The sequence below is a fragment of the Bacillus sp. cl96 genome (assembly GCF_900100505.1).
Classification (GTDB): Bacteria; Bacillota; Bacilli; order Bacillales; family Bacillaceae_G; genus Bacillus_A; species Bacillus_A cereus.
The window spans coordinates 1-115,343 of sequence record NZ_FNDM01000007.1; the positions used below are offsets into that span (position 1 = coordinate 1).

Genomic DNA, 115,343 nt, shown 5'->3' on the forward strand with positions numbered 1-115,343 from the left:
AAGGATGGCATTATCAAATGAGACAGTACGTCCGGACACTTGAATCAAGAGCTATCGTCCAGAGTATGTCTCGAAAAGGCAACTGTTACGACAACGCAGTAATAGAAAATTTCTTTGGGATTATGAAGTCGGAGTTCCTCTACATAAAAGAATTTGAAAATGTAGAGCACTTTAAAATAGAATTAGAAAAATATATAGATTATTATAATACGAAACGGATTAAGGCGAAATTAAAAATGAGCCCGGTACAATACCGGACTCACTTTTATCAAGCTGCCTAATGAAATAACCGTGTCTAACTTTTAGGGGTCACTTCAATAGTCCGCTCTTTTATGATGCCTCCTTATGTTCCGTGGAATGTTTAACACTCCCCAGTCTCTTTAGTTTATTCCACCCTACCGCTACTCCTCGAAGCGATGAGAATATAGATTTAATGACAACATAAGTCATAAATTGACGATAAATAAAACGTTGTAAAATTAACCATACTAATGGTTTCGGATTCTCTTCCTCTAATTTAAATGCAAATAGAGAAGCGAGAAGATCCATTAAAAAGAATACAAAATAAAATCCTAAAACTTTTAGCGGATTACTACTAAATAGTCCTATAATCATTAATATATCTGCAAAAGGAGCAATGAATTGCAGAACATATTGGAATAACCACATGTTAGGCAGTGCAATAAACCCTAATGTTTTATGTTTAGAATTACACAACGCTTTTCGATGTTTCCAAAGACATTGAAGTGTACCATATGACCAACGATATCGCTGTTTAATGAGACTTTTCACATCCTCAGGTGATTCCGTAAAAGCATGCGCTTTTTCTTCATATACAATTCTATGCCCTTGACGTAAAAATGTAATAGTAAGATCCGTATCTTCTGCTAATGTATCTTCGCTTAAATATCCAGATTCAACTACATTCTTCTTGCGCCACGCCCCAATAGCTCCTGGAACGACTGTAATACAATTTAACTCATCAAAAGCTCTACGTTCTAAATTAAACCCTGTAATATACTCAACATGTTGCCAAGTAGTTAACAAATTCCGTCTATTCCCCACTTTGACATTACCTGAAACTGCAGCTACATTCTGATCTTCAAAGTGTCTAACCATTAAAGAAATAGCGTCTTGCGCAATAATAGTATCCGCATCTAAAGTGACAATGATTTCTCCTCGCGATTGTTGAAACCCTAGGTTCATTGCCGATGATTTCCCGCCATTTTCTTTCTGAATGAAACGAACTTTAGGGTGTTTATAAAATGTTTCTTTCATTACTTTTGACGTACCATCTGTCGATCCGTCATCCACAACAATAACTTCAAATTCTCTATAATTACTATTCAAAATTGAGTGAATCGTCTTGGCTATCACCTTTTCTTCATTATATGCCGCTATGACAACACTAACAAAAGGTTGATAAGACGAATTAATATAGCGAGATAACGTTTTTCTTTTCTGCTTCCATGCAAAATAAATTAAGAATAAAAATCGAAAAATCCCTAATCCAATAGCAATATAAAAAATAGTAGTTAATATATGTTTAAAGTATCCCGCTCCTGAAAAGACAGCTTTATTGTAAAGTAAATATTGCTTCCCCTCAGAAGAAACAGGAGGCATAATTTCATCTCGTTCTTTATTCATTAAATCTGAAATTGTTACAAAACTATATCCATGCTTTTTTAAGTCTTTAATAATGATTGGGAGCGCCTCTACTGTATGTGTACGATTCCCTCCCGCATCATGGAGAAGAATAATATTTCCCTCTCCCTTATAAATGGGATTAAGAGCACGCTTTACTAATTCATTTGTTGATGGTGTTGCCCAGTCTTCGGGATCAACTTTTTCCGCTACCATTGTATAGTTCATATTTTGTGCACGTAAAATAGGCAATATTTCATTTGATGAATCCGGGTTAGCATCCGCTTCATATGGCGGTCTAAATAAAACCGTAGAATGTCCAGTTACTTCCTGAATTAAACGTTGCGTCGTATTAAGTTCTACTTTCGTTCGTAGTAAAGACGTATCAGCTATGTTAGGATGCTTGAAAGTATGATTGCCAATTTCATGCCCTTCATCGTATATTCTTTTTACAATACTAGTATTTAGTTGTGCGTTTTCACCAAGTACAAAAAAAGCAGCTTTTATTTGATTCTCTTTTAATATATCTAAAATTTCTGGCGTATATTTCGGGTCTGGTCCATCATCAAATGTTAATACTACTTGTTTCCCATTTGGTTTTCCATATCGTTGCACTTCATATGCAGATGGTAAGGATTGATATACTTCATCTGTAAGGTAACCATCTTTGCCTACTTTAAAATCTCTCAATCCATTTTTTCTTTCATTCTCAATCTGTAAAATTTCACCTTGTCCAGAATAATTTACTTCATCTAAACTATTGATTTTATGTAATACATTAGGATTTTTTTGTACCTCAATCGGATTTTTTAAAACTTTCCATATTGTAGGATCTTCTGCTCCTAATCTCCATAGCGCAAATCCATTTGCATTATTGTCCATTGCGATTTTCACTTGATTATAGAGAGTAACGCCATCTAAGAACCAAGCAGTATGTTCTTTCTCTCCTGTTTTATATCTAAAATAAGGGTTCCCACTACTCTTATCCCATTGAATTTTCATATTTGAACCTTGAGCCATTGCCATAACTTCTGAAAAAGTTAATGATTTCGCTGGTTCTTTACTATTCACTTCCCAATCATATCCATAGTTACCGAAAGCAACTATAAGTTTATTAGACGGAATATTCAGTTCTTTCAATGTATGTTGGAACCACTTATTTGAAGCAATTGGTCCTGGTTCCCCGGCTCCATAGTGCTCATCGTACATCATTACAATCATTCGATCTATTATTTTTGCTAACGCACTATAATCAAAAGCCTTATCATTAGCTGGAACATCTTGTGTAACGAGCAAATCATGTTGATGAAATTCCGTAGTAAGTTCTTTCATAAAATTTGTTAAGTTTTCTCTATCACTTTCAGGTACGGCCTCAAAGTCAATATTAATTCCTGAAAAATGATTCTTTTTAACTTGGCTTACTAAATCATTAATAAACTTTGTCTTTACATCATTTGAGGAATTCAGTAACTTATGAATTAGCCCACTATCAGGACCAGAAGCTTCCTCAGTATAATTAGTAAGCAAAGGCATAATCTTCACTTGATTTTTTTCTGCCAACTTTACTATCTCAGGTTTGATTTCACTTCTAATCGTTAAATCTGCTTTTAAATGATACCACTCTGGTACTAACGTAGTTAAGGAATCGATATTTTCTTTTAAAGAAGCGGTACTATTTTCATCCCAGTTTACATAAAAACCATACACTTCTTTAGGTTGTTTACTATCCTTCGGCGGATTCACCAAATTTTCATTATCCTTCGTTCCGGTATTTGGGTTAAATTCTTCCTTCTTTAACTGCTGATCACTAAGTTTTTGATTAATTGGTACAAGTTTAGTATCTTGTTGTACAGCGGTATTCATATTTGGAATTTCTGGTGTTGAAAAAATACTTTGAAAGAAAAAATAAAATACAACACCTACACTAACTATTGAGATACATAGAAACGAAATAAAGGCTATGTTTCTCCTTCCTTTCGGATCATAAAAAACAGGTTTTTCTTTATCTTTCTCTTGTTGAATGTTTTTCTCCATTATATTTTTCACATACTCCTTCTTAATAGAACTATAAAATAATAAAGTGCAACTTTAATCAGCCCTCACCAATTGGGCATTTACAAGCAGCCCAACTCCCACCTAACTTCTTTGCTCCAGCCAAATTTTGAGATGGGAGTTTTACTGCCCACAATAGCGAGAGAAATCCTTTTAGCTTTGAAATGAATCTCTCACTTCCATATTCTATTGATTCTTCTTCTCATTCCCTTGCTGGTGGCCTCTATTTTCTTGTTGAGACCCCCTACCGTTGTTCCCTTGCTCGTTTCCGTCATTTTCTTTCTGGGATCCTCTTCCATTGTTCCCTTGCTGATTCCCGTTATTTCCTTGTTGAGGATCTCTTCCATTATTCCCTTGTTGAGACCCTCTTCCGTTGTTCCCTTGCTCGTTCCCATTATTTCCTTGTTGAGACCCTCTTCCGTTGTTCCCGTGTCCATTTCCATTATTCCCTTGTTGAGACCCTCTTCCGTTGTTCCCTTGTCCATTTCCATTATTCCCTTGTTGTGATCCTCTTCCGTTGTTCCCTTGCCCATTTCCATTATTCCCTTGTTGGGATCCTCTTCCGTTGTTCCCTTGCCCATTTCCATTATTTCCTTGTTGAGATTCTCTACTGTTATTCTCCTGTTGATTCCCTCTATTTTCTTGCTGAGATCCTCTTCCATTGTTTTCTTTTATTTGCTTCGATGGCTGTCCCTCTGTTTTCTTTTGTTCTTTCTGCTCTTGCTTTTCATATTTTTTTTCTTTTACAGGAGATAAATCCATTGATGCATCAGGAGATGACTCCGGCTGTGATTGCACCTCTTCTTCATTTTCCACCGGATTAGGCGGCGTGGCAGGAGGAGTAAGCGATTTGTTTTTCTCATTCTCTTGCTTTATATAGACACCTGTGCCAATTCCAGCTTTTCTAGCATTCTCTCGTACTTGCATCGTGCTACTTTGATATTCAACTGTAATATGTTTTAACTCATATTCTTTCTTTAATTCTTTCATTGCCTTTTCCAAAAGTGGTTCTAGTGCCTTGTCCTTTGCAACAGCTGTTAGCATAACTTGCTTATCTTTCGTTAAATACTTATCCTCTTGACTTTGCTTTATAATAGTACGTATTACTTCTTGCAATTGTTTATTTTCCCAATGCTTCAATTCTTTTAAAATACGCCTTCCATCATCATTACAAGCCTGCAAATCTATAACACGAAAATCCTTTGTTACGCTCACCTCTAAACTTGGATTTATATCAACTGAGACGTAAGCAAATACTTTTTCTTCTGGTTGGTTGTAGAAAAACAGCACTGCAAATAGAAAACAAGCAACAAGTATTGATGCAGGTTTTAGAAAGGAAGGGATCGAAAAATACGATGCTTTTTGTTCTTGCTCATCAAATGAGATTTCCTCCCCGATCATGCAAGAATCCCCTTTTCTTTTACACGTAATAAACTCTCCATTTGGTGTTAAAACAACTACGCTATGCTTTTTTATATCCATCACAATTCCTTTATTCATCATGCTTTTCCCCTCTTATGTAATCCAGAATATATGTATAGTTGTTTGCAAAAATAATACACATTGCAATAATGTATTTTCTATGTCGTTCCAACGTTTTACGACTTACCCTAACACGCGGTTCAATATGTTTAAGCGGTAACTTTTTCTTTCGGAACAGCTCTTCCATCATTTCCTCTTCTTTTATAATAATTTTTACAATTTCTATTAAGTGCTCACGCGTATCACGATGCTTAGGAGATTCTTTAGCAAGCTCTGAGAATGTGATTTTAAACTCAGCTAGCACACTTTGAAAATGAAGAATTTCCTCCTTACGGTTACTATTTTCCATCTCTTTCATATACTCCGTAAGCGACACTTGCATTTCTAACATTTCCTCTTGCTCATCTTCTTTTAAAAAGACAAAGTTATGTTTAGACTCCTTACGTATATAGTCAATTACATCTCTTTTTATAAGAAGATCAGCAAACGCTAAAAAGGATTTTCCTTTTGTATAGGAATACTGTTCAATTGCTTCGTTAAATGCAAACAATCCAATGCTATATTCATCATCCTGTTCTGTAATATATCGGCGGCAGACAGATGAGATTGATTTTCTAATAAAAGGCTGATACTGTACGATAAACGCTTCTTTATCTTCTTCGTTGTTTTGTATGTTACATACGATATCTTCTATTTTCGGTTTTCTTAAGATCTTCATTACTAAACTCAACACTTGTAATCTCCCAGCCTCCTTCAAATAGCAAAATGGCCACTACACAAGTGACCATTTAACCAGATTTTCTTGGTACTTTTCTTCGGTCTTGTTTTCTTGCTGTTAGTTATATTTTTAGAGTCTAACGTTTTCTTAATGATTTTTCCTTTTCTCTCGGCACTACAGTTAGGTTTGTATTTTTATCTACTTTCTTATTTTCTACCGTTCGTTTTGCTTATTCTTTTTCTATTTTATCTGCAATCCTTGAATAACTCTCCTCTATACCATTGGTAATTTCATCCTTTTATTTTGGATGCCCACCTAATCTAGTAATTTTATTAATGCTTCTATATTCTTTCATAGTCATTTTTCTTCTATTTATTTTCTTCACTATACATATTCGGAGGAATACATAGTTTTATGGGGGTCAAAAAATATTTTTATAAAAAAATACATATTTATTTCAAAAATAAAAACCACCAATTTGAAAAAGGATAATCAAATTGGTGGTTTTCTTATAATATCTATTAAATTAAGTTGGATTCTCATTATATCTAAAAAAGTACTAGCTATCCTCTTCTGATTTTCTCCATTTTTATCTTTCTTGGTTATCATAATATGTCTTATCTGCGTATTTTCTATCATTTCCTTTTAGATAAGCTAAAATTACTTTCGGATTTTTAAGTAAAGTCCAGTCTCCATATGTATCAAATCTTCTGCATGAAGTTATCATTCCATTTTTAATAGTACCGAATTTCTTATTATTTTTCTTTCCCCACTCTTTTAAACGTTTAGCGAAATCTGCATCTTCTGCCATAAGCATGTTTTCATTAAATCCGTTGATTGCCATAAAGTCTTTTCTATAGCACCAAAAAATCCCTACAGATATAGCTCCGTACTTAAAAAGTAAGGGGATTATGATTAACATTGCGGAGAGAAATATTCCTAAAGATATTCTTTCAAACTTACCATTCACCCCACCACCAATGTATGTACCTGAAGCTAAATATTTATCTACATTAAACAACATAGACTCTGTCATTATCGTATCAGCGTCTATAGTAACGATTATTTCTCCACTAGCTATTTTAGCCCCTGCATTTCGAATTTTAGATAAGTTTTTATCGTTATTTTTCAATGTAACACAATTATAAGATTTTGCTATTTCCTCTGTTTTATCTGTACAACGATTTAAAACAACTATAACTTCCGTTTGCTCTTTATATGCCTCTGATGCCTTTGCAATTGAATCTAAACATTTTCTAATGTACTTTTCTTCATTATGCGCAGGAATTATAATAGAAAACTTCACATCTTTTTTCAAATTAACTCCTGAAGATTCGTTTGTCTCAGTCATAATATTCCCCCCTTATTTTATAAGGTAAATATCTACTATACATAAATTATATTAATATTTATTAGGTTATATTATAGAAACTGACGGTAAAGAGGCTCTTACTGTCGACGTTCAAAAGCAAGACGTACAGCAAGCCCCGTTAAAACACTTGCCATAAGCCAACGCTGTACTCGTAGCCACGTCGGGCGTGTGCCAAACCATTTTGCAATTTTACTTGCTGTACATACAATTACAAGGTTAACCATAAAGCTAACAGTGATTTGCGTAAGCCCCAAAACTGCACCTTGAAAAAGCAACGATCCCTTCTCTGGATCTTCAAATTGAGGTAGAAGTGATACATACAAAATAGCAATCTTTGGATTCAGAAGATTCGTCATGAGTCCCCTCAGAAATAATTTCCTTGGTGGCTCATTAGAAATCATACGAGGTTCCATAATAGATGTAGCACCCGGTTTAATCGAATTCCAGGCGAGCCAGAGCAAGTAAGCAGCACCTGCCCACTTTACTGCTTCATATACAGCGGGAACAGCAACGAATAGAACTGTAAGTCCAAACATAGTTGCGATTATATAGATTACAAATCCGAGCATGATGCCCAATAAAGAAATAAATCCCGCCATACGTCCTTGCGTAATGGAACGGGAAATGAGGTAAATCATATTAGGCCCAGGTGAACAAACCATGCTAAGCGAAACAATTGCAAAAGCTACCAATGTACTCAAGCTGACCATAAACCTTCCCCCTTTATTTTACATAAAATTTCCTATTGTACATTTTATCATGATTGAGGAGAGAAAAGATTAATATAAAACGATGCAGCTAAGTAATATTATCGGATCGAATGTATTGTAATCACATACTTCTCATTCTCTTAAGTAAGGATCTAAGAGTACCCTATCCATAGAGCTACTAAAACCACTACAAATAAAGCAAAACAACATGTGGTATTTCGAATCCATTTTTGTATATCACCAAAATACCTTTCTATAAATATAGCGTTGGTAGTAAGCATAAGAAATAAAACAAAGAAAGGCAGCGAGGTATAGGTCCATTTTTATCTTCATGGCTGGAATTATACCCCTTACCAAACTTCTAAATAAAATGTATAGCTAAGTAGTTACCTTATTTTTCAAAAAAAATTCTGATTATTTCTTTTTCACTTCTTCTACAAATTCCCATGTCTCTCCGTTATCTTTTGATTGATAAAGTGCACTACTATCGCCATTGTAGTCTCCATCTGCCCCTTGTCCAACTAACATATTAAAAACCCCATCTTTCTCATATGGCATACTAGGTGAATCAAAAGGACTTATTGTGGACTGTGTATGATCTAATTTCACTTCATGCGGCGGATATTCTACCTTTTTAAAAGATACTCCCCCATCATCTGTGCGATATAACTCTCCTTCATTACCAGAAGGCCTAATTGCTCCTAAAAACCCAAGTTTATCATTTATAAAAGTGATTCCTGATACACTACCAATCCCCCCATTAAATGGGTCTGGATTGATAACCTCCCATGTTTTCCCTTCATCACTAGTCTTGCTTAATGAATAAAAGGCGCTCCCTAATGCTTTATCTGTCATATTTAGTTTATAACCAACTTCTTTCGATAGGAAAAACTGTTCTTTTTCATTCTTTAAATCTTGTTGTTTCTTCTCTTTAAGCATATCTTCTTTTGGAGGCGTCTTTGATTTACTCCAACTTGCGTCACTTATTAAATTATATCTAGCAGGGACTAGCTCTTGCTCTTTTCCAGGGACAAATATAGATACAGTATATCCAATGATATCAGAAGCTGCTTTTTTAAGACTCTGTCCCTTACCATCCTCAGTAATATTAATAATTCCCTCTGTATTGGATCCCCAATTTCTTTTTCCATAATAAATCAACCCATACTTACTTTCATTCCATTTTCTAACCGTTTGCTTAACTGGAATCGCCTTAACCGTTTCAATTAAAGGTTCTACTAATTTATCATCATTATAATCAGGCTTTGCGTATCCGTCTCGTATTATAGTAATATCTTCTGACTTCTTCTTATTATAAGAGATTAAATAAGTTTCTTCTTTCCCATCATCATTTTTCCCATAAACAAATGTATCAAACGCTGTGATTGTTCCATCTGAATGAAATGTAAGATCAAAATCAGTTGCCATATACAATTTCTTTGGCAAAGGATATTTTTTATTTATATCTTCAAAAATACCTTCTACTCCAGACTTATATATATTATTATGTTTAAGTTTAACTGACCTTTCATGTTTTAACTTTTCTATAAACCATGCCAATTTACCATTGTAATTTATTGCACTTTTATAAATCTGCATCCCATAAAATGATGTAATTGCAACAATAATGATAATAGAAATGGATCTCCATGCTATTGAATTTGTTAATTTTTTAGATTCATATTCTCTATTTTTTATCACCCGCATTGTAATAAATGTAGTTATGGATATAAAAAGTACTATACATAATAACAAAATGTAAATATTATAATTCATTCTTCCGTACTTACAGTATAAGGCCAACTCATAACAAAAAATTCCGTATACAATTATTAGTATTGGATTTGTTACTAATGACAGAAGTATCCTTTTTGTATTTTCTCTAAATATAGAAACCACCCCTAATTACATGAATTACTGATATTAAGTATACTTTATTGTAAAGTAACAAAAAAGCTATTTAATCTTGCCGCAAAAAATACAATAGACATCTTTCTATTAAAGCCGTTTACAAATCTAGTTGTTTCATAGACAATGGATTTTTGAGTGAATACTAAAGTCGCTTCATTTATATGAATTACAAATCCAAGCATGATGCTCAATAAAAAAAATAAATCCTGCCATACGCCCCTACGTAATGGAACGAGAAATAAGATAAATCAAAATAGGCCCAGGTGAACAAACCATACTAAGTAAAACAAGCGCAAAAGCTAGCAAAGTACTCAGGCTCACCATAAACCTTCCTTCTTTATCTTACATAAAATTTCCTATTGTACATTTTATCATGATTGAGGAGAGAAAAGATTAATATAAACCGATGCAGCTAAGTAATAGTATCAGATCAAATGTAGTGTAATCACATATTTCTCATTCTCTTAAGTAAGGACTAAAAATAACCTATCCATAGAGCTACTAAAACCACTACGAATAAAGCAAAGCAACATGTAATATTTCGAATCCACTTTTGTATATCACCAAAATACCTTTCTATAAATATAGCGTTGATAGTAAGCATAAGAAATAAAACAATGTAAGTAAAAGCACCCAATTTATCGTTAAACTTCTCATTTGTAAATGTACTTACATGAAGGAATAGAAAAACAAACGTTACTATGAATAGCTCAAATAGCCTTTTTTTATTCACCCCACCACCACCTTACAGTAATTCCCTTTCATTCCATTTTATCAGAACATACTGTGTAGCAGCACATGAATATTATATTCATGTTAAAAAGGCCAACAATCCAAGATTGTTAGCCTCTACTTCCCATATTCGTATCTTTTATCACTTTACTTCCTTACAACTGGAATCCACATTTCACCAAACACTAAGCCGTTTCTTTTCCCCATCTCAACCGTCGTATTTGGTCCACCAACATAAGCAAACTCATTTGCATCTGGTAAAGCTTGACCGAAGGCGATGCCAGTCAACTTATTACTTAACTCTTCAGCTGTTTTGTCTTCCCCTTTTACTACTAAGTATTCTCCCCTCGGAAACTGAATCACTCTAGATTCTTCTTCTATTTGTGCTTCTGTCATGACACCCGCATAATACATCATTTTGTTATTCACCGCTTCGCTCACAGAAAAAATATATTCATTTGTCGCTAAAGCTTTTAAAGTGTCCAGCCTTCCATCTTCTTTAACAGCCGACCAAAAGTCGTCCTTTTCTTTATTTATTCCAGCAAAGTCTGTGTATTCACTCTTAATTTCAGTTCCAATACCTAACACAATAAAGCTATCTTTTTCTTCTATAGAATAATTTTTCATATTCAAAACCTGCCTCTTTTTTTATTAATCAAACGATTTATCTTTTCATCTGATACGTTTATAATACCTTTAAACCATGTCAAAAAATGATACTGTTTAGGAGACTAAAATGAAAAAAGTTGAACGGATTAATACAATTATGCGGTATATCAACAACCGCTCTCACTTTACAATTTCTGAAATTATACAAGAATTTAACATATCACGGTCGACAGCTATTAGAGACATTAGAGAAATTGAAGCTATGGGAATGCCACTTGTCGCTGAAGTTGGGAGGACCGGGGGATATTTTGTTATGCACAACTCTATCCTGCCCGTTGTTCGCTTTACTGATAATGAAGTGAAAGCTCTTTTTATTGCCTTTATGGCTACGAGGAATCAACAACTTCCCTACCTAAAGAGTCGTCAATCTTTAGCCGAAAAACTACTAGGACTCATCTCAGAAACCCAGCAAGATGATCTCGTTCTTTTAAATCAACTCTTGCTTTTCCAAGGGACTAACCCTCATAATCCCGATCTACTTGAGCTTTCTGATCTCCCCCATCCTATGTTAGAAAAACTCATTCAAATCCTTCTTTTGGATAACCATTTATTGATTACTATGAAAGAAGATGAAGAAATCAAGTCTTATCCAATTTATCTATTGCACCTTTATCAAGAAAAAAGCCATTGGATCATTGAAGGGTTTGACTTAAAAAAAGAAAAGAAGATGATGTTTCCTGTCGATGATCTCATTAATATCGAACCATACACGACGAACAAAAGGCTAAATAAGAAAAAGATTTTAGAAAAACTAAGTAAGAAGGACGAAGCAATTAACCTTGTATTTGAACTTGGTCCGACAGCAATTGCCCAGTTCAAAAAATACCATCCTTTAAAAATTTCAATATCTTATACTAATCCTTACCAATCCACAGCCATTTTACAAACTTTTATCAATGTTAACAATCCCGATGAAATGACGGAAATAATAAATTGGCTGCTTTTTCTAGGGAAGGATATAAAAATCAAAGAAATTCCCGATGAAGTATTAGCAGATTTACAAAAACGAGTGCGCTTATACATTCCATAAGCAGTGAGCCTCAAATATTAAGCTTTATGGACAATTATTCTATTTTTAAATACCATTTCATTTACTACAATGAGAGCATGATAAATAATAAAAGCACGGAAAATCTCCCGTGCTTTTCTAAATATATATTATTCCCGAAGGTTTCGTTTATCTCGTTTCTTACCCTAACTGACGTTTAAATGCTTTACTGGCGAAAAAGTAAGAAATAATCATTATACCTACGCACCAAGCGAGCGCAATCCAAATATCGTTTCCAACAGTTCCTTCATATAAAAGAGCACGAATCGCATTCACGATTGAAGTTACAGGCTGATTCTCTGCAAATGCACGAACAATTTTTGGCATCGTTTCGGTAGGCACAAAGGCCGAACTAATAAATGGAAGAAAAACTAGCGGGTACGAGTAAGCAGTCGCCCCTTCCATAGACCTCGCTTTCAATCCTGGAATGATAGCTAGCCATGTTAGCGCCAGCGTAAACATCCCAAGTATCCCAGCTACCGCGAGCCAATCTAGAATATTAGCACTGGAACGGAAACCCATTAAGAGTGCAACAAGAATAACCACCACGATAGTAAGTACATTAGCAACTAGAGAGGTTAAAACGTGAGCCCACAATATGGATGAGCGCTTAATAGGCATCGTAATGAAACGTGCCATCAGCCCACTCTTTACATCCGTAAAGAGTCGCACGGAAGTGTAAGCTACACCGGATGCGATAGCCATTAGCAAAATTCCCGGCAATAAATAATTAACGTAGTTTTCCGTTCCAGTTTTTATTGCGCCGCCAAACACGTAGACAAATAATAGCATCATCATAATCGGTGTAATCGCTACTGTAATAATTGTATCCGGACTGCGCATAATGTTACGCATTAAACGACCTAGTAATACACCTGTTTTACTTTTCATTTACATCTCCTCCTTTTTGCCAATGATCGAAAGGAATATTTCTTCCAATGTCGGTTGCTTCTCGATATACTCCACTTTTGCTGGCGGGAACATCTCTTTTAGTTCAGCAAGAGTACCTGTCGTAATAATTTTTCCGCCATGCAAAATAGCGATACGGTCTGCCAGTTGTTCTGCTTCCTCCAAGTACTGAGTCGTAAGCAAAATAGTTGTACCGCTACCAGCAAGTTCCTTGACTGTATCCCACACTTCGATTCGCGCTTCAGGATCAAGTCCAGTCGTTGGTTCGTCAAGAAAAATAACTGCTGGCGCCCCAATCAAACTCATCGCGATATCAAGCCGGCGCTTCATCCCGCCTGAATACTGATCTGCCCTTTGGTTTGCCGCATCAGTCAGGCTAAATCTTGCAAGTAGATTGTCAGCAACTTGAGCGGGATTGGAAACACCACGTAATTTGGCGATCATTATCAAGTTTTCCCTCCCAGTCAGCATACCGTCTAAAGCTGCGAACTGCCCTGTCAAACTGATACTTTGACGAACATGATCTGGTTGACTCTGTACATCAAATCCACAAATACTTACTTCACCGCTATCTTGCTTCATTAGTGTCGAAAGGATGTTGACCGTTGTCGTCTTTCCCGCTCCATTTGAGCCTAGCAGCGCGAAAATTTCTCCACGCTGCACCTCAAAATCTACCCCTTTTAAAACTTCCTTGTCTTTAAAGGATTTTTTCAAGCCTTTTACAGAAATCACTGCATGACTCATACTTTTTTCCTCCCTATAAAAATGTTTTGCGAAGACTATTTATTTACCTCTATCTATTTAGTATCACTGATATTCTGTATTACTTAGTACCGAATTAAAAATATAACTGAATAGCTATGATGGCAATTCATATGTGTAACCAGCTAATCAGTCGGTACTACTTATTCCATTTATTTTTTTCTCAATTTCTTCATAATACTTTCATTCAAATCTTCACGATACTTGGAGACGTAAGTTTTAGCATTTGCCACTAGTTCGTCAGCAAAGGAAGCCACGTCATCCCCAGTAATGTCAAGCACTTGTCTTCCTTCCGCTGCACCCGCTTCGAACAAATCGATTAATTCATACTGTATGTGTAACATATCCATCCCGTTACCCGCTGAAAAATTCCACATGTAGTTTTGAATTTTCTTAAATACAAATTGGTAGTCCTCTGGCAGAGCCTCAACTCGTGCCATCATCATTTTGTACTCTTTTTTATCACCAATTAACTTTTTGAACATTTCTAACATCTTATTTTCCTCCTTTTTTATAAAACCGAACAAGAAATTCTCAAAATATCGGCCGAAACATTTTATATTATGAGGCTAGTTTGACTTCAAGACGTTAATTTTTGACGATACAAAATCCCATTTTCTCCAAAATAATTCAAGCTCCTGACGGCCAGCTTCATTTAATGAATAAAACTTACGAGGCGGCCCCATATCTGATGGTTTCTTTTCAATATTCACAAGCTTTTTCTTCTCTAATCGTACGAGGATGGTATAGACCGTTCCTTCCACGACTTCGGTAAACCCAAGATCATTCAGGTGGCGAGTAATCTCATAACCATACGTTTCACGGCGGCTAATGATTTCCAGCACACACCCTTCCAGTGAACCTTTCAACATTTCAGTTAAATTTTCCATGTTCTGATCCTCCTTTACCCCCTATTCTGTCTGACTTATATTCAGTATTACAGAGTACTAAGGCGAATTTTTTACTGAACCGTTTTTGTGAATCTGAACTATTCAGTATCACTTATTACATCTATATTGTATGACTAAGTAGTTATGGATGTCAACTTTATTTTCAAAAAAATTAAAAATCCGCTTTACCCTAACCGGATACAGCCTACTTTTTTTATTGTAAGGACCATCACACTAGCAAAACAGAACTGATTCAAAGTGTAATTTAAATCAGCTCTGTTTTATTGTTTTTATACCGATATATCTTGTTTTTTCACGATACAAATTGTTTCTCACTACCATTCCCATTGCATATAAAGCATAAAGGCAAGTGCGGTCAGAGAAAATTTCCAGAGATTATCCGTACATGATACGAGCCCCTAAAATACAATTCTGTTAGAAATCTGTTCTCTATATTCTCTTTTATTTTATTTCTGATAGTTGATTAGCAACACTATCTAAAAATTTTTCTACCTTTTCTTTTGATGTATCCGGCGCATGATAACCGATCGTAAATGTAAGCCTTCCATTATAAGAGCTTGCTCCCATTGAAAAGAATGGTGCATACATAATAGGTGATGCCATATACCCGTCCTCAGCTTGAATTTGACCAAACTGAATAGGTTCCTCAGCAATCACTCCCAAATTTGTCAGTAATGGCAACGCCATCCCCATCTGTACAGCCTGTTCATATTGCTGATTATACATTTCCTTCACTGTAGATAGCTTCATTTCTGCCAGTAACTCCATTCCTGCTGCTGAAGAAAGACCTGGATTTTGAGACTTTATTTTATCCATTGATTGTTTAACTCGAACAAGAGTCTGCTTAAATGTTTCATCGTCTTCCATTTTAATCACTGGCATTTCCATACCGGATAAGTTGCAAATAGCACCAGTTGTATTATTAGGCAGATATCGACGTAAATCAATTGTCAAACCAATCATTTTTTCTGCAGTACGAGGTTCTGCATACACAGTGAAATGTGATAAAACTCGGAAGTAAGCAGTCATGATTACATCATTCAAGGTAACCTGTTGTGCTTTTGTCCATTGGGTTAAACGTAGAGTTTGCTTATGGCTCAATCGCCGTACGGACATTTGGGGAAATTTATTTTTGTTAGGTTGAGATGGAAAAGACCATAACGATGCCTGTTGTTCTTGGTTAGGTCGATACGCACTTTTTATGTCCGATATTCCAGCGTATTTGAATACATGTGATTGATCTCGACAACTCTCATTTCCCTCATCAAATTCCTTTATAATTTGCTTCTTAGACCGTCCCAATGAAAGGTGAGTATATATTGTTCCAAGCAATTTTATATATTCCTTGACTCCTGCACCATCTGAACATAGATGAGACAATTTCACAACTAACATATCTATTGTAGTGCCCCGTAATAATTTCGTTTGAACCATAGGCCCCTGAATACGATCACCAGGTTCCTTAATAAAATCTATTGCCATTATTTCAAGTTCTTGATTATTTCCTTCTGCAAAAAAGCAAATAGATGAGTTAGTGTCAGATGAATGTTCCTCCCAGTAAGGAATATCATTTTCTACAAACCGGCTGTTCAAAACTGGTTGCAATTGCAACGTTATCCTTACTGATTCTTCAAGTATTTCCTTGGATATACCTACAGGAAAATAAAGAACTGCATTAATTTGTTGATCTGCAGAATAAAGACCTAATACATAATTCATTCGATCTTGTGGTGTTACTGAATACTTTCTTTTCTCCATAATTCCGTCCCCCTTTAGGACTTTTTGTATAACCCTATTTTCCATATGCTTGTAATTTTTCTAGTCATTTTTCTTCAAGAGCTAATAACGCTTATTTTTCGAATTTTTAACGAAATCATCTTCTCCGTATTGGTTTCATTCTTTTTACAGGTGATATATTCATTATTTTATTGTTATCAACACTGCCTAACCTTACAATAAAACCAAACAAAAATAAATTAAGTTTACATATACATAAACATTTTATTATAACATCTATAAATTATCAATACAGCAAATAAATCATTTTTATGTCTGTCAATAAAAAACAATATATTCAAGGTCCACTTCATAATAAAAGATTGATGTGCATGTAAATGTACCCATATCACTTTCAAAATAAGAATGAGAATTTTTTCAACAAAAATAAGATGCAGTTATTGATTTTACAGTAAAAAAAGCCCCTCCATTTTGAAAATGCGCAATCAAAATGAGTAGGGCTATTTCCAATTTAAATTTTATAAAAGAATGATTATCATAAATAATATTTTACTTTTTAGTCTACCTTATTATTTTCAATCCATTTTCCTAATAAATGAATGGATTTTATTCCTATAATTTGAGGTGGTATCGTTGTTTTTTTAAAATAGAAAGCTTATTTTCAAATCAAATGAAAAAGAGGTAAAATTATAGATATTCATGTAGAAATTTCGTTTTGGGGATACTTAAAATCTTAAGGTGATGGGCATGTGGTGTTATACTTTAAAAGCTCTATAAATTTTATAGATATAGCGATTTTCTTTATTAATAATCATTTGTATGTGCGTTTACTCACACACATACAAATGATTTATAAAGCCACAATTAAGTGAAAACATCTTTTCCGTTACGATAACATCATAGCCATGTCTTCTGCTGCATTTGTAATTAGTTTTAAACCAAATGTTTCTTGTAATACATCAAGCACGCCAGGTGAAATAAATTCAGGAGCCTTTGGACCGATGCGAATATCTTGAATTCCAAGACTAAATAGCCCGAGTAAAATGGCAACCGCTTTTTGTTCAAACCATGATAGCACAATACTTACTGGCAATTCATTCACTTCACATTGGAAAGCATCAGCTAATGCAGCTGCTATTTTCACTGTAGAAATGGAATTATTACATTGTCCTAAGTCGATGTAGCGCGGAATCTCGGTACCAGGTACAACACCGTAATCCACATCATTAAAGCGGAATTTCCCGCAAGAAGTTGTTAAAATAACTGTTTCTGACGGAAGTGACGTTGCTAATTCACGATAATATTCTCCACCTTTTCCCGGTGCATCACAACCGGCAATAACAAAGAAACGCTTTATCTTCCCCTCTTTTACTGCATTAATAATTTCCGGAGCTAATGATAATACTGTATTATGATGAAACCCTGTTACTAACTGTTCATCCGACTCCATATGTACTTCTGAAAGTTCTAGTGCTTTTTGAATCAATGGTGTAAAATCATCATTTTCAATTTTTTGTACACCCTCTAAACCTGCAATGTCATATGAAAAGAATCGATCAGAGTATGATCCTTTAATTGGCATAACACAGTTCGTTGTAGCTAATATGGCACCAGTAAATTTTTCAAAAAGGCGTCTTTGATCATACCATGCCTTACCGATGTTTCCTTTTAAATGTTTATATTTTTTCAGTTGCGGGTATCCGTGTGCTGGTAGCATTTCAGAATGCGTATAAATATTAATGTCTTTTCCTTCTGTTTGCTTTAATAGTTCTTCTAATGCAAATAAATTATGGCCGTAACTACAATTGCTTTACCTTCTACACGATTTTGTGTAATTTGTACAGGTTCTGGCACACCAAAATGATTCGTATGTGCCTCATCTAATAATTCCATCACCCGTAAAGCTGATTTCCCCACTTTCATAGCCATATCAATATGCTCTTGTTCGTTAAAATTAGAATTTGTTAATGTCATATATAAAGCTTCTTGTGTTGTAGCATCTACAAATCCATCCGTATACCCTAGCTGAGCAGCATGTGTGCGATAAGCTGCAATTCCTTTTAGCCCAAACACAATCGTATCTTGTAGACTCGCAATCGTTTCATTCTTCCCACAAACACCCATTACTTTACATCCGCCTGTTGGCGTTTGTTCACATTGATAACAAAACATATCATCCCACCCTCTCCCAATCATTCATTACACCTTAAGCATAATACCCATTGAAAAAAAGTGATGTGATATCAATCACAATAATATATAAAGATTTGTGACAGTTCATATTGTTGACATAATATTTTTATTGACACTAAAAAATAAGCATTAGTGTGCACACATCTTTCGATACTTTTAAATAGCTAATTAATTTGGAGAAATATATAAAACGAAAAAAATTTTGAGTCCCATGTACAAATAGTTGCAATTCATTACATATGAAAATAGACATACAAATACGCTCTTCTTTCTATCATTCAATAGAAAGAAGAGCGTATTTGTCATTTTAAGGAACTATCATTTTTTTATTAAAGCCTTCATTGTAAACCTCTTTATTTACAATACATTTACACTATCTTAACATTACTTACATTATTTATATGATATATTTATATAGAAGCTATTTAAGAAATTTCATATACATTTTATCTTTATGATCTCTAATCTAATCAATAAAAAGATCATGTTATATTTTTATAACAGGGGTGAATTACGATGACTGAAACTTTAAAAACACTTATAATGCTTGATGCTACTTACGTTGTTATTGCAATTATGACAGTACTAGTATTTGTATACTTGGAATTAAAATCTCAGTAATATATGCTGACGTAATCGACAAATTCAGCATTTAAATATAGTTAGAAGAAAGAGAGGAGAAAATTATTTCTCCTTTCTTTTGTATTTCTACAATTTCTTATTTTAATAAATCCAATGTATGTAAAAGTAATCCCTTGTCTCCTACTTCTCCATGACCAGGTACTACCGAATTTATATTTCCATATCGCTTCAGCACATTCTCAATCGATGTAGACCATTCATTTACATACGCATCCGCAACATTTCCTAAATCTTTAGCTTCCGCAGATTTTACTAAACAGCCTCCAGCTAAAATTTGATATTGTGGCAACCAAACAACAATATTATCTTCTGTATGTCCTTTCCCTGGATAGAACGTTTCTACTTTTGTATTGCCAAACTTCAAACTCGTAATTGTTTGTAAATCTCCAAGCGGCTCTTCATATCCACTGTTCTTTGCTAGTTCTGCGGTTAATGCTGTACTATGCGCTTTAATGCCTCTTTCTTTCAACGTTTTTATTCCGCCAATTCGATCAGCGTGCGCATGTGTAATAACGACATCTGTTACGCGCTTCTGAAATTTCTTTTCTACCATTTCTATTAGTTCCTTCGTTAATTTATCATCCCAAGAAGAATCAACAAGCACTAGTCCTTTAGCAGTATTAAGAACTAGACCGTTCGAAGGAACTGCTTCTCCATTAAAATAACCTAACTCCGTATGAACCCATACATTCTTGTTTAACTGAGATATTGAAATGGTTCCCGTCTCATTTTTAATTACTGTTTGCTCTACCTTTTGTGATGCTTGTACAGAAGAAATCGTGCTAACAAATTGAGTTGTTCCTAGTAAACTTACACATAATCCTACTTTTAACAACGTATTCTTTTTCATGTTATCAACCCTTTCTTTCAAGCTAAATAGTTATTACCTATATTAGACAATTCATCTCAAATGTTTGTTCCATCTTCATTTGCATACTTTTATGTAATTAACAAAAAAGCGTACAAAATTTTGTACGCTTTAAAACTTAATCTTCCATTCCATAATTCTCAAACTCTTCCTCATTCCCATAAAATACATTCAAATCAATATGCTTTTCTTTTCCATTATAACCGCTTAATCTCCCGCGGTTCGTGTATTGCCAAAACGTCCATTTTCTCTCATCAGATAAACTCGGTTTTGCAAGAACACTACGAATCCATATATTACATTTTGGATACGCATCCTTTATATATAAATCATACGCCTCTTGCGTTGCATACAATATTACTTTCTTATCGTAATGTTTTTCTAGCATTTCAATCATAACCGACAACTCTTTCGTAACATCTTCACGCTTAGGGGGATTATCTTTTTTGTTAGCGTAAAACTCAACATCAATCACGGGTGGCAGTGCTTGTTTATATTTTGGAACAGTTCGTATAAATTGTTCTGCTTGTGTTTCACCCTTACTATCGAAACTAAAAAAATGATACGCTCCGATGCGCATATCTGTCTTATTCGCATTCCTCCAATTTTTCGAAAAGTACTCATCCACAAACGAACTTCCTTCAGTCGCCTTTATAAACGCAAACTTCATATTTTGCTTTTCCAACTCTCTCCAATCTATATCCCCTTGATACGATGCGACATCTACACCTTTTATTTCATACTTATCAGCACTTATTTGATTCGGAATGAATATGCCTTGAAAAACTAAGTAAACGACAACACTTATTACACTAATTAAAGTAAAGATTCCTCCTATAATAAGCTTCTTTTTCATTCATATCACCCATCTTTACAAATTAAAATTCTACTTACCATTCACGCTTTTTATTAATTTTCATTTTTTCTTTAAACGCCTTCTCTAAATCAATATTTAATTTATTTGCTAAATCACATATATTCCAAATTACATCAAACATTTCTAAACTGATTTCTCTTTTCGCATCTTGTATTGTATCACGCTTTAATATGACTTCCGCTAATTCACCTAATTCCGCCATCGTATATATCGTACGCTCTTCAATTGTTGTATCTTGAAATCCTTTTTCTTTACTGAAATTTGATACATACCTCTGAAACTCCACAATATTCATACTTAATCTCCCCTTATCACAAATACTCCATTTTTCTATTACACTTAAAACCAAAATTGCATTTTGTTAAATTATAACATTCAGACTATAATTTATTTATAGCCCATTAACGGAGGTGTTTGCAATGACTCTCTTCGCTTCACCAACATTATTTATAGTAGCAATCATTTCATTTGCACTAGCTTATTTCATCGGAGTAAAGCAGTACACTTGGCTCTTATCAGGATTCAACAAACGCCGCGTACCTGATAAAGTGAAACTATCAAAAATAGTAGGTCTTTATAATTTAATTGCTGGTGTCATTGCGACAATCGGTAGTGTCTTCACTACGCCTAATGTCACAATCGTTATTCCTATCATTATAATTGGACACTTTATTATCGCCGCTTATGTAAATACACGCATGGTGCAGTGAAAAAAGATCACCCAAATGGATGATCTTTTTTATAATTTATTAACATATTGCTTCGCTTCTAGTAAGGAAAAACCAAAAGCTTCTCTTACTCTCTTAACTGCTGTAACTTTTTTGCCTTCTTCTACAAGCTGGCGTAGTTCTTTATTAATTTCAGGTTCTCTTTCTACAATTCCCATTTCTTTCGTAATTAATTGTAATCTATCTTCAATTCTCTTTAAATGCGCATCATTTTTCTTTTCAATTGTAGTTAATTTTTCAGCGATATAAATGAAACCAAAGGCTACTATCAGTATAACCATCCAGAATTCCATGAATGTTCCCCCTTACTAACTTTCATTTGCTTTATTCCACTAACTTATGTAAATTTTACCACAATACACATTTAATGTATAATATCACTATATCAAACTGTTAATAAAACCTATTATTTTAGGGGGACACTTTATGAAAAGATTTTTAAATACGTTACTTCAATTTGTAGTTCTTTCAATCGTGCTACATTTGTTATTTGATATAGTTGGTTGGCTTGTTTTCAATGCACCAATTAAAAACAAACAAATCATCATTTCTTTAATAACAATCTCATGGGTTATGTACATGTACCGAGACAAATTTTTTCAAAAGTTCACTTCAAACTAACAAAAAAAGAAAACACTTCATTGGTGAGGTTGTAAAAACGTTATCCTTATAATGAAAATAAAGAAGCTGTTCCTTCCAGCTTCTTTATCTATATAACATTTTTCGCAACAATTTTTATATGTTCTGGTGCGATAATCTCCGTTATACTTTCTTGGAAATCTTCCCGCAACATTTCTTCCAAATGTTCTAACTGCACTTCAACATGAGTGCATTCTAAATTATGTATATTTAACAGTGCATAATGATCTTTTTTCTTAATTACTAAATATTGATTTGCCTCTGTCACAAGTACAGAACCTAATCGGACTCCTAGTAAGCGTTGATCATCAAACTTCATAATTACTTCTCCTTCCCTCATATAAACAAAATTACAATGAAAATAATTACATTTATGGAAAAACACACTTATTTAGACTATATCATAATTTACTAAAATAGAAATATCTTTTTCTGTTTTAATAAAAATCCCTATTTTTTCGTATATTTCGATACAAAAAACTTTCTCAACATTAAATTTGAATTTTCAGTTTTTAATTCTATGAAAGTCTATTATAATAAAGTTAATAAATGTTTGACCTCTCCTAATTCATGTACATATGGATGATCAGTAGTTATTGCTACTGATCTATTTTTTTGATTTCAGAAAGTACATACTCTGCATCCTTTCCTACACCACAAATAAGTGCGGAACCCCTTTGAGATTGCCATGGTAAACCGATATAATACAATCCTTTTACGGGACTGATTCCCTTTATATGATTAGGAAATCCTTTCTCATTCACTGCCTGTTCAATTTCAATCCAATTATAATTTTGAACAAAACCAGTTGACCATATAATGCTTTCTGCACTATAAGTATCACCATTCTGAAACATAATGTTATTTCCTGATGCACTTACTACTTTTTCTTGCAGTTTGATTGCTCCATTACGAATAAGTTTCTTACCTTCAAAACCGAAAATAGGGTCCTTTCTCTTCTGAAACCATCTTCCCCTCTTTGTATTTATTTCAGCGTACAATAAACCCACTTTTTCTAGCAGATTAAAAATACTTTTTCCAAAAAGTTGTAACGGTAAAAACGTTAAAGGATGACTAATAGACACCGTAACTTCATGAGTCTTTGCCAGTTCTACTGCAATTTGCATTCCTGAATTCCCACCACCTACTACTAGTACTTTTCCCTTAGGAATTTGTGATGGTGATTTATATTGTGATGAATGTATTTGAAAAATATGTGATGATAGATTTGCTGAAACTGAGGGAATAAACGGTTGCTGAAAAGCACCTGATGCGATAATAACTTTTTTCGTTTGTAAAATTTCTGTAGGAGTATGTAATTCAAATATTTCTTTTTCTTTCTTTATTTTTAGAACTTCCGTTTGTAATTGTACCGGTAATTGAAAATGTCTTGCATATTCTTCTAAATAAGTTGCAATTTCATCTTTATATGGAAATTCATTTTTTTCACCTATTAACGCCATACCCGGCAAGCTACTGTAAGACCTTGGGGTAAAAAGCTGCAAAGAATCATATCGATTTCTCCATGAATCACCAACTCGTTTTCCTGCCTCAAGTAATAAAAAATTATACCCTTCTTGCTTCAAGTAATATCCCATTGTTAATCCAGCTTGACCCGCCCCAATAATAATTAGATCTTTCATTCTAATCCCTCCTCTTCTTAAACGCATGAATACTTGTTCATATATTCATACGTTTCCATAATCATAACATTTTCTTTTTATATGATTCAATATCTACTCAAAATAAAAAAGAGCAGTTCACTGCTCTATGAACTACTCTTCATTCCATTTCTACAATTTTTCCTCGTATAGTGTAATTCTATTTGAAAACGGATCAATTACAGTTAATTCAATTGTACCCCAAGGTGTTTTTTCTATATTCGGCTTCGAATAAGCATATTCTTTACTTAATACTACAGAATGATAATCCTTTACATCATCTATTTTGATCCGAATCGCACCACCTGGTGAGGCATCACCATGATGTTCTGATAAATGTATCACAGCATCCTGTAACGAAATTTGCAAATATAATGGCATATTTTCCTCATACCGATGTTCCCAATCCAGTTTAAATCCTAAAAAACCTAAGTAAAATAGTTTTGCTTTTTCAATATCAAAAATTCTAAATATAGGTGTTATCATTTATACTCTCCTCCTATTTATAAACATCTGCTGCCAATTCTCCCAAAACTTCCACGTTTACTACTTCAAAACAACCATCATTCTTCTTTATTATCTCTTTATCACAAAAAACATTTAATGTGCGCAACAAATGCCGATAGCTCGTTCCTAACAATTCCGCTGTTTCCGTTAAATTCCCACTAAATACAATTCTATTTCCGTGCTGTACTGCCCGTTCTCCTGCTGCTAACATGTAACTCGCAAGTCTATTTTCAAGCGGATACAATAAATTAATTGTACTATTTTTTGAAAGTCGATTTAACTTATGTGCTAACGATCCACAAATACATCTTAAAAATTTCGCATCATGAAATAGCTGATTTCTCACTTTTCCTAATGGTAAACCAACACAATATGAATCTGCCATTACTTGTACATTTGAAGTAATCCTTTGGGAATGAATTAACTCTACATCTCCAAGTAACTGCAAACTATCATAAAAACACAGTAATACGGATTTCCCGTTACTTAATGTGTTAAACGCTTTCGCTTTTCCTTCAACAAAGAAATATAAATAATCTATCTCTTCATTTTCTCTACAAATAAACTCATTCTTTTTAAAAAATATAAGTTCCATATATGGCTTCATATCATGACTAAAAAATGAATCAATATTATTTTTCTTCATATACTCTGCTAATTTAATAGAATTACATACTTTCTTCATAGTTCCCCACCTTTACAACTCATCCCCATTGTAATCAAAATTTTCTTCTTCCACTATGACATATGTCATAACAATACACAATTTCAGCATGATACAGTCATTACAAATATGAAATACAAAGGGGATATTACATTGTATAACTTTCTTTCTGTCTTTATTGGTGTGCTCATCGCCGTTATGCTTCCATTGAATGGAATTTTATCTGAGTTAATTGGCAAGTACACAGCAAGCGTGGTCATTCACCTTGTCGGTTTAATTGCAGTTATCTTCATTTTAATCATAAACAAAAATAAAATTCGTTTCGATAAAAGTATTCCACTTTTTTTATATAGCGCTGGAGCGATTGGAGTATTCACTGTTCTTTTTAACAATATAAGTTTTTCCGTCCTTGGTGCTTCTATTACGATCGCATTAAGTTTACTCGGTCAATCTATTGCTTCCATCGTTATTGATCATTTCGGCTTATTAGGAATGAAAGTTGCAAAGTTTGAAAAGAAAAAACTAATTGGATTATATTTCATCTCTTCTGGAATTATAATCATGACAATTTATTAATGGGGGCAAGAAAATGTTATATATTACGATCGCTATTTTAGCTGGTGTTTCTATCGTTGTTGCTAGAATTATTAACGCGAATTTAGCAAAGGAAATTGGAAACTGGGAAGGCACGTTTTTCAATTATATTACTGGATTATTTTTCTCTATGTTATTTTTAATTTTCAGTTCAGATTCATTGTATATCCCTATTCATAAGTTGCAATCTATTCCTATCGCCGTATACTTAGGCGGATTAGTAGGAGTTATCGTTATTTCATTATCCAACTATATTACTCCTAAAATATCAGCCTTTTATTTAACATTACTCATCTTTATCGGACAATTATTTGCGGGGACTATTATTGATTTCTTCCTGACAAATGAACTCTCAATTGGTAAAGTTATCGGTGGCATTTTCGTATTAATTGGGCTCACTTACAATTTACTCATAGATCGCCCGATAAAAACTGTGAAGCATAACCAAGTTCAACTATAATACTTTACGCTTACCTATCATATATTAATAGAAAAGCTCTTCACACGAAGTAATAGAGAGGAGAAAATCCTATTAAAAAAATTATTTTATTGCTAGGTAGCGTATTAGTTATTTCTGGAATTGCATGGTTTATAAACTCGGGAAAATCTATTCAAGATCTCTATACTGCAAATAAGCCGAAAAAGAAAGCTACTATTATTTCAAGCTCGCGAGATCCAAATGAGCCCCCTGTTTTTTTAGGTAAACAGGAAATAAAAGATATACATGTCGAATCAATTAAAACAAAACAGGATATCTTTCTCACAAAAACAGATGAATTAAAAACGTTTATTAACAGTATGAATACCGCAAAAAAAGGTAAATTAACATTAGATGAAGAAGGATCAGACTTAATAGATTGTGATATGTGGATTACTTTCGAGGATGGAACTTATAAAAAATATTTCATATGGGTAGTTGATCATCACAGCAGCGAAGTGATGATTGCTCAGCAAGATACTCCTGATGATGTAAAACTTACGTACTATCAGTTAAACGAAGATAGTTCAAAAAAAGTTTATAATTTATTTAAAAAAATTATTTAAACGAAAAAGTCATGAGCACGCGAACTCATGACTTTTTGCACTATATATACTCAGGGAACACTCTACAACCCTTTTCCTGCTCTATATCATGACCAAAGAAAACAATTGGTTTCTCTTTCGCCACAACTCCTTTTAAACGTTTAATTGAAGATAAAGCTAATTCTGGATCAAATCCTGCGAACGGCACTTCATCTTCAAAATTCTCTTTCGTGTACGATGCATCAATTGTTAATAAAACTGAACCGGATTGCTCCGTCTCAATGAATAACGACTGATGGCCTGGAGAATGACCTGGCGTATACAATAATTGAACACCTGGTACCACTTCATAATCCCCTTCAATAATTTTGTAGTTCAAATGCGGTAATATACATTCTTTCATATATTCTTCTCTATGAAGTGCTGCCTCATATTCCGTTCGCTGCACAATAATCGGTGTATTTGTAAAAGCACCGTTTCCTCCTGCATGATCAAAATGTAAGTGAGAACTAATAATATATAAAAGGTCGTCCGGCTCATACCCTACACGCTTTAATATATTCACGATTCTATCTTCTTCAGTCATTTTCGGTAAAATCTGTCCTTCAACAAATGTACCGTTAAAAAGCCCTTCATTATTAACTGCACTTTCTGGCATACCTGTATCTACTAAAATAGGCCCCTCTTCTGTCTCCAAAAGATAACACCATACAGGTAAGTTCAATAAATTCCCCGGCGCGAGTGTACCATTAACAGAAGAATGATCTAACATACAACGACCTGCTGGGATGAAATAAAGCTTCTTTACTGTCATTATGTATCCACCTTTACATTTAGTTTGGGATAAAGTAATACAATAAAAAATTCTTCTTTTTAGAAATAAACTCCTTCTAGACTATCAGTACAGCTTACATAAAAATGAAACATTAACACCGATTAACGCTGAAAACTTAAAGAAAGCACATGCACTACTTGAAAGCGGGCACACCATTGGGAAAATCGTATTAGAGAGATTTTAATCATGATAGTGACAGATAGTATGTGAAACTATATTAACGATTTTTCGAATATATCTATCATAACGTACAATATATCAACGATTTTTCAAATATATCTATCATAAATCAAATTATATCAACGATTCGTCAAGCTATATCGATTTATCGACAAATAGCAACAATAAGAAAAGGCTGTTCCAGATGAACAGCCTTTTCTTTATTTACTTGAAATCTCTTTATTATTTTGAACGTCTAACGGAGCTCGCTTTCCTATTCCGAAAGCATAGAAACTAATTGTAACGATAGCTAAGAAAATAATGCCTACAACTAATGAAATACGAGTATCATCGTTAAACCACATTCCGATTAATACCATAATTAAAAAGGCAATCGTTAAATAGTTTGTTACAGGAGCAAATGGCATTTTGAATGGATGATCTTTCATCTCTGCTCCCTTTTCTTTTCTAAAATTAATTTGACTAATTAAAATGACAAACCATGGTACCATACCAGGAAGTACACTCGCACTATATACATATACGAATAAGTTTTTCGGTGCGATGTAACTTAAAACAACACCAACCGCCAGACCGATAATTACGCCAACTGTACCAAATAAAGGTACACCATTTCCAGAAAGTTTCGTAAAATATTTCGGTGCTTGTCCATTTACACCTAACGTATAAAGCATACGACCAGCACTATAAATACCACTATTACAACCAGACATTGCTGCTGTAATAACAACAAAGTTAATAAGTCCAGCTGCTGCCGTAATACCAACTTTCGCAAAAGTTGCTACGAACGGACTACCAATTGTACTTAATTGATCCCACGGATACACAGTTACAATAACGAAAATAGCACCAATATAGAAAATTAAAATACGCCAAATTGTACTTTGAATCGCTCTTGTAAGTGTCTTCTTCGGATCCTTCGCTTCACCAGCAGTAATACCGATTAATTCCACACCTTGGTATGCACCAACTACAAGTGATAATGCAAAGAAGAATCCTGAGAAACCACCTGTAAAGAAACCGCCATTTGACCAAAGATTTGATATGCCAATCGCTTCTCCGCCGTTACCAATTCCAAAGAAAATAAGGCCAAATCCCGCAATAATCATTAATAGAATCGTAACGATTTTTATCATTGCAAACCAAAATTCAAATTCACCAAATGACTTAACAGAAATTAAGTTAGCTGCGCCAAGAATAACCATTGCAATTACACCTGGTATCCAAGCTGGTAAGTCCGGGAACCAATATTGCATATATGCTCCAACCGCAATAATTTCTGACATCCCAACGATTACCCACTGGAACCAGTTACTCCACGCTGTCATATAACCAGCTAACGGGTGAATATACTTATGACCGAACGTCGCAAATGAGCCTGTACTTGGCTCCATATACAACATTTCTCCCATGGCACGCATGATGAAGAAGATGAAAATACCTGCAATTGCATAAGCAAGCATTACTGACGGACCTGTCCATTTAATTGTACTGGCTGACCCCATAAACAAACCAACACCAATCGTTCCGCCTAAAGCAATCATTTGAATATGACGTGCTTCTAAACCTCTTTTCAATTCTTTGTTTGCCACTTCACTTCCCCCTCTTAGATGATTCATAGCCGCATTTTAACACAAGATGCTTTCCCCTAATTCCTTTCGGCCCTGAAAATGATGAAGCAAACGTCATTTTACACTAGCTTTAAAGCTATCCTAAAATCGTTTTGTGCTCCTAATAAAATTCTCAAAACCTTTCATCTTCCAATATTCTATAAATCTTAAAATTACTTACCTTATATTAATTCATTAATCTGAAAAATTCAATTATTTTTTTAATAAATTATTATACATAAGTCTGATTAATTTTTAACTAAATTAACAATAAAATACATCTATTCAATATGATTCCGGCATGTATATTATTACAATATAAATAACCGAGGAAAGTATTTCTTCCTCGGTTTCATATCTCAAATACTTCAACCTTTATAGTTAATAACGTAATTCCCCACACATTCGATTTATATACCAATGAGAAATTTAATATATTAATAAACTACTAACTTCTTTACCCCAGCCAAAATATAAAAGAGTCTCATTAAAAAATGAGACTCTTTTACAATTTCATATTTAAATCGATTTCGAAGTTTGCTTACCAAAGATAAATACCCTAGTAAACACTACCATTATAACTACAATAACCAGAAAATAAAGTGGCATCACTAGTAACGAGCCTGTATGCAGCTGACTCATTCCCAAAATTGTCATCGTTACAATTACATAGTACCCTAAACTAAACAATGCACCTGCTGTACCAATGACATCTTGAAAATCTACTAACGCTAAACTTAAACAATTAGGCAATGCTACTCCAATTCCTAATAGCAATATAAACATCGCTATTAAAAATACAACCATATATATTACATTCGGATTTGATCCCACAAACGTAATAACAGATAAAAGGATAGCTCCTCCTGTCATTACGAGACAACCGATATATATAATTTTCTCTGGTTTATAAGTAGCAAGTAAACGTTTTGAAATTTTCGCTCCAACAATAGAAGCAGATGCAACAACAATTCCTAGAAATCCATACATACTAGGCGATAATTGAAAATATTCAATAAAGATAAACGGCGCTTCTGCATAATAGCTAAATAAAACACCATTTGCTCCTCCAATTAACAGCCCATATGTTACCACTTTCGGATTTGTAATTAACCTCTTCAAGACTGAAAATACATTTATTTTATTCGTTACTGAGCCCGTTTTTGTTTCAGGAAGAGAAACAAACGTATACAGAAAAATACCGATACTCATAACTACTAAACTTAAAAATACTATTTTAAATCCAAACATTTGATCAAGAAAGCCACCAATTAACGGTCCTATCGCTGGTGTAAAAGCAATGACTGCCGAGATTTGAGCAAACATAACATGCCGCTTATGCCCTTCTACACTTTCCCGAAGAATCGTTTGTGTAACCACGGATCCTGCACTTGCTCCAAACGCTTGAATAAAACGACTTATCAATAAAACTTCAATGGAACTTGCAATATAGCATAAGAAACTCCCAGCGCCATATACGACAATTCCAAGTAACATCGCCCGGCGACGACCAATTATATCTGATAACCACCCAATAAAAAATACACCTAACGCAAAACCAGCAAAATACACACTAAGTGTTAACTGCACCTCATTATTACTTACATGTAACGCCTTTGAAATGTCTGGTAAAGACGGTGTGTAAATCGTTTCACTAATTTGCGGAAATGCGACAAGAACAATCATTAACAAAAGTGATGGTACTGAGACTTTTTTCATTTTTCATACCCTCCTATAACTTTGAAAATCCCAGAAATAAAAAGACTTTCCTTAGCTACGGAACAGGAGGGGCCATTATAGAAATCCGGTCATAAAACAACAAAGAAAACACCTCAATTACGTATGTTAATACTTATAGGAGGGTAATATTAACATCGATTTTTAAATATACTTTTTCAATTATATTACATACTACGTTTCTTTTACTAGTGCTCGGCCTTGGAGGATTGTTAAAAAGATAACTTGATGCAGTCACCTTTTTATGGAATAATTAGAAATAATTTTAATTTTTAAGTTTAATTATTAAACGATAGACTAGCCTTTCATTCAAGTTTTTATCACCTTTAATTGAAGGTTCTTTTTCTCTTTCTAGATCTTTTATAACTACTTTAATCATTCTTGTAACTATATCAATCCCTCTATTAATTTCCTTAGAGGATAAGTATGCAGATGAAAAGGAAACGGAAAATTTATAGCTTCTCATTTACATAAAAGAAAGAGGGGGCTCCCCTCTTTCTTTTAAATCATCCCTTTTAATATCAATCCTAAAACTGACATTATTATCGCACTAATAATAATTCGCAAAATCCAAGTAGTGTTTGTACTTATTTTTTCTAATTGCTTATTGATTGTTGCTATATCTTTCTCATTAATAGTAGTACGCGTTTCTAAAGCACGAATGTCTCTCATAATTTCTTTTTGCTCCGCCTTGAGACTGTCAATTTTAGCGTAAACATCTTCCATATATTCACACCCTCTGTTCATCTTAATAGAAAAATCTATATATATTATGAGACAACCCTCTTACCTGTGAATACATTGCGTACATCCGCGTACCAAATTATTTGTACAATCTAATTGAATTATTCATATGTTTCCTATCTTCTATATAAATCAGCGTTAAGATAAATTAAAAAAGGAATCCCTTGTTTATTTAACAACAAACAAGGTGCAATCCAACATTCGGGAGCACCTACGATAATTTCTATTGTTTTCATATTTACAACTCCATATAATCAGTATGATTTTCTGAAGAAGCCACTTTTTGAACTGCTTAAAGTATACTAATATGAATACGAAATAGCTGTATTGATAAACTCTCTAGAACAATAAATATACTGGCTGAAACGGATCTATATCCAATATTTTTTCCAGTAACATGAATGGTTATTTCTGATAAATACGTTTGTATATCATTGTTTTCAAAAATTTCATCCTCAACCTTTACAATATCTGCTTCACAATCTACTTCTTTAAAAGTTTTCAATAATTTTGTTTCCAATAAACTACAATCAAAATTCTCATCTTTTATTACGGCAAATTTAACCTTCATATCGATTTCCCCATTTTTAACAAACTAAAATCATTAAATCAATATAAATATATATTATTCTATTAAATAATTCAAAATATACGCTTCTCATATACATTATTAAAAATCAGTTCTAAAGAATTAAATGCAAAAAGAAATTACATATACAAATCCCCTATTTCAACTTAACTTTGTGTAATAATGCATATTTCAAATACATTATTTCCTTTCACTCATACTTTTATCATTGAGTTTTTATTCACAAATTCGTAACACATATATATGAGTTATTATGCTAAAATTAGTTTATTCACAAGAAGAAGTTATTCTTAATAAATCAATCATTTTTAATACCCTGTTTAAAGCCTTGCCCCCCTGCAAGGCTTTTTCCTATTTAACTAGAGTAGTAGTTTTCGTTATGCATCTCTCCCCTTTGTTCCTTACCCTACAAATAATACTGAATGTTTATTTTACTTTTTCAACATCCTTACTCGCTCTGTTCGAGAGCTCTTTACCAAATATTCAATCTAATGATAAAATTGACCAAATTAATATTTTCGTCCATAACTGTATCAAAAAGTACACTAAAGAAAAAATAGCACTCTCACGATTAAGTAAACGCGAGCTTTTTTCTTCTATCTACTTACTATTTAAGGTTAATAGTTTAGTAACAAGATTTAAAAATTCGACTTAAATTCATTAATGAATGGAGAGGTTTATATGAAATTAAAAGACAAAGTAGCAATCATAACTGGTGGTGCAAGTGGAATTGGCGAATCTACTGTTCGTCTTTTTATCGAAGAAGGTGCAAAAGTAGTTATTGCTGACTTTTCTGAACGTGGAAAAGAACTATCAGATGAATTAAATGCACATGGATACAATACGTTATTTATTAAAACCGATGTAACAAATGAGGCAGATATTAAACAGCTAATTCATGAGACAGTAAGTACATACGGTAAATTAGATATTATGTATGCCAATGCCGGCGTTGCTGATGATGCACCGGCAAACGAATTATCCTATGAAAAGTGGAAAAGAACTATTGATATTAATTTGTCTGGGGTATTCCTTTCTGATAAATATTCGATTGAACAATTTCTTAAACAAGGTACAGGTGGTGTCATCGTTAACGCTGGTTCGATTCATAGTTTTGTTTCATTACCTACACCAACAGCATACTCCTCTGCAAAAGGTGGTGTGAAACTATTAACTCAAAATTTATGTACTGCCTACGCTAAATATGGAATACGTATTAACGCGGTGTGCCCTGGTTATATTGACACCCCTTTACTAGGTAGTGTTAATCCTCAACAGAAAGAATATTTAGCTTCACTTCATCCACAAGGCAGACTTGGAACACCAGAAGAAGTCGCTAAAGCTGTCTTATTTTTAGCAAGTGATGATGCTAGTTTTGTTAACGGCACAACACTTCTTGTTGATGGAGGCTATACTGCACGTTAATTTAAAAATTTTGAAGCACCCTAAAAAATATATAGTCTTCAACAAGAAAAAGCGCCATCACAAGTGACGGCGCTTTTTCTATGTAAGAGCAACTAGAAGATATCCTTCTAGCCTACTCCCATTTATAAGTCCAAAACTGTTCAAGTTGCAGCCATTTTAATGTTGCTGCATCTTTGTTTTTTATTTTTGCATGCGTGTCTTCAAGCATTGCTTCTGTTTGTGAACGGTGCGCACCTAATGCAGTTAATTTATGATCAAATACTTCACTAATGTTATTTACAACATCCGGTTCTCCTAATACTGCTTCACGATTTTTCGTAATCGCAACAGCATGAATAACTGGGCGCTCTTCTTTTGGCATACGTGATACAGCGCGAACGACAGCGCGGCCAAATGCATTATGATCTGGATGTACACCGTGCTCTGGATAAAATGTAATAATTCGAGATGGATTTACTTCTTGAATGATTGCTTCAATTTTGTCAGCAACGAAATCAACATCTTCAAATTCTAACGTTTTATCATGGAAGCCAAGCATTCTTAAATCTTTAATACCCATCGCTTCACAAGCATCTTTCAATTCTTTCTTACGGATATGTGGAATCGTTTCACGGTTAGCGAATACGTTCTTACCCATGTTACGTCCCATTTGTCCTAGAGTACCACATGCATATGTTACAGGTACTCCTTGATCTGTTAATAAGCGAATTGTTCCTCCCGCAGCATATGCTTCATCATCTGGATGCGGAAATACAACAAGTACATGTCTCTCCATAAGTTTCCCTCCTTCTTACTTAAATGGTGTTAAGCTTAACTCAAGTGCAACTGCTAGACGACCTAAATTATCATGTCCAGCTAATAATAAACGCTCTTGATCGTCTACTTCCCAGTGCGTAATACCTTCAGCATATACCCAACCGTGATCCATTTTCAGACCAACTCGATATGGATTTGTTCCAGTTATCTTCCCGCGTTCAAAACGGATAATCGCATTTCGAATGAAAGCACCAACTGTCATCATCTTTTCATTTATGTGTGATGCATACGCTCCGTTTGTCGTTTCTAAATGAATATATACATCTTTATTTACAAAACGTTCAATTTCATTTTGAATAAGAGAACTATCTTTTACTATTTCCATCGGAATTCACCTCTTTAAACCATTTTACGCAAAAATAATGTAAATTGCTATCTCTATATTAGAGGACAACGCTCACTTTTCCTAATAATTTGCACTGTGTTTTTTATATTTTTTATATGATATGTAAAAAATACATTTTTTCCTTCACTTTGTTAAATAGTTTTCTTTCTTTTTTGAATTTGCTACAATATATTTTATCCCGTATTATTGCAGCGAGATACATTTCGACAATTGAATACATAATTTAAAGAAGGTGACATGATTGGAACAGTCAGCACATGAAGTAGCAAATTGGCAATATTATTTTGCAATTGCCGTATTTTTAATCACGTACGGATTTATTATTTCTGAGAAATTGAATCGTGCTGTAATCGCACTATTCGGTGCTGCTATTATGATTATTTTTGGAGTTGTAGATTTACATACTGCTTTCACATCACATATTCAATGGGAAACGATTACCCTTTTAATTGGGATGATGATTCTCGTACATATTACGAGTCAATCAGGCGTCTTTGAATTTGTGGCCATTAAAGCGGCAAAAGCAGCTGGCGGAAAACCGATTCGCATTTTATTATTACTATCCCTATTAACTGCTGTCGGATCAGCATTTTTGGACAATGTAACGACTGTTTTATTAATCGTTCCTGTTACATTATCCATTACACGTATTTTAAAAGTAAATCCTGTGCCTTATTTGATTTCAGAAGTGCTGTTTTCAAATATAGGCGGAACAGCAACATTAATCGGTGATCCACCTAATATTATGATTGGATCAGCAAACAAGCATTTAGACTTTAACGCCTTTTTACTTAACTTAGCTCCAATCGTAATTATTATTTCTATTGTGACACTTGGCATTATTTACTTCATGTACCGTAACAAACTAAAAACAACACCTGAACAAATCGAAAAACTAATGGCATTAAATGAAAAAGATTATATTAAGGATCAAAGCCTCCTTTTAAAATCTATTTCGATTTTAGGACTAACTATTTTAGGCTTCGTACTTCATTCGATTATTCATGTAGACGCTGCCGTTATAGCGATGACAGGCGCTACACTTCTTATGTTAATCGGCGTGAAAGAACATGATATTGAAGATGTATTTGCCCACGTTGAATGGGTAACCATTTTCTTCTTCGCCGGACTATTCGTTCTCGTTGGCGGGTTAATTGATATCGGACTTATCTCTTCACTTGCAAAAGAAGTAATCGGCGTAACAAACGGTGACATCGGATTCGCAGCTATACTTATTTTATGGGTATCTGGCATCGCATCTGCGACAATCGACAACATCCCTTTTGTCGCTACGATGATTCCTCTTATTCAAGACTTAGCTACAGGACTCGGACTATCTGTCGATTCTCCGCAAATCGAAGTACTATGGTGGGCGTTATCTCTTGGAGCTTGCTTAGGAGGAAATGGAACGCTAATCGGAGCATCTGCAAACGTAGTCGTTGCTGGTATTGCAAAACGTGAAGGACATGCTTTCTCGTATATGGACTTCTTAAAAATTGGTTTACCATTAACTATTGTTGCACTCTTGTTATCACATGCTTATATATATTTACGTTATTTAATGTAAAAGTTGTATTGCATGAAATTATATCGTCAAATCCAAAAGGTTTGCAGCATCGTGCTGCAAACCTTTTTTCATCACCAAAATATACCGATAATTGCTAACCCACCTAAAATCATACCACCAATTTGTCCAACAATTGTTGGTGATAATTGAACACCTTTTCTCACTTCAACAACTGGTCTTTCGTGCCTTAGTTGCTGCACTTCGCTTTGCAGTTGATGTACACTTCCGTGTAACTCTTTAATTAGTTCCTTTAATTCAGCGACCTCTTCATTTACTGGTTTTGCTTTTTCTAAATTCATTTTACATAACTCCTTATAAATTCAATCAGTTCACTGTAAATTTTCGCTAATTATCATTATATCTCCTGCATACTACATATATAATATTGAATGTATTCGCTAATCTTGCAACCCTATCCATTCATCCCGCAATATCCCCATAATGATACGATCAAAACACTTCCCATCTCTTTGAACCGCTTCTCTCATACACCCTTCCATCTGAAAACCTATCTTTTTATACAACGCAATGGCTGCTTTATTATAAGAAATCACATCCAGACCGACGCGGTGTAAATTCAATTCATAGAAAGCATACTTTAAAATAAGATGTATTGCTTCTTTCCCATATCCTTTTCCTCTATCATTCGCATCTCCTATACCAATGGCTAATAAACCTGTTCTGTTATTCCACTCTATACCATGAATCGCCACAAAACCAATTAAGCCATCTTCTTGAACTGTCCTTACCATGAAAGAAACACTATTCGATCTTCGTCCTTTTAATAACCCATCACTTGCTATTTCATTTAAAGATTGCGGGAATGCTACATCTGTATCAACATTTCTTAAATACTCACTATCTTCTTGCCACATAGCCATTACTTCAGCATCTGTTTCTCTCATAGCTGATAATTTAATCGTTTTATTTCGAAAAAGATTCATTGTCATTTCAAACTCCCCCTTTTTTAATAACGGGGATACTTATTTTAGCCTATTTATCCCCTTGTTCCATAAACTGCTTTATAAACGGGATACTTACAATAAGCGCTGACATTGGCACATCTCCTCTACGTTAAATTAAATTCATTGTATAATTTTTCATTTATTCTAACAATAAAAAAAGACCCTCTAAATTTAGAGGATCTTCCTAACGACGAATCGATATTATTTCGTAAACATTTTCTCCGCTTCATCCATTGCCATTTTGTTTCCTAAAGCAGAATAGTCAAGCCATGGTTGATCATTGATAATGTATACGTGCTTGCCTTTAACTGCTTTTAAGTCTTTCCAGATTGGTGTTTCTTGAAGTTGTTTAAATGCAGCTTTTGCTTTATCGTCTCTGTTTACAACAACGAAAATAGCATCTGCATCAAAGTCAGGTAATACTTCTTGTGAAATGACTTCGAAAGGACGGTTTCCATCGATTTTCTCTACACCATTTGCAGGTTGTAACCCTAGGTCTTGGAATAAAATTGGTCCCATCGGTCTTTTCGTACTAAATACACGCAATTCTTTTGCAGTAACGCGAATTGCCATTACTTTTTCGTTATTACCTAGCTCTTTATCTATTAAACCTTTTACTCGTTTTGATTGCTCTTCGTAATCTTGAATATATTTATCTGCTTCTTTCTCACGGTTTACAAGTTTACCAACTTGTTTTAAATGCTCTCTCCACGTACCTTCATCTAAATTGAAAGAATGTGTTTTTGCAATTTTTTCGTATTTCGCTACATCTTTACCAGCATATTTTTCATCAACATAAATGTCAGTTGGCTTTAATTGAAGTAACGCTTCCATATTCGGATCTGTTACAACACCAAGCTTCTTCGTATCTTTCAACTTCTCTTTAGCGTGCGGTAAGAAATCTTTTAAATCTCCACCAATAACAGAACCTACTGGTGTAATTCCTAATGCAAGTAAATCATTCGTTAAATGAATAGACATTGAAGCAATTTTTGGGTCATTACTTTTTTCCGTTTTTTTCGTTGCCTCTTCATTAGCTTTCGTTTGACCACATGCTGCTAATACTAAAATACACATCATGCTAAATAAAATAGTAAGTTTCTTTTTCATATGTTCTCCTCTTTGAAGTATTTATTTTGTTTTTGTAAGTAAATAAAGAAAATACGGTGCTCCTAAATTTGCCACTACTATACCAGCTGGAATAGAGTTTGGCTCAAATATAGAACGACCTATCGTATCTGCTAGCACTAAAATAATCATTCCGATAATGCCAGCTAAAGGAAGAAAGTGTTGATATGTAGTACCTACTAACTTCCTTGCGATATGCGGAGCAACTAAACCGATAAAACCAATTCCTCCTGCCATCGATACACTTGTGCAAGATAATCCAACCGCTGTAGCTAAAAGTAATAACCGTTCTTTTTGAACAGAAACACCAAGTCCTGCTGCTACACTATCACCTAGTGACAATGCATTTAACGTTTTAGATTTTAGCCACGCATAAGGGGTTAGTATGAAAATCCAAGGTAATAATGCAAGGACATGAATCCAATCCCTTCCCCACACGTTACCAACTAGCCATCTAGAAGCGAATGTATACGTCTCATCATTTAACTTGAGAGAGAAAAATAGCGAAATTGCACTAAAGCCAGCTGAAACTGCAATACCGACGAGAATAAGTCTAATGGGAAGTAAACCTTTTGACCGATCACTCGCAAGTAAAATAATAAGAAATGCAGCTAATACTCCTCCGCCAAATGTAAATAACGGTATTAAAATGGATGCACTCTCATTAATAGAATGAAAGAGAGTAACAAATACGATAAGACCGAAAGATGCACCTGAATGCAACCCTAAAATACCAGGATCTGCAAGTGCATTACGTGATAACCCTTGCAAAATCGCACCGGAAATACCAAGACCAATGCCGGCTAACATCGTGATTATTATTCTTGGCATACGATAATCATATAGCACGGTTGCACTCTCAAAATTACCATAACCCAAAAGTGTTTCAATTACTCTAAGTGGCGCTATACTCAGTGTCCCTGTATTTAAACTAATTAAAATTACAGCGATACTTATACATCCGAAGATTGTAGTTACAGTAATAGCTCTCTTTTTATCCGTGTTAAAAAGATCTTTCACTTATAACTCCCTCCCAACTTTACGTGCTATATAGAGGAAGAACGGAACTCCAACAAGAGCTACCATAATCCCTATCGCAAGTTCCTTAGGAGGATTTACTGTTCTTGCCCCTAAATCAGCTACAACTAATAACATAGCTCCTAATAATGCTGACATAGGAATAATGAGTCTATAATTCACACCAACTAATTTTCTAGCAATGTGCGGGATAACTAGTCCCACAAATCCAATAGAACCAACAGCTGAAACAGAAACACCTGCCAGAATAACTACTATAATCATCCCTAGTATTCTCGTTCGGTTCGTTTTCACTCCTAAATTTGTAGCAACATCATCCCCCATTGATATGAGTGAAATAGATTTCCCTAGCATTGTCGCGAAAATAATCGTTATAAGAATAATAGGAACTAAAAATTTCAAGTGTTCCCACTTAACCCCTGCAACACCACCAGCATACCAAAACGCTAAATCTTGGCTTAAATCATAATAAATCGCAACACCTGAACTTAATGAATGTAAAAGCGCTGCCATAACCGCTCCAGCAATCGTTAACCTCATTGGTGTTAACCCGCCTGATGTTGCTGATCCAATAACAAAAATAAGTACTGTACTTAAGACTGCTCCAATAAAGGAAACAATCATTAAATAGGAATACGGCATATGCGGAAAAAAAGCAAAACTAAGTGCCACTACAAACATCGCACCTGCATTTATTCCGAGTACACCTGCATCAGCTAAAGGATTTCGTGTTATACCTTGCATAACAGCACCAGCAACCGCAAAAGCTGCCCCTACAACTCCTGCACCAATTACTCTCGGGAGCCTTAATTCATAAATAATTTGGTGCTGCGTTAATTTCGGATTGTAATTCAAAATCGCTGCCCAAACCGTTTGTAAATGAATATCTTTTGCACCAAATGAAATGGCTAAAAATATAGATCCAATTAAACATAAAATTGTTAAGCTCATGAAACATATGAACTTAATATGTATCCAGCGGTTATTACCAGCATGTACAGTAGACTTATGTAACATGTTTCATTTCATCCTTTATATTCAGTTGTTTTTTATAATTATTTTTTATTTATAATTATTATTGATAATAATTATCATTTTCATTTAGATATTATATCCCCACTTTTTTTAAATAGCAAACTATTTTTTCACTTCGCTAAATATTAAAATACTCATTACAATTCCCTTCTAAAACTTACAAATACATGCAACATAGACTACTGGATTATTTTTTAAATTGTAGTATACTTATTAATTATTTTGATTTTTCTAATAAAAATCCCGAAGGTGACACAATGTTCCATATAAAACAACTACTACACTTCACTTACGAGCAAACATTATCTTGCTTATTCCCAGTCGTTATTTTCTTAACACTAGCCCTTTCAAAAATCGTTTCTATTCCAGGGTTATATCGCTATGATTTCATACTCATCGCATGTCTTCTTATGCAGTGGATTATGTACAAGACTGGACTTGAGACGAAAGACGAATTAAAAGTAATTACTGTCTTTCACCTCATCGGCCTTTTACTAGAAATATATAAAGTTCATTTCGGTTCATGGAGTTATCCTGAAGAGGCGTATTCAAAGATTTTTGGAGTTCCGCTTTACAGCGGCTTTATGTACGCAAGTGTCGCAAGTTACATATGCCAAGCGTGGAGAAGGTTGCATTTACAAATGCATTATTGGCCGAAAGCTATTTTTACCGTGCCATTAGGAGCAATGATTTACTTCAATTTTTTCACGCATCATTTTCTATACGATTTTAGATGGTTCTTAACGTTACTTCTATTCATCGGTTTCTTTCGGACATTTGTGGAATTTTCATTACGAGGCGTTACATATAAAATACCACTCGTTCTCTCCTTTTTCCTTATCGGTTTCTTCATTTGGATTGCAGAGAACATCGCAACATTTTTCGGAGCATGGCAATATCCAAATCAACGGGAAGCATGGAATCTCGTTCACTTAAGCAAAATTAGTTCATGGTTTTTACTCGTTGTTATTAGCATTATGATTGTCACGCAGCTCAAACATTTGAAGGAATCAAAAAGATAATGCTGATTATGTAAAAACAGTTAGCTCATCACTCATTAGAGAGTGATGAGCTAACTGTTTTTAGTAATATTTTTTAAACCATCCTTATCAAGAGAGTTATAATTTACAAGAGTATAAGCAATTACACATTATGAACTGCTACTAGCAGAAGATGTTGCTACAGATGAAGCGGCAATCGTTGCCATCATGGCTGCCTGTTGTGCTTGTATGAGGACTTCTATCATTGTTTGTAAACCTGTGTTAGTAGCTTTACTTTCCTCACCTTTCTGACTTACGAACAGTTGAATAGCAATAAGAATAGTTGTATCTGTATGCCAACGGAACAATTTATCCCCCTGCAATTTTTCAATAAATGCTCGAATAGAATGAATCTCTTTTTCTCCGTCCTCGAGTAACGCTAGTAGCCCGATAGCTGGGTAATGCATCTGTTTTACTTTTACCTTTTCTTGCTTTAACAAATTCCATATATTTGTACATTTTGCAACTAATAGTTCTTCCCTGACATCCTTCTTTAGTGAAAGAATATGACTCAAAAATTGAAGATCATTCCCTTTACGCAAACCAGCTGTCGCTAGTTTCTGATAAAGACGTTCCACTCGGTCCATAAGTGTTTCTACATGCTCTGATTGTCCTGCTAATAAAACTGCGAGCGGATAATCATTTGTACTTGTAAGAAAGAGGTGATCCTTTTTCATGCGTTTATATACTTGCATCGAACGCTGAATGTGCGCGCCATGCTGTTCATTTTCTTCTGTTAAAAGCACAGCTGCTGCGAGATAAGTAAATATACTCCGGCTAAAGCCACCAGTGACCAATTGTTCATATAAATCTAAAAACTTCCGAAAAGCTTCCTTGTAATCTGTAAAGTGAATATCTAATGTTGCGGCCACTACAAAACGATGATAAGACTTTAAGTATGAAAACATCCCTACCTGATTCTTAATATAGCTACTAATTTCTAAAAAACGTCCGAGATCAAACAATTTATCACTACCTGCATACATAGCAGCAATCATCATTCCTGTTCGAGAATCACTCGTTTTCCATTTAAGTTCTCCCTTTAACTGTATATATGTATGTTTATATTGCTCCAACTTTTGCTCTAATGTAATCATAGTATTCACCCCTATTTCTAGTTCTTCTCTATTATTATACGTATATTCCATATTTAGGAATACTACAATTAATAATCACAACATAAAAAATTATAAAATTCTCTAATCCTTCAAGAAGTTATACAAAAAAGGTAGATAATAATTTATCTACCTTTTTGTATATATTATTTAACATTACAACTGTATTGCTTGTTATATGCAATTAAGACTAAAGAGCTTTAATAATACGTTCCATCGCTTTCATTTGCCCAATATGATCAGCTTCATGATAAAGCATCATACCGTAAAGCTCCCCTACTGTTTCCAATCCTAGGAATGGCTCTGGCAGTTTATTTTCAAATGCTTCTGCTGGAATTTCGTTAATACGTTTTGCTTGTTCTTTTAATTGAGCCGTTAACACTTCTAACGATGGTCCTTCTGTCGTCCATTTAGATGGTCTTGATCCATATCCAAACATACCTGGATATTCAGTTGGCAATTGTTTAAATTCTCTTCCGAACATGAAAGTCTCTGCTGCTGTTAACACGTGACCGATATGCCAACGAATTGTATTGTTAAAACCCTCTGGCTGCGTATCCACAGTTTTATCATCTAACGTTTCCATAAATTTAAGTAACGCCCCGCGCGTTATTTCAAATTGTTTTAAACCCACTAGTCTATTCATTTTATCGTTCCCCTTCTTGATGTACAATTTATTATGAACTAAGAATGTTCAACTTACTAAAGTTTCACCTTGTTTAATCTATCAGAAACAAATAAGAAATACATCTAATATGCTTATTAAAAATAATAAAAAGGTTCACTCCTCGTAAATATAGAATTACTTACTATGTTAATAAAAGAGGAGTGTACTTGCATGTTACATATTTTAAAACAACAATATAATCTTATTAGCTCTACAAGAGAAACTCTATTTTCGTTTTTGGAAGAAATCCCAGTAGAAAAATTACATAGCACAGTTTCTAATTTCGGAAGCGGTAGCATTATAAAGACTCATATTCATGTAGCCGATTGCTATCGATACTGGCTTGGATCATTCGCATTCAAGCAAAAAAGAGCAGATTTTTCATTTGCTAGCGATTACGAAATTGAGCATGCAGATGTGGAAAAAGTTCGCGCTAGATTTAAGTTAGTAGATGAGACTGTACAACGTTTTTTAGATGAATACAATGACCGTTGGCTCGAAAATATAGCAAATGAAGTGAAATGGCAAAAAGAACCTTGGAGCACAACTCCGCTATGGCTTTTAACTCATACGGAGACGCATGAATTTCACCATAAAGGACAAATTGTATCTATGGCTCGTCACCTTGGATATACTCCTCCTGATACAGACCTTAGTTAATTCAATGGTCCATGATTACCGAAAAAATTAGAATGAATACAAAACGAGCATGTTTTGAAATCCAATCAAAACATGCTCTTAAAATATTCTATCTTACAATCTCCATATCCTCATCAATACCAAATAGTCTCCGCATAATTATAAGCATCACTATTTGGTATTGCATGTTTCCCCTGTGCTTGCGCCTTTCTTGGATCTAAGTCATATACCATTGGCGTATAGCATGATGTTTGCCCTTTATTTACAACACCATTTCCTCCAGCACTTCCACAAGTGTATGCCTTTCCATCTGTTTTTCTAACAATCCTTGCATCAGCTTCGTTATTATAAACTGCCAGGCGAGTTACAGTAACTTTTGCCCACGCTGTTTTACACGTCGTGCTAAATTTTAATTCTACATAAGAATTTGAATCAATCCACTTCTTTTCTTTCGTTACTGCGGATTGATCACAGCTGTTATAGTAAGGACTTTTCCCATCATATGAATGATCTTCTGCGTATACTTTATCGCTATTAGTCGTGCTAAACATACTAGTTACAATGAGTAAAGATAGCAATAAACATGCACTCGTCTTTTTTAAAAGTTTCATATCATTTCACTCCTTTCTTAATAACGTGCTGTTTTTCCGTAACCGTTATTAAACGTAACTGCTTCAGCATCTGCTGTGTATCCGAAATCAGCAGTTAAATCAAATACCATTCCTGTATAAGTGCTCGTTTGACCTGTTTTTATTGTGCCGTTCCCCTGATTAGAAGTAACTGATTTTTGGAATACACCATTTTTGTATTTATTCACAACAGCGTACGCGTACACTCCTCCCGAAACAGCTGGTGCTGGTTGATCTAAAACAAACTTAGCCCATGCTGCATGACATTTATTACTGTAACGTAAATACACTGTCCCTACTTTTTTACTACCTTCATATACAGCTGTAGATTTTGCATTAAATCCATCTGCATCACACGTCGTACTTCCCCCGTATACTTTCGTTGTTGCTGGATTTTTCCCGTCATAATAACTGCTTAAATCAGTAGCTGCAAATGTACTTCCTTGGAAACTAAATAATACCCCTACACTCGCTGCACTTAACACACATACTTTCATTAGCTTTTTAAACATTGTAAATCTCCTCCCTCAAAATAAGTACGTTTATCTATCCCCTATGTACGCCCCTCCTTTCATGCTGCCTAGAGGCATCTTACAGAAACGAATAAAAGTTGTAAATTCCCTTACGATTATTGGAATATACAAAGAAATTTACTTATCCTTTTAAGAAAAAAAATTGAGAAATACAAATTTGAAGACATCCTTTATTTCAAACATAAAAGAACCGATACTTGTTACATGCAAGCATCAGTTCTTTATACAAAATTGCCATTTTTTCTTTTTATAAAGTAAATATTTCTCCACTTAATCCGTTGTAAAGAACTCCCTCGTTACATCAATAAATTGCTGCAGTGGCACTGTCATCCATTTGTCTTTATGCCAAGCGATTTGCGTATAAATCGGAGAGATTGTATTTTCTAAATGTAACTCTTTTATCGTCCCCTCTCGTATATCTTTTTCTACTACTATTGCTGGTAAAACGGCTATGCCTAAATCTGCAATAACACATTGTTTAATTGCTTCAACACTAACAAACTCAATTTTATTTGCTGGATATACATCTTCCCAGCGAAATAGCTCTTCAAATAAAGTCCGATACGAGCAGCCTAATTCTGTTAGTAACAGTGTTTCACTCTCTAAATCTTTTATAGAAGCAGTAGTCTGTTCAAGTAAACGATGTGTAGGAGCAGCTACTACTTTTAATTCTTCTTTCATAAGCGGTTCCACATGTAAAACATCTTCTGTTTTACACTCATCCAAAATAAATGCAAGATCTACTTTTCCCTCCATCAATTGTTCCTTCGCATCTTTATTGGAATGTGCTGGTTTAAATATAAGTTTTATTTTTGGGAATTGTATTTTAAACCTCTTTAATATAGAAGGCAGTCTGTATGTACATTGACTTTCTTGTGCACCAATTATTAACGTACCTGCTATTTCTTCATCATCTTTCACAGCCATTTTCGCTTCGTTACTGAGTGCAATCCTCTTGTCGGCATATAGTTGAAACTTCCTACCTGCTTCAGTTAAGAAAAGACGTTTTCCTAATCTTTCAAATAAAGGTGTACCAAGCTCAGCTTCTAACGTTTTAATTTGCGCTGTCACGCTCGATTGAGCAAAGTTTAATTTCTTCGCAGTTTGTGTAAAGTTCAAAGTATGTGCCGCTACTTTAAATGTAATTAACTGTTTTATTTCCATTTATCATCCCTCTTTTCAATCGATATTTCCGATTGATTCTATCGAAATAATCCTCTTTGTCTATTGATATTTGTATTGTATGATAAAGAACATCTATAAACAATATAAATGGAGGTATTCCATATGAAAGCACTTTGTTTCGAAACATTCGGAGACGCTAATGTTCTACACTATAAAGAAATACACGATCCAATCATAAGTCCAAATGAAATTCTTGTCCGCACGAAAGCAATCGGATTAAACTTCGCTGATATTTATAGACGCCGCGGCGATTATCATCTTGCTGGCAATCCGCCTTATGTATTAGGTTATGAAGGAGCTGGAATTGTTGAAAAAGTAGGAGCTGACGTTACTACTATCAACCTAGGAGACCGTATTGCATTTGCGGACGTCCCATTTGCAAATGCAGAACTAGTTGCCGTTCCATCTGAAAAAGTAATCCCACTACCAGATTCTATTTCTTTTGAAACAGCCGCTTCTGTCTTATTACAAAGATTAACTGCACATTATTTAACGCACGATAGCTATCAACTAAAACAAGGTGATATAGCTTTAGTACACGCTGCAGCTGGTGGCGTCGGTCAACTTCTTATTCAAATGATTAAACTACAGGGCGGAACAGTAATTGGTCTTACATCATCAAAAGAAAAAGCAAAGATAGCTACATTAGCTGGTGCCGATCACGTATTTTTATATACCGAAGCATGGCATATGAAAGTACTTGAAATGACTAATGGAACTGGAGTAAATGTTGTGTATGAATCAGTAGGTTCTACATTAGGGGAAAGTTTTAACGCTACTAAAATTGGCGGTACTGTCGTATTTTACGGAATGGCTGGTGGTAATCCTGCGCCAGTTGATCCGCGTATGCTTATGGATACTTCAAAAACTTTAACTGGTGGAGACCTTTGGAACGTGCTTACCACTTATGAAGAACGTAAAAAACGATCTACTCAATTATTCGATTGGATCGCAACTGGAAAATTAAACATTTCAAATCCTACTACATTCTCTTTACAAGACGGTGCTCTTGCTCATGAATTATTAGAGAGCCGTAAAAGCACAGGGAAGATTTTATTAATCCCATAATTCACAAAATGAAAAGGAAGCTAGATTTCTCTACCTTCCTTTTCTTATTTCTATTTGAGATTTAATTATATTTCCACACTTTCTTTCCCTTTTGCAACATAACTCATATCTCCAACCGACTCGACTGTATATGTTCCATCTTGGTATACAATCTTCGTCACACTAGCATTTTCCACCCCAAGTTTTGTTTTGCTACTGTCTAACATTTCTATTAAGGTAGTAATCAAAAGCCCATGAACGACAACTAAAACGTTACCGCCACCATTTCCAGCAGCTTCTTCACTAATTTTATCTATCTCAGCTTTTATGCGAGTAGAAAATAATTCCCAATCTTCCGCCTGTTTTGTAGGATCTGCTACTCTAATAAGATTAATCACTTCTTGAATAGAAAACTTCATAAGTTCTTCTGGTGATGCAACGCCTGCAGCTTTTCCAACCACATCCCACATATTCTCAAGTTTTTCACCTTCAAAAATACCGAAATTTAATTCTCGCAAATCTTTTCTTTGCTCAAGTTTTAATTTTGATTGCTCACTATATTTTAATACTAAATTAGCAGTTTCAATTGCGCGGCCGCTATCACTACTATATGCATTCATAAAATGAATATCTTTTAATCCTGTCCCTAAATTTGTGGCAACTTCAACACCTTTTTCTACTAATGGAGAATCAGCCCAACCTTGCGCGCGATGATTCGTATTTAATATTGTTTTACCGTGTCTTGTAACATATAACGTAACTGCATTCTCATTGCTATCTGTTTCTCGCTTATTCATTTCATTCTCTCCCTTTACGTTTCTATATCAATTTTACCACCTCAATTATTCATTGAGCAAAATATACGTCAGTAGATCCGCTTAATAAAAAAAGCTATCTTTCTGTATATCCATACAAAAAGATAGCATCTTTTATGATTACATTTCTTAACCGTTACTCCTACTCAGCAAAAGCACTCGAATATTGTACAATTCCTTTTACACCTCGAAGAGAATTTTCTGTTAATTCCATTATCATAAATACCTCTTCAGGCACTTCAAACGGTGCTTTTATATTCCACTCACTTGCTTTCTTAAAACCAAATTTCGGGTAGTACTCTGGATGTCCCAATACTACAACTGATCCGTATCCAAGTTCTTTCGCTTTTTCTAATGCAGCTACAATCAGTTTTCCACCAATTCCTTTTTTCTGATGACCCCTAGCAACTGAAACTGGTGCAAGCGCTAACGATTCTACAGAAGTTCCATCTTGTTCTATTGTAATTTTCGATAACATAATGTGACCAACTATATCTTCATCTACCGCAACAATTGATAACTCTGGAACAAACGCGTCACATTCTCTAATACGTTTTACAAGTTCATGTTCTGTTTTATCACTAAATTCTTCCTTTAAAAATGCTTCTTTTACGACTTCTTCTGTTTTTCTATAATCATTTTTTTGTTCTTGTCTAATCGTTACCATTTTAACTTATCCTCTATTCTTTCTTATTTCTTTTTGAATTTTACGCAGTGCTTTTTTCGATCCGCGCTCAATATCGTGTTGCATTTTTCTTTCTTTATAATCAACAAATAGTGTATTTAAATCGTATCCTTCTGGATATAACTCCTTCGCTGCTACTTCTAAAGTAATACGTTTTACATTTACTTCAACGAATTCACCGTTATAATATACAACAACGTTATAAAAATTATCTTTTTCCTTATAGATGATACCAAAATCATCATGATCCAATAAATTAACACGATCGCCGATTTTGTACTCATAATGAGATTCTCTTTTTTCTTGTACGAATTTCGGTTTTCTAATTTTACTTTCATTCACTTTTTCTAAAGCGTACTCTTTATTTCCCATGTACTCTTTCGCCCTTTTCAGTACATGTTCTTTTACGTTCATTTTATTCGCAATCCAAAGTGCATTACTTTCTCCTGATTTTCCGATAACTAATTTATAAAGCGGCTCTAACGTTTCACTATTAAACTGCATCGCTGCATTCATAAAGTCATCATGCATTTCTGAGAATCGTTTAATTTCTCCGTAATGCGTACTCGCAACGGTAATACATCCCGCAAAGTACAACTCTTCTAAAATAGAAATTGCAAGTGCTGCACCTTCATTTGGCTCTGTACCGCTCCCTATTTCATCAAATAAAAGTAACGTATTATTATTTGACATCCTCATAATCTCAGAAAGATTTTTCATATGAGATGAAAATGTACTTAGTGCGTTTTCGATACTTTGATTATCACCAATATCTACAAATACATTTTCAAAAATAGCGATTTCTGTCCCTTTATCTCCTGCAATATGAAGACCTGACATTGTAGCTAATGTTAACAATCCAATCGTTTTTAACACAATTGTCTTTCCGCCCGCATTCGGCCCTGTAATAATTAAACTACGATACTCTTGACCAATTTTAAAATTCAAGGGTACAACTTGCCCTGTTAAAAGCGGATGCTTACAATTCACTAAATGAATGTAGCCATGATCATTTAACTTCGGTTCTATTCCATCAATCGATTTACTAAACTTCGCTTTCGCAAATACCATATCATACTGACTAATTAGCTCCATGTTAATCTTTATACTATAAATATTTTCTAATACCATCCCTGATAAAGTCGCTAAAATTTGATATTCTTCAACCGCTTCTTCTGCTTTCAAACCTGCTAGTTCTGCATTCAATTTCGTAACCGTATGCGGTTCTATAAATACAGTAGAACCTTTTGCCGAGGCTTCAATAATACTTCCGGCAACTTGGTTTTTATAGGAAGATTTAATTGGAATCGTATAACGGTCATCCTTTTTACTAATAAAGAATTCCTGAATGAATTTCTTATTTGCACTACTATTTAAAAACTTCGTTAAACGTTCTTTTATTTTCCCATCTACAGAATCGATATTATTTCGAATTCGTTTTAACTCTTTACTTGCAGCTGCATCAATACTATTTCCTTTAATTGAAAAGTTAATTTCCTCTTCAATACTTTTATATTCAGTCATTGAATTTGCATAAGAAGCTAATACTGGTGCAAAAAATTCTTTATCTAACATAAACTTTTTAATCTTTCTACATCCACGTAAAAAGTCTGAAACACTCACTAATTCTTCTGGATCTAAAATCATACCTTTTTCTAATTTTTGAATTGTACTAGCAATATTAGAAATGCCGAAGAAAGGAACATGCCCTTCTGCATCTAATATAGCTCGTGCTTCTGTCGTTTCATTCAGCCGATTTCTCACTACTTTTATACTCGTACTTGGCTCTAATTTGTTTAATAATTCCTTACCTAATCCACTTACACAATAAGATTTCACTATATCCTTTAATTCGTTATATTGTAACTTTTCAAAAGTCATCGTATTCATTTTGTTTCTCCTCACTATGATTGATTTTTATCATAAATGAAGATACCTACTCATTAGATTCCAATGAGTCATATAAAATTCCATAATTATACAATAAAAACATATACAAAAAAGCTGCGGGGATACCGCAGCTTTTACATTTACAAGGCATGTGTAATAACGTATGAGGAAATAAGCCATAAAAAATAGATGGCAGTCCCTTATTACACGCTTTATAAAGTATTGTAGGTATCTTCATAGGTTTTGAAATAAATGCATGACAAAATTAGGGGTATGATGTACATAAAAATCCCCTGGTCTTATCCGATTTATTTCATTAAATTTTTCCTATTTAATACCTACCGCACTCACAAAAAGCACCTCTCATTAATTTATATTATAGTCATTGAAATCTAATTTATTGAAATCATCATACTATATGTTACGTGAGAAGTAAAGGTGTCATACTTTAGTAGTACGTAACTATAAATTTCAATATTGCTTAAATTAGGTCTATATTCGCTGAAGAGAAATTATAAGAAGCGCCTCCGCTATTGCGAATGTCATTTACTTCCCCAAATACATTTAATAATTATGACAAGCAATGATAGGAGGTTTACTATATGAATGAAGAGTATAGTATTTTACACGGACCTGCTCTGGAACCAAATTTAATCGGTCCCACACTACCATCAATTCCACCATTTACATTCCCCACCGGACCTACTGGAATCACAGGACCTACCGGCGCGACAGGTTTTACCGGAATTGGAATAACTGGTCCTACCGGGGTTACAGGTCCTACCGGAATCGGAATAACTGGTCCTACCGGGGCTACAGGTCCTACCGGAATCGGAATAACTGGTCCTACTGGGGTTACAGGTCCTACCGGAATCGGAATAACTGGTCCTACTGGCGCAACCGGTTTAGGGATTCTTCCCATATTTGGAACAATAACTTCTGAAGTAGGAATCGGTTTTTCAGCAGTAGTTAATACAAATATTAATTTTACCATTCCAGGACCTGCTAGTGGAACTACCCTAAATCCATTAAATAATTCTATTACAATTGATACCACTGGCGTGTACTCTGTATCCTTTTCAATTGTATTTGTAATACAAGCTATATCGTCTAGTATATTAAATCTTACAATAAACGATTCCATTCAATTCGCAATTGAAACGCGAGTTGGTGGTGCTTCTGGGGTGAGAGCTACATCCGCCAGAACTGATTTACTACCTTTAAATCAAGGGGATGTTCTTCGAGTACGAATAAGAGAAGCCACGGGTGACATTATATATTCCAATGCCTCTCTTGTTGTTATAAAGGTCGACTAGCTCTTTTATTACAATAAAGATTTATGAAAAATAAAGTGAAACTTTAATAAGCCCTCACCAATCGGGCTTCCCACAAATAGCGGGATAAATATGCACAATATAAAAAGAAGAGGAAAACTTATATTTCAGTCTACCTCTTCTTTTTCATCACCAAATTATTGTTGAACATATATGGAAACTGATCCTCCACTTACTTGGAACTGCCCCCATCCGTCCTTATTAATTGTTACAGTATTTGTTTGATTACCCGTAATATCGTACCATACTTCCCCTGCGTTATTCTTTCCAACATCCATCCACTTCGCCCCTCCTGGTCCATCAGAGATTAATGTTGCTAAACCAGAATTAGCATGTACACTATCACCTTCTCTTGTCCAGCCAATCACATCCGGATGATCAAAATAATCACGCTGCGTACCATATGCAAAGTTTTTTCGTGCCGTCAAAATCGGATCAATTTTGTCCTTTAACGCTGGAATTTCATAGTTACTATTTCCTTTTGTACCATAGTAATCACCATAGAAAACAGAAGGATACCCCTCTGCACGCGTTAAAATAAATGCATATGCCAGCGGTTTGAACCAAGGGCTCACTACAGATTCCAATGACTGACCAGGCTGTGAATCATGATTTTCAACTAGAGTAACCGCAAGTGTAGGATGATTCGCAACTACCGTTCCTTTTAAAATATTTCTCATATCATAATTTCCATTTCCTGTTGAAGCATAATGAAAATTATAATGAAGTGGTGCATCGAACACAGATTGATTATAATTAACCTTCGCTAAATAATTATTTAAAGTCTGGATATCATTTTGCCAATATTCAGCTACTGTAAACATTTCTTTCCCTGTTTGCTGTCTAACATGATTTACCCAATCGCGCAAATATTCATGATCAATATGTTTAACAGCATCTAAACGAAAACCATCTAAATTTAATTCATTCGCATACCACGTTCCCCATTTTTTCATTTCATTCGCAACATCTGGATGATCAAAATCAAGATCCGCATACATCAAATAATCATAATTCCCATTCTCGCTAGACACTTCCCAGTCCCATGCTTTACCTATGCCCCTAAATTTATAAATTCGGTTTAATTTCCTTCCTTCATCCCAATCCGTTCCGTCAAAATGATACCATTTCCATTTGAAATTAGAATAAGAATCTCCACGTCCTGGAAAGTTAAATCCCGTCCACGCACTAATTTCATAATCACCTGATACTTCAACATTTCGATTGCTCGGGTCTACCTCAACTGCTGTTACAGTTTCTGTATAATCAGCCCCACCTTTATGATTCATAACTACATCACCGTATACATCGATGTTTTTCTTATGTAAAGCGTCAATTGCAGATTTCAATTGTGCTTTCGTCCCATATTTCGTCCGCACTGTGCCCTTTTGATTGAATTCCCCCAGATCATATAAATCATATGCTCCATATCCTACGTCATTTTGCGTAGTTCCTTTATATGCAGGTGGTATCCAAACAGATGTAATTCCTTTTTCCGCTAAATTTTCAACATCAGTACGCAAACGATTCCAATGATTCCCATCATTCGGAGCATACCACTCAAAATACTGCATTAACGTTCCATTGTTAACTGTGTCTGCATATGCCTTACTCCCCTCATATATACTAGGTAAAAACATAACAACTGACAATCCGACTATTGTTATTCTTTTAAACATCTGTACACTATCCCCTTCCAAGAAAGCGTTTGCATAGTTTATCAGAATTATTATAATATTCGTCCCACCGTTAGTAAAGTAGCAATCTCTCACTCTCCCATATTATTTTTAATCTAATTTCAAATATTCAACGTAGTTTTCATTTCACATCCTATTCAAGGTTGTTTACAATTTACCTATAAAAGCATAACGGAGGGATTTCGATGACAGACTTTCAAAAACAATTTTTCGCACGATTACATATAGAAGAAAAAGACACAGTTTCATTTGAAGATTTATCTAACATTATGTACGCAATGGCACAAACTGTTCCTTTTGAAAACTTAAATATTCTCGAAAAGAATTTTAAAGAAATATCAAAAGAAAATTTGAAAGAGAAAATTTTAGTAAATAACCGTGGCGGTCTTTGTTATGAACTCAATCCTACTATGTATTACTTCCTGAAAGATTCTGGATTCGATGTTCATCTCGTTTCAGGAACAGTTTATAACGCTGCAAACTCCATATGGGCTGTTGATTCTGGCCATATCGCAACCGTTTTAACACATCATAATGAACTTTATTTAATTGAAGTAGGATTCGGATCATACTTACCTCTTGCCCCTGTCCCTTTCTCAGGTGAAGTCATTCACTCTGCTACAGGAGATTATCGTATTCGTAAAGAAATGACCGAAAAGGGAAACTACATTTTAGAGATGCGGAAAAACAATGAGTTCTTGGATCAATCTGCTGCTGATGATTGGACGTTAGGCTATGCATTTTATATAGAAGAAGTGGATGAAGAAAAAGCAAATACAGCACAAAAAATTATCGTTGAACATGAAGGATCACCCTTTAATAAAGTACCTCTTATTGTAAAACTAACTGAAGATGGGCATGCCTCTTTAACGAAAGATAGCCTTACAGTAGCGAAAAATGGTAAAAAAACGAAAGAAACCGTTACAGACATGCAATATACAAACCTTTTACATTCAAAATTCGGAATTACACTATAAGTATGTAAGCCTTGTTATTTTAGCAAGGCTTTTCAATTTTCAGCAGGGATTTTTTGCAATTTGTTGTATTTCATAGTTATATAGAAATATAACTACATGTTTAGAAAGGAAATGATTATGACAGAACTTAAAGATCGATTACAAGTAGCTGATATAGAAAAATGGGATTTAACAGACATTTACCATACAATTGAAGATTGGGAAAGTGATTTTCATAAAATTGAAGTATTAACGAAGGAATTACACGAGTTTAATGGCAATATTCACGATGGCAATAGTTTATTAGCTTATTTAACGAAGAGTGAAGAAATTTCTAGCATAATATCTTTAATGTTCGCTTATGCACGATTACAATCTGACCTTGATACACGCGATACTGACGCGCAATCTCTTGTCGATAAAGTATCACAATTACACGTAAAAGTAAGTGCGGCGAAATCTTTCTTTTCCCCCTTCTTACTTAGCATAGACGAAAGCACATTATATTCTTACATAGAAGAAACAGAAGGCTTACAATATTATAAAGAAGACTTGTTTGAATTATACCGTTATAAAAAACACGTATTGAATAAGGATCAAGAAGAAATTTTATCACAGATGGGTGAAGCTCTTTCTTCTCCACAGCACACATTTGGTATGTTAAACAATGCAGATATATTATTTGGTGAAGTGACGAATGACGATGGAGAAAAAGTGAACTTAACACGCGGAATGTATGCAAAATTAATAGAAGATACGAATCGTGAAAAGCGTAAAGAAGCTTATAAAGCATATTACAAACCATATGTTCAGTTAAAGAATTCCATCGCATCTACTTTATCCGCTGCTATTAAAAATAATGTTACTGTTTCGAAGCTAAGAAACTATCCATCAGCGCTAGAGAAATCATTATTTGGCGATATGGTTCCGAAAGAAGTATATGAAAACCTAATTGATACAACGAAAAAAAACATTCAAACATTACATACATACAATGAAATTCGAAAAGAAAAATTAAACGTAGATGAACTAAGACAATACGACTTAGGCGTCGATTTAGTAGAAGGTGCAAAACAAGACATCCCATATAGTGAAGCATTTGACATTATGATTGCATCACTAGCTCCTTTAGGAGAAGAATATATTGAGACATTAAAAAGTTTTAAAGATAAACGATATATAGACGTAAGAGAAACACCAGGAAAACGTTCTGGTGCTTATAACTTTGGTGTATATGGTGTTCACCCTTTCATTCTTTTAAATCATCACGATGATTTAAACAGCCTGTTCACTCTTACTCATGAATGCGGACACGGTATGCATACGCACTATTCACATGGATACCAACCAAGAATTTCTGCACATTATTCTATCTTTGTCGCAGAAGTCGCTTCAACAGTAAATGAAGTGTTATTAATTCACTATTTATTAAAAGAAGCAAAAGAAACGAACGTACGTAACCATTTAGTTAACCATTTTATTGAGAAATTTAAAGGTACTTTCTTTACACAAATTATGTTTGCAGAATTTGAAAAAATCACACATGAAATGGCTGAACAAGGTAAACCATTAAATGCACAAGTATTCAGTGAAATTTATGAAAAGCTATTTAAAGAATATAACGGTGATTCACTTGTATTTGATGAAGAAGTAAAATACGGATGGGCTAGAATCCCTCATTTCTATCGCCCGTTTTACGTATACAAATATGCAACTGGATTCGCATCTGCCATTCAAATCGCTGATAAACTATTAAGCGGTGATCCGAATGCTCAGAAAAATTATATTGAATTCCTTAAAGGTGGAAGTTCAGACTACCCATTAAACTTATTGAAAAAAGCTGGCGTCGATTTAACAACGCCAGAACCGATTGAAAGTGCATTGAAACAATTCACTCAACTTGTTGAGGAGTTTTCAACCCTATAAAAAAGAGCCTCTAGGGGCTCTTTTTTATATTCCCTTTCCTTCTATTAAATCATTCGCCATTTTCCTGAATTCTTGATTAAATGCGTCATTCATACCATTTTGGACGTTAGAAAATAATATGACAAACGTTCGTTTATCCCAGTTAAAATTATTAAAAGTGTTCCAGCCAGCTAATACACCGTGGTTATGATAATAATCTGGGTAAATATAGAAACTAAATCCATATTTTCTTGCAGGTGATGCAGAAAACATATCTGATACACTTTGTTTAGAAAGTAGTTTACCATCCATAATAGCTTCATCTAACTTTTTCATATCTTCAACAGTCGTATACATTTCACCACAACCATACAGCCAGTTCATTTTTAAGCGCGGCGTGGCTATTAACTTATTATCTTTTTTCGTATACCCTTCTGCTAAGAAAATATCTTCTGGAAGTGTTGCGCCCATTCCAGATTCATTCATTTCAACGGGAGTCAAAATATTTTCTTTCACATATTCAGCAAGTGGTTTATTCGATATTTTTTCTACAATATATGCAAGCACCATATAATTATAATCTGTATATTTCCATCCTGTCCCTGCTGGAAATTGTAACGTTTGTGCCCCAATCCACGTTACTAATTTTAACCGTGATGCTGCGTCAACACTACCTTGTCCCTGTTCTGGTAATCCAGACGTATGTGTTAACAAGTTTCGTAACGTAATATTTTTATCTGCTGGAAACGATGGGATATATTTATTTACATTGTCTTCAATGTTCAACTTCCCTTTTTCTTTTAGTTGCATAATAGATATTGCAACAACTGTTTTCGTAATAGAACCAATGCGATATTTCGTTCTTGGCGTTGTTAATACTTGATCTTTCACATTCGCATAACCGTAGCCTTTTCGTAAAATCACATGACCTTTACTTGCTACAAGAACACTTCCATTAAATCCTTTATCTTTTAAGTACTGATCTAGTTTTCCAGCTGCAATTTCATAACGCTTTTTCTCATTCGCATCAATTTCCTGCTTAACATCTTTTTGCTTACTATTTACATTAGAAAATGCCTTTGCATCATATTTTTTTCCTTTATTTGCATGTATTAGTGTAACAATACTTCCACAAAAAACTGCAAAAATAAAGAAAACGATTAACCATTTCTTTAACATACTAGGAACCCTCTTTTATCTAGTTTCACTTAACGTACATCCATTCTATTTTATATCTTTTAATTATCAAGTATATTATAATATTATTTAATATTCACTCTGTTAAAACTAGATTCCTTTTTCTCATTTTCAATTTTGACTACTCTCTATTGTATTTCTTTCTTGCAAAATTTCCAACATACAATCGGATGCATTACACTATAATTTCAAATTCTTTTGTAACATTTGTTACATACTAAAAAGAATGGAGATGTAATATGAAAAACACCGATAAACGCAATCGTTTAGATGATAAGATGTTTCATTATCGGATAACAAAAAATAACATGGTATTAATTGAATATTACGGAAAACAGATTATGGTATTAAAAGGAAATGATGCTGAAAAATTTTTAAATAAAATAAATCATGCAAATAACGATAAAGAAAAACAGCTAATTATGGCTAAAATTACAGGTAATTTCAAAAGAGGTAATGAACGAAATTGAAAACGAATCTCATTTACATTTTGATTATACAACAAATAAAAAAAGAAATGTCGCTCATTCAACATTTCTTTAGACTTTCTTCATAAAAAATTTACATTGCTAACATTCCTTCATTTTCTATCCTTCCTATATAAGCTAACCGCTGAAATAGTTAGTAATACAACTATGCATAACCACGCATACGTATATCCCTTCTTATCTACAATATAACCAAATAAAGCAGGCGCAGCAATAATGGCAATTTGATTTAATGTAAGTGCAAAACTCACTGTCATCCCTACCGATTCTTCACTTGCTGATTCCGCAACTTCAGTTATGAAAAGGCTAAACCATCCAATTGCAAAGAACCCTAACAATGCACTTACACCATACAATACATTCGTTATTGTATGTATGCTCATTACTAATATTAGAATGAAGAAAATAGAAATACAAACAGTTATAAATAAGAGGTTACGCCTATTCCCCTTATAAAATAAATCACTAGTAGCTGCTAATATAACCCTACCAACCATTCCAGAAAAGAACATAACGGAAAATACTTTTCCAGCTAAAATTGGCGTGATTGATTGTTCCAATACTAAAAATTTTATAAAGTGCGCAACTAACACCATTTGCAATGAAATCATACAAATGCCAGTTATATAAATTGCATATAACTCTTTTTTACACATCACTTCTTTTAACTGCATCCAAAAAGAAAGTTTACTACGTTCTTGTTTAACTTTCTCTTGAATATATGGTTCCTTATAAAATATAAAAAATAAAAACCCTCCAATTATACAAATACATGCAATACTATTTACCGCATAGGCCATATTATATTTTATTGTAAGAAACGGGATCAATACTCCCGCTAATGTACCACCAATCGGTATACCGGCTTGTCTAATCCCCATCGCTAACCCGCGATTTTCTTTTGAGAACCACTTCATTATCACCTTACTTCCTCCTGGCTGCGAAACACTATAAAACGTTCCTACTAATAAAAGTACAAAGAGTAACCCATTAAATCCATTGACCATATTAGTCAGTAAAAACGAACCTCCTAGTAAAAATGAACTTATCGAAATTAACAACTTTTCATTGTATTGATCAAGTAGCCGCCCGACAAAAAGCATACAAAATAGCGGTCCTATATTTACAACACTTACTAACAATCCAATCTCCGTATTCGTAAGTGCATATTCTTCTTTCCAAAATAAAGCAAACGCTCCAACACCATACGTTATAAGTGTCGCTGTTGTTTGAGCAACCGTCGCAAAAATTAACATAACCCACTTATAAGTACTATTCACCCTTTCTTCCATTAACACAATAATCCCTCCATCCCCTTCCATTGTATGAAAGTTCTGATATCATATAAAATAAAGATTTATCATGTAATTCATCAAAAAAAATGATACCTTTTCTGGAGGGATGATACTTGGATATAAAAGATTTAACTGTATTTTACGAAGTTGCGAAAGAAAAAAACATATCTCACGCAGCTAAAAATTTAAACTATGTACAGTCTGGCGTAACAATGCGTATGAAACAACTAGAAAACGAATTAGGTGTGCCTTTATTTTACCGAAACGGAAAAGGTGTAACTTTAACTTCTAACGGTGAGATTTTATTAACATACGCCAAACAAATTATCTACTTAATGGATCAATCTGTTAAAGCAGTTCAAAGTAATGGGATCGAACCAAGAGGCACTTTAAAAATTGGATGTACAGAATCTACAACCGCTGTAAGACTTCCATCTATATTAACGGCCTATTATGAGAAATACTCAAAAGTCGAATTGATTTTAGAATCAAATACGACGGAACAATTGATTAGGCTTGTACTAGAACGAAAACTGGACGGAGCGTTTATAGCTGGCTCTACTCAGCATGCTGAACTTCATACAAATATATTTCGTGAAGAAGAATTAGTTCTCATTAGCAAAAAGCCTTTATCTTCCTTTAAAGACATAGGAGACATGAATTTACTTGCATTTAGTCATGGTTGCTATTATAGAAATTTATTAGAAGATTGGCTTCAAGAAGAAGGAATTTCACCTAAGCGAGTATTAGAGTTTGGAACAATTGAAGCGATTCTCGCATGTGTAAAATCAGGTATAGGCATAGCAATTATGATGAAGTCTATTTTAAATGGTCATCAACATGACATATCATTCAACCCTTTGCCAAATAGCTTCAAAAAAGTTCCTACTACTTTTATTACTAGAAAAGATATATATCACTCTGCTGCATTACAAAAATTTATGGAGATGACTCACAATGCGTGAAAAGAAAATACGTGGTATGAACCGAAAAACAAACACTATGATAAAGCGAATTGAGGAACATACAAAAACGTTCCCTTCTACTTTCTATAACGATGAATATTGGAATATGCTATTGCCAGTTTCGCAAGCTTTTATTGACTCTCGTAAAACACCTAGAAAAGTAAAACGGTTATGTATTCAAACCTTATTAAATCAAGCAAATCATTTAATAAATATGAAACCGAGCGATACACATACATATCGAGTTGTTGTTTTGATTTCTATAAATAATTTGTGGGATTCGCAAATCATTATATTTAAAAATGAGGACTACTTTCATAATTTCTTTAATAGAGATAGTGAATTTCAAAAATGGATCCTTCTTTCAAATGAAATTGATTTTTGGGAGACATGGGAAATGTCAGTTTGTCATTCCTTCAAAACGCTTCACTTTCAAGAAATTATTTATGATGCAGATGAATGCTATGAAAAAGAGATTCTGTTTATCGGAGAGTTAGATTAAAAAGGGTATACCTAAAACACTGGTATACCCTTTTCCACTTATTTTTCCTTCAATACACTATGTAATCGATCCGGATAATTTGTAAACATTCCTGTAGCACCCCATTTGATTAACAGTCTCATATCTGGTTTCTCATTAATTGTATAAGGGTGAATTAACAGTCCATTTTTCCTAGCCATTTTCATATATGACTCATCAATAATTAGTTCCCCGTTATCATTACGTAAGTTTGGTCCAATACCAGCTGCATACTTTTTAATTTCTTGAAAATCATCATTTGTTACACTTTTCGGTTCATGTGTAATGCCAGACCATTCAACAATTTCATTGTTTTCATTTGGATAATACCAAAGCAATTGAACTAACGGAATATTTTCATTCATACTATGAATCTTTTTCAAACTATCTTTACTAAATGATTGAATCATAACACGGCTAGAAGACATGTTTTGGCCTACTAAATTATATTTTTGTAACAACGCCAACAATTTCTCTTCCATTCCTGGATACACATCTGGTGATTTTGTTTCAATATAATACTTCATACTTCTTCCATACTTTTGGAAGATTTCTTCAAGAGTTGGAACCTTTTGCCCAACATACTCTTGCTTAGCCTTTTCTGGATACGCTTTATTAAACCATGATCCGGCATCTAAACTCTTTATTTCACTTAACGTTTTATCGCGTACTTCGCCTGTTCCATTTGTAGTGCGATCAACTGCTGTATCATGCATTGCAATTAATTGGCCATCCTTTGTTAATTGAATGTCTAACTCTAAATAATCCGCTTTCATTTTTTTCACTAAATCATAAGAAGCAAAAGTATGCTCAGGTGCATGTCCACTTGCTCCGCGATGTGCAATATTTAAAAACTTATTCGTATTCCATTCATGCTTTCCTTCTGCTTTCGCATGAACAGCTCCCCCAGCAAAGATACTTCCAGTCATAAAGAAAATAACTAAAACGCTAATAATCTTTCTCATTCTTCTAACCCTTCCTACGTTGCAAATTTCAACAAGCTAATGAGATTTACACGAAACAGAAGACACACTTTCATTATTTTTATAAACCTATATTAAAATTCCAATCTTACAAATGTTTTCTATATTATTAATATAGAAAACTAGTATTATCCTATTTAATTTCTATAGCCCTCCTTTTCACATGTAACTCCCTATTTTGTACGGTTCATTCAATAAAAAAAGCCATAAATTATTTAGGCTACACTCCTGTATCCCTAAATAAATTTATGGCTTTTCTCAAATATCTCCGGCCTCTATTAACTTGTCGAATTTAATCATATCAAACCTATTGAAATTTGTGAATATTTTTTTCAGTGCAGTGAAGCACATAAAACAATATTTCCGTAGTTACTTAAAAATCACATAATAAATTTCCCATTACCTCGTCCAATACTATATCTGGATTTACTACCGCTTTTTCTGAACGCCATCCTATAAAGCCATCTGGTCTAATTAATACAGCACCTCCATTCTCTATACCATATAATTTGCTAAAAATATCTTCTGGAGCAATAAAGTCTCCACTTAAGCCAACACGATACCCTTTTATATTTATTCCTAATTTAGCTGAAACAGTATGTGCTGCCTCAGCCCAAGAACTATTTTCTACTCCTGTAAGTAATACAAAACTGTTACCGAATAAGTCTAATGTAGAAACTTTCTTCCCTTCATACGTTCCCCATAAATGTGGCGCTCGCGTTCCAGGTCTTCCGTTCAACTCTATGCTATCCATTCTATGTGGAGTGACTGAATTATCTATAATTGCCTCTGAACAATACTGATATCCAACTGTAACAGCTAAACCATCCATATTATTCAAACTGCCTTCCTCTCTATTCGCAGCACGAAACAGTAAACTACTTGCATAAGCTGTCGTTAATTTTGCAACAGAGTGTCTCTCTTCATGATATGTTTCTAACAATTTTGGTTTTGCCTTCCCTTTTATAACAGCCGCTAATTTCCAAGCTAAGTTATGCGCATCTTGTATTCCTGTATTTGAACCAAATCCGCCTGTTGGTGGCATAATATGTGCTGAATCTCCAACTAGAAAGACTCGATTTCCTTGAAATTTCATTGCTGTACTTTCGGCCGCTTCCCACGGTAAAACACTTAATATTTTTGACTCAACATTTGTACTTCCAATTGCTATTTCAATAATTTGTTTACAACGTTCCATCGTGAAATCCTCTGGTCCCTCTCCTTTTAATGGATCGTAGGCTACATGGTAAATCCATTTTTTCACGTTATCTACTGGGATCAGTGCACCAAGAACCTCTGGATGAAGTACCATAGAAAAACCGAATGCGTCTCCTTGTATAAACTCACTTAAGTCTGCTTCAAAATAAATATTCATATAATAGCCACCAATGGTTCCACGCCCCTCAGTTTTAATCCCTAACTGCTCACGTATTTTACTTTTCGCTCCATCTGCTGCAATTACATAGTCACAATGTATGACACTTTCTTTTTCTGTTTCACGATTTCGAATCTTTGCTTTTACCCCGTTTTCATTTTGTTCAAATGAAACTAATTCATGATAAAAAGATAGTTGCCCGCCTAATGTTTTCGCTTCTTGTAACATCATCTCTTCTAAAATAATTTGATAACACGCAGTTTGTTTTGATGGACTAATCTTTTCTATTTTTTGAAGTAACTCTTCATCGTTTCCGTATTGTGTCGCTCTCATTTGTTCCAATTCTTCTTTATTCGCCTCAGCTATTGTATGAACCGCTATTCTTCCTCGGCAGTTCTCTAATGCTTTACCTGCCAATTTAATTCTTTTTTCCAAGCCTAATTCTCGAAATAACTCCATTGTACGTAAAGTAAGACCGCCTGCTTTCGGATGAATGGCAGTAGACGGATGCCTTTCAATAAGTAAGTACTCAATGTTATGTTTTGCAAGAAATAACGCAGACGCTAACCCAGATAATCCCCCTCCAACAATTAAAACTGGTACATAATTCGATTTCATATATTTCCCCTCCAAATCATTGTTCTGAGCTCAGTGACATAAATATAATCAAAAAAAACATTAAAATATAGACTTATATTTCATTTTGAATTATCATATAGATAGATTACGCCCCAAAATTCCTTTTACCTTTTCATACATCTATAATCCACCTGAATTGTGTCTGTATGAAGGTGTAAAACAAAAGAACGTACTTTACGTTGAACCATGTTCTATCGTAAAATTCAAAAATAATACAAACATTATAAGCGGTCGTAACCTTATGGATTATACAAGGTTACGACCGCTTATTTTATTGTTACATCATTTTTTGTTTTTAAAACCTCATCTATTGTGTTATGTAGTCCTTCCAATCCCTTTTCTATCTCCCTATAATTTTCAACAATAAAAAATTCATTCGTCTCGATTTTCTTTCTCAATATTGCACCTCATACAACAATCATGTAGCATTACCGTATCGAAGTAATGGTTCATCATCTTAAACCTTTCGACTAATTACCTGGAGGCAAAGTGATTGAAATGAATAAACAAGAACAATTAAATATTATAAAAAAAGATTTTATTGATTCTCAAAAAGTATTATTGGCAATTGGTGATGAAACGCGTCAAGCTATTTTATTAGTGCTAATGGAAACGGAATGTCAAACAGGATTACGTGTAGGAGAAATCACGAAGCAAACACACCTTTCCCGTCCAGCAGTATCACATCACCTTAAGATTTTACGAGAAGCTGGCATTATTTTAATGAGAAAAGAAGGTACAAAGAATTTTTATTATATTGATATACGTACAAAATTAGGTTTATTAAAAAATCTTGTATTAGATATTGAGAAGCTATTGCAGAACTTTTATTAAAACTTGGAGGTATAAGAAATGAAAGCAATGATAATTGATAGATATGGAAAAGTCCCAATGCGTATGGCAGAGGTACCTACTCCTGAAATAAATGAGTATGAAGTGCTCGCAGAAATTCATGCAGCTAGCATTAACCCAATTGATTTTAAAATACGCGACGGAAAAGTAAAAATGTTACTGAAATATGAAATGCCCCTAATCCTTGGTAACGACTTTGCCGGTGTCATCACGAAGGTTGGATCAAAAGTGACTCGTTTTAAAGTCGGTGATGAAATATATGCTCGTCCAAGAAAAAATAAGATTGGTACTTTCGCGGAGTATATAGCCATTCATGAAGATGATATAGCTTTAAAACCAAAAAATCTAAGTTTTGAGGAAGCGGCTTCGATTCCACTCGTTGGCTTAACTTCCTATCAAGCTTTACATGACATCATGCAATTACAAAAAGGACAAAAGATTTTAATTCACGCTGGATCCGGTGGTGTTGGTACTTTCGCTATTCAGCTAGCAAAAATTATGGGTGCCATTGTTACAACGACTGCTAGTGAAGCTGGTGCGAATTTAGTAACGTCTCTTGGCGCAGATGAAATTATTAATTACAAAACAGAGAAATTTGAAGATATACTAAAAAATTATGATGCCGTATTTGATACAATCGGCGGTGCAACACTTGAAAAATCATTCAATATTATAAAAAGGGGAGGAAACATTGTTTCCGTTTCAGGCATGCCAAATGCTCGCTTCGGTAAAGAATTTGGTTCAGGATTCTTTAAAACTCTCTTATTTTCATTAGCCAGCAAAAAACTTACTGCACTTGAAAAAAAGCATAATGCTCAATATTCATTTTTATTTATGAAGCCAAGTGGGGATCAATTACGTACTATTGCAAACTATATTGAAGCTGGTGAAATCAAACCGGTAATCGATCGAGTTTTCCCTTTTGAAGATGCGCAAAAAGCAATGGAATATTCCGAGGCTGGAAGAGCAAAAGGAAAAATAATCGTAAAAATTAAGTAATAATAAAACCTCCATTTTTTTAAAAATGGAGGTTTGTATTTGCTGTTAAATAGACATAGTGCAATGAAGTCCTTACAATAGATTGCAAGGGGAAATATTATATTATACTTTTAGTTAACTTTACAAAGAATATATACGTACAAATACATAATTTAAAATACAAAAAGGAGGAGATACAATGACTAAAAATAATGAAACAGGTTGGAATTTAGATAATAGTTATACGACTTTACCACAATCATTTTATACAGAAATCCCCCCTACTCCCGTAAGTTCACCGGAGTTAGTTAAACTAAACCATTCATTAGCGATATCTCTTGGCTTAACCCCTGAAGAACTGAAAAAGGAAGCTGAAATTGCCATTTTCGCTGGCAATGGACTTCCAGAAGGAGCTCATCCATTAGCTCAAGCATATGCTGGTCATCAATTCGGACATTTTAATATGTTAGGCGACGGTCGTGCTCTTTTAATTGGCGAACAAATTACTCCTTCAGGTGAGCGTTTCGATATTCAACTGAAAGGTTCTGGCCCTACTCCCTATTCACGCCGAGGAGATGGCCGTGCTGCACTCGGTCCGATGCTACGTGAATACATTATTAGTGAAGCAATGTATGCACTTGATATTCCGACTACTCGCAGTTTAGCAGTTGTTACAACCGGGGAGCCAACCTATCGTGAAACAAAATTACCTGGAGCAATTTTAACTAGAGTCGCTAGTAGTCATATACGGGTCGGTACATTTCAATATGCTGCAGCTCGTGGTTCAATAGAGGACCTGAAATCACTAGCTGACTATACGATAAAAAGGCATTATCCAGAAATTGAAGCTCATGAAAACCGATATACTGCATTACTACAAGAAGTCATTAAAAGACAAGCCAGTCTTATCGCAAAATGGCAACTTGTTGGATTTATTCACGGCGTAATGAACACTGACAATATAACAATCAGTGGCGAAACAATTGATTACGGTCCTTGTGCATTTATGGACAATTACGACCAAGGAACCGTATTTAGCTCTATTGACACACAAGGTCGTTATGCATATGGAAATCAACCATATATGGCCGCATGGGATCTAGCACGACTAGCTGAATCTTTAATACCAATTCTGCACGAAGATGAAGAAGAAGCATTAAAAATCGCTCAAGACGAAATTTCGAAATTTAGCGTACAGTATGAAAAACAGTGGTTCCTTGGAATGAAAAAGAAATTAGGACTATTTAGCAACGAAGAACAAGATCAATCACTTATTGAGCAACTTTTAAAAATGATGGAGAAATATAAAGCGGATTACACAAATACATTCCGTGCATTAACTCTTGATACGTTAGAAAATACCCCTCTATTCGATAGTCCTGAATTTAAAGAATGGTACAAACTTTGGCAATCTCGATTAGAAAGACAAGAACAATCAAAAGAAAACGCCTACGAGATGATGAAAAATAATAACCCATCAATCATCCCGAGGAACCACCGTGTAGAAGAAGCACTAGAAGCAGCTGTTACAAATGACGACTATAGCGTAATGGAGCAACTTCTTGAAGCTTTATCAAACCCTTATGCGTATTCTACAGATCAAGAAGAATACTGCATTCCGCCTGCACCGACGAATCGCCCTTATCGTACTTTTTGTGGGACTTGATTGTTTAATATGTAAAAAGGTGCGTTCATATAATTTGTGTGAACGCACCCTTTTTATATCCCCCCACTCAACTAAAACTTTAAAATACACATCCCCCGATGCCATTTCTTTAATCCAAAACAAATTCTACACTATTCCAATAGACTTACCCGTAAGCTTGTTAAACAAATATTGAGAAATATAAAACATCATTTCTAAATATTTTTATTTTTGATACTATATTTTATAAGAATATTCAAAAAGTGAGGGGATTTCATGAACGTTCAACTACAAGGTAATGAACAAATTACAAAATTATTTAATGACTGGTATAGAGCTATGTTACAGCATCAAACTACCCCTGCAACAAAAATAAAAAAAGATATTGAAAATATCATCTCTAATTCAGAAGAAGATACAAACCTACAATTGTATTATTCACTTTTTAATTTCAGATACAAAATCTTAACAGATGGTTTAAATATTAATAAAGATGATTTTAATAAAATTGATTCTTTCCCACTTCCAGAGAATGGGCTATTTTCTTATTATTATCATTTTTTTAAGGCTATTCACAATACAATTATTGGAAACTACAATGCAGCAAAACACCTTTTCGAGAACGCTAAAAAGCTGCTAATACACGTATCTGACGAACTAGAGAATGCTGAATTTAACTACCGCTTAGCTGCCTATTATTATCAAACATATCAACCACTAGTAGCAATCCAATCTGCAAATGAAGCTAAAGCAATTTTTTCAAAACATATAAACTGTGAAATTAATGTTGCTTTGTGTGATAACATCTTTGGTTTATCTTGTATTGATTTAAAACAGTTTGAACAAGCTGAAATTAGACTTGATTCAGCATTAAATATTCTACAGAAGTATTCAGAGGAGACTTTATCATTAAGAGTACGACATAATTTAGCTTGGCTATATGCAAGTCAAAACCTTTCAGAGTTAGCAATGCGTCATATTTCAGAGGTTACAACTAAGCAACCAAATCACTTTAAAGCACTTTTTGTTGAAGCACGTGAATACTACAAGCTTGGAGAATATACCCAGGCTAAAGAACTTATAAAAAAAGGATTAAACATCTCAAATAAACTAGAAAACAAAGAGTTTCAATATCGTTTCATGATTTTAAGAGAACTAAATAATAAAACTTCTATAAATGATTTAGAAATGATAATTTTGGAAGGAATTTCTTACTTTAAAACAGAAAACCTTTGGGAATGTATACAAGAGTACACTGATGTTCTAGCAAATATGTTTTATGAAAAAGAAGACCATATAAAAGCTAGTCAATACTTTTACATGGCCAATCAAGCAAGAAAAAAACATGAAGAAAAGGGAGCTTTGATATAATGAAAAAGATTAAATTGAGCATCATTGGCTTAGCTGTTATTAGCATCACAACTCTTGGGTTAAGCTTCACCTCAGAAACACCGAAAACACAGTTAGGATATGTAGCATTAAACATTGGGGACACCCCTGCACCACAAAGACCTGACCTTGTTCAATCTATTGACGTAAGTAAAGACTACAACTCAACAACAACTGAAAAAGCACTTTAAAAAATGAAAGACCTTCAATTAAGAAGGTCTTTTTAAATACGCTTATTTAGAATATTTCCCTTTCATGTAGGCTTTATTTTCTCATCAACTCCGCAATCCTCTTACTCTCCTCACTACCAACTTTCTCAAGTTTCTCCACAACTAAATTCCGTCTCTCTACAGAATGATTTTGACTTAACTTCGCTTTTCCTTCTATTTTATTTATCTTTATTTTGAATCCAACTATTCCCTTACTTAATCCTCCCATATAATTTGGATCCACATCATTAAGTGAGTAGGTGCTCTCTGGATCTTCATATTTATTTACTAAATCTTGAAGAGAATCTACTAATGTCTTCTCATCTTCAACAATTTCTAATTCACCATATACATGCACTGCAACGTAATTCCATGTTGGTACTGCATTGTTTGTTTCATACCATGACGGAGAGATGTAACTATGTGGTCCTTGAAATATAGCTAGTACTTGCTGAGTCCCAATATCTTTCCACTGTTCATTCGGTCGTGCGAAGTGACCATGTAAAGTAAGGGTCTCCCTATTTAGCAACAACGGCAAGTGCGTTGCATATGGTTCTCCGTTATGTTGAGAAAATAATGTCGCAAAGCTATTTTGTTCCATTATTTCGTACTTCATCTCTTCATCTTGTATTGCGAAATATTTTGGTATGTACATAAGCTCCCTCTTTTCCGCTCTTTTCTATTTTATTTCCTATTATATTTAGTAACCGCATCAATCAACAGGGCCAGTTTATATTTGTTTTATAATGGCAGCTTTCTATTTCAAAACAATAGGCAGCATGTATTCCATGCTACCTTAGTTTATTTTTTCTAATATATTTGTAATAAATACGGTCTTACCCTCAATATAACTAGATCGATTTTTCGACTCTCTTGCTAACTCTTCCTTCAAGTTTCCATACTCATTAGCTACTTCAGTATGTTCACGAAGGTAATCTTGAAACGCTATATACCTTCTCAATTCTTCACTATTTTTATCACACACATATAAATGATGTTCCATCCAAACTGTATTTCCCTCGTTCCATGGAACGAACGTATCCTTTCTTCCAAACGCCTCTCTTCCTTTAAAGCTCCATTCTAACTGATGATAGTATCCTATCGCTTCAAACTTTGTTACTACTTCAGGAAAGATTTCATAATCTTCTATTACGATATCAATATCTAATATTGGTTTTGCTACAAGTCCTTTAATAGATGTCCTCCCAACATGTTCAATGGATAAAATGCGGTCTTCCATTACATCGTTAATGAAAGTGTGTAGCTTATTAAATTCACTTTCCCATTGGATGTTATACCCTTCGATAGTAATTCTCTGTTTCAAAGTATCCCTCTCCTCAAAAGCAACTATAACCTCTGAATATGAGTATCCTTAAAATCCGTCTCATATTTCAATCCATATCCAAACATTCGATCCATTCCAATATGTGCTGTCCATATTAAGCCAATCATTATAACGGTATCTATCTTAAAATAGACACCTATTAGAACAATTAATATGGATATGATATATGTATGACATACGTTATATATTTTCGCACCAACGTGATTATTGATCCCATACGCTAACATGGAGAAATCCGGCGCTAAAAGGAATACAAAAAATATAATCCAACTAAACTCATATATTGAATACATATAAATCGTGGCTAAAAATACAACCATTCCTTCAAAATGTACAATACGTTTTTGCATTATTTATCATTCCTATTTTTCTATATTTATTAATACATTTTCATCGCTGAAAGTATTCTTTGCATTTTTTGACCAGATGGTTGCTAATATTGGCCCTGCAATGTTATGCCATACTGCCGCTAATACACTTGGGAGTGCAGCAGCCGGTCCAAAATGCAAAATACTTTCCAGCTATATTACTTATCGCTTCTAGTACTTTCATCCACTCAGCCCCTATCTTTTAATTGAAACACCTTATTCGGATTCAAAATATTTTGCGGATCAAGAGCTTTCTTTATTTTCTCCATTACAAATAATGCTGCCCCATGCTCTTCTTCTTGATACTTTCGTTTTCCGATTCCAACGCCATGTTCTCCTGTACACGTTCCTCCTCGTTTAAGAGCATACTGAACGATACTTTCATTTATTTCGTCTGCCTTCTTCACTTCCTCTTTATCATTTGTATCAATCATTAAGAGTACATGGAAATTCCCATCCCCAACATGACCGAGAATACCGCCAATAAGCCCTACTTTATCTAATACCTCTTTCGCATGTTGAATCGCTCCAGCTAATTCCGAAATTGGCACACATACGTCTGTACTCATTAGCTTTTTACCAGGATAACTATGCACGTAAGAGTACGCTAAGTTATGCCTTGCATCCCACAGTTTATTTCTCGCTGCTGTTTCCATCTCAAACGCAATTTCTATACATTTATGATCAAGAACGATTTCTTTCGTAAATTCAATATCTTGCTTTAACCCTGCTTCATTGCCGTGGAACTCTACAAACAGTGTCGGTTCTTCTCTGTAACTTGTTTCATTGTAATGATTTACTTGTTTCATAGATAATTCATCAACGAGTTCAATTCTCGCGATTGGAATACCTGCTTGTAATATGTTAATTACAGCTTCTACTGCATCATTTATAGTTGGAAACGATGCCCTCGCAGCCATAACATGTTCTGGTATACCGTATACTTTTAAGGTTAACTCCGTGAAACATCCAAGTGTTCCTTCTGAGCCTACGAAAATACCATTTAAATGATAACCTGATGATGACTTCGCCGCTAAATTCCCGGTATGTATTACTACTCCATCAGCAAGAACGACTTCTAAATCTCGAACTTGATCACGCATTACCCCATACTTTACCGCTGTCGTTCCGCTCGCATTTGTAGCAGCCATTCCTCCTAACGTTGCATCAGCTCCTGGGTCTACACTAAAAAACAATCCATACTTTTTCAATTCTTTATTAAGCTGAGAGCGCGTCACCCCTGGCTGTACTCTCACAAGAAAATCCTTTTCTCTTATTTCAAGTATTTTGTTCATAAGAGAAAAGTCCATTGTAATTCCTTTTTCGTAAGGGATTACATGTCCCTCTAAACTGGATCCTACTCCAAATGGAACGACAGCTGTTCCGTGCTGACTCGCTATTTTCATTATCGCGCTAACTTCTTCGGTTGTTTTTGGAAAAACAACTACATCAGGTAAACTACTACTATGGTAAGATTCATCTTTACTATGTAACTCTCGTACTGTCATATTTATTACTACTCGATCTTCAGGAAGTATGCCTTTTAATTCATTTACTACATGTTCAATTGTTATTTCCATAATCAACTCTCCTTTTTAATTTTAAAACAAGTATACCATCTTTATACTAAATAATTAGAAAAATAAGATTATTAAATCTGAACATACAAAAAAGAACCTGTAGCACACGCTACAAGTTCTTTTTTACTACATTTTAAACGATTTCTTTATTAACAACATAAACCAAATTAAAGTAACTGCCATCAACGAATGAGAAAACCCTACAATATAAGTTAACCCTTTAAAGTCAGCTCCATTTAACTGAAGAAGCCCTCTCGCTGCTAGCGAACCTAACATTAATGTTAATGCAATGTTATGTAAAACAAACCACTTATTAAACCCTTTCACTTCATGAAACGCGAATACTTTTGCTAATCCTAAAGCAATTAAAAAGAAGAAAAAGCCAAGTACAAGTGTATGTGTATGCAAAAGATTTAACAAAGTAGATCCTAAAATCCCTTTATACTTACCATACTCCCTAGCGAAAATCCCTGATAATAAACCGATAATCAAATACGTAAACGATGCATTATATAATTTCTTCATTATGTACCTCCTTGAGTAGAATGTGTAGTGTGTCATATTTAGTAATAATGATAGTTATATAGTAAAAACTCCTAGTCACCTAGGAGTCATTGTATAAGTATCTCACTCTTTACAATCAATCCTAATTATAAAATATCTCTCTATACAAAACAAACGAATTTTATGTGAACAAACACCCCCATTAAAATATGTTGCACTTTTGTTTTACACAATCCATACTAATTGTTATAACTTTTTAAAGGTGGTGTAATAATTGATAGTTCTTGAAACCGAACGTCTAAATCTTCGTTGGTTTGATATAAAAGACGCTTCTTTTATTCTTGAGTTAGTAAACGATCCTGCATGGATTCAGTTTATCGGTGACAAAGGGGTTAGAAACTTAGAAGATGCAAAAAATTATATTGTACACGGTCCCATCGATATGTATAACAAACTCGGATTTGGCCTTTACTTAGTAGAACGAAAAGAAGATCTCACTCCACTTGGTATGTGTGGCCTTATTAAAAGAGATTCATTAGAAGACGTTGATATCGGATTTGCCTTTTTAGAAACATTCCGTTCAAAAGGATATGGCTACGAGTCAGCTTCTGCGATAATCGAATACGGTGTACAAAAGCTCGGCATGAAACGAATTGTAGCAATTACTTCTATAGATAACATTGCCTCAGGAAAGCTTTTAGAAAAAGTAGGATTACAATTTGAGAAAATCATTTCAGATTCAGGAGAAGATTTAAAATTATTTGGGTATAACGCATAGTAAAGAAGGTCGCCTTGAATGGCGACCTTTTTTACTACTTTACTGATCTCGTAATAATACTTTTAGTTACATTATAGTTTTGCAGTAATTCTTGTGATTACCACTATTCCTTTCATATCACATTTTTGGAAATTAATATAAATAAAACTTTCACTTCTAAATAAATTATATTAATATATTAAATAAAGGAAGTGAAAATAAATGGGACAACCGCTATTTTTATTAGTTCTTCAATTCATTGCATTTATATTAATTATTTGTATCGTATATGGAATCTTGTACAATACCGTATTGAAATTAAATATGCCTAAATGGACTGCACATATAGTAGCTACGGTATTTTCACTTGGTATCGCCTATCAAGCTTTTATAAATTTCATTTGAATAACCTTTTTAGCAATTACTTCTATTGTTGATGCAGTAAAGCTTTTAGAAAAGCAGGATTGCAATTTGAGAGGGTTATTTCAAGATCAGAAAACGTAACCATTTTTTATAAAGTGTTTCCAGCGCAAAATAGTGAAGAAGTTAGTTCCGCTGAAAGTGTGTTTGCATAAAAAGAAATGAATTTAATTGATGCTACAAAAATTTTATTTTAATTCTGGTTCTATTGTTTGGAATCGTTCTAGGGTACCATTTGTGTGGACTTTAAAAATTTTCATTTGCGCACCAAAATGTTGCGTTAAGTAAAATGTATCACCAGTTATTAAATTTCCAATCTTCCAATCAGGTTGATATGTACTTTCCATGGAACTTTCTAAATCCCCAATCATTATTAAATTGATATATAATGAAGATGAACTACTCAACATTTTCGTTAAAGATAGTCTATCAACCTCTAACTACCTAATGAACTCAAGTAAACACATCTTCAGTCATTTTAAGAGGTACAAAAGGCAACCTTTCGGGTGATTTTTGTATAAAAATTCTATTTTTTTATATTCGATACCAACCACGAACCTTTTTAAAATAATAGTATCATTATGTCTCCTTTTTAGAGATTATTTTTAATTACCTTGAATTTTTGCACCAGAACCGGAAAATCCCTGACTACTCGAAATATCAACTATCAGGTGCTAATATTCAATAACGCGTACTGAAAATGATTAAACATTTTTATAAACCAGTGGAACATTTAAGAAATCAATTTTTCTCTTATCGAAATTTAATTAGCTTACAGTAATACAGTGGTCATATATTTTTAAGAATAACGGAAGAATATATAGAAATTGCTACAGAAATGTGAAGTTTAATTAATTTAGGAGGAACAAACTTGTTTAATCAGCTTGTAAAAGTTATACCGAATTTATTTACGGTTGGAAATTTATTGTGCGGTGTTTTCTCAATCACCTTGAATATGAGTGAATATTTAGGAGCAGCCTCCATTCTCATTTTCTTTTCAGCTGTTTTAGATTTTCTTGATGGAAGAATTGCAAGAAAATTAAAAGTGAACAGTGAGTTTGGCGTAGAATTGGATTCCTTAGCTGATATTGTTAGTTTCGGCGTCGCTCCTGCGCTTTTATTTCATACGATAGCAACACCTTCTATTTTAACTTCTTTGGCATTTATCCTATTCCCAACAATGGGTGCTTTAAGATTAGCAAAATTTAGTATTAAACCAACTATTGGATATTTTAAGGGATTACCTATTCCAGCTGCAGGATTATCATTGGCTGGTATGGCATTGTTTTCATATGGTAATGCATGGATTACTTTAATCCTCGCCCTCTTAATGGTAAGTCCCATTAGGTTTAAAAAATTTTAATGAAGGTCACGCCCAACGCCATTAAGGAGCATTTTAAATGGATTTAACGCGTCAATAAGTATAAAAAAGCGGGACAATAATATTAAATTAGGTGCCCTTCGAAAAATTAAAACCTTGTATTTATGGCTATTGGGTTAATCCATCGATATGTTATTCTGAAACGTCAGTCCACTTTTAACAGGAGCTCCCTTTATCAAGAGAGCTCCTGTTCTTATTTCTTCTTCTTTTCTGTCGGTTGGCTTTGTTTAGCAAAATTAGATGAATCATCAAAATTCGGTTGCTTTTTACCAGCATTATTACTTCTACCTTTTCCCATATGTAATGCACCTCCCCTCCCCCTTACTATTCCCAATAAAAAAATTCTCTTGCATCCAAGAGAATTTTAAATTGGGTTCTTATTGATAATACCTAAGTACTTCCAACACTGCCATTCCATAAAAGATGGATCCAATGTTAAATTATTTAATGCTAAAACAAATATTACATTTTCATATTTAACTGGATAATCAATTAATAATCCTAATGTATTTCCTGAATCTGCGACAATTATGATTCCCTTTTCTAACACGTCATCTATAACTTCTTTTAATTATTCTTACCTAGCATATAATATTTTCCTACACATTGAGATTGCATGTTGTATAAGGAAGCCCTTCTTCTTTCCATGCAAGAAATCCTCCCTTTAAATTCACTACTTCCTTTATACCAGCTCTTTGTAAAATACTAGCTGCTATAGCGGAACGTAATCCGGTTCGACATTGCAAAACTATTGGAAAATCTTTCGGTATATAATCTAGTTGTTCAAATAGATTACCTAAAGTGATATGTATTGCATCATGAAGGTGTCCTTCCTCCCACTCTTTTTTACTACGCACATCGATAACCTTAACGCTTCCAGCTTTTATATGCGGATATAATTCAATCGATGTTTTTTCTTTGTAACTTTCAAATCTATCAAGTCTTTGTATTACTTTTAAGGGTGCAAAAGCAATAATATTATCTAACCCAATAGATTCAAATTCTCTAATAACTGCCTCTACTTTAACCTTTTCCTCATCTAGAATTATTAAAGTTTCTTTTTTATAATCTAATAACCATCCACACCAAGTTGTGAAAGAATTGTTATAAGGTATGTTAATTGACTTCTCGATATGACCTGCAGCAAAACTCTCTACATCCCTTATATCAACTATTTGATAAACGCTCTTCAAAATTTCTTGAAGTTCTTCTACTGTATTAATAGCAGTACTTTTTCTCTTCTTACGAATTGGCGGACCATACTTATTTAAATTCTTCATTAATGAAAAATACTTTGGAGGCTCTGGCTGTCCCGTCAATAAAGTCGATATAAAATCACTTTCTTCATTACACCGAAATGCCCAATTGAACATCTTTTCATAACCTAATGTAGAAGTTGGAATTGCTCCTAATGCTTTTCCACATGCGCTTCCCGCACCATGTGATGGCCATATTTGCAAATAATCAGGAAGTATTTTTATTTTTTGTATAGAATCAAATAATTGTTTCGCTCCTATTTTTGCAGTATCTTTAATACCGACTGCAGTTTCTAATAAATCCGGTCTTCCTATATCTCCTACAAATATAAAATCACCTGTGAATATTCCTATCGGTTTATCATTCGTATAATTATTTTGACTTGTATCAGTTACTAAAAAAGAAATACTTTCAGGCGTATGCCCTGGGGTGTGAATTACATTAAATTTTATATGACCTACTTTAAACTCTGTGCCCTCTCTAACCAATTTGTATCGACCTTCGTTAAGATATTGATATTTCCAATCACAATCTCCTTCATCAGATACATATAAATTTACATGGTAAAGATTAGAAAGTTCTCTAGACCCAGAAAGAAAATCAGCATGAATATGAGTCTCAGCCGCAGCAATTACTTCCATCCCCTCTTTCTTAGCAAATTCTATATATTGTTCTATATAGCGACTAGGATCAATAACGATTGCTACGCCTTCTTTCTGACAACCGACTAAATAGGAAGCATGTGCTAATTTTTCATCATAAAAATATTTTAAAAGCATAGCTATTCCCTCCAATTAGTTATTTCAAATTAATTTTCAATTTTTGTAACCACTTTTTATCTTCTCCTATAGAATCCCTTTCAACATTAAATTCCAATACATATATGGCAACATATATCTTTTAAGTAAAAACATACTATACCGTTCTTTCGCTTGATTAAATGGAAACGTTTCTTGAGGCTCATGTTCATAGTTAAATTCAGCAAGTATAAGACTTTTATATCCTGTAACAATCGGACATGATGTATATCCATCATATTTAGCCTGTAAATCTCTTCCGCTAAGTACGTCCATAATATTTTGTTTTAAGACGGGTATTTGTTTTCGAATTGCTGCTCCAGTTTTAGAGGTAGGTAAATTGGTACAATCTCCAAGTCCAAAAATATTTTTATATTGCACATGCTGCAAAGTATAAGGGCTTATATCTACCCACCCCTGATGATCACTTATCTCACTCTCTTTAATAAAATTAGGTGGCCCCATTGGCGGAACAACATGTATCATACTATATGGTACGGTTTCTCTTTTTAGTGTTTGCGTATCTTCAAAAATTGCCTCTCTCTTTTCGGCGATAATTTCCACTAGATTTTTATTATAATTCGTTATAATTTGCTTTCTTTCTAGTACTTGTTCTAAAGTATTTGCATATCGTGGAACCTGAAATATGTTATTGTTTGCAGAATAAAATATTACTTTACTTCTGTTTCTTACACCACTATTACAAAAATACTCCTCTGCTAAGTACATAATTTTTTGTGGAGCACCACCGCATTTAATAGGAGTATTAGGGTGGGTAAAAAGCGCATTTCCTCCTTTAAATTTTTCGATTTCTCTCCAAGTAGAATCAACATATGTATAAGAATAATTGCTACATACCCCATTAGTGCCAATAGACTCTTTTAAGCCTTTAATACTGTCCCAATTTATTTGGATACCAGCTGCTACAATAAGAATTTCATACTCAAGTAGCAGTCCGTCATCTAAAAGTATCTTATTTTCAGATGGAAATAACTCAACAACACTTTTAGGGATCCACGTTGCCCCTTTTGGAATAAGCGATTCCTGATTACGCATCGTACTTTCCTTTGAAACAATTCCTCCCCCCACTAAACTCCATAGTGGCTGAAAGTAATGTTTTTTTGATGGATCAATAATTGCTATACTTTCTTTCAATAGGGGTACATTTCGTAATAAATGTGCAGTAGAAGATAGTCCTGCTGTCCCAGCACCAATTACAATAATTTTATAACTATCTCTGGTCTTCATTATCCTCTTCCTATCTAAAATTGATTTTTAAATTAACTAATTAGTAGCCATTTTTTCATCGTAGTAACATGATTATAAGTTAAAAACATCATAGTTTTATCTGATTTAAATGAAAGTTTTGTTAATTTCACCATCAACATTACTATATGCGTAAATCCCCTATGTTACTTCCATATTTTAGTTTTAATATTAAAATTAAATATTATTATATAAAATAAAAATAATGCATTAAAATACTTTTCATGAATCCGGATAAGTAATGTTTAAAAAACAACATCTAACATCTTAGATGTTAAAATAAACAAATTCACATACTTCACAAATATGAAAAGTATTAAATATCGCTTAAGTTTCGTTACCTTTTTCTGTATATATTGATAAAAAATTGTGAAATTTTATCGCATTATGCAAGACATTTAATATCAAATATATTACTTTTACTATGAACTAAATGGTTTATAGGGCTTTTCTAAATAAACAAGGTGCTAAATTAATTCTTAAGAAGCCATTATCATTGCATTTATCTAAAAATTTAAAAAATATACGCAGATGGATATCATCTTAAATACATATATAATTACCTTTAATTTTTTGACACGATTTCACATAATTCTTAAACTGATTTTTTTGCGTGCATTATGAAAAAAAATGCACCGTGTCAGTCTTTAAAAGATTATATATCATAACTTTAAGAGAGGCAGGAAAACTATGAAGATGAAAAGAAAAATCTACTGGTTAAATGCTAGCCAATAGATTTTTCTTTTTTATCTAAGGATTCTTTTAAAAGAACAACAATTTTACTACAGTAATCAAGAACAGGTTTCTAAATTAAGTTACTGGAGAATATATAACTCTGGCGCAATATCCCTACCAGCTTTCATTCCAATAATAACTCCATGATATAACGTCAAAGATGAAATCCCTCAACTTAGGTATTTGACTTTTTAAATTTATACAAATGTCTTAGCTCTATGTACTGTGATATATAGGTCCACATCAATATGTTATTGCATCATATACTGAACAGATAATTTAAATTACTTTTATAAAGGATGATGAGGATGAACCTAGAAGATATACAAAAATCCTATGGCGTAATTGTAAGTTTAGGAGGATTGTGTCAAGTCACCAACCAAATCAAAAGACACAATTTAAGAACATTTTCTGGACCTTTAGATTGGTTTTATTATCCATCACTTTCAGATGTAAACAGATTACTTCAAAATCGATTTAAAAAATTCATGAAGTTGGAAAATATGGTTATAGAAGGTTCAGAAAGTTACGGTCTTATTGAATCAGAATTTGATAATCAAATTAAATGGGCAGAACGAATTACCTACTGTATAAAGGACACTTATTATAATTGTTTTTCAATGCATGATTTTCCTATTAATTCCGAAAAGGATTTGAAATCAACCTATCCTTCTTTTAAAGCTAAATTAGACACTAGAATTAATCGATTCCTTGAAAAAATAAATAGTAGTGAATCCATTTTATTCATTAGAATTTGGGGAAATCGAGATGAAGCGGTTGAATTACAAAACGTATTATCTAAAATTACAAATAAGGATTTTAATATTCTTATTGTTAATTTCAAGGAGGGTATATCTAATATTGTTGAACAAAATTGGGGAATATCGAGGGTTTGTTCAATTGAACTCCCACGTTATCAGGATAGATGGGAAGGTGATGATTCCGATTGGGATGTTATTTTAAACAAAATAACATTAACTTAATAATTTTCTTCTTACTTTTAACATGATTTGGCCCGTAAAATCAAATAGGTGTAGAAAAATAAAATTCCTGTCTAATTGATACACACTTAATTAACAAAACGTTCATATAATAATTCGTAAGTCCTTCTTTATTGAATAAATAGTTCTTTACAAAATTAGTTCCATCACTAGAGCACCTTTATGCGGTGCTCTTTTTTGAATTTATAAAATGTAAAAATAGTTGTTCCATTTTCCTTTAAATGGCTAATTCCCTTTGTTATTCTTCTATTGATTTCTGTATAATCATTTATGCGATCAGCATATTCTGCTTATGTAGTGCATTCACGACTACTTACTTCCATACTTTATCTTATATTTTGTCTTCTTGGATATTTCATTATAAGCTTCTTCAATTCCCTTGATTTCCTTCCCCTTCTTTTATCTTAAGAACAAGCAATTTCTTTCATTAATATTAAATAAACTAAAGCATAGATTTTAAAAGAACCTAATTTACATATAATTAATGATAAACTACAGTGTGTATTCTCCACGTTTAATCAGCATCTGAATTATAAATCTAACATATTTTTTTTAGTTGATTGTCATTATGGTACAACCGTGTATACATTTACCAAACAAACTACATAGTTTAAATTAGTAAAATATATAGAGAGGAAGGAAATAAATCTATGAAAGTCATAATTTTGTGTGGCGGAAAAGGGCTTCGGATGCAAGGAATTTTAGAGGACATTCCCAAACCATTAGTTCGAGTTCAAGGAAAGCCTCTCCTCTTGCATATAATGAATTGGTATAGAAAATATGGACATTCTGATTTCATTTTACCCTTAGGATATAAAGGTGAGAAAATTAAGGAATATTTTATGGACTTTAGCTGGAAAGAGAATGACTTTAGTTTGAATTTTAAAACCAGTCAATATACGCTACTTCAGAAATTAGAAAATTGGAATATACACTTTATAGATACAGGAATTGATACAATGACCGGGGCAAGACTAAAAAAACTTGAATCCTTTGTACAGGGTGAAACCTTTTTATTAACTTATGGTGATGGATTAGCCAATATAGATATTGATCAACTAATAGCATTCCATAAAGAAAAAGGAAAAATTGCTACATTAACTGGAATTAAAAAAAATAGTCAATACGGCCTATTGGCGGTCGAAGATGGAATTGCTATTGATTTTAAAGAAAAACCATTACTTGATGAAGTAATTAATGGCGGTTTTTTTGTATTTAACAAAGAAATATTCAATTATTTAAGTAATAATGATGATTGTGTTCTAGAAGAAGATCCTCTTCGAAATTTAATAAAAGACAATGAGCTCGCCGTCTATGAACACAATGACTTTTGGGCTAGTGTCGATACACCTAAAGATTTAAAAACTGTAAATGAAAGTTGGAATCCAAATAAATTTTAGTGGAGAGGACTGAATAAGCATTGAACTCTAATGATAAAAAAATAAGTTTACCTCGATTGTACATCCCCTCTAATGAGAAAATAGTTAACCCACTTTCAACAGGAATTAAAGCTTCAAATCTCTCCAAAAAAAATACTCAAAAAAGAATTAATCCCCAATTCTATAATCAACAACATGATCTAAATAATCATTTCTGCGTCATTGTAGGTAGTGAGTATGTCTTGAAAATTATTGCTTTACAGCAATCATTAATGCAGTACTCAGAAAAATTCACATTGTGGATTTGTTGTATAGATCCTTTTGCATATTCACTATTAAAAGAAATGAGTTTAATTAATGTAAACCTTTTACAAGTTGAAGAATTAGAAGATCGTGAACTAAAAGCAATTAAGAGAAAAAGAAAAGTAAATGAATATTGTTGGACTTTAAAATCTGTCTTGATAGAATATTTATTGGTCAATTATGATTTACCATCTATTCTATATTGTGATGGTGATTTATGCTTTTTCTCTGACCCTAATATTATTTTTGAGGAATGGGGTGACCATTCTATCTTCCTAACCCCCCAAAGAGATCGTGATTGGGTAGAAAAAATGTACGGAAAATATCAGGCTGGTCTAATTGGATTTAAGAATGATCTCTATGGACTAAAAAGTGTAAGATGGTGGAAAAATAAATGTATAGATTGGTGCAGTGCCGAGGCTGAAGAGGGGAAATTTGGAGACCAAAAGTATTTAGATTATATCCCTATATATTTTCCAAAAGTAAAAATTTCAAATAACTTAGGTATAAATGCTGCGCCTTGGAACTGTATATATAATAACGATTATAAAATTGACAAGACTAAAAATGATATATTTATTGAAAACGACAAACTAGTTGTTTACCATTTTGCATGTATTACTATCTTTACTGAAAATGATTTTGATCTTTGGTCTTTGGGAGAAATTTCAATACCCAATAATATATTAAACCATATTTACACTCCGTATTTAGAGAGAATTCAATTTGTTTTAAAGCAATTAAAGGATAAATTCAATAAAGATACTAAACAATTTTTAAGTAAAAAAGATATAAATAAAGCTCAAACTTTATATAAAGATTCACAATTAAGAAGAAAAATGAATCAATCCAATCATTTTATGAACTTTTCCATGATTATAAGTAAAGAACGATTAATTCAAGGATTGACCTCTTATTATTCCTTAGAAAATTTCAACGCTAAATTTACTGTATGGATCTGTTGTATGGATGATCTAACTTATCAAATATTAGAGAAATTAAAATTAAAGCACGCCATACTAATTCCGGTAAAAGAAATTGAAAATCATGAACTCCTCAGTATAAAAAATGATAGAAGTTTACAAGAGTATTGTTGGACATTAAAAGCGCCCCTATGTCTACATGTCCTTAGTCTTTATCCGGAAGTTGATCACATTATATATTGTGATGCTGATATGTATTTCTTTACAGCACCTAATATCATTCTTGATGAGTGGTGGAAATACTCTGTATTCCTTTGCCCTCAAAGAAGCTCTACTGAAATTGAAAGCATACACGGTATATACCAAGCTGGTTTAGTAGGCTTCAAAAACGATCAAAATAGTAAAGAAATTTTAACATGGTGGAAAGATAAATGCCTAGAATATTGTAATAATCATTATGATGTTGAAATGGATAGATGGGGTGATCAAAAATATTTAAATCACATTCCTAACATCTTTTCTAATATAAAAATCATGACTCATAGAGGTATTGATGCAGCACCTTGGAATGTCATTTTAAATAGCAGTTCTATATCCAAAACAGATAATAAAGTTTTTATTGATCAAGATGAATTAATAGCTTTTCATTTTGGAAGTATGCAAATTATTAATCCAAATGAGTTCGATTTATGGAAACACGAAACTTTAGAATTACCTCCAGCAGTTTTAGATTATATATACATTCCTTATATTGAACAATTGAATAAGACATGTCATACCCTTCATAATACTTTTCAAAAACCTTCCTCCTCTTTATTTGCTGATCAAATTGATACAACAACAATAAAAAATTATTTTAAATACCCCTCCCCTCATCACAATTAAGACTGATACTTTCCTTATTTAAAAATAAATCTATTTATTTCAGCAACTAAAAATACATCTTAATAAAGGATAGATTATCACTATGATTGCTTCATTTAAAAATAAAACTTTCCTTATTACTGGTGGATACGGTTTTATTGGTTCTCACTTGGCACGAAGACTTTTAAATTTACAAGCAAAAATTGTTCTTTTCATAAGAACACCATCAAACTCTTGGAGACTAAAGGATATTCTAAAATATATTGAAACCTATGAAATAGATATACGAGATAAAAAACAAGTACAAGATGCAATAAAGAAAATTAATCCCGATTATATCTTTCACCTGGCAGCCTATGGTGTAAATTCTGCCCATACAGATTACATCCATGCTATAGAAACAAATGTTATAGGGACTTGTAACATTATTCAAGCAGCAAAATTGGTGAATTGTAAAAAAATCATCAATTTTGGGAGTAGTTCTGAATACGGTAACAAGATGGAACCTATTCATGAAAATATGTTACTAACTCCTGTGGATATCTATGGAAGTACCAAAGCTGCTGCTACTATACTCGCCCATCAAATTGCTAGCGAAAACAATATTAATCTTATAACATTAAGACCTTTTGGCATATTCGGAGAAGGCGAAGAGCCGCATAAAATTTTTAGCTATATAATCTTGCGAGTATTACAAAACAAAGATGTAAATTTAACTTTATGTAATCAATTAAGAGATTATTGTTATATAGAAAATGTAATAGATGCCTGTATCCTAGCAGTAGAAAATACTACTGTACAAAATGAAATTTTTAATATTGGGAGCGGCACTATTCACCCCTTGAAACATTATGTAGAATTATTATTCAAACATTTGAAAAACAATTCCAGACCAAATTACGGTGCAATTTCCTCTAGAACAAATGAAAGATGGGTTCCTGAAGCGGATGTGCAAAAAATAAAAAACTCTCTTTCCTGGGAACCTAGAATTAATATTGAAGAAGGAATTATAAAAACTGTTAATTGGTATAAAAATAATAAACATTTATACCTAACCCCCTAAAAATAGGGTACTAAAGGAGGTGGACTAATTGTTAAACCAAAACTTTAATAATGCTTTTTACGGAAAAACAATTTTAATTACTGGACATACTGGTTTTAAAGGTTCTTGGTTATCCCTATGGTTGAATGAATTAGGTGCTACTGTAATCGGATATTCATTAGATCCTAAAAATAAGAATGATAACTTTAACATTACTAACCTTCAAAATAATATAATTGATATTCGTGGAGACATTAGAGATTTTAATAAATTAAATAAGGTTTTTACAGATTATAAACCTGAAATTGTATTCCATTTAGCTGCCCAACCTCTAGTTAAGTATTCATATGAATATCCTAGAGAAACATACGAGGTAAACGTTGTAGGAACTATGAATGTACTAGAGGCAATTCGATTACATGAATCAGCTAAAATAGGAATTATGGTGACAAGTGACAAGTGCTATGAAAATAAAGAATGGCCTTGGGGTTATCGTGAAATTGACCCTATGGGCGGCCATGACATATATAGCTCAAGCAAAGGATGCTGCGAACTTTTAATTTCTTCCTATCGAAATTCTTACTTTTCAGAAGAAAACTTTTCTCAACACAAGAAAATAATTGCAAGCGTTCGAGCTGGTAATGTAATTGGTGGTGGTGATTGGTCAATAGATAGAATTATTCCTGATTGTATACGAGCATTAGAATCAAACAAAAACATTATTATTAGAAACCCTACTGCTATTAGACCCTGGCAACATGTACTAGAACCCTTAAGCGGGTATTTACTCCTTACAGAAAAAATTATAAATAATGGTATCCTTTATTCAGGAGCATGGAACTTCGGGCCATCCCTAAGTAATATTGTTTCAGTAGAAAAATTAGTGACCAGTTTACTAGATATTTGGGGCTGCGGGGATTGGACAGCAGAAAATATAGATCCAATAAATTTTCATGAAGCAAATTTACTAAACCTTGACATTAGCAAAGCAAAATTCAATCTTAATTGGCAGCCAAAATGGTCCCTACAACAGACTTTAGAAAATACAATAGAATGGTATAAACATTATAATTCTTACACCAGTTCTGAGATGAGAAATCTATGTATTAGCCAAATCAAACAATATTGCATGCTTTGAACTACTCCCACTTACCCATACTTGCTGTGAGTTCCTTATGGAGGGAGTCTTCTTGGTTAAAATAATAAAAGATACATTAATTTTTATAGTCTAAATTATAAACCTACTATACCTAAAATTATGTGATTGTCCATTAACAAAGATTTTATTTCTTCGGTTATTTCAAATCAACTATTGACATTATACTTAAGAATAAAGGAATCACATATTTTTCTAGTGATTCCCTTGTTCTGAGAAAATAATGTCTTGCTTTAACGACAATACAGTATATGCGATTATTAATTTATTTGTTCTAGTTATGAAAAAATCTATTCCTGTCAAAAGAGCTTTCTTCAAAGAAAAACTTCCTATTTTCTTCTACTTATCCTACCCGAAAAGTAACTAAGATGAAAATTTTGATAATTATATCTACTATTATAGAATTATCCCCTTCTTGTAGCTATTCCACTAAAGTTCATGCTTATATATTGATTCTCTGATTTATTATCACCAATGTTGATGAATTCATGCATTGCTTATTCTATTCACAAATTGCTTTTTGAATTATCTTTTCAGAATAAGTAAAGAAGGCTTTCTCTTTTATGCACTTCTTCCCTACCAGTCTTTAATTTGCCTTTAATCAACAATAAGAACAAATCTTCAATATAGTACATCTTCTATAAAACAAAACCATAAGTAAGATAATTTCACTATTACAAATAATGAGATGTTCTGTTTCACCTTTTTACATTATCTAAAAAAGAACTTGTAGGAATTCTTACAAGTTCTTTTTTGTTTTCTTTATTGTCTTCTTATTTACATACGCAAGATTTATATATTTTATCGGATACATACTATATGTATCCGATAAAATAATTTAAAAATTAATATGTAATTGATCCGTTTTAAGAAAAGGAAATTTCATAAATCTTCAATCACAGTTTCTAAGTTCACCTGATAGAACGTATAAAGACTCATATCATCTTTTGATAATTTTTTGGATGTTTTATTCTAAGTATATTCGACACAAATTGATTGTTTTTTATGAATTTTCTTGAAAAATATTGTAATATCACTCCATTTTTTCTTCTATTTTGTTATGATGTTTATAATTAAATTGGATTAGGATTTTTTTAGAAAATGGGGGCGTATATTATGAGTGTTTCAGTAAAGGGAAATGAGCAATTAACCTCTCTATTGAACGACTGGTATCGAGCTATGCTATCTCAACAAGTTATAAAAGCTACTAATCTAAAAAAGAAAATTGATGAAAAAATTAATAAGTTAAGCATTGAGCCGGATCAAGAACATCAGGATCAAAATTTGTTACTATACTATTCACTACTCGAATTTCGTTACAAGGTCTTAACAGATAGCCTTGGTATTCAACAAAATAGTTTTGATACTATTAGCGATTATGATATGCCTACAGATCAATTTCTACAATTCTATTATCATTTTTTCAAATCCATTCATTCCACTTTTATATCTAATTATACTGAGGCAGAGGAACATTATAAACTAGCAGAAAAAATATTGGTAGCTATACCAGATGAAATTGAACATGCTGAATTTTACTATAGAATTGCTACTTTCTATCACCATACCTATAACAATCTCGCTTCTATCGAGTACGCAAATAAATCGAGAGCAATCTTTTCAAAGTACGAAGGTTATGAAGTAAAAACAGCCTTTTGTAATAGTTTGCTAGGTGGTTGCTGCATCTATTTAAAACAGTACGAACAAGCAGAAGAATATCTACATTGCGCAATTGATTTACTACAAAAAAATAGGGAAGAAGATTCCTTGTTATACGTAAAAAATACTATGGGGTGGCTGTATTCTGATCAAAGTATGTCTACTTTAGCTATTCGTCACCTTTCAGAAGTAACAGAGAAAATCCCTACACACTTCAAGGCCATCTTCCTACAAGCTAAGGAACATTATAAGTTAGGAGAACAATCAACGGCCAGCCAACTCATTGATAAGGGACTACAGATTTGTAGAGAAATTCATAACGAAGAATACACACACCACTTCTCTATTTTAAAAAAATTAAACGAAAATATTCCATTGGAAGAATTAGAAAAAATCATTCAAGAAGGAATCTTATACTTTGAGGAAGAAGAATTATGGGAATATGTTGTCGAATACGCCGAATTATTTGCCACAAAATGTAGACAATTAGAGAACCACCAAAAAGTAAGTGACTATTTCCATATTTGTTATCAAGCAAGACAAAAATCAATCGCAAAAGGAGTGTTAAAATAATGAAAAAAATTAGCTTATTATTATCAGGCATTGCTTTTATTGGGGTATTAACGGTGGGAATTTTTCAGTTTTCTAAAACAGATCAGCTTGCTACTCATGGGCATTATCCTGCTCCTTCATATAGTGTTGGCGATTATGGTGGTGCACCACCACAAATTTAATGTAAATGTATTTAAAAACCCTCCAAATGGAGGGTTTTTAAATGGCTTATCTGCCTGTTCAATACGCATAGAGAGTACATATTATACTTATTTACTATGTTATAAGATTTTTCATTTCCACTCTGTAACAAGATTCTAGCATTCTCTCCTAAAATCTCAACTTAAATCTTAAATCCACCAATTAACTCTTGAAGTTCTTCCGCCATCTGTGCTAATTGTATTGCTGAAGAATTTATCTCTTCCATAGAAGCATGTTGTTCCTCAGATGAACCAGCTATCGTTTGCATACTTGAAGAATTTTCTTTTACAGCCATAGCTATTTGATCAATCGATGTATCAACTTTCATTGCATCAGTTGTCATTTTATTTGATAGTTCTACCATACCATGCACTTTTGATACAATATCATTTGCAGATTTTGAAATCTCATAAAAACTTTGTTTTGTATCATTCGCAACCTTAATTCCCGACTGTACTTCTACGCCTACTTCATTCATAGCTTTTACAGTCTCATGTACGTCTGCTTGTATTTCCTTAATTAAACTTCCAATTTCCATTGAAGATTCGGATGATTGCTCCGCCAACTTTCTAACTTCATCAGCAACAATTGCAAACCCTCTCCCCTGTTCCCCAGCTCTAGCTGCTTCAATCGCTGCATTTAATGCTAATAAATTTGTTTGTTCCGCAATATTTTGAATCGCTTCTAATATACTGCCAATTTGCTGTGATTTCTTATCTAATAATTTTATGACATTATCGGATTGAGAAACAGAGTGATGGATAGACTGCATTTGTGTTACAGTTTGTTCTACTAATTGTTCACCTTCATTGGCTTTTTGTTTAGTGTATATGGATGAAGCCGATACTTCAGAAGCATTCTCAGCTACGTATTGAATATTTCGTGTTACCTCACCAATTAATTCAGCTCCAGACTCAACTTCATTATTTTGAACCTCTGCACTGTTCGAGATTTCTTCCATCTCTTTTGTAATTTGTTCTGTCGCAACACTTGCTTGCTCTACACTAGCAGTTAGTTCCTCAGAAGACGCAGCTACATGTCCTGCAGATGTGTTAATTTGAGAAATAATATTACGTAACGACTCTGCCATTGTATTGAAACTACCACCTAATTGACCAAGTTCATCCTTTGAACGAATATCTATTTTCTCGGTTAAATCTCCTTGACTAATTCTTTGAGCTGAAATGACTAATTGTCTTAGTGGAGTAATTATAGATTTGAGTATGAATAGAATTACAATTCCACCTAACAATAATGAAGCACCTATTATAGTGAGCGTTTTATAAAAAATAGGATTGGTAGCTTCTTCAATTTCTTTCGTAGGCATTACGCCAGCTATTTTCCAACCTGTTTTTTTATTTGTCTTAAAGCTTATGTTTCGATCTTCACCATTGAGGCTATAAGTAATTACTCCATCTTCTGTCTTGTACAATTCATCCACTAAAGTTTTATCTAATTTCTCTCCAGGTTTTAGTGATGGATGAACAACTATAGTTTTATCTTGACTAACTATAGATACAAATCCTTGCTTCCCAATTTTTATCATTTTGGATGTTTTTACGATATCTTTAATATTCAAATCTACGCCAATGACACCACTTTTATCTGCATTCTGCTTTGCAATTGCAATTACCATATTTCCTGTAGACTTTGATTTATATGGAGATGAAACAATAATCTCTCCATCTGCTTTTACTGCATCCTTATACCAACTGCTTTCTAGCGGATTAAACCCTTCTGGTATTTTTCCAACAGGTGCATGAATAAATTGATTGTTACTGGATGCCGTATAAATCGTTTCTATCTCTGGATGTAACTGTATATATTGATCAAATTTATTCTGTACATTTTGCGATTGTTCAGGATTATAATCCCCTTGTGTGAGTACCTTTGCAAAATGAGTGATATCTGTATGCTTATTTTCTAATTCATCATCAACAATCTTATCTAAAATACTTATATTATCTTTTGCTGATTGTAGAATTGTTTCATTAAGATCTGTTTTTGATTTATTATAAGATGATACTCCTACGATAAGGCTTGGTATAATTAATATTGCTATAAATGCCATAGACAACTTCGTTTTAAGCTTTATTTGCCCCAATCTTTCTTTTATATTAAACACTAGCTACTTCTCCTTTTCATTTTTACTACTTATATAGTTTATTTAAATTTTTCTCCTTTACTTTTCCACATTCATTTATGGTACCATTCGAAATGAAACCACAATTACATCCTATTATCCACACTTTATAATTTAGAGATTTAATTTTCACAGACAGAGTTTTATCTGTCCTCCTTTCGAATATGTTATTTTTCTAGATTCAGCAATTATTAGACTACGAATTATTCCAAATAAACTTGATGCAACATATACTTCATTTAAAAAATAATTATTGGATTTGTTTGGATAAAAATCTAGTTTAGCGCTAATCCAATCGGATGAAATTCTTACCATAATACATTCACTAAACATAAATAAGTAAATTTATTTCTTTTAATACTTATATTTAACTGCCTTTTAACCATTCTAACTGTATTATTTCATCGTTTTATCTATTTATTACAACCACTTTTGTTTTATTGAATCACTAAACTATAAATTCTAAATAGGAGAATAAAATAAATTAGAGAATTACATTGTAACACATATATATAAGTTGTTAATATTAAAATTTAAAACTTTACTATTTTTCATATGCAATATTACATGCGAAAAGCCATAATTTTTTTGTTATACTATGCATGTGGATTTTTCATCCAAAATCCACCCAAACGCATATTTATGTATATGCCACCCTAATTGATGAAAGTGAGAAGAGTGTTTATCATTTTTCTCACTTTTTTATTTAGGCTCTGTTAATATTGATTATTGATAAAAAGTATTAAATAAGGGAAGACACCTTAGAGTTGGTGCTTCCCTTATTTGTTGATTATTCAAATCTAAAATAGGTATTTTCTAAACCTATTCTTTGCTTTAATGTTCTGCCCAAAGCATAATTATTTGGTAATTCTTTTTCAATGACACAAATAATATAACCTGCTTTTCCTGTTGTTAAATTAGTTAGTTGTAAGTAGTTAGTGTTGTCGTAGATATAAGAAATAATATATTCATAGAAATTATTTTCTTTATCTTCTCTATTCATACCAACATTGTACAACCTAACTCTTGCTCCTACCCAAATTTCCTCATCATCATCAACATTACTTAAAGGCATCCATTTCGAGTTATCCAATATTTCACCCTTTTCTTAATTCATTCGTTTATACACGAATGTTGCTAGACACAAACTATCATAAGCATCCGTCATTTCATTGATTAGACGACCACCAACAGAGAAAAAAGACTCAACATAGCTTTTTACCCATTGAAACACTTGCTCTTTTAGTTATTTTTACATTTTGAATCTACGAAAATGAATTCCCTTATAAAAACTCTAACAGAGAATGTTTCCTCCAAATTTCACCTAGGGAATTATTTGTTTTCCAAAAAACCTGCCAACATCTTTATCAACTCATTTTAGAATATTTAAACAATAATTCCATATACATTACCTGCATAAATTATTCATTTTCTTTTATATAAGACCTACCTTTTTACTTTTGGTAGATTATTAGACATTGGATTATTATACATAAACCCCAAAAACATGCGGTATTTTGTAGAATTTTGTCTATCAATATGTATGTACACCCTTTTGTAGTGGATATAGACTGTGAGGTGTAAGGAGATACCTTACAAAATAATAAAAAGGAGATTATAGAATGAGTAGATTAACAAAATTCTCAAAGTTAGTATTTTCAACTTTAATCGCGGGAAGTAGTCTAAGCACCTTTGTTTCGTCACACAATGTACAAGCTGACACCTTAGATCCTAATTACCAAGACAATGTAAAATTCATACCACCTTCTAGTGCTAGACCAACATTGGAACAAAAAAACACTATTGTTCCAGAAGCAAAAGTTGTTAAAAACCATTATGTAAAGTACTCTAAAGCACATTTCCAAACTAAAGAAAGTATACCAAAAGAGATTTATTATTCTTCAGAAGGCTTTAAGGGCTATATACAGGCAAGTACCGTTTGGGATATGGGAGATCATTTCGCAACACTATATTCCGGAACCGTTATTCGATGTTAGACTTTTAATCCATTCTCCCCTAATGCTTCAAATGATTAATAGCTCACTGCCAATACTGTAATATCTATTGTTCATAAAATAAACCACAAAATCTTTCGATTTCATGGTTTATCAAATATAAAGATAATGCTAAACGAATACTCTAACATTACCTTCCCCAAAGTTAATTATAGAGTATTTTCAAAAAAAAGACACTCTTGTAGTGTCTTTTTTATAGTATTTTAAAAAGAATTCCACCTACTAACACCTTTTTGCTGCGCCTATTCGTTTATTTCAATATGATACTTTTCCATCTCGTATATGCAATAGACAATGATAGCTAAACTCCAACTGACACTATAATAATTATGTGTGTAGAAGTCATATCCCGCTTTAATACCTTTCTCTATTACAACTAATGTAAATCCTAAAGCCACCCATCTGTTAATTTTCATCTTTATAAACGTTAAAGAGATAATTATTAAAAATAAAATATTTGTAAGATGATTTATCATTAGCTCATATTTTTGAATGTATACTGCCATTATACAAGCAACGATATTAGTCGCAATGCCAAAGGCAATCACCGCTCCCCAAACCCTGTCCGAAAGTCCCACTCCTGAGTCAGTCCCTTCCTAAACAAATATCCCTTTCTTTAATTCGTTCCTACACCCTATTCAAGATATGCTAAATTATCCTTGTCTGATGAATATCTATTTATCTTTTCATATAGAGCAAACAAAATTTCTACTCATAATTTTTTCTTTATTAGACAAACTATGTCTAAGCCGTTTGAACTAGCGGCTTCACTCTTCTGGTAATGGGATAGCACAATTTATTGAATTGACTAACTCATTCAACCCACTGGCACCGGCAGGCAACAAAATAGTTGTCTGCCATTTTCATGTATACTTTTTCTAATTTCATTTCAAACCAAGTGTGTGCTGTACTGATTTCAAAAGGACAGAATTTCATTTTTTAAAATGTAAAAAAGATAAGGTCCTGTCTACTTTTGGTATAGGACTTTTTCTTTTCACACATACTATTTTTGAACCTGTTTACCAATACGTGTCCTAATGGTGTCTTGAATTCCTCCTAAAAAGGGCTGCAGATACGACTGCATGCCCTTTTATTTACGTTGCTTCTCTATATTGAATAAAATAACTAAAAACTAAATATGTAATATTACATATTTTTTCTGTTCAGATTATGTTAGGATTTACTTCGTAGTCGAATTATAGTTTCGTATCTAATTCAGCAATATGTGAACTGTTTACCTAAAGAAAAGACACCCAAAAGGTGTCTTTTCTTCTTTTAATCTAAAAAACATTTTTTCTTTTCAGTAAGATCCAATTATCCCTCTAACCTAAACCTCATAATTAAAGGCAATTTAATCATGGTACTCAAGAGTTTTCATCCATTTCAATATACCTATAGCTTAATTTAAAATCACATTTCCAGCACTATATTTGCTTTCCTACAGATTTTCTGTCTTGTTCTTAATTCTGTCAAAATCCTCATGTAGCTATACAAAGAATATATGCTACTATGATATTAAGAAACTATGCGTTCCCTTAACCCTGTATCCGGCCCTGTATTTATTACAGGGTCTTTGTTTATTTTATTTACTTTTATTGGCTTATAAGGGTTAATACACAACCAATTTCAATTAAAATCGTTTAAATGTTAGTTAGAATTTGAAATAATATATCTATTAACTTTTTTAACAAATGTAATCTAATATTAAATTTCTAAATCTATACTGTACTATACACCAGTTAACACTATATAAATAGTATTAACTATCTTAATTGAATATTAGTAATAGTAAGTATAAATATTATCAATTTACTACATCTTACATTTATGTAAAAATAAATACGTGTTAAGCTTTTTCAAAATCTTTCCCCTAATAAAGATTTGAAGTAGCATTTCATGATTCTCCTTACTGTTAATATGCCTTGAAAAAGAACCCTATAGGGTTCTTTTTCTTCTCATTATAACCTCAGTAAGTCCATGCAAAAAGGACTGCTAATTATTTGCAGCCCTTTTACACGTTAATATACACTTGTATTAGGTATTTATACCAACTAAACATGCCATTATCATTTAGATATATAACACTTCAAAGTTTAGAAGTATACAATAACAAATCTTTCCCAACTTCCAGCTACATAACTAGTAGCTGTTAATTCTCTACCACCATTTGCTGATATATATCTACCATTACTTAGTGCTTGTAATACATATATCCTATTGTCTCCACCATTATATAAGATAAACTTTTCCCATGCACCAATTGATGTACGATCTGCTACTACTCTACCATTTGGCTCAAACAAAACATACTTCCCATTACTTTTAGTTTTTAAAGCGTACGTATATAATTCCCCAGTCGGAATTAATTCGAATTTCTCCCATTCATTAACTGCATTACGATTTGCTATTATATTTCCCGAAGGCTCAGCCGAAACATATTGTAAATTTGCTGCCTGTATAGCAACTGTCCAACTTCCATTTTACTTTAAAGGTTTAAACAATTGTGACCACATTTGTTTAAACCTCCACAATTTTTTCTAAGCTATTCTCTAAAAATCTTATTTTTCGTTGTAAATAAACCTGATTGGTACTCTTTATGCAAAAGAAAAGATGGAACCTTTAATTCAACTCCACCTTTTTTCGAAATAAAAAGCATCTAATTCTATTTGAATTAGATGCTTATATTTAGTCCTTAAACCTAATATTCTAAACTATTTACGCGTTTGTAAATCTTTTTTTATTACATCCCAGAGTGAATTATCTTGACGCATCGGTTTACCCTCTTCATCCCATTTTATTTTTTCTGTTCCCAATTCATAATTCATCCCTGTCCATGTGTCTTCACGGAATGCATAGAATGATTTATGCCATCCTTTTTGGTTAAAGATAGAAATAAGATCTTGCATGTATTGGGTAGCACCTGGAACAGTACGGTTAATTCCAAACTCCTCTGCAATAATTCGATTAGATGGTACATGATTTTTCTTAGACCATTGTTGAATTGGCTTCAAAAACTTCTCTAATCCCTGTCTATTCCACATTACAGGTTTCTCTAAATCCCCTACTTTTACTAATCCTGGATATTGATATTCCTTGTTTTGTTTTTCACCTTGGCTCGTTAATTCATATGGTTCATACATATGAAATGCGTATAGTGTTTTTTTATCCTCTACTGGTTTTAAATATTTAAAGGCCCATGGAGTAGCATATAAACCTGAATCTAAAATAATCGGTGTTTCTTTGTCCACTTCACGAATGGAGTTAATCACCTTTTCATAAAATCTGTTTAAATCAGCCGTCGTTCCTTTTACTTTTGCATACCATTTCTCGTAATCTTCCGTCCAAAAATCATTATATCTATTATTTTTAGCTGTTTCTGGATGTGGTTCATTTATAATATTATAACCAACCACCGCGGGGTGATCTTTTAGTTCCAGAGCGAGGTCCTTCCAAAATTGACTTGCTTGTTCTTGATACTTCTCTTCTTCCCATATTCTGTCGTCATTCTTATTATTATTAAATTGGCGCCATCGATCACCAGGTAAGGATAACATTGTAAGAACGACTTTCATTCCTTGTGATTGTGCGGCATCTAAATCCGCCTTTAATTTTTCTAGATCTTCCTTTACTAATCCCCGATAGTTATCTGCATTACCTATCAGAAAATCCTTTCCAGAAGTATCTGGTTTATCCTCAAATAGAAAATCTTTATCTTTTGCCCATTTATCAGGTGCTAAACGTACATATTCAATATTAGCTTCTTTTGCACTTTTATAGTTTTCAGGTAATGACGTACTATTCATGAAATTAGTACCCTTTCTTTTCGAATCCCAAAAACTAATTTTTGAATCGCCCTTGTGGTATGTATCAGCTCTTACATTCATTTCCTGTACTCCAAAACTCATCATGCCTAATAACGCAACAATTGGCAAAACTTTTTTCACAACTTTTCCTTCTTTCTCTTTATATTTAACACACATAACATACCTTTGTTTTGTTACAGGAATATGGCAATTTTCCAAAAATACCTTTTAAATTTATACATTGGTAGTTCATTCATAAAAAAAGAAAGAGATAATTAGAACGTTGCTTCATTTTAAAAGAAACAAAAAAGGAATCCTTTACGGATTCCTTTTTGCAATGCACTCTTTTTCAAATGGTACATTTTGCACCTACTTTTAGTATAACTTATAATTCCTATAAAATAAATAAGATTAACTGAAATTTACTTCAAATTGTGATAAAAAACATAATTAAGAAGCGCAGATAACTAAATATCATCCCTTTATTAAATAAAAAAGATTAAATAATTCCCCCTCCAAACTAGGACCCCTTTACAATTTTTACAAATATTGTTATAATTAGATAAACTAAAGCATTATCCCATTAACAAAGGGACTCCATAATTGGAGTCCTTTTGTTAATTAGCTATTAAAAATGATAGCATGTGATTATTGTATAATTTCTTCCTTTTTTAGATCTGCATATTCTTCTACGAAATCCCATAAACCTTGCTTTTCGAAGTAAGAAATACTTTTTTCACTTCTTCTAAGAGTTTAATTGCTTCATCTTCATTAAGAGAACGTAAAATATTGAAATGATATACATACTCTTCATTTCCTAATTCCATACAAACTGCTAATCCTTTTTCAATAAGTTCTTTTACAATATTTGTTTTTCTTAGCTTATAGTGTTCACGCGCTTGTAAGAACACTGCTTTAAAATGGGCAATATTCTTCTCTGTGACTTCTGATAAATGACGAATTGCTAATTTAGATAAATTTTGAGTTGCATATAATAGTCCTAGATTATGCCTTACTATTAAAATCAATTTTTCTTCATTATGTTTTTGCAAAAGGTCAATGGAACGATTGAAATGTTCTTCCGCTTTTTCAAATTGCTTTAAGAATATACGAGCTGTCCCTAATGCGGTTTCACAAGAAGCAACTTTCACCTCATATCCCATTAGCCCTAAATACAAGGAATATAGATACTTATTTTACTTTCAAAGGCTGAAACCTTGCTGCATAACTACTGAAAATAAAGTGAAAAGACGTTCAAATCCATATGGATAGATCGTCTTTTCACTTTATTTCATACATATACTGATTTTTCACTTATTCATTTTGTATTGTACTTAAAAAACCAATAAATTCATCTTCATTTACAGGTTTACTGTAGTAATAGCCCTGAATTAGATAACATGCATTACGTTGTAACACTGTTAATTGTTCCTTCGTTTCTACCCCTTCTGCTATCACTTTCATGTTTAAAGTATGAGCAAGTGAAATAATGGTTTGTATAATTTCATCTCCATCAGTAGAAGTTCCAATCCTATTAACAAATTCTCTTGGAATTTTCAAAGTATCAATTGGATAAAGAGGCAGATACGCTAATGAAGAATAACCTGTACCAAAATCGTCAATTGATAAATGTACACCATATGATTTTAATGCTTTTAACTTCGATAAGGTTTCCTTTTCATCTACCATTGCTATTCGCTCTGTTAATTCCAAATCAATCGAATTAGCAGGTACTCCTATCTCTTCTATGGTAGATATAATGGTTTGAACAAAATCTTTCTGTTCAAACTCTATAGCTGATAAATTTATCCCCATCTTTAGATTTGAAAAGCCCGCAGAATGCCATTCTTTCAGTTGTTGACACGCTTTCTGTAACGTCCACTTCCCAATTGAAATAATCTGCGCCGTTTCTTCTGCGATAGGTATAAACTCAAAAGGAGAAATCAGTCCAAGCTCTGGATGTTGCCAACGTATTAAAGCCTCTGCACCAATAACCTTACCTGCCTTACTATCAATTTGTGGTTGATACAATAAAAACAACTCATTATTTTCAATTGCATTTGGTAAATCCTGTTCTAATCGTAATCGACGAGTTACTTTTTGAGATAATGTCTCGTCATACATACAAACAGCATTGTTACCTTTTTCCTTTGCGCTATACATAGCGATATCAGCGTGTTGTAAAAGTGTAGTAGTATTTATTCCTCCAAATGGATACACTGCTATTCCTATACTAAGAGATAAGTAAAAACTATGCTGATTTACTACAAATGGTTCTTCAGTTATACGAAATAGAGTTTTACACAAATCCAATAGCTGTTGCTCTGTTTGGTTATGGACAATGATCGCAAACTCATCACCACCTATTCTTGCTAGAGGAATAGTCGGTGACAGACATGTCCTAAAACGTTTGGCAACTTCTTTTAAAACCTTGTCACCAATCGAATGACCCAATGTATCATTAATAGTCTTAAAGCGATTTAAATCAATATACAGGAGCCCAAACTTATCCTGTGTTTTTTGTGCACGCTTAATAGATCTATCTAATTCTTGTTGGAAGAATATACGATTTCCAATCTCCGTCACCGTATCATGGAATGCAAGGTAATTTATCTCTTCCTGTTGTTGTTTCATCCTTGTTATATCTTTTACCATTACATAGCTCCCAAAGGTTTGTCCTTCTATCATAATAGGAACTATAGTGACATACCAAAAGAGTATATCTTTCTCATTGTTATTTTTCACACGTAACTGTAGTGAAGATGAACTACATCGTTTCCCTTTCTTTATAGCTGCTTCCAATTCAGATTTATCTTCATCTAAAAAAATAGAGAAGCACTCTTTCCCTATCAATACAGCACTTTCTTTTCCTAATAACATACTTCCAGCCTGGTTTATATTTAATACGATACCGTTTGAATCAATCGTTAAAATAGGATCCGGATGATACTCATATAATGACTTAAATCTCTCTTGATTTTTTACTAAATCATTAGATTTATTTATTAAATCCCTTGTTCTTTGAGATACTGTTTGTTCTAATTGATTATTAAACACTTTTAATGTTTTAGTTAACTCTTTGTTTTGCATTCGTACGATTGTATGACGAATCAGTACAAATACAAAAGCAATACAATTTCCCGTAATTAATGTAGCTGAAGAAGTTTGCTCTTTCAAAGTAAAGCCAATTAAGACTGCAACTGCAAGATAAGGGAATATACCAAGAAGTTTCTCTCCAAATGTCGGATTAATAATAAAATAATTTCTTTTAGAAGAAGTATTCTTTGGGATTGTAGCAGCAATAGCGATAAATAATAGGAAAACTCTATACAAACACCTTAAAAATATAACTGAACGCTCTGACAAATCACCTTGTAAGTAAAAATACAAATAGTCCGTAATAGCCAATCCAGTTAATACTAGGATAAAAATAAACAATTTACTTTTTGCATTGAAAATAGCAGGTCGAAAGATCAGTGTAACTCCAAGTAATAGAAGCAATAAATCTATAATCGGAAAAATAAATGAGAGAAAAACATCTCCAATTGATAAGAATAAAATATTTGCAGATGGTTTATTAAATAGGTACCACTCTAATGTAAAAATAGCAGTAACAACAATGCATAAATCACAAAGTAAATACGCTTTCTCCCATTTGTTACATTCCATCATAATTTTATAAAAGAACGCAAAAAGAAAGAAGAATAAGAAAAACAGTAGAAATACATCAGAAATATTAAAATTTTGTATTGGTAATTCTACATTAAGTACTTGAAAAGCGGATATGAAATTTCCTATCAAAAAACACCCTATTGCAATAGTAATGCAAACCCAGAATACTCCTAACTTAATTTTTTGGGATAATATAGAATACAGTAATGAGATAAATACAGTAGTTTCAACGACTAAAGATGATAGTCGGATATTAAAATCTGATACGAAATAATGATTCGGAAAAACAAATAAAAATATAAAGCAAAAGCTTATATAAGTTATTAAAGCCAATATCAATACATAAAATTGCACATATACATGTTTACGCAATGGATTCACCTTCTTGATTTTTCTATACTTTTATTAAAAAATGGCTTGATGGTGGCACAAGTCCTACTAATTAAAATGTGTGCTACCTATTATCCATATTATGACCTTTTTAAAAGATTTCTTTCTACACACAACAATCTTATTAACCTTTTGTAGATGTTTACAATTATCAATACTGAGGATTCTAAAAAGGATAAGCTGAAAAATGTAATTTTTTAAGTATTTGAGCATCGTAAATTTGGCGGGTACAACTTATCTACTCTTTACATATGAGATAGAATCTACTCCTCTATTGGATTATAGTTGCTATCTGTCACACTTAAAAAGGAATGAAAATATACTATCATTAAAATAGAAATTCAAGTTAGTTTACGAAACCAACTGTAACTATTATAGTTACACAAAAAGTTGATGTCAATTTCATATCCTCCCTTTTTAACGGACAAAAGACATGACCTATTGAACAAAAATGTGATGTTTATAAAAAGGGCGGTAAAGTTTTATCTCCTTACTCAAAGAATTATAAATGATTTAGAATTAGATGCAATTGAAGCTAATATTGCATCTCCCTAAAAAGAATGTTACTCTAAAAATAGAATTATGAAAGGAATGATGGATGAATAATGATTAACTAATTTATATTTTAAGTTGAATTTTATAACTTCAAACTACAAAATATAGGGTTAGTCTATCCATTTTTAAAATTCAGTTCATACTTTATTTGTCATGATTCAAATGATTAATAAGTACTTATTAAGTATAGACGAAAGACTAATCCTTCCGATTACAAATTGGGGGATTTTTTTATTCCCGTTTGTCTTAGTTGAAACTTACTAATTGTTAAATGTACTTCACAAATAAAGGAGCGAGAAAAATGAGTACTTCAGATACTATTGTTACACATGTAATGCTCTATATAAGTCGTTAATATCCATCAAACTTATATAGAGGAATTAAAAAATGGATGGATGTTCCGACTTTATATGAAACGTTTCGATATATAAAGGAGGAATTATTATGTCAATGATAAAGGTCCAAGACTTAACTTTTTCATACCCAGGTAGCTTTGATAATATTTTTGAAAGTGTAAACTTCCAAATAGATACGGATTGGAAGCTAGGATTTATTGGTAGAAACGGACGAGGTAAAACGACATTCTTTAATTTATTGTTAGGGAAATATGAGTATAGCGGGAAAATCCTTGCTTCAGTAGAATTCAATTACTTCCCCTACTCTGTTTCAGATAAGAACAAATTCACTCATGAAATCCTTGAAGAAATTTGTCCCCAAGCCGCAGATTGGGAACTTCTACGTGAGATATCCTATTTAAATGTTGATGCTGAGGTCATGTACAGACCATTTAAAACATTATCAAATGGGGAACAAACAAAAGTGTTGCTTGCTGCACTGTTTTTAAATGCGGGTCAATTTCTATTAATTGATGAACCAACAAATCACTTAGATACAGATGCACGAAAGATAGTCTCCGATTATCTAAGGAAGAAAAAAGGATTTATTTTAATTTCACATGACAGAATCTTTTTAGATGGGTGCGTTGACCATATCCTATCTATTAATAGAGCAAATATTGAAGTTCAAAGTGGTAACTATTCTTCTTGGAAGTTAAATTTTGATAGACAGCAAGAACACGAGAAGGCTACAAATGAGCGTCTACAAAAAGACATAGGGCGATTAAAACAGTCTTCCAAACGTTCAGCAAGTTGGTCTAATGACGTAGAAGCTTCAAAAAATGGAACGAGGAATTCAGGCTCTAAGTTGGATAAGGGGTTTGTAGGACATAAAGCAGCCAAGATGATGAAAAGAGCAAAAAACCTTGAATCAAGGCAACAAAAAGCTATTGAGGAAAAATCAAAATTACTAAAAAATGTGGAAAAAACTGAGTCATTAAAATTGGAACAATTGCAATTTAAATCAAATGAATTGGTTACTTTAGTTGACGTGTCCGTTAAGTACAATGATCAAATTGTGAATGAGCCGATTAGCTTCATAGTTGAACAAGGTGACCGAATTGTACTTGATGGAACGAATGGGAGCGGAAAAAGTAGTATCCTAAAACTAATTCTAGGACATCCGATACAGCATACAGGCTTAGTTACTTTAGGTACAGGACTCATCATTTCCTATGTCCAACAAGATACTTCTCATTTGAAGGGATCACTATCAGGCTTTATTGAAGAGCACAAGATTGATGAAACCTTATTTAAGTCCATCCTAAGTAAGATGGACTTTGACCGAATTCAATTTGAAAAAGATATATCTCATTATTCTGGTGGACAAAAGAAAAAACTGCTTATCGCTAAAAGTTTATGTGAAAAAGCTCATATATATATATGGGACGAACCACTAAATTTTATAGATATCTATTCCCGTATGCAGATTGAAGAACTTATTCAACAATTTAATCCCACAATGGTTATTGTTGAGCATGATAAAATATTTCAACAAACAGTTGCAACGAAAACTATATCTATGTAGCTCAAAACGAATACTTGAAAATATAATCATTAACTTGAGTCCTTGAATTATAAAAACTTTAATGAATTGATAAAAAAAGCCTAATTTCTCTACAATACATTGAGAAATTAGGCTTTAAATAGTAATAATAGAATTCATAAACACTGAATAATTTACACATTAGGTTTATCTGTTAATGCAGTAACAATCCTGTCCACTAATTCTTCGGGTAATCCATATTCCTTATTAACTACAGCCTGTATACTAGCAAAAGAACTTTCATTGTATTTTGATTGCCTTTTTCCTCTACTATCTTTCTCTTTATTTATGAAGTTTTCACGAGATTCATAGTTCATCTTATCTGATTCTTTACCAATAGATTGATTGGTGTAAATTATAAAGATACCTAACATCATAATTACACAAATGAAAATCCCTACTAATTTAAGTCTCATTATTCATTTCCTTCCTGCAACTCTTACTGTTTCTCGTTCATAATATCTCAACCATATCAAATTCATATTAATTTGAAGTAAAATTTTGTTCTTAACATATTTCTTAATAAAAAGACTGTATATCCTTCTATTTGTTTGACATCATTAAGATGCTCACAAATAGAAATAAATTCTATTCCTATATATAGATAAACAATCTAAAAATTTATATAATAAGATTAGAAGTGTAGCATATTATTATTGAAGGGTCTTGGTATAATGCTAGGCATTAATGTAAAAAAAACAAATGAAGAATTAATTATTTCATGGCAATTGGCGGAGATTACAATTCCATTACGTGATGTGATTGAGGTTACCGAAGATGCTACCTATGCTGGTGTTGAAGAAGTAGATGTAATACGTATTGGAACATCTTATGGGACAACAGACCGTATTTTAATTAAAACAGTAAAACAAAATTATGTATTGTTTACTACAAATAAAGTTGCTATTTTAAATGCCATTCACGCTTAAATATAGGAGTCTTCTTGGCTAAAATGATAAAAATAAGCACATCTTGTTATAAAAACAGATGTGCTTATTTTTTAATTTCTATGCATTTTTACGTTTTAAGAAAATCACTCCACCAACAATTAACAGTAATGCTCCTGCAGCCATAGAGATCCAACTTGTAAGATTAGTACCTGTTTGCGGTAACCATCCAATTTTAGATTGAATTTCTTTCTTAAGTTGTGGTTGTTCTTTTACTTGCTCGTTAGGTTGCTCTGGTGTTGTCGTATTTTTACCTGAATTTGGCTGTTCTGGTTTTGGTTGTTCCGATTTTCCCTCTTTAAATTTCACTGTTTGTCCCTTATCTTCAATTTCAGCGTGAATAGCTACTAATATATTATCTTGATACAGTTCTTCAAATACTACTACTTCTTTACCTTGTAATGCAGAAGCATTGAAAGTGAAGTCTAATGTGATAGAACCATTCTTCTCTTTAGCAGTAAACTTAGATTCTACTGTTACTTCTTTACCATCAACTAATAATGGCTTGTTTGTTGCTTTATCCACTAGTTTACCTTTTACTACGTACTCTTTACCCACGATTAAGTCTTTGTATTCCACTTTATCTTGGATTGTTACAGATTTAGAAGCATCTAACTCTTTAGAACCATCAGCTTTGTTTGTTGCTGTCGTTTTTACTGATGGCTTAACGAACTTAACTGTTTGACCTTTATCATTGATATCAGCATGTGTCGTAACAACTTTTCCGTCTTTCAATAACTCTTCGAATACTACTACTTCTTTTTCTTCTAAACCAGTTGCATCAAAAGTGAAATCTAGTGTAATAGAACCATTTGCTTCTTTTGGTGTAAACTTCGTTTCAGCAGTTACTTCTTTACCATTTACAACTAATGGTTTATTAGTCTCTTTATTCATTAATTTACCTTTTAAAGTATACTCTTTGCCTACTTGTAGGTCTTTGTATTCCACTTTATCTTGGATTGTTACAGACTTAGACGTGTGCATTTCTTTTGTACCATCTGTTTTATCAGTAGCTTTTGTTTCTATTGAAGGAATCTTTTCATCTTTGACAATGTGTTTAATGATTTGACCATTCTCTTTAATTTCAAAAGAGAACGTTTCTTCATTTAATACATAACCTTTTGGCGCAACAGTTTCTTTATATGTGTATTTTCCAAATGGTAATTTTTCAAATTTAGCGATTCCTTTATCGTCTGTTTTTCCTTTTACTACTTCTTTTCCTGCTTCGTTATAAATCGTAAATTCTGCATTTGGAAGCTTGTTATTTCCATCAGCTACATCTACCTTTGTAATTTCTAGATCACCTTTGATAAGATGATTAACTGCCAATAACTCAATAATCTTCCCATGTTCCTTTATTTCGAACATAATTGGTTCTTTAACAAGAACGTAACCATGTGGAGAAGCCTTTTCTACAAATGAATATTTACCATACGCTAAATCTTTGACGTTAATCTCGCCATTTTTATCTGTCTTATATTCCCCAACTACTTTTCCACTTTCATCTTTCAATTCAAATACTGCACCTTCTAATTTTTTGCTAATATCTTCATTATCTACTTTTAGTAATTTTACACTACCTTTCACTTCGGTATTTTCCACTGTAAAAGTAAGTGTTTTATTGTGCTCTTTAATTTCAAAAGGATACTTTGTTTTATTTCCAATATATCCATTAGGTGTTTTTGTCTCTAAGAAATAATACTTACCATACGTAAGACCTTCAACGTTTGCAATTCCATTTTCTTTTGTTACTACTTTTTGCACTTCTTTTCCATCTTCAGTAAAGACTGTGAATTCAACATTTGGTAAAACCTTTCCTGAATCACTGAGCTTTTTAATTTCGATGTTACCTTTTACTTTGTTATTTACTATTTGGACAGCTCCTGTTTCTCCTGTCTTAACTTCAATAGTTTGTGTTTTATCATCTGAAACATAGCCTGTTGGTGCTTTAATTTCTTTTAATGTGTAAGTACCAATTGGTAAGTTGTTTAATTCTGCCATACCATCAGCACCAGTCGTGATTTTTCCAACTGATTCATTATTTGCATTAAAGACCTCAAATACTGCACCAGCTAAAACTTCTCCATTTTCTCCAACCTTTTTAATTTTTAAAGAACCAGCTGCTTCCCAATTTACTGCAAGATCACTACTAAGCTTTTCTTCATTTCTTTCTAATAGTACTGTAGCGTTCTGAACAGTATCCGTACCACGGTAAGCAATTGCTTGAACTTTAGTTAAATTAGCAGCTACACTTAAATTAAATTCACCCGTTTTTGTATTCTTAGGAATTTGGATACGAAATTTTTCTCCAACTGAAAGCTGATCTTTCACTTCTCCATTTTCACTAACAATTCTAACTCCATTAGGTGCATTTTTCGCTACTACCTTATAAGAACCACTCTTAGCATTTGTTTGTACTGAATATAGATTTGTTTCGAAGAATTCACCCTTTAATTCTGCTTTTTGCTTTTCAGCAGGAATCACATTCATAAAAACATCTTGAGTCTCTTCACTATTATTAGCATTACTAATAATAGCCTTAGCTGCTTTTTCAACATTTTTATTCTCATGTTTTAATTCATTTACATCGAGTTGACCTAATGCATTCCAAACCGCAAGTTGCGTTGCATAATGCGCTTCATTTTTATTAGCTACTCCCAGCTGTTCAGCACTTTTTTGCGGGAAACCATTTAATAAGACTCTATATACTACATTATCTGTTTTCCCCATTTCAGGAAGATCTTCACCATTTGGTGATTTTAATCCAAGGGTTAAGCAATAAGCAATTTGACCACTTGAATTTTTAATCATTTCAGTGCGAATGTACTTACCTAGACTATTACTATAACTCCAGTCCATTGAATATTTCTCATGCGTCATAACCTCTGCACTAGCCCTAGGTAAAAATACATTAAGGAATAATGCCAGTACTGATAATAATGTAAAAACTCTTATAATGACTCTCTTACCCAATTTTGTAACCTCCCTAGAATAAATTAATCCGAGTGTATATCGCAATATCTAAAACATTCACGATCGACCCATTTATCATTATAAAACAATAAATTACAAATATTAAATAATTTTAATAAAATAGTCAAAAAATTTACACATTTTATTATTTATCAAGTTTTTTAACGAATTTACTATATACAAATTCTAAAACACGCCTACAATTTAAAAGACAAATATGTATGTTAAATATATAAATAGCAATTCCTTTACTCCAGTTATTAAGCTTTCCCCTATTAAAAATATCCTCTTCATTTTCTTGTTAACCTGAGTAACTTATACACCTCTTCTAATCTATTACACTCCTCCATTTAAATATAAAGGTGACTTCTCGTTCAAAGAATAAAGTGAAACTTTAATCCTCCCGATTCCCCTCTAACTTCTTTGCTTTCATTGAATTTTTGGGCGGGAGTCTTACTGCCCCAAAATAGCGGGATACATTATGCAATATTGCATTTGATAATCACTTTCAGTGTAACTATAATGATTACAGGATTACTATTAATCCAATATTCTACATGGAGGTTTTATTATGTTTAAAAAAATTATTGTATCTTCTATGGCGCTTACTATGTTCGGTGGAGCTGCAACTATGCTAGAGGCACCTACTGCTCAAGCAGCTTCTTATAACTCAACGTCATCCTCTTACTTTGATGTCACTCCTGAAGAGGCCGTGGCTTTCTATCAATCTCAAGACTATAAAAAATTAAAAGTATTTTTGGATGACTTTGAAGCAAGAAACCCTTATACTCCAGGTGGAGGCTACGCTCAAGGGAGTGTACGTATGCAAAAATTCAACGATGCTCTTAGAGATGCAAAATTAACAAATGTCTATCAAGAATTTATTAGAATCTCATACTACAATCATTATCCAGAACCAAAATAATAACAACGGATTAAATGTTTATTATTTCTATAACTTAGCCTAATTTTAAATGTATAACCTAAAAATAATTACTAAAACCACTCATATAAGGGTGGTTTTTCTATTTCCCCATATAATTTAGCGGAATGTTACATCATCTTTATTTTAATATGTTTTATAGTAGACATTCTCTAGTTGACACAATCTAGTAGGTTAGCAATGGGAATTTCAAAATATATTTATAATTATTTTCTGTTTAATAGCAAAAAACGAACACCCTCTCACAATTAGATAAGGTGCTCGTTTTCATTTTTATCGGTAATTCTCAATTCACTTTAGCTTCTTTCCAATAAGTAAAGATTAAATTAACTTAAAAACAAAGCGTTTTAAATTTAATTCATAGATCTTACTGAAACTTGGAATTGCCCCTTAGAACCATCATCATTTGAAACGTAAATTTTATATGTTCCATTCGGCAATGGAGATAAAGCATTCCGTACATTTGTAACATTAATTTGTTGTTCTCCAGGTTTTATATAACCACCAACAATTAGCTCTGTATTTGGACCTTTTACACTATATCCCATTGTATTTTGACCATTATTTTTCATAGAAAAGCTTAAGTCAGTACTCCCATCATATACGAAAGAAGTTACAGCCTCGCCACTATAATCCATTGTTTGGGTTAATAATAAGTCTGCAGAAACATGTTCAACTACATGAATTGGATCATTCGTTTTGTGTACTTCTTCAGCATAAGTATTATTCCCTAACACACCAAGTGTTAATGCTGAAACTACTCCACAACTAAGCACTAGTTTATTTAACTTCATTTTAAGTTCCCCCTTGATGTTTGTATTCTATTACCATCATACATCCTTTTTTAAGTGCGTTTTTATGTAATAATTCATATCTATAAACCTATATATTTTAACTTTCCGCCTTAATAGTTATTGAGAAAGCCACATAGATAAAGCTACAATATTACACTTCATAAAAAACTTATAAATTTTAAAATCTTTTTCTAACAAAGTTTTATACGAGGAAGTACCAAAATACTCAAATAAATAGCATTTCTATTTCAGATAAAATGTACTAATAAAATTTTTCTAAAATTTCACTTTGTAATTTGATATATTCCATGTTAATATAACGAAGGCTACAAAACAGGAGTCACCACACATATCATTTTCACAGAATATTCATACTTAAAGAACCTTATTTTATCAGTAACTCAATCCCAATTTTACCTATACAAAAGTTAGTTTATAATTTCATATGCACATGAATTTAAATAGATTTTTTATCTATTATTTTTCTATTTTCCTTATCGATTTTAATACGAGTAATATAACAGCACTTTTCAAGTACCCTTCCTTTTTAGATAAAAAGTCTACTAATACTAAACATCTTTGTCCAACTCATACATAATTCTACTTACAAACTATCGGAGATGCAAAACTATGGGAATTTCTACTCTTTTATTAAATACCTTTATTATAATAATTTGTATCCTTAGCTATCACGTACTCTGGCTAGAGTTTAAAGAAAAAATAACATGTAATAATATGTTATTTTCTATCCTTTCCTCCATTGCTATTATTTTTTGTATGACTTTTCCTTTTCATTTACATGTGGGATTTATTTATGATTTACGTTTTATTCCTATTATATTAGTTTTTCTATATGGAAATACAAAAAACATTGTTTTTATAGGAATTTTATATCTTTCTTACCGGTTTTACTTAGGCGGAAATGGCGTTCTTCCATCATTTATTATCTTCACTATTATTTTGGGTATAACAATGCTCTTTCGTTACTTATTACCTATGTATTTTAAAGAAAAAAAGATATTATTAAGCTTACTTCTTATTTTAGTATGTACAGCTTCACTTTCTATTTGCGGTATTGTAACTCAAATAAATACAGGAGGTAAAATAGACTCTACTCTCATAGAATTTTTATTAAATTATATAGTCATTAATATTTTCACAGTATTATTATCAGTTTATTTTATAGAGGAAATGATTGAGAAATATAAAATGAAAGAAAAACTGCAACGGGCTGAAAAATTTTATATAGCTAGCGAACTAGCAGCGTCAATTGCACACGAAATCCACAATCCACTAACCACGGTACATGGATTCACTCAATTATTAAATGAAAAACATGCCTCTAAGCTATCTCAGGATCAATACTTAGAAATCATGTTAATTGAAATGCAGCAAATACAATCTACTATTAATAACTATTTATCTTTAACCAAACCACAGAACACCCTAAAAGAGAAAATAGATATTAATCACATTTTAAATCAAGTGAAAGATACTATTTCACCACTCGCTCTATCATACAAAGTTGAAATCAAACAAAATAGTACAGATTCCTTTTATATAAATGGGGACCCCGAAAAATTCAAACTCTGTCTAAACAACATCATCCAAAACGGAATTGAGGCTATGAAAAATGGTGGATTATTACAAATAAATATACAAAAAGTAAAAGGAAATATCATAATTGATATTATTGATTCAGGAATTGGGATGTCATCTCAACAAATAAAACGAATTGCTTTGCCATTCTATTCAACAACAGAAAAAGGAACTGGGCTTGGTACTATGATTGCTTATAGTATTATTAAAGAATTAAACGGAGATATAGAGATAGAGAGTAACTTAGGTAAAGGGACACGCTTTTCTATTAGTATCCCCTGCTAATGCGACAAAAATTTTCTGTTTAGTTAATTAAAAATAATAAGGATCAGAGCTTATCTATTGTTACAGATACACTCTGATCCTTTAGTTTAACTACATTAAACGCACTTAATATTTATAACTTTCCTTACATCGTGATGAAATACTAGTTCATCGATTTTATCTCATTTACTGATTAGATTTGTTTAATGTAAATATAATATCTCGCGATACTTAATTTGTTATTATCATTAGGGACATTTCCTACAATTGTTTTTCCAATAAAGTACAGACCTTATGCCATTCATTGAAAAAGACAACTCCCTTTTTACTACTTTACTTCCACCGTATAATTCCCTGTTCCACCACTATACTGATACACATGTAAATAATACTTCCCTGGATACGTGTAGTAACTACCTACTAGTTTATTCCCTTGTTGCTGAGCATACGTAACATAATTATTTAAATCTGCTTCAGAATAAAGTACCCAGTTCATTCCGATATTATTTTCATTCGTTACGTTAATTTGAAGGTTTTTAGCAGTCTCCACATTAATTTCAAAGAAATCACTTGTATCGCCATTTCCTAAACTAGCACGTAAAACTTGATTTAACTGCAGTTTGTTTGCTGTTTGGAATGAGTTATTCGGTTCTTTTTCTACACTGTTATCTTCTTTCTTTTGAACAGTTACAGTCGCTGTAGCAGTATTAGTTGCTCCTTTATCGTCTGTTACCGTTAATTTCGTCGTATACGTTCCTTCTTTTGTATATACGTGAGTTGGATTTTGCTCATTACTTACTGCTCCATCACCAAACTCCCATCTATACAAAGTAATTTTCCCGTCTTCATCTTTTGATCCGTCGCTTTTAAATGAAATTGCTTCATTTACATTTCCACTATACGGACCATTTATAACTGCAACTGGTGCTTTATTCTCTGCACCTTCTTCTGTATTAATACCGTGAAACACAACATCATATTCAAATTGTCCTGATGCATTCACGCGATAATTTACGAAGTATGCTGTTACTGTTTTATAGCCTGTCCATTCCTTTACACTTAAACGTTTTAACGTATCATTAACGTTTTGTGTAATTGTTTTCCAATCTTCGTATTCTCCTTTTGCTGCAGTTCCTGTATATGTTCCTTGTAGTGTGAATGTATTAAAGAACTGTGATTTATTTTTCTTCACTGATACATTTTTCAATTTTGCTTCCGCTGTTATTTCTGCTGCAATATCTGAAACTGGCTTCGATGCATGATTCGCTAAATAATCGTCTGATACTAATGGCACATTATACTTCTCACGATTATCAACTAGCATTTGCATATAGTCTTGATATTCTTTATTTAAATTCGCATCTTTACTTAATGTAGAGCGATATGCATCATATGCTGTTACATCATTTTTCCTAATAAGATCATGTATTTTATCGAACATATCATATCTCTTATTGTACATATACGATTGTAAAGCAAAGGAATAATTATAGAAATCCCACGTTCCATACTTTGCATTTAACGTTCGCTCTGCCGTATAACGCTCTGCTGGATTTGAAGATAATCCTCCTATAATACTCTTTCTCGGTACAACATTATCCGTTCTCGTTGCCCCTGCAAAAAATTCAGCATTTCCTTCTTCAAACCAAGATAATCTTTCATTTTCATATATTTTTCCTTGTCCCCATAACCCTGGTACTTCATATCTACCTTGTAAATAATGCGTGAACTCGTGCCGGAATAATTCTTCTAAACTATAAATACTTTCTTCTGGCGTACGCTCATAAGTAAAGAACGTACCTGTTCCTTCTATATAAAGACCACCGTTATTCGTTTCATAACCGTACAATTGACGATTAAATTGATATTCTGCTGGGCTATTATAAATAACCATCGTTAGTACATCATCAGGATTTCCATTTTCTAAAGGTTGATCACTTTCAACCGTACGATGGAATTGTGCCTTCACTTCTTTTGCCGCCCAATATAAACGTTTTACTTTTTCTTCTGTCACTTTATCTCCAGCTTTTAAAACAATTGCCCCATCATCAAACGTATACGTTTTTGGCAAATATTTTTTCTTTCCATCTTCTCTTATTTGATCTAAATTCACCACTTTACCATTTGCATCTTTTCCGCCATAATTCGTTGCGATTTGCTCAGCAGCTACGAAATATTGCTCCCCTAAATACGGATAAATTTTCATCGCATCTGTTACAACTTGTAACCCTTTCGTTCCTGTACTATGGAATGTACCGAGTCTACCTGTATAATAAATGCCATTATTAATAAGCCAACCGTTTTTTGCTGTAATCGTTCCCATTAATGCAAAACGACTTAGTTCATTAATATAACTATCTATTTTCTGATACCATACTGTATCTTTCGGAGCTTTCCTCGTATCGTACAAATACGATTGAATGTCGTAATCAACACCTTGCATAATATCGTAAATAGCATTTCCAGCTGAAAGATTATCTACTAATGTAGAAAAATTATCATTATATTGTTTGAAAATTTTTGCAGCTGATGTTATCGTTTCCACATCACTCGAAGCGTTTCCTATTAACTTTCCGTATGATGATACCACTCTATTTTGCTCTAATGTACCCAGCTTGAAATTTGAATTGTTAGCTATCGCTTTTAATGCAGGTAAGCATTTATCATGATAACTCCGTTCATTTAATTTACTAAGTTCCGAATTATAAAATCCTAAATAAAATCCTGAACGCAATACCTCCACTAATGTCTCAATCCCTTTTGAATCATCCTTCGTATAGGCTTGTCCTTGCTGCTTCAATTTATCAATAATCGCCTGCATCCTACTATCATTTTGATAGAATGCTAGACTGTCTGTATTAAACTGAAATAGCCCCGTAATTTGCTCCCAATCAATTGTTACAAGTAAATCTACTAACTGCTGATTGCTTAATTGATTTAATTCAGCAATTGTATAAGTTTTCGCTACAGCTAATTGCTTACTTTCTTTTTTCACCTCAGGTGGTCTTTGTGATAAATCGGCAAATTGTAACCTTTTCTCAAAAGACTTGCTTTCGAGCACTTTCGATGAATGAGCTAATTCTTGTACTGGTAGTTGTACACCGACTGGCTCCATTTTGAGCACATTTCGATAAGAAACTTGCTCTCCCTTAGTATCTTCTGCCAAACTGACCCCTTGAAAACTCCCTAACATTAAACTAGCAAAACTTACCCCTACTAACATTTTCTTTGAATAGCCTTTCATGCTCTCCCCTACCTTACATTTTTAGTGTCCCGCTCCATTATTTTACTATTTTCACTTTTTGTCCTGTATTGAGAAAAAATAAGGTAACGTTCACACATGTATCCATTCCATGTAAAATTAACGCTTGACTTTCCGTGCATTTTATATCAAAAAAGATAGATAATAGCAAAATTTCTGCTACATCTATCCTCGTTTTCAACACTATGATTTTAACTTTATAAACGTAACTTCCGGTAATGTTTGCATATGCTGAATAAACTCATTCTTTTCTTCTGACGATATATTTTTCAGCTGCATTCCTACCTTATAAACAGTTTCTGTACCTTGCTGTGAAGCTTCCACCTCATATGAGAGTATTGGGATGCCTTTCACTTGTAGTGTTTCTAATATTTGTTGTATCGCTTCATGTTTATTTACAAACATTTGCACTGTTATATTTTGTGGAAATAGAAATTGCACCTTAAAAATACGACTTACAATTTCTAAACCAATTAAAACGAGAATCGTCGCTCCAATGCCTACTACATACATTCCCGCTCCAATTGCTAATCCTATACCGGCAGTAGCCCATAAACCAGCCGCGGTCGTTAATCCTTTCACCGCCTGCTTTTGAATAATAATTGTGCCTGCACCTAAAAAACCAACTCCACTAACGACTTGTGCTGCAATCCGACTTGGGTCTAGAGACGTATGCTCTTCATACACAATATCTGAAAAGGCATATTTCGAAACAACCATTATTAACGCACTTCCTACCGCTACGAGGAAATGAGTCTTTAATCCAGCTTCTTTCGATCGAATTTCTCTTTCAATACCAATCATTGCTCCTA

The 115,343-nt window shown here is 33.1% G+C and carries 105 protein-coding genes and 6 pseudogenes (1 of these 111 running past the window's edge); 38 read left to right on the plus strand and 73 right to left on the minus strand.

The features are described 5' to 3' along the window. Positions 1-281: IS3 family transposase (locus BLT20_RS16370; protein WP_048564406.1), on the plus strand; the 281-nt coding region annotated here is incomplete at its 5' end. A 49-nt stretch (positions 282-330) separates the two neighbouring features. Here BLT20_RS16370 and BLT20_RS16375 read toward each other — a convergent pair. From BLT20_RS16375 to BLT20_RS16420, 10 genes and pseudogenes are all read right to left on the minus strand, one after another. After that, entirely contained in the window at positions 331-3,678 is a 3,348-nt protein-coding gene (locus tag BLT20_RS16375; protein WP_000414286.1) for a trifunctional glycoside hydrolase family 18/polysaccharide deacetylase/glycosyltransferase family 2 protein, read from the minus strand. Positions 3,679-3,882: 204 nt separating this feature from the next. Beyond that, a complete protein-coding gene (locus BLT20_RS16380; protein WP_025921907.1) occupies positions 3,883-5,199 on the minus strand; it encodes an anti-sigma factor domain-containing protein in 1,317 nt (438 codons plus the stop codon). Beyond that, positions 5,189-5,911: an RNA polymerase sigma factor SigI gene (gene sigI / locus BLT20_RS16385; RefSeq protein ID WP_002082432.1), complete on the minus strand. Its 723-nt coding sequence runs from the start codon at positions 5,909-5,911 to the stop codon at positions 5,189-5,191. The genes BLT20_RS16380 and sigI overlap by 11 nt, the downstream gene beginning before the upstream one ends. A gap of 574 nt (positions 5,912-6,485) precedes the next feature. Continuing rightward, positions 6,486-7,247, minus strand: a complete 762-nt coding sequence (locus BLT20_RS16390; protein ID WP_000141007.1) for a glycosyltransferase family 2 protein — start codon at positions 7,245-7,247, stop codon at positions 6,486-6,488. Between the two features lie 98 nt (positions 7,248-7,345). Then, entirely contained in the window at positions 7,346-7,978 is a 633-nt protein-coding gene (locus BLT20_RS16395) for a LysE family translocator (protein ID WP_000254114.1), read from the minus strand. A 152-nt stretch (positions 7,979-8,130) separates the two neighbouring features. Then, positions 8,131-8,286: pseudogene (locus tag BLT20_RS16400) on the minus strand (DUF3963 domain-containing protein); the annotation flags it as partial. Positions 8,287-8,392: 106 nt separating this feature from the next. Then, positions 8,393-9,877: a WD40/YVTN/BNR-like repeat-containing protein gene (locus BLT20_RS16405; RefSeq protein WP_073339650.1), complete on the minus strand. Its 1,485-nt coding sequence runs from the start codon at positions 9,875-9,877 to the stop codon at positions 8,393-8,395. 170 nt (positions 9,878-10,047) lie between these two features. After that, a pseudogene (locus BLT20_RS31080) lies at positions 10,048-10,213 on the minus strand (LysE family translocator); the annotation flags it as partial. A gap of 151 nt (positions 10,214-10,364) precedes the next feature. Next, positions 10,365-10,622 carry a DUF3963 domain-containing protein gene (locus tag BLT20_RS16415; RefSeq protein WP_001036206.1) on the minus strand — a complete coding sequence of 86 codons (258 nt, stop codon included), beginning with the start codon at positions 10,620-10,622 and terminating at the stop codon, positions 10,365-10,367. Positions 10,623-10,768: 146 nt separating this feature from the next. After that, positions 10,769-11,248, minus strand: a complete 480-nt coding sequence (locus BLT20_RS16420; protein ID WP_002026664.1) for a GyrI-like domain-containing protein — start codon at positions 11,246-11,248, stop codon at positions 10,769-10,771. Positions 11,249-11,357: 109 nt separating this feature from the next. Between BLT20_RS16420 and BLT20_RS16425 the strand changes: the two genes are divergently transcribed. After that, positions 11,358-12,320, plus strand: a complete 963-nt coding sequence (locus BLT20_RS16425) for a helix-turn-helix transcriptional regulator (RefSeq protein ID WP_000755021.1) — start codon at positions 11,358-11,360, stop codon at positions 12,318-12,320. A 159-nt stretch (positions 12,321-12,479) separates the two neighbouring features. On the opposite strand, the gene BLT20_RS16430 is transcribed toward BLT20_RS16425, so the two are convergent. The 9 genes and pseudogenes from BLT20_RS16430 to BLT20_RS16475 all read right to left on the minus strand — a co-directional run bounded on the left by BLT20_RS16430 (position 12,480) and on the right by BLT20_RS16475 (position 21,532). Continuing rightward, a complete protein-coding gene (locus tag BLT20_RS16430; protein ID WP_000837815.1) occupies positions 12,480-13,229 on the minus strand; it encodes an ABC transporter permease in 750 nt (249 codons plus the stop codon). Continuing rightward, on the minus strand, positions 13,230-13,991 hold the full coding sequence (locus BLT20_RS16435; protein ID WP_000017567.1) for an ABC transporter ATP-binding protein: 762 nt from the start codon (positions 13,989-13,991) through the stop codon (positions 13,230-13,232). A 170-nt stretch (positions 13,992-14,161) separates the two neighbouring features. After that, positions 14,162-14,503, minus strand: a complete 342-nt coding sequence (locus BLT20_RS16440) for a DUF1048 domain-containing protein (protein ID WP_000891986.1) — start codon at positions 14,501-14,503, stop codon at positions 14,162-14,164. Positions 14,504-14,578: 75 nt separating this feature from the next. Beyond that, positions 14,579-14,899 carry a PadR family transcriptional regulator gene (locus tag BLT20_RS16445; protein WP_000429484.1) on the minus strand — a complete coding sequence of 107 codons (321 nt, stop codon included), beginning with the start codon at positions 14,897-14,899 and terminating at the stop codon, positions 14,579-14,581. A gap of 462 nt (positions 14,900-15,361) precedes the next feature. Next, positions 15,362-16,678 (minus strand): condensation domain-containing protein, encoded by a 1,317-nt coding sequence (locus BLT20_RS16450; protein ID WP_000415478.1) that lies wholly within the window; start codon positions 16,676-16,678, stop codon positions 15,362-15,364. Between the two features lie 865 nt (positions 16,679-17,543). Continuing rightward, positions 17,544-18,829, minus strand: a pseudogene (hcp, locus tag BLT20_RS16455) (hydroxylamine reductase). A gap of 739 nt (positions 18,830-19,568) precedes the next feature. Then, positions 19,569-20,342: a BcII family subclass B1 metallo-beta-lactamase gene (bla2, locus tag BLT20_RS16465; protein ID WP_000742486.1), complete on the minus strand. Its 774-nt coding sequence runs from the start codon at positions 20,340-20,342 to the stop codon at positions 19,569-19,571. 136 nt (positions 20,343-20,478) lie between these two features. Then, a complete protein-coding gene (locus tag BLT20_RS16470; protein WP_000727821.1) occupies positions 20,479-21,216 on the minus strand; it encodes a glycoside hydrolase family 25 protein in 738 nt (245 codons plus the stop codon). 34 nt (positions 21,217-21,250) lie between these two features. Next, the gene (locus BLT20_RS16475) at positions 21,251-21,532 is read right to left on the minus strand and encodes a MazG nucleotide pyrophosphohydrolase domain-containing protein (RefSeq protein WP_001028134.1); all 282 of its coding nucleotides are present in this window, start codon (positions 21,530-21,532) and stop codon (positions 21,251-21,253) included. A gap of 124 nt (positions 21,533-21,656) precedes the next feature. Between BLT20_RS16475 and BLT20_RS16480 the strand changes: the two genes are divergently transcribed. Then, a complete protein-coding gene (locus tag BLT20_RS16480; RefSeq protein WP_000171775.1) occupies positions 21,657-21,947 on the plus strand; it encodes a DUF3784 domain-containing protein in 291 nt (96 codons plus the stop codon). A 29-nt stretch (positions 21,948-21,976) separates the two neighbouring features. Here BLT20_RS16480 and BLT20_RS16485 read toward each other — a convergent pair whose 3' ends face one another. Next, a complete protein-coding gene (locus tag BLT20_RS16485; protein ID WP_000397720.1) occupies positions 21,977-22,258 on the minus strand; it encodes a hypothetical protein in 282 nt (93 codons plus the stop codon). Positions 22,259-22,391: 133 nt separating this feature from the next. Here BLT20_RS16485 and BLT20_RS16490 point away from each other — a divergent pair, with 133 nt between their 5' ends. Continuing rightward, positions 22,392-22,586 (plus strand): hypothetical protein, encoded by a 195-nt coding sequence (locus tag BLT20_RS16490; RefSeq protein ID WP_000819660.1) that lies wholly within the window; start codon positions 22,392-22,394, stop codon positions 22,584-22,586. An 88-nt stretch (positions 22,587-22,674) separates the two neighbouring features. On the opposite strand, the gene BLT20_RS16495 is transcribed toward BLT20_RS16490, so the two are convergent. The 4 genes from BLT20_RS16495 to BLT20_RS16510 all read right to left on the minus strand — a co-directional run bounded on the left by BLT20_RS16495 (position 22,675) and on the right by BLT20_RS16510 (position 25,457). Then, positions 22,675-22,923, minus strand: coding sequence for a hypothetical protein (locus BLT20_RS16495; RefSeq protein WP_000666942.1), 249 nt, complete (start codon positions 22,921-22,923; stop codon positions 22,675-22,677). Positions 22,924-23,203: 280 nt separating this feature from the next. Further along, positions 23,204-24,247 carry a flavin-containing monooxygenase gene (locus BLT20_RS16500; RefSeq protein WP_000653867.1) on the minus strand — a complete coding sequence of 348 codons (1,044 nt, stop codon included), beginning with the start codon at positions 24,245-24,247 and terminating at the stop codon, positions 23,204-23,206. 150 nt (positions 24,248-24,397) lie between these two features. After that, positions 24,398-24,751: a glyoxalase superfamily protein gene (locus BLT20_RS16505; protein ID WP_000632406.1), complete on the minus strand. Its 354-nt coding sequence runs from the start codon at positions 24,749-24,751 to the stop codon at positions 24,398-24,400. Positions 24,752-24,764: 13 nt separating this feature from the next. Further along, complete coding sequence (locus tag BLT20_RS16510; protein ID WP_000754832.1) at positions 24,765-25,457, minus strand: cyclic nucleotide-binding domain-containing protein; 693 nt, start codon at positions 25,455-25,457, stop codon at positions 24,765-24,767. A gap of 108 nt (positions 25,458-25,565) precedes the next feature. Between BLT20_RS16510 and BLT20_RS16515 the strand changes: the two genes are divergently transcribed. The 3 genes from BLT20_RS16515 to BLT20_RS16525 all read left to right on the plus strand — a co-directional run bounded on the left by BLT20_RS16515 (position 25,566) and on the right by BLT20_RS16525 (position 27,074). Next, a complete protein-coding gene (locus BLT20_RS16515) occupies positions 25,566-26,012 on the plus strand; it encodes a DMT family transporter (protein ID WP_002026672.1) in 447 nt (148 codons plus the stop codon). A gap of 13 nt (positions 26,013-26,025) precedes the next feature. Then, the gene (locus tag BLT20_RS16520; RefSeq protein ID WP_000965811.1) at positions 26,026-26,490 is read left to right on the plus strand and encodes a DMT family transporter; all 465 of its coding nucleotides are present in this window, start codon (positions 26,026-26,028) and stop codon (positions 26,488-26,490) included. Between the two features lie 89 nt (positions 26,491-26,579). After that, complete coding sequence (locus BLT20_RS16525; protein ID WP_000901707.1) at positions 26,580-27,074, plus strand: hypothetical protein; 495 nt, start codon at positions 26,580-26,582, stop codon at positions 27,072-27,074. A gap of 40 nt (positions 27,075-27,114) precedes the next feature. On the opposite strand, the gene aiiA is transcribed toward BLT20_RS16525, so the two are convergent. The 6 genes from aiiA to BLT20_RS16555 all read right to left on the minus strand — a co-directional run bounded on the left by aiiA (position 27,115) and on the right by BLT20_RS16555 (position 32,730). After that, complete coding sequence (aiiA, locus tag BLT20_RS16530) at positions 27,115-27,867, minus strand: quorum-quenching N-acyl homoserine lactonase AiiA (RefSeq protein ID WP_000216574.1); 753 nt, start codon at positions 27,865-27,867, stop codon at positions 27,115-27,117. A gap of 401 nt (positions 27,868-28,268) precedes the next feature. After that, on the minus strand, positions 28,269-29,660 hold the full coding sequence (locus tag BLT20_RS16535; protein ID WP_001284417.1) for an amino acid permease: 1,392 nt from the start codon (positions 29,658-29,660) through the stop codon (positions 28,269-28,271). A 537-nt stretch (positions 29,661-30,197) separates the two neighbouring features. Continuing rightward, on the minus strand, positions 30,198-31,397 hold the full coding sequence (locus tag BLT20_RS16540) for a multidrug effflux MFS transporter (RefSeq protein ID WP_000758016.1): 1,200 nt from the start codon (positions 31,395-31,397) through the stop codon (positions 30,198-30,200). 283 nt (positions 31,398-31,680) lie between these two features. Continuing rightward, positions 31,681-31,881, minus strand: a complete 201-nt coding sequence (locus BLT20_RS31335; protein WP_001258264.1) for a hypothetical protein — start codon at positions 31,879-31,881, stop codon at positions 31,681-31,683. A 35-nt stretch (positions 31,882-31,916) separates the two neighbouring features. Continuing rightward, entirely contained in the window at positions 31,917-32,141 is a 225-nt protein-coding gene (locus BLT20_RS16550) for a hemolysin XhlA family protein (protein ID WP_000390461.1), read from the minus strand. Between the two features lie 310 nt (positions 32,142-32,451). Then, positions 32,452-32,730, minus strand: coding sequence for a hypothetical protein (locus BLT20_RS16555; RefSeq protein WP_000865005.1), 279 nt, complete (start codon positions 32,728-32,730; stop codon positions 32,452-32,454). A 699-nt stretch (positions 32,731-33,429) separates the two neighbouring features. Between BLT20_RS16555 and BLT20_RS16565 the strand changes: the two genes are divergently transcribed. Beyond that, positions 33,430-34,173, plus strand: coding sequence for an SDR family NAD(P)-dependent oxidoreductase (locus tag BLT20_RS16565; protein ID WP_000768022.1), 744 nt, complete (start codon positions 33,430-33,432; stop codon positions 34,171-34,173). Between the two features lie 112 nt (positions 34,174-34,285). Here BLT20_RS16565 and bshB2 read toward each other — a convergent pair whose 3' ends face one another. Both bshB2 and BLT20_RS16575 read right to left on the minus strand, forming a co-directional pair. Beyond that, positions 34,286-34,948 (minus strand): bacillithiol biosynthesis deacetylase BshB2, encoded by a 663-nt coding sequence (gene bshB2, locus BLT20_RS16570; protein ID WP_000439483.1) that lies wholly within the window; start codon positions 34,946-34,948, stop codon positions 34,286-34,288. A gap of 15 nt (positions 34,949-34,963) precedes the next feature. Next, positions 34,964-35,314, minus strand: coding sequence for a YojF family protein (locus tag BLT20_RS16575; RefSeq protein ID WP_000407045.1), 351 nt, complete (start codon positions 35,312-35,314; stop codon positions 34,964-34,966). A gap of 262 nt (positions 35,315-35,576) precedes the next feature. Between BLT20_RS16575 and BLT20_RS16580 the strand changes: the two genes are divergently transcribed. After that, positions 35,577-36,902, plus strand: coding sequence for an ArsB/NhaD family transporter (locus BLT20_RS16580; protein WP_000437988.1), 1,326 nt, complete (start codon positions 35,577-35,579; stop codon positions 36,900-36,902). A 71-nt stretch (positions 36,903-36,973) separates the two neighbouring features. On the opposite strand, the gene BLT20_RS16585 is transcribed toward BLT20_RS16580, so the two are convergent. The 5 genes from BLT20_RS16585 to BLT20_RS16605 all read right to left on the minus strand — a co-directional run bounded on the left by BLT20_RS16585 (position 36,974) and on the right by BLT20_RS16605 (position 41,050). After that, positions 36,974-37,201 (minus strand): coiled-coil domain-containing protein, encoded by a 228-nt coding sequence (locus BLT20_RS16585; RefSeq protein ID WP_001047304.1) that lies wholly within the window; start codon positions 37,199-37,201, stop codon positions 36,974-36,976. Positions 37,202-37,300: 99 nt separating this feature from the next. Next, positions 37,301-37,852 (minus strand): GNAT family N-acetyltransferase, encoded by a 552-nt coding sequence (locus BLT20_RS16590; RefSeq protein ID WP_000178507.1) that lies wholly within the window; start codon positions 37,850-37,852, stop codon positions 37,301-37,303. 216 nt (positions 37,853-38,068) lie between these two features. Continuing rightward, the gene (locus tag BLT20_RS16595; protein ID WP_000728218.1) at positions 38,069-38,977 is read right to left on the minus strand and encodes an iron-hydroxamate ABC transporter substrate-binding protein; all 909 of its coding nucleotides are present in this window, start codon (positions 38,975-38,977) and stop codon (positions 38,069-38,071) included. Between the two features lie 21 nt (positions 38,978-38,998). Continuing rightward, positions 38,999-40,015: a FecCD family ABC transporter permease gene (locus BLT20_RS16600; protein WP_000653819.1), complete on the minus strand. Its 1,017-nt coding sequence runs from the start codon at positions 40,013-40,015 to the stop codon at positions 38,999-39,001. Then, the gene (locus BLT20_RS16605; protein WP_000902718.1) at positions 40,016-41,050 is read right to left on the minus strand and encodes a FecCD family ABC transporter permease; all 1,035 of its coding nucleotides are present in this window, start codon (positions 41,048-41,050) and stop codon (positions 40,016-40,018) included. Positions 41,051-41,325: 275 nt separating this feature from the next. Between BLT20_RS16605 and BLT20_RS16610 the strand changes: the two genes are divergently transcribed. Beyond that, positions 41,326-42,090, plus strand: coding sequence for a DUF817 domain-containing protein (locus BLT20_RS16610; protein WP_000468400.1), 765 nt, complete (start codon positions 41,326-41,328; stop codon positions 42,088-42,090). A gap of 128 nt (positions 42,091-42,218) precedes the next feature. Here the strand turns inward: BLT20_RS16610 and BLT20_RS16615 are convergent, their stop codons facing one another. Both BLT20_RS16615 and BLT20_RS16620 read right to left on the minus strand, forming a co-directional pair. Beyond that, the gene (locus BLT20_RS16615) at positions 42,219-43,256 is read right to left on the minus strand and encodes a DUF4003 domain-containing protein (protein ID WP_002026170.1); all 1,038 of its coding nucleotides are present in this window, start codon (positions 43,254-43,256) and stop codon (positions 42,219-42,221) included. A gap of 157 nt (positions 43,257-43,413) precedes the next feature. Next, complete coding sequence (locus BLT20_RS16620) at positions 43,414-43,869, minus strand: DinB family protein (protein ID WP_001081123.1); 456 nt, start codon at positions 43,867-43,869, stop codon at positions 43,414-43,416. 192 nt (positions 43,870-44,061) lie between these two features. Between BLT20_RS16620 and BLT20_RS16625 the strand changes: the two genes are divergently transcribed. After that, positions 44,062-44,550, plus strand: a complete 489-nt coding sequence (locus BLT20_RS16625) for a DinB family protein (protein ID WP_000902408.1) — start codon at positions 44,062-44,064, stop codon at positions 44,548-44,550. Positions 44,551-44,663: 113 nt separating this feature from the next. Here BLT20_RS16625 and BLT20_RS16630 read toward each other — a convergent pair whose 3' ends face one another. The 3 genes from BLT20_RS16630 to BLT20_RS16640 all read right to left on the minus strand — a co-directional run bounded on the left by BLT20_RS16630 (position 44,664) and on the right by BLT20_RS16640 (position 46,855). Then, positions 44,664-45,140, minus strand: coding sequence for a DUF2690 domain-containing protein (locus BLT20_RS16630; protein ID WP_000771156.1), 477 nt, complete (start codon positions 45,138-45,140; stop codon positions 44,664-44,666). A 17-nt stretch (positions 45,141-45,157) separates the two neighbouring features. Further along, on the minus strand, positions 45,158-45,670 hold the full coding sequence (locus BLT20_RS16635) for a YjfA family protein (RefSeq protein WP_000473741.1): 513 nt from the start codon (positions 45,668-45,670) through the stop codon (positions 45,158-45,160). A gap of 291 nt (positions 45,671-45,961) precedes the next feature. Continuing rightward, a complete protein-coding gene (locus tag BLT20_RS16640; protein WP_000403899.1) occupies positions 45,962-46,855 on the minus strand; it encodes a LysR family transcriptional regulator in 894 nt (297 codons plus the stop codon). A gap of 123 nt (positions 46,856-46,978) precedes the next feature. Between BLT20_RS16640 and BLT20_RS16645 the strand changes: the two genes are divergently transcribed. Continuing rightward, entirely contained in the window at positions 46,979-47,944 is a 966-nt protein-coding gene (locus BLT20_RS16645) for a quinone oxidoreductase family protein (RefSeq protein ID WP_000645271.1), read from the plus strand. 65 nt (positions 47,945-48,009) lie between these two features. On the opposite strand, the gene BLT20_RS16650 is transcribed toward BLT20_RS16645, so the two are convergent. From BLT20_RS16650 to BLT20_RS16660, 3 genes are all read right to left on the minus strand, one after another. Next, positions 48,010-48,720, minus strand: a complete 711-nt coding sequence (locus BLT20_RS16650; protein WP_001042044.1) for a histidine phosphatase family protein — start codon at positions 48,718-48,720, stop codon at positions 48,010-48,012. Between the two features lie 160 nt (positions 48,721-48,880). Beyond that, the gene (locus tag BLT20_RS16655) at positions 48,881-49,405 is read right to left on the minus strand and encodes a GNAT family N-acetyltransferase (protein WP_000256470.1); all 525 of its coding nucleotides are present in this window, start codon (positions 49,403-49,405) and stop codon (positions 48,881-48,883) included. Positions 49,406-49,411: 6 nt separating this feature from the next. Further along, complete coding sequence (locus tag BLT20_RS16660) at positions 49,412-51,313, minus strand: endonuclease MutS2 (RefSeq protein WP_001095187.1); 1,902 nt, start codon at positions 51,311-51,313, stop codon at positions 49,412-49,414. A gap of 602 nt (positions 51,314-51,915) precedes the next feature. On the opposite strand from BLT20_RS16660, the gene BLT20_RS16665 reads away from it, so the two are divergent. Then, positions 51,916-52,629 carry an exosporium leader peptide-containing protein gene (locus BLT20_RS16665; protein ID WP_001001590.1) on the plus strand — a complete coding sequence of 238 codons (714 nt, stop codon included), beginning with the start codon at positions 51,916-51,918 and terminating at the stop codon, positions 52,627-52,629. A gap of 155 nt (positions 52,630-52,784) precedes the next feature. Here BLT20_RS16665 and amyS read toward each other — a convergent pair whose 3' ends face one another. After that, positions 52,785-54,326: an alpha-amylase gene (gene amyS / locus BLT20_RS16670; protein ID WP_000476408.1), complete on the minus strand. Its 1,542-nt coding sequence runs from the start codon at positions 54,324-54,326 to the stop codon at positions 52,785-52,787. A 203-nt stretch (positions 54,327-54,529) separates the two neighbouring features. On the opposite strand from amyS, the gene BLT20_RS16675 reads away from it, so the two are divergent. Both BLT20_RS16675 and pepF read left to right on the plus strand, forming a co-directional pair. Next, on the plus strand, positions 54,530-55,321 hold the full coding sequence (locus tag BLT20_RS16675; RefSeq protein WP_000129192.1) for an arylamine N-acetyltransferase family protein: 792 nt from the start codon (positions 54,530-54,532) through the stop codon (positions 55,319-55,321). A gap of 117 nt (positions 55,322-55,438) precedes the next feature. Further along, a complete protein-coding gene (pepF, locus tag BLT20_RS16680) occupies positions 55,439-57,226 on the plus strand; it encodes an oligoendopeptidase F (protein WP_000137541.1) in 1,788 nt (595 codons plus the stop codon). Positions 57,227-57,250: 24 nt separating this feature from the next. On the opposite strand, the gene BLT20_RS16685 is transcribed toward pepF, so the two are convergent. Then, a complete protein-coding gene (locus BLT20_RS16685; protein WP_000915193.1) occupies positions 57,251-58,384 on the minus strand; it encodes a serine hydrolase domain-containing protein in 1,134 nt (377 codons plus the stop codon). A gap of 257 nt (positions 58,385-58,641) precedes the next feature. Between BLT20_RS16685 and BLT20_RS16690 the strand changes: the two genes are divergently transcribed. Next, positions 58,642-58,872: a hypothetical protein gene (locus BLT20_RS16690; RefSeq protein WP_000798794.1), complete on the plus strand. Its 231-nt coding sequence runs from the start codon at positions 58,642-58,644 to the stop codon at positions 58,870-58,872. Positions 58,873-58,982: 110 nt separating this feature from the next. Here the strand turns inward: BLT20_RS16690 and BLT20_RS16695 are convergent, their stop codons facing one another. Further along, complete coding sequence (locus BLT20_RS16695; protein WP_002026160.1) at positions 58,983-60,212, minus strand: MFS transporter; 1,230 nt, start codon at positions 60,210-60,212, stop codon at positions 58,983-58,985. Positions 60,213-60,298: 86 nt separating this feature from the next. Between BLT20_RS16695 and BLT20_RS16700 the strand changes: the two genes are divergently transcribed. Then, a complete protein-coding gene (locus BLT20_RS16700) occupies positions 60,299-61,150 on the plus strand; it encodes a LysR family transcriptional regulator (RefSeq protein WP_000351689.1) in 852 nt (283 codons plus the stop codon). Beyond that, complete coding sequence (locus tag BLT20_RS16705) at positions 61,143-61,652, plus strand: DUF3916 domain-containing protein (protein WP_001208348.1); 510 nt, start codon at positions 61,143-61,145, stop codon at positions 61,650-61,652. The genes BLT20_RS16700 and BLT20_RS16705 overlap by 8 nt, the downstream gene beginning before the upstream one ends. 38 nt (positions 61,653-61,690) lie before the next feature. Here the strand turns inward: BLT20_RS16705 and BLT20_RS16710 are convergent, their stop codons facing one another. From BLT20_RS16710 to BLT20_RS31085, 3 genes are all read right to left on the minus strand, one after another. Then, positions 61,691-62,635, minus strand: a complete 945-nt coding sequence (locus BLT20_RS16710; protein ID WP_001226340.1) for a glycerophosphodiester phosphodiesterase — start codon at positions 62,633-62,635, stop codon at positions 61,691-61,693. Between the two features lie 391 nt (positions 62,636-63,026). Beyond that, entirely contained in the window at positions 63,027-64,646 is a 1,620-nt protein-coding gene (locus BLT20_RS16715) for an FAD-dependent oxidoreductase (protein ID WP_000841678.1), read from the minus strand. 287 nt (positions 64,647-64,933) lie between these two features. Next, positions 64,934-65,065 carry a hypothetical protein gene (locus BLT20_RS31085; RefSeq protein ID WP_001227549.1) on the minus strand — a complete coding sequence of 44 codons (132 nt, stop codon included), beginning with the start codon at positions 65,063-65,065 and terminating at the stop codon, positions 64,934-64,936. Positions 65,066-65,156: 91 nt separating this feature from the next. Between BLT20_RS31085 and BLT20_RS16720 the strand changes: the two genes are divergently transcribed. The 5 genes from BLT20_RS16720 (at position 65,157) to BLT20_RS16740 (ending at position 69,722) form a co-directional block, all read left to right on the plus strand. Continuing rightward, on the plus strand, positions 65,157-65,501 hold the full coding sequence (locus BLT20_RS16720; RefSeq protein WP_000571870.1) for an ArsR/SmtB family transcription factor: 345 nt from the start codon (positions 65,157-65,159) through the stop codon (positions 65,499-65,501). Between the two features lie 18 nt (positions 65,502-65,519). Then, positions 65,520-66,518: an NADP-dependent oxidoreductase gene (locus BLT20_RS16725; RefSeq protein ID WP_000646436.1), complete on the plus strand. Its 999-nt coding sequence runs from the start codon at positions 65,520-65,522 to the stop codon at positions 66,516-66,518. Positions 66,519-66,696: 178 nt separating this feature from the next. Next, positions 66,697-68,163 (plus strand): protein adenylyltransferase SelO, encoded by a 1,467-nt coding sequence (locus BLT20_RS16730; protein ID WP_000164929.1) that lies wholly within the window; start codon positions 66,697-66,699, stop codon positions 68,161-68,163. Positions 68,164-68,418: 255 nt separating this feature from the next. Next, positions 68,419-69,513 carry a response regulator aspartate phosphatase gene (locus BLT20_RS16735; protein WP_001102734.1) on the plus strand — a complete coding sequence of 365 codons (1,095 nt, stop codon included), beginning with the start codon at positions 68,419-68,421 and terminating at the stop codon, positions 69,511-69,513. Then, the gene (locus BLT20_RS16740) at positions 69,513-69,722 is read left to right on the plus strand and encodes a hypothetical protein (RefSeq protein WP_000721430.1); all 210 of its coding nucleotides are present in this window, start codon (positions 69,513-69,515) and stop codon (positions 69,720-69,722) included. Before BLT20_RS16735 ends, BLT20_RS16740 begins: the two co-directional genes overlap by 1 nt. A gap of 73 nt (positions 69,723-69,795) precedes the next feature. Here BLT20_RS16740 and BLT20_RS16745 read toward each other — a convergent pair whose 3' ends face one another. From BLT20_RS16745 to BLT20_RS16770, 6 genes and pseudogenes are all read right to left on the minus strand, one after another. Next, a complete protein-coding gene (locus tag BLT20_RS16745; protein WP_000275796.1) occupies positions 69,796-70,395 on the minus strand; it encodes an FMN-binding negative transcriptional regulator in 600 nt (199 codons plus the stop codon). Between the two features lie 141 nt (positions 70,396-70,536). Continuing rightward, a complete protein-coding gene (locus BLT20_RS16750) occupies positions 70,537-71,064 on the minus strand; it encodes a GrpB family protein (protein ID WP_000813622.1) in 528 nt (175 codons plus the stop codon). Positions 71,065-71,087: 23 nt separating this feature from the next. Next, positions 71,088-71,435 (minus strand): DUF4260 domain-containing protein, encoded by a 348-nt coding sequence (locus BLT20_RS16755; RefSeq protein ID WP_001172061.1) that lies wholly within the window; start codon positions 71,433-71,435, stop codon positions 71,088-71,090. 12 nt (positions 71,436-71,447) lie between these two features. Beyond that, a pseudogene (locus BLT20_RS16760) lies at positions 71,448-71,591 on the minus strand (bile acid:sodium symporter family protein); the annotation flags it as partial. A 50-nt stretch (positions 71,592-71,641) separates the two neighbouring features. After that, complete coding sequence (locus tag BLT20_RS16765) at positions 71,642-73,033, minus strand: FAD-binding oxidoreductase (protein WP_000406573.1); 1,392 nt, start codon at positions 73,031-73,033, stop codon at positions 71,642-71,644. Between the two features lie 126 nt (positions 73,034-73,159). Then, positions 73,160-73,558 (minus strand): DUF2871 family protein, encoded by a 399-nt coding sequence (locus BLT20_RS16770; protein WP_000737891.1) that lies wholly within the window; start codon positions 73,556-73,558, stop codon positions 73,160-73,162. A 253-nt stretch (positions 73,559-73,811) separates the two neighbouring features. On the opposite strand from BLT20_RS16770, the gene BLT20_RS16775 reads away from it, so the two are divergent. Together BLT20_RS16775 and BLT20_RS16780 are read left to right on the plus strand one after the other, a co-directional pair. After that, positions 73,812-74,315 carry a GNAT family N-acetyltransferase gene (locus BLT20_RS16775; protein WP_000636211.1) on the plus strand — a complete coding sequence of 168 codons (504 nt, stop codon included), beginning with the start codon at positions 73,812-73,814 and terminating at the stop codon, positions 74,313-74,315. Positions 74,316-74,516: 201 nt separating this feature from the next. Further along, positions 74,517-74,699: a hypothetical protein gene (locus tag BLT20_RS16780; protein ID WP_000531430.1), complete on the plus strand. Its 183-nt coding sequence runs from the start codon at positions 74,517-74,519 to the stop codon at positions 74,697-74,699. A 203-nt stretch (positions 74,700-74,902) separates the two neighbouring features. On the opposite strand, the gene BLT20_RS16785 is transcribed toward BLT20_RS16780, so the two are convergent. Further along, a complete protein-coding gene (locus BLT20_RS16785) occupies positions 74,903-75,085 on the minus strand; it encodes a DUF5065 family protein (RefSeq protein WP_002000399.1) in 183 nt (60 codons plus the stop codon). 500 nt (positions 75,086-75,585) lie between these two features. On the opposite strand from BLT20_RS16785, the gene pssA reads away from it, so the two are divergent. Further along, entirely contained in the window at positions 75,586-76,077 is a 492-nt protein-coding gene (pssA, locus tag BLT20_RS16790) for a CDP-diacylglycerol--serine O-phosphatidyltransferase (RefSeq protein ID WP_000483086.1), read from the plus strand. A 617-nt stretch (positions 76,078-76,694) separates the two neighbouring features. Here the strand turns inward: pssA and BLT20_RS16805 are convergent. Both BLT20_RS16805 and BLT20_RS16810 read right to left on the minus strand, forming a co-directional pair. Further along, the gene (locus tag BLT20_RS16805; RefSeq protein WP_000925325.1) at positions 76,695-78,131 is read right to left on the minus strand and encodes an MBL fold metallo-hydrolase; all 1,437 of its coding nucleotides are present in this window, start codon (positions 78,129-78,131) and stop codon (positions 76,695-76,697) included. Between the two features lie 66 nt (positions 78,132-78,197). Then, entirely contained in the window at positions 78,198-79,397 is a 1,200-nt protein-coding gene (locus tag BLT20_RS16810) for an FAD/NAD(P)-binding oxidoreductase (RefSeq protein ID WP_000857313.1), read from the minus strand. Between the two features lie 1,061 nt (positions 79,398-80,458). On the opposite strand from BLT20_RS16810, the gene BLT20_RS16815 reads away from it, so the two are divergent. The 7 genes from BLT20_RS16815 to BLT20_RS30600 all read left to right on the plus strand — a co-directional run bounded on the left by BLT20_RS16815 (position 80,459) and on the right by BLT20_RS30600 (position 89,211). Then, on the plus strand, positions 80,459-81,133 hold the full coding sequence (locus BLT20_RS16815) for a papain-like cysteine peptidase (protein WP_001047153.1): 675 nt from the start codon (positions 80,459-80,461) through the stop codon (positions 81,131-81,133). A 668-nt stretch (positions 81,134-81,801) separates the two neighbouring features. After that, positions 81,802-82,551: a sugar phosphate nucleotidyltransferase gene (locus tag BLT20_RS16820; RefSeq protein ID WP_000864434.1), complete on the plus strand. Its 750-nt coding sequence runs from the start codon at positions 81,802-81,804 to the stop codon at positions 82,549-82,551. A gap of 20 nt (positions 82,552-82,571) precedes the next feature. Next, on the plus strand, positions 82,572-84,641 hold the full coding sequence (locus tag BLT20_RS16825) for a glycosyl transferase (RefSeq protein ID WP_001087527.1): 2,070 nt from the start codon (positions 82,572-82,574) through the stop codon (positions 84,639-84,641). Between the two features lie 82 nt (positions 84,642-84,723). Continuing rightward, positions 84,724-85,683, plus strand: coding sequence for an NAD-dependent epimerase/dehydratase family protein (locus BLT20_RS16830; RefSeq protein WP_073339656.1), 960 nt, complete (start codon positions 84,724-84,726; stop codon positions 85,681-85,683). Between the two features lie 28 nt (positions 85,684-85,711). Then, positions 85,712-86,800, plus strand: coding sequence for a CDP-glucose 4,6-dehydratase (gene rfbG / locus BLT20_RS16835; RefSeq protein WP_000934345.1), 1,089 nt, complete (start codon positions 85,712-85,714; stop codon positions 86,798-86,800). Positions 86,801-87,934: 1,134 nt separating this feature from the next. Further along, on the plus strand, positions 87,935-89,050 hold the full coding sequence (locus tag BLT20_RS16840; protein ID WP_000116953.1) for a Rap family tetratricopeptide repeat protein: 1,116 nt from the start codon (positions 87,935-87,937) through the stop codon (positions 89,048-89,050). Then, on the plus strand, positions 89,050-89,211 hold the full coding sequence (locus BLT20_RS30600) for a hypothetical protein (protein WP_000724107.1): 162 nt from the start codon (positions 89,050-89,052) through the stop codon (positions 89,209-89,211). The genes BLT20_RS16840 and BLT20_RS30600 overlap by 1 nt, the downstream gene beginning before the upstream one ends. 161 nt (positions 89,212-89,372) lie before the next feature. Here BLT20_RS30600 and BLT20_RS16850 read toward each other — a convergent pair whose 3' ends face one another. The 3 genes from BLT20_RS16850 to BLT20_RS31090 all read right to left on the minus strand — a co-directional run bounded on the left by BLT20_RS16850 (position 89,373) and on the right by BLT20_RS31090 (position 92,607). Further along, the gene (locus BLT20_RS16850; RefSeq protein ID WP_000481869.1) at positions 89,373-91,355 is read right to left on the minus strand and encodes a methyl-accepting chemotaxis protein; all 1,983 of its coding nucleotides are present in this window, start codon (positions 91,353-91,355) and stop codon (positions 89,373-89,375) included. Positions 91,356-92,163: 808 nt separating this feature from the next. After that, a complete protein-coding gene (locus BLT20_RS16860) occupies positions 92,164-92,448 on the minus strand; it encodes a hypothetical protein (protein ID WP_002024558.1) in 285 nt (94 codons plus the stop codon). A gap of 33 nt (positions 92,449-92,481) precedes the next feature. Next, positions 92,482-92,607: a hypothetical protein gene (locus BLT20_RS31090; protein ID WP_002026153.1), complete on the minus strand. Its 126-nt coding sequence runs from the start codon at positions 92,605-92,607 to the stop codon at positions 92,482-92,484. A 388-nt stretch (positions 92,608-92,995) separates the two neighbouring features. Here BLT20_RS31090 and BLT20_RS16865 point away from each other — a divergent pair, with 388 nt between their 5' ends. After that, positions 92,996-93,370 (plus strand): hypothetical protein, encoded by a 375-nt coding sequence (locus tag BLT20_RS16865; protein WP_000088972.1) that lies wholly within the window; start codon positions 92,996-92,998, stop codon positions 93,368-93,370. 260 nt (positions 93,371-93,630) lie between these two features. Here BLT20_RS16865 and BLT20_RS16870 read toward each other — a convergent pair whose 3' ends face one another. The 5 genes and pseudogenes from BLT20_RS16870 to BLT20_RS16890 form a co-directional block, all read right to left on the minus strand. Then, the gene (locus BLT20_RS16870) at positions 93,631-93,966 is read right to left on the minus strand and encodes a hypothetical protein (RefSeq protein WP_000524431.1); all 336 of its coding nucleotides are present in this window, start codon (positions 93,964-93,966) and stop codon (positions 93,631-93,633) included. A gap of 1,515 nt (positions 93,967-95,481) precedes the next feature. Beyond that, positions 95,482-95,868, minus strand: a pseudogene (locus tag BLT20_RS16875) (peroxidase); the annotation flags it as partial. A 231-nt stretch (positions 95,869-96,099) separates the two neighbouring features. Then, on the minus strand, positions 96,100-97,368 hold the full coding sequence (locus tag BLT20_RS16880; RefSeq protein ID WP_002026152.1) for a glycoside hydrolase family 5 protein: 1,269 nt from the start codon (positions 97,366-97,368) through the stop codon (positions 96,100-96,102). Positions 97,369-97,880: 512 nt separating this feature from the next. After that, positions 97,881-98,354: a tetratricopeptide repeat protein gene (locus tag BLT20_RS16885; protein ID WP_002026151.1), complete on the minus strand. Its 474-nt coding sequence runs from the start codon at positions 98,352-98,354 to the stop codon at positions 97,881-97,883. Between the two features lie 151 nt (positions 98,355-98,505). Next, positions 98,506-101,235, minus strand: a complete 2,730-nt coding sequence (locus BLT20_RS16890; protein WP_033684538.1) for a sensor domain-containing protein — start codon at positions 101,233-101,235, stop codon at positions 98,506-98,508. Between the two features lie 1,017 nt (positions 101,236-102,252). Here BLT20_RS16890 and BLT20_RS16895 point away from each other — a divergent pair. After that, positions 102,253-103,731 carry an Lsa family ABC-F type ribosomal protection protein gene (locus BLT20_RS16895; protein ID WP_000061790.1) on the plus strand — a complete coding sequence of 493 codons (1,479 nt, stop codon included), beginning with the start codon at positions 102,253-102,255 and terminating at the stop codon, positions 103,729-103,731. A 200-nt stretch (positions 103,732-103,931) separates the two neighbouring features. On the opposite strand, the pseudogene BLT20_RS16900 reads toward BLT20_RS16895, so the two are convergent. After that, positions 103,932-104,165: pseudogene (locus BLT20_RS16900) on the minus strand (hypothetical protein); the annotation flags it as partial. Positions 104,166-104,423: 258 nt separating this feature from the next. On the opposite strand from BLT20_RS16900, the gene BLT20_RS16905 reads away from it, so the two are divergent. Next, positions 104,424-104,678 (plus strand): SunI/YnzG family protein, encoded by a 255-nt coding sequence (locus tag BLT20_RS16905; RefSeq protein WP_000900696.1) that lies wholly within the window; start codon positions 104,424-104,426, stop codon positions 104,676-104,678. A 78-nt stretch (positions 104,679-104,756) separates the two neighbouring features. On the opposite strand, the gene BLT20_RS16910 is transcribed toward BLT20_RS16905, so the two are convergent. Next, entirely contained in the window at positions 104,757-107,669 is a 2,913-nt protein-coding gene (locus BLT20_RS16910; protein ID WP_000520162.1) for a VaFE repeat-containing surface-anchored protein, read from the minus strand. 571 nt (positions 107,670-108,240) lie between these two features. Here BLT20_RS16910 and BLT20_RS16915 point away from each other — a divergent pair. Next, on the plus strand, positions 108,241-108,594 hold the full coding sequence (locus BLT20_RS16915) for a hypothetical protein (protein WP_000473483.1): 354 nt from the start codon (positions 108,241-108,243) through the stop codon (positions 108,592-108,594). A 371-nt stretch (positions 108,595-108,965) separates the two neighbouring features. Here BLT20_RS16915 and BLT20_RS16920 read toward each other — a convergent pair whose 3' ends face one another. Beyond that, positions 108,966-109,406 (minus strand): hypothetical protein, encoded by a 441-nt coding sequence (locus tag BLT20_RS16920; RefSeq protein WP_000773522.1) that lies wholly within the window; start codon positions 109,404-109,406, stop codon positions 108,966-108,968. Positions 109,407-110,036: 630 nt separating this feature from the next. Between BLT20_RS16920 and BLT20_RS16925 the strand changes: the two genes are divergently transcribed. Continuing rightward, on the plus strand, positions 110,037-111,290 hold the full coding sequence (locus tag BLT20_RS16925; RefSeq protein WP_000513033.1) for a sensor histidine kinase: 1,254 nt from the start codon (positions 110,037-110,039) through the stop codon (positions 111,288-111,290). A 307-nt stretch (positions 111,291-111,597) separates the two neighbouring features. Here BLT20_RS16925 and colA read toward each other — a convergent pair whose 3' ends face one another. Beyond that, the gene (gene colA / locus BLT20_RS16930) at positions 111,598-114,513 is read right to left on the minus strand and encodes a collagenase ColA (RefSeq protein WP_000679520.1); all 2,916 of its coding nucleotides are present in this window, start codon (positions 114,511-114,513) and stop codon (positions 111,598-111,600) included. Between the two features lie 201 nt (positions 114,514-114,714). After that, positions 114,715-115,343, minus strand: the 3' portion of a protein-coding gene (locus BLT20_RS16935) for an MgtC/SapB family protein (RefSeq protein ID WP_000109728.1). 49 nt of this gene lie beyond the right edge of the window; only the last 629 of its 678 coding nucleotides appear in the window; the start codon falls outside the window, past its right edge — the gene reads right to left on this strand; its stop codon occupies positions 114,715-114,717.

Bases quoted from the DNA above. Each gene is read 5' to 3' on its own strand.
- BLT20_RS16375 (WP_000414286.1), bottom strand. From the start codon at position 3,678: ATGGAGAAAAACATTCAACAAGAGAAAGATAAAGAAAAACCTGTTTTT.
- BLT20_RS16380 (WP_025921907.1), bottom strand. From the start codon at position 5,199: ATGATGAATAAAGGAATTGTGATGGATATAAAAAAGCATAGCGTAGTT.
- BLT20_RS16390 (WP_000141007.1), bottom strand. From the start codon at position 7,247: ATGACTGAGACAAACGAATCTTCAGGAGTTAATTTGAAAAAAGATGTG.
- BLT20_RS16395 (WP_000254114.1), bottom strand. From the start codon at position 7,978: ATGGTCAGCTTGAGTACATTGGTAGCTTTTGCAATTGTTTCGCTTAGC.
- BLT20_RS16420 (WP_002026664.1), bottom strand. From the start codon at position 11,248: ATGAAAAATTATTCTATAGAAGAAAAAGATAGCTTTATTGTGTTAGGT.
- BLT20_RS16425 (WP_000755021.1), top strand. From the start codon at position 11,358: ATGAAAAAAGTTGAACGGATTAATACAATTATGCGGTATATCAACAAC.
- BLT20_RS16430 (WP_000837815.1), bottom strand. From the start codon at position 13,229: ATGAAAAGTAAAACAGGTGTATTACTAGGTCGTTTAATGCGTAACATT.
- BLT20_RS16435 (WP_000017567.1), bottom strand. From the start codon at position 13,991: ATGAGTCATGCAGTGATTTCTGTAAAAGGCTTGAAAAAATCCTTTAAA.
- BLT20_RS16440 (WP_000891986.1), bottom strand. From the start codon at position 14,503: ATGTTAGAAATGTTCAAAAAGTTAATTGGTGATAAAAAAGAGTACAAA.
- BLT20_RS16445 (WP_000429484.1), bottom strand. From the start codon at position 14,899: ATGGAAAATTTAACTGAAATGTTGAAAGGTTCACTGGAAGGGTGTGTG.
- BLT20_RS16450 (WP_000415478.1), bottom strand. From the start codon at position 16,678: ATGGAGAAAAGAAAGTATTCAGTAACACCACAAGATCGAATGAATTAT.
- bla2 (WP_000742486.1), bottom strand. From the start codon at position 20,342: ATGAAAAAGAATACGTTGTTAAAAGTAGGATTATGTGTAAGTTTACTA.
- BLT20_RS16470 (WP_000727821.1), bottom strand. From the start codon at position 21,216: ATGAAAAAGAAGCTTATTATAGGAGGAATCTTTACTTTAATTAGTGTA.
- BLT20_RS16475 (WP_001028134.1), bottom strand. From the start codon at position 21,532: ATGAATATTGTGGAGTTTCAGAGGTATGTATCAAATTTCAGTAAAGAA.
- BLT20_RS16480 (WP_000171775.1), top strand. From the start codon at position 21,657: ATGACTCTCTTCGCTTCACCAACATTATTTATAGTAGCAATCATTTCA.
- BLT20_RS16485 (WP_000397720.1), bottom strand. From the start codon at position 22,258: ATGGAATTCTGGATGGTTATACTGATAGTAGCCTTTGGTTTCATTTAT.
- BLT20_RS16490 (WP_000819660.1), top strand. From the start codon at position 22,392: ATGAAAAGATTTTTAAATACGTTACTTCAATTTGTAGTTCTTTCAATC.
- BLT20_RS16495 (WP_000666942.1), bottom strand. From the start codon at position 22,923: ATGAAGTTTGATGATCAACGCTTACTAGGAGTCCGATTAGGTTCTGTA.
- BLT20_RS16500 (WP_000653867.1), bottom strand. From the start codon at position 24,247: ATGAAAGATCTAATTATTATTGGGGCGGGTCAAGCTGGATTAACAATG.
- BLT20_RS16505 (WP_000632406.1), bottom strand. From the start codon at position 24,751: ATGATAACACCTATATTTAGAATTTTTGATATTGAAAAAGCAAAACTA.
- BLT20_RS16510 (WP_000754832.1), bottom strand. From the start codon at position 25,457: ATGAAGAAAGTATGTAATTCTATTAAATTAGCAGAGTATATGAAGAAA.
- BLT20_RS16515 (WP_002026672.1), top strand. From the start codon at position 25,566: ATGAAATACAAAGGGGATATTACATTGTATAACTTTCTTTCTGTCTTT.
- BLT20_RS16520 (WP_000965811.1), top strand. From the start codon at position 26,026: ATGTTATATATTACGATCGCTATTTTAGCTGGTGTTTCTATCGTTGTT.
- aiiA (WP_000216574.1), bottom strand. From the start codon at position 27,867: ATGACAGTAAAGAAGCTTTATTTCATCCCAGCAGGTCGTTGTATGTTA.
- BLT20_RS16540 (WP_000758016.1), bottom strand. From the start codon at position 31,397: ATGAAAAAAGTCTCAGTACCATCACTTTTGTTAATGATTGTTCTTGTC.
- BLT20_RS31335 (WP_001258264.1), bottom strand. From the start codon at position 31,881: ATGAGAAGCTATAAATTTTCCGTTTCCTTTTCATCTGCATACTTATCC.
- BLT20_RS16550 (WP_000390461.1), bottom strand. From the start codon at position 32,141: ATGGAAGATGTTTACGCTAAAATTGACAGTCTCAAGGCGGAGCAAAAA.
- BLT20_RS16555 (WP_000865005.1), bottom strand. From the start codon at position 32,730: ATGAAGGTTAAATTTGCCGTAATAAAAGATGAGAATTTTGATTGTAGT.
- BLT20_RS16565 (WP_000768022.1), top strand. From the start codon at position 33,430: ATGAAATTAAAAGACAAAGTAGCAATCATAACTGGTGGTGCAAGTGGA.
- bshB2 (WP_000439483.1), bottom strand. From the start codon at position 34,948: ATGGAGAGACATGTACTTGTTGTATTTCCGCATCCAGATGATGAAGCA.
- BLT20_RS16575 (WP_000407045.1), bottom strand. From the start codon at position 35,314: ATGGAAATAGTAAAAGATAGTTCTCTTATTCAAAATGAAATTGAACGT.
- BLT20_RS16585 (WP_001047304.1), bottom strand. From the start codon at position 37,201: ATGAATTTAGAAAAAGCAAAACCAGTAAATGAAGAGGTCGCTGAATTA.
- BLT20_RS16590 (WP_000178507.1), bottom strand. From the start codon at position 37,852: ATGACAATGAATCTTTTTCGAAATAAAACGATTAAATTATCAGCTATG.
- BLT20_RS16595 (WP_000728218.1), bottom strand. From the start codon at position 38,977: ATGAAAAAGAAACTTACTATTTTATTTAGCATGATGTGTATTTTAGTA.
- BLT20_RS16605 (WP_000902718.1), bottom strand. From the start codon at position 41,050: ATGTTACATAAGTCTACTGTACATGCTGGTAATAACCGCTGGATACAT.
- BLT20_RS16610 (WP_000468400.1), top strand. From the start codon at position 41,326: ATGTTCCATATAAAACAACTACTACACTTCACTTACGAGCAAACATTA.
- BLT20_RS16615 (WP_002026170.1), bottom strand. From the start codon at position 43,256: ATGGAATATACGTATAATAATAGAGAAGAACTAGAAATAGGGGTGAAT.
- BLT20_RS16620 (WP_001081123.1), bottom strand. From the start codon at position 43,869: ATGAATAGACTAGTGGGTTTAAAACAATTTGAAATAACGCGCGGGGCG.
- BLT20_RS16625 (WP_000902408.1), top strand. From the start codon at position 44,062: ATGTTACATATTTTAAAACAACAATATAATCTTATTAGCTCTACAAGA.
- BLT20_RS16630 (WP_000771156.1), bottom strand. From the start codon at position 45,140: ATGAAACTTTTAAAAAAGACGAGTGCATGTTTATTGCTATCTTTACTC.
- BLT20_RS16635 (WP_000473741.1), bottom strand. From the start codon at position 45,670: ATGTTTAAAAAGCTAATGAAAGTATGTGTGTTAAGTGCAGCGAGTGTA.
- BLT20_RS16640 (WP_000403899.1), bottom strand. From the start codon at position 46,855: ATGGAAATAAAACAGTTAATTACATTTAAAGTAGCGGCACATACTTTG.
- BLT20_RS16645 (WP_000645271.1), top strand. From the start codon at position 46,979: ATGAAAGCACTTTGTTTCGAAACATTCGGAGACGCTAATGTTCTACAC.
- BLT20_RS16650 (WP_001042044.1), bottom strand. From the start codon at position 48,720: ATGAATAAGCGAGAAACAGATAGCAATGAGAATGCAGTTACGTTATAT.
- BLT20_RS16655 (WP_000256470.1), bottom strand. From the start codon at position 49,405: ATGGTAACGATTAGACAAGAACAAAAAAATGATTATAGAAAAACAGAA.
- BLT20_RS16660 (WP_001095187.1), bottom strand. From the start codon at position 51,313: ATGAATACGATGACTTTTGAAAAGTTACAATATAACGAATTAAAGGAT.
- BLT20_RS16665 (WP_001001590.1), top strand. From the start codon at position 51,916: ATGAATGAAGAGTATAGTATTTTACACGGACCTGCTCTGGAACCAAAT.
- amyS (WP_000476408.1), bottom strand. From the start codon at position 54,326: ATGTTTAAAAGAATAACAATAGTCGGATTGTCAGTTGTTATGTTTTTA.
- BLT20_RS16675 (WP_000129192.1), top strand. From the start codon at position 54,530: ATGACAGACTTTCAAAAACAATTTTTCGCACGATTACATATAGAAGAA.
- pepF (WP_000137541.1), top strand. From the start codon at position 55,439: ATGACAGAACTTAAAGATCGATTACAAGTAGCTGATATAGAAAAATGG.
- BLT20_RS16685 (WP_000915193.1), bottom strand. From the start codon at position 58,384: ATGTTAAAGAAATGGTTAATCGTTTTCTTTATTTTTGCAGTTTTTTGT.
- BLT20_RS16690 (WP_000798794.1), top strand. From the start codon at position 58,642: ATGAAAAACACCGATAAACGCAATCGTTTAGATGATAAGATGTTTCAT.
- BLT20_RS16695 (WP_002026160.1), bottom strand. From the start codon at position 60,212: ATGGAAGGGGATGGAGGGATTATTGTGTTAATGGAAGAAAGGGTGAAT.
- BLT20_RS16705 (WP_001208348.1), top strand. From the start codon at position 61,143: ATGCGTGAAAAGAAAATACGTGGTATGAACCGAAAAACAAACACTATG.
- BLT20_RS16710 (WP_001226340.1), bottom strand. From the start codon at position 62,635: ATGAGAAAGATTATTAGCGTTTTAGTTATTTTCTTTATGACTGGAAGT.
- BLT20_RS16715 (WP_000841678.1), bottom strand. From the start codon at position 64,646: ATGAAATCGAATTATGTACCAGTTTTAATTGTTGGAGGGGGATTATCT.
- BLT20_RS16725 (WP_000646436.1), top strand. From the start codon at position 65,520: ATGAAAGCAATGATAATTGATAGATATGGAAAAGTCCCAATGCGTATG.
- BLT20_RS16730 (WP_000164929.1), top strand. From the start codon at position 66,697: ATGACTAAAAATAATGAAACAGGTTGGAATTTAGATAATAGTTATACG.
- BLT20_RS16735 (WP_001102734.1), top strand. From the start codon at position 68,419: ATGAACGTTCAACTACAAGGTAATGAACAAATTACAAAATTATTTAAT.
- BLT20_RS16740 (WP_000721430.1), top strand. From the start codon at position 69,513: ATGAAAAAGATTAAATTGAGCATCATTGGCTTAGCTGTTATTAGCATC.
- BLT20_RS16745 (WP_000275796.1), bottom strand. From the start codon at position 70,395: ATGTACATACCAAAATATTTCGCAATACAAGATGAAGAGATGAAGTAC.
- BLT20_RS16755 (WP_001172061.1), bottom strand. From the start codon at position 71,435: ATGCAAAAACGTATTGTACATTTTGAAGGAATGGTTGTATTTTTAGCC.
- BLT20_RS16765 (WP_000406573.1), bottom strand. From the start codon at position 73,033: ATGGAAATAACAATTGAACATGTAGTAAATGAATTAAAAGGCATACTT.
- BLT20_RS16770 (WP_000737891.1), bottom strand. From the start codon at position 73,558: ATGAAGAAATTATATAATGCATCGTTTACGTATTTGATTATCGGTTTA.
- BLT20_RS16780 (WP_000531430.1), top strand. From the start codon at position 74,517: ATGGGACAACCGCTATTTTTATTAGTTCTTCAATTCATTGCATTTATA.
- BLT20_RS16785 (WP_002000399.1), bottom strand. From the start codon at position 75,085: ATGATTGGGGATTTAGAAAGTTCCATGGAAAGTACATATCAACCTGAT.
- BLT20_RS16805 (WP_000925325.1), bottom strand. From the start codon at position 78,131: ATGCTTTTAAAATATTTTTATGATGAAAAATTAGCACATGCTTCCTAT.
- BLT20_RS16810 (WP_000857313.1), bottom strand. From the start codon at position 79,397: ATGAAGACCAGAGATAGTTATAAAATTATTGTAATTGGTGCTGGGACA.
- BLT20_RS16815 (WP_001047153.1), top strand. From the start codon at position 80,459: ATGAACCTAGAAGATATACAAAAATCCTATGGCGTAATTGTAAGTTTA.
- BLT20_RS16820 (WP_000864434.1), top strand. From the start codon at position 81,802: ATGAAAGTCATAATTTTGTGTGGCGGAAAAGGGCTTCGGATGCAAGGA.
- BLT20_RS16830 (WP_073339656.1), top strand. From the start codon at position 84,724: ATGATTGCTTCATTTAAAAATAAAACTTTCCTTATTACTGGTGGATAC.
- BLT20_RS16840 (WP_000116953.1), top strand. From the start codon at position 87,935: ATGAGTGTTTCAGTAAAGGGAAATGAGCAATTAACCTCTCTATTGAAC.
- BLT20_RS30600 (WP_000724107.1), top strand. From the start codon at position 89,050: ATGAAAAAAATTAGCTTATTATTATCAGGCATTGCTTTTATTGGGGTA.
- BLT20_RS16860 (WP_002024558.1), bottom strand. From the start codon at position 92,448: ATGCCTTTAAGTAATGTTGATGATGATGAGGAAATTTGGGTAGGAGCA.
- BLT20_RS16865 (WP_000088972.1), top strand. From the start codon at position 92,996: ATGAGTAGATTAACAAAATTCTCAAAGTTAGTATTTTCAACTTTAATC.
- BLT20_RS16880 (WP_002026152.1), bottom strand. From the start codon at position 97,368: ATGTGTGTTAAATATAAAGAGAAAGAAGGAAAAGTTGTGAAAAAAGTT.
- BLT20_RS16885 (WP_002026151.1), bottom strand. From the start codon at position 98,354: ATGGGATATGAGGTGAAAGTTGCTTCTTGTGAAACCGCATTAGGGACA.
- BLT20_RS16895 (WP_000061790.1), top strand. From the start codon at position 102,253: ATGTCAATGATAAAGGTCCAAGACTTAACTTTTTCATACCCAGGTAGC.
- BLT20_RS16905 (WP_000900696.1), top strand. From the start codon at position 104,424: ATGCTAGGCATTAATGTAAAAAAAACAAATGAAGAATTAATTATTTCA.
- BLT20_RS16915 (WP_000473483.1), top strand. From the start codon at position 108,241: ATGTTTAAAAAAATTATTGTATCTTCTATGGCGCTTACTATGTTCGGT.
- BLT20_RS16920 (WP_000773522.1), bottom strand. From the start codon at position 109,406: ATGAAGTTAAATAAACTAGTGCTTAGTTGTGGAGTAGTTTCAGCATTA.
- BLT20_RS16925 (WP_000513033.1), top strand. From the start codon at position 110,037: ATGGGAATTTCTACTCTTTTATTAAATACCTTTATTATAATAATTTGT.
- colA (WP_000679520.1), bottom strand. From the start codon at position 114,513: ATGAAAGGCTATTCAAAGAAAATGTTAGTAGGGGTAAGTTTTGCTAGT.